At 67.0% G+C, this 115,343-nt stretch carries 99 protein-coding genes, 1 tRNA gene and 1 pseudogene (2 of these 101 only partly in view); 53 read left to right on the top strand and 48 right to left on the bottom strand.

What is annotated here, in order from left to right; translation table 11 throughout:
• The 10 genes from BLTE_RS07285 to BLTE_RS07330 form a co-directional block, all read right to left on the bottom strand.
• Nucleotides 1–230 carry the 5' end (the start) of a 3'-5' exonuclease gene (locus tag BLTE_RS07285; protein ID WP_244600147.1) on the bottom strand. 427 nt of this gene lie to the left of the window's left edge, so 230 of the gene's 657 nt are visible here — the first part of the coding sequence; the start codon lies at nucleotides 228–230; its stop codon lies off the left edge, out of view.
• Nucleotides 231–233: 3 nt separating this feature from the next.
• Complete coding sequence (locus BLTE_RS07290) at nucleotides 234–2,039, bottom strand: DUF294 nucleotidyltransferase-like domain-containing protein (protein WP_126398918.1); 1,806 nt, start codon at nucleotides 2,037–2,039, stop codon at nucleotides 234–236.
• A gap of 65 nt (nucleotides 2,040–2,104) precedes the next feature.
• On the bottom strand, nucleotides 2,105–3,796 hold the full coding sequence (locus tag BLTE_RS07295; RefSeq protein WP_126398920.1) for a cation acetate symporter: 1,692 nt from the start codon (nucleotides 3,794–3,796) through the stop codon (nucleotides 2,105–2,107).
• Entirely contained in the window at nucleotides 3,796–4,101 is a 306-nt protein-coding gene (locus tag BLTE_RS07300) for a DUF485 domain-containing protein (RefSeq protein ID WP_126398922.1), read from the bottom strand. The genes BLTE_RS07295 and BLTE_RS07300 overlap by 1 nt, the downstream gene beginning before the upstream one ends.
• A gap of 194 nt (nucleotides 4,102–4,295) precedes the next feature.
• Nucleotides 4,296–5,426 carry a tricarballylate utilization 4Fe-4S protein TcuB gene (gene tcuB / locus BLTE_RS07305; RefSeq protein ID WP_126398924.1) on the bottom strand — a complete coding sequence of 377 codons (1,131 nt, stop codon included), beginning with the start codon at nucleotides 5,424–5,426 and terminating at the stop codon, nucleotides 4,296–4,298.
• A complete protein-coding gene (tcuA, locus tag BLTE_RS07310; protein ID WP_126398926.1) occupies nucleotides 5,413–6,732 on the bottom strand; it encodes an FAD-dependent tricarballylate dehydrogenase TcuA in 1,320 nt (439 codons plus the stop codon). Before tcuA ends, tcuB begins: the two co-directional genes overlap by 14 nt.
• 203 nt (nucleotides 6,733–6,935) lie before the next feature.
• A complete protein-coding gene (gene cobA / locus BLTE_RS07315) occupies nucleotides 6,936–7,697 on the bottom strand; it encodes a uroporphyrinogen-III C-methyltransferase (RefSeq protein ID WP_126398928.1) in 762 nt (253 codons plus the stop codon).
• A 3-nt stretch (nucleotides 7,698–7,700) separates the two neighbouring features.
• Nucleotides 7,701–9,017, bottom strand: coding sequence for a cobyrinic acid a,c-diamide synthase CobB (locus BLTE_RS07320; protein ID WP_126398930.1), 1,317 nt, complete (start codon nucleotides 9,015–9,017; stop codon nucleotides 7,701–7,703).
• 7 nt (nucleotides 9,018–9,024) lie between these two features.
• Nucleotides 9,025–9,792, bottom strand: a complete 768-nt coding sequence (gene cobM / locus BLTE_RS07325) for a precorrin-4 C(11)-methyltransferase (RefSeq protein ID WP_126398932.1) — start codon at nucleotides 9,790–9,792, stop codon at nucleotides 9,025–9,027.
• 217 nt (nucleotides 9,793–10,009) lie between these two features.
• Nucleotides 10,010–11,323, bottom strand: a complete 1,314-nt coding sequence (locus tag BLTE_RS07330; RefSeq protein WP_126398934.1) for an OmpP1/FadL family transporter — start codon at nucleotides 11,321–11,323, stop codon at nucleotides 10,010–10,012.
• Nucleotides 11,324–11,600: 277 nt separating this feature from the next.
• On the opposite strand from BLTE_RS07330, the gene BLTE_RS07335 reads away from it, so the two are divergent.
• Both BLTE_RS07335 and BLTE_RS07340 read left to right on the top strand, forming a co-directional pair.
• Nucleotides 11,601–13,601: a hypothetical protein gene (locus BLTE_RS07335; RefSeq protein ID WP_126398936.1), complete on the top strand. Its 2,001-nt coding sequence runs from the start codon at nucleotides 11,601–11,603 to the stop codon at nucleotides 13,599–13,601.
• Nucleotides 13,598–14,983, top strand: coding sequence for a hypothetical protein (locus tag BLTE_RS07340; protein WP_126398938.1), 1,386 nt, complete (start codon nucleotides 13,598–13,600; stop codon nucleotides 14,981–14,983). Before BLTE_RS07335 ends, BLTE_RS07340 begins: the two co-directional genes overlap by 4 nt.
• A 42-nt stretch (nucleotides 14,984–15,025) precedes the next feature.
• Here the strand turns inward: BLTE_RS07340 and BLTE_RS18670 are convergent, their stop codons facing one another.
• The 18 genes from BLTE_RS18670 to BLTE_RS07430 all read right to left on the bottom strand — a co-directional run bounded on the left by BLTE_RS18670 (nucleotide 15,026) and on the right by BLTE_RS07430 (nucleotide 37,682).
• Entirely contained in the window at nucleotides 15,026–16,099 is a 1,074-nt protein-coding gene (locus tag BLTE_RS18670; RefSeq protein ID WP_126398940.1) for a methyl-accepting chemotaxis protein, read from the bottom strand.
• A 190-nt stretch (nucleotides 16,100–16,289) separates the two neighbouring features.
• Entirely contained in the window at nucleotides 16,290–16,703 is a 414-nt protein-coding gene (locus tag BLTE_RS07350) for a 4Fe-4S dicluster domain-containing protein (protein WP_126398942.1), read from the bottom strand.
• Nucleotides 16,704–16,722: 19 nt separating this feature from the next.
• Nucleotides 16,723–18,450, bottom strand: a complete 1,728-nt coding sequence (locus BLTE_RS07355) for an FAD-binding protein (protein ID WP_126398944.1) — start codon at nucleotides 18,448–18,450, stop codon at nucleotides 16,723–16,725.
• An 81-nt stretch (nucleotides 18,451–18,531) separates the two neighbouring features.
• Nucleotides 18,532–19,257: a 4Fe-4S dicluster domain-containing protein gene (locus BLTE_RS07360; RefSeq protein ID WP_126398946.1), complete on the bottom strand. Its 726-nt coding sequence runs from the start codon at nucleotides 19,255–19,257 to the stop codon at nucleotides 18,532–18,534.
• Between the two features lie 42 nt (nucleotides 19,258–19,299).
• Nucleotides 19,300–21,894, bottom strand: a complete 2,595-nt coding sequence (gene acnB, locus BLTE_RS07365; protein WP_126398948.1) for a bifunctional aconitate hydratase 2/2-methylisocitrate dehydratase — start codon at nucleotides 21,892–21,894, stop codon at nucleotides 19,300–19,302.
• Between the two features lie 16 nt (nucleotides 21,895–21,910).
• Nucleotides 21,911–24,148 carry an NADP-dependent isocitrate dehydrogenase gene (locus tag BLTE_RS07370; RefSeq protein ID WP_126398950.1) on the bottom strand — a complete coding sequence of 746 codons (2,238 nt, stop codon included), beginning with the start codon at nucleotides 24,146–24,148 and terminating at the stop codon, nucleotides 21,911–21,913.
• A gap of 581 nt (nucleotides 24,149–24,729) precedes the next feature.
• On the bottom strand, nucleotides 24,730–25,554 hold the full coding sequence (locus BLTE_RS07375) for an FAD/NAD(P)-binding protein (protein ID WP_165439195.1): 825 nt from the start codon (nucleotides 25,552–25,554) through the stop codon (nucleotides 24,730–24,732).
• On the bottom strand, nucleotides 25,551–26,597 hold the full coding sequence (locus BLTE_RS07380; RefSeq protein WP_126398954.1) for a 4Fe-4S dicluster domain-containing protein: 1,047 nt from the start codon (nucleotides 26,595–26,597) through the stop codon (nucleotides 25,551–25,553). Before BLTE_RS07380 ends, BLTE_RS07375 begins: the two co-directional genes overlap by 4 nt.
• Nucleotides 26,598–26,601: 4 nt before the next feature.
• A complete protein-coding gene (locus tag BLTE_RS07385; RefSeq protein WP_126398956.1) occupies nucleotides 26,602–27,636 on the bottom strand; it encodes a 4Fe-4S dicluster domain-containing protein in 1,035 nt (344 codons plus the stop codon).
• Complete coding sequence (locus tag BLTE_RS07390) at nucleotides 27,636–28,094, bottom strand: hydrogenase iron-sulfur subunit (RefSeq protein ID WP_197723278.1); 459 nt, start codon at nucleotides 28,092–28,094, stop codon at nucleotides 27,636–27,638. The genes BLTE_RS07385 and BLTE_RS07390 overlap by 1 nt, the downstream gene beginning before the upstream one ends.
• Complete coding sequence (locus BLTE_RS07395; RefSeq protein WP_126398958.1) at nucleotides 28,091–30,040, bottom strand: CoB--CoM heterodisulfide reductase iron-sulfur subunit A family protein; 1,950 nt, start codon at nucleotides 30,038–30,040, stop codon at nucleotides 28,091–28,093. The genes BLTE_RS07390 and BLTE_RS07395 overlap by 4 nt, the downstream gene beginning before the upstream one ends.
• Nucleotides 30,037–30,597, bottom strand: a complete 561-nt coding sequence (locus tag BLTE_RS07400; RefSeq protein ID WP_126398960.1) for a 2-oxoacid:acceptor oxidoreductase family protein — start codon at nucleotides 30,595–30,597, stop codon at nucleotides 30,037–30,039. The genes BLTE_RS07395 and BLTE_RS07400 overlap by 4 nt, the downstream gene beginning before the upstream one ends.
• A 2-nt stretch (nucleotides 30,598–30,599) precedes the next feature.
• Entirely contained in the window at nucleotides 30,600–31,583 is a 984-nt protein-coding gene (locus BLTE_RS07405; RefSeq protein WP_126398962.1) for a 2-oxoacid:ferredoxin oxidoreductase subunit beta, read from the bottom strand.
• A complete protein-coding gene (locus tag BLTE_RS07410) occupies nucleotides 31,580–32,698 on the bottom strand; it encodes a 2-oxoacid:acceptor oxidoreductase subunit alpha (protein WP_197723279.1) in 1,119 nt (372 codons plus the stop codon). Before BLTE_RS07410 ends, BLTE_RS07405 begins: the two co-directional genes overlap by 4 nt.
• A gap of 74 nt (nucleotides 32,699–32,772) precedes the next feature.
• On the bottom strand, nucleotides 32,773–33,012 hold the full coding sequence (locus BLTE_RS07415) for a 4Fe-4S dicluster domain-containing protein (protein WP_126398966.1): 240 nt from the start codon (nucleotides 33,010–33,012) through the stop codon (nucleotides 32,773–32,775).
• A 112-nt stretch (nucleotides 33,013–33,124) separates the two neighbouring features.
• The gene (locus BLTE_RS07420) at nucleotides 33,125–34,006 is read right to left on the bottom strand and encodes a CoB--CoM heterodisulfide reductase iron-sulfur subunit B family protein (protein WP_126398968.1); all 882 of its coding nucleotides are present in this window, start codon (nucleotides 34,004–34,006) and stop codon (nucleotides 33,125–33,127) included.
• Nucleotides 34,007–34,365: 359 nt separating this feature from the next.
• Nucleotides 34,366–35,136: a sulfite exporter TauE/SafE family protein gene (locus BLTE_RS07425; RefSeq protein ID WP_126398969.1), complete on the bottom strand. Its 771-nt coding sequence runs from the start codon at nucleotides 35,134–35,136 to the stop codon at nucleotides 34,366–34,368.
• A 242-nt stretch (nucleotides 35,137–35,378) separates the two neighbouring features.
• Complete coding sequence (locus tag BLTE_RS07430) at nucleotides 35,379–37,682, bottom strand: heavy metal translocating P-type ATPase (RefSeq protein WP_126398971.1); 2,304 nt, start codon at nucleotides 37,680–37,682, stop codon at nucleotides 35,379–35,381.
• 152 nt (nucleotides 37,683–37,834) lie between these two features.
• On the opposite strand from BLTE_RS07430, the gene BLTE_RS07435 reads away from it, so the two are divergent.
• On the top strand, nucleotides 37,835–38,461 hold the full coding sequence (locus BLTE_RS07435; protein ID WP_126398973.1) for a hypothetical protein: 627 nt from the start codon (nucleotides 37,835–37,837) through the stop codon (nucleotides 38,459–38,461).
• Between the two features lie 181 nt (nucleotides 38,462–38,642).
• Here the strand turns inward: BLTE_RS07435 and BLTE_RS07440 are convergent, their stop codons facing one another.
• Nucleotides 38,643–39,971, bottom strand: coding sequence for a ferredoxin reductase family protein (locus BLTE_RS07440; RefSeq protein ID WP_126398975.1), 1,329 nt, complete (start codon nucleotides 39,969–39,971; stop codon nucleotides 38,643–38,645).
• Nucleotides 39,972–40,220: 249 nt separating this feature from the next.
• Nucleotides 40,221–41,078, bottom strand: a complete 858-nt coding sequence (locus BLTE_RS07445; RefSeq protein ID WP_126398977.1) for an IclR family transcriptional regulator — start codon at nucleotides 41,076–41,078, stop codon at nucleotides 40,221–40,223.
• A gap of 17 nt (nucleotides 41,079–41,095) precedes the next feature.
• Between BLTE_RS07445 and BLTE_RS07450 the strand changes: the two genes are divergently transcribed.
• The 19 genes and pseudogenes from BLTE_RS07450 to BLTE_RS07545 all read left to right on the top strand — a co-directional run bounded on the left by BLTE_RS07450 (nucleotide 41,096) and on the right by BLTE_RS07545 (nucleotide 62,592).
• Nucleotides 41,096–41,347 (top strand): hypothetical protein, encoded by a 252-nt coding sequence (locus BLTE_RS07450; RefSeq protein WP_126398979.1) that lies wholly within the window; start codon nucleotides 41,096–41,098, stop codon nucleotides 41,345–41,347.
• A gap of 203 nt (nucleotides 41,348–41,550) precedes the next feature.
• Nucleotides 41,551–41,826 (top strand): hypothetical protein, encoded by a 276-nt coding sequence (locus BLTE_RS07455; protein ID WP_126398981.1) that lies wholly within the window; start codon nucleotides 41,551–41,553, stop codon nucleotides 41,824–41,826.
• Nucleotides 41,827–41,833: 7 nt separating this feature from the next.
• Nucleotides 41,834–41,923: a potassium-transporting ATPase subunit F gene (locus tag BLTE_RS07460; protein ID WP_126398983.1), complete on the top strand. Its 90-nt coding sequence runs from the start codon at nucleotides 41,834–41,836 to the stop codon at nucleotides 41,921–41,923.
• A gap of 8 nt (nucleotides 41,924–41,931) precedes the next feature.
• The gene (kdpA, locus tag BLTE_RS07465) at nucleotides 41,932–43,635 is read left to right on the top strand and encodes a potassium-transporting ATPase subunit KdpA (protein WP_126398985.1); all 1,704 of its coding nucleotides are present in this window, start codon (nucleotides 41,932–41,934) and stop codon (nucleotides 43,633–43,635) included.
• 11 nt (nucleotides 43,636–43,646) lie between these two features.
• Complete coding sequence (gene kdpB, locus BLTE_RS07470) at nucleotides 43,647–45,683, top strand: potassium-transporting ATPase subunit KdpB (protein ID WP_126398987.1); 2,037 nt, start codon at nucleotides 43,647–43,649, stop codon at nucleotides 45,681–45,683.
• 9 nt (nucleotides 45,684–45,692) lie between these two features.
• Nucleotides 45,693–46,280 carry a potassium-transporting ATPase subunit KdpC gene (gene kdpC / locus BLTE_RS07475; RefSeq protein WP_126398988.1) on the top strand — a complete coding sequence of 196 codons (588 nt, stop codon included), beginning with the start codon at nucleotides 45,693–45,695 and terminating at the stop codon, nucleotides 46,278–46,280.
• A gap of 6 nt (nucleotides 46,281–46,286) precedes the next feature.
• Nucleotides 46,287–48,974, top strand: a complete 2,688-nt coding sequence (locus BLTE_RS07480; protein ID WP_126398990.1) for a sensor histidine kinase — start codon at nucleotides 46,287–46,289, stop codon at nucleotides 48,972–48,974.
• 8 nt (nucleotides 48,975–48,982) lie between these two features.
• Nucleotides 48,983–49,663 (top strand): response regulator, encoded by a 681-nt coding sequence (locus tag BLTE_RS07485; protein WP_244600148.1) that lies wholly within the window; start codon nucleotides 48,983–48,985, stop codon nucleotides 49,661–49,663.
• A 375-nt stretch (nucleotides 49,664–50,038) separates the two neighbouring features.
• Entirely contained in the window at nucleotides 50,039–50,185 is a 147-nt protein-coding gene (locus BLTE_RS18035; RefSeq protein WP_160140545.1) for a hypothetical protein, read from the top strand.
• A 96-nt stretch (nucleotides 50,186–50,281) separates the two neighbouring features.
• Nucleotides 50,282–50,917, top strand: a complete 636-nt coding sequence (locus BLTE_RS07490; protein ID WP_126398994.1) for a trimeric intracellular cation channel family protein — start codon at nucleotides 50,282–50,284, stop codon at nucleotides 50,915–50,917.
• Nucleotides 50,918–51,158: 241 nt separating this feature from the next.
• The gene (locus BLTE_RS18740) at nucleotides 51,159–51,533 is read left to right on the top strand and encodes a recombinase family protein (RefSeq protein WP_342211506.1); all 375 of its coding nucleotides are present in this window, start codon (nucleotides 51,159–51,161) and stop codon (nucleotides 51,531–51,533) included.
• Nucleotides 51,534–52,058: 525 nt separating this feature from the next.
• Nucleotides 52,059–53,672: an arylsulfatase gene (locus tag BLTE_RS07505; RefSeq protein WP_126398996.1), complete on the top strand. Its 1,614-nt coding sequence runs from the start codon at nucleotides 52,059–52,061 to the stop codon at nucleotides 53,670–53,672.
• A 194-nt stretch (nucleotides 53,673–53,866) separates the two neighbouring features.
• Nucleotides 53,867–54,880: an HAD family hydrolase gene (locus BLTE_RS07510; protein WP_126398998.1), complete on the top strand. Its 1,014-nt coding sequence runs from the start codon at nucleotides 53,867–53,869 to the stop codon at nucleotides 54,878–54,880.
• A gap of 112 nt (nucleotides 54,881–54,992) precedes the next feature.
• Nucleotides 54,993–55,219: pseudogene (locus BLTE_RS18485) on the top strand (transporter); the annotation flags it as partial.
• 154 nt (nucleotides 55,220–55,373) lie between these two features.
• A complete protein-coding gene (locus BLTE_RS07520) occupies nucleotides 55,374–57,713 on the top strand; it encodes a tetratricopeptide repeat protein (protein ID WP_244600149.1) in 2,340 nt (779 codons plus the stop codon).
• A 451-nt stretch (nucleotides 57,714–58,164) separates the two neighbouring features.
• On the top strand, nucleotides 58,165–59,472 hold the full coding sequence (locus BLTE_RS07525) for a tyrosine-type recombinase/integrase (RefSeq protein WP_126399002.1): 1,308 nt from the start codon (nucleotides 58,165–58,167) through the stop codon (nucleotides 59,470–59,472).
• Nucleotides 59,465–60,004, top strand: a complete 540-nt coding sequence (locus BLTE_RS07530) for a hypothetical protein (RefSeq protein ID WP_126399004.1) — start codon at nucleotides 59,465–59,467, stop codon at nucleotides 60,002–60,004. Before BLTE_RS07525 ends, BLTE_RS07530 begins: the two co-directional genes overlap by 8 nt.
• Before the next feature lie 404 nt (nucleotides 60,005–60,408).
• The gene (locus BLTE_RS07540; RefSeq protein ID WP_126399008.1) at nucleotides 60,409–60,762 is read left to right on the top strand and encodes a hypothetical protein; all 354 of its coding nucleotides are present in this window, start codon (nucleotides 60,409–60,411) and stop codon (nucleotides 60,760–60,762) included.
• A 9-nt stretch (nucleotides 60,763–60,771) separates the two neighbouring features.
• Complete coding sequence (locus BLTE_RS07545) at nucleotides 60,772–62,592, top strand: hypothetical protein (protein WP_126399011.1); 1,821 nt, start codon at nucleotides 60,772–60,774, stop codon at nucleotides 62,590–62,592.
• Nucleotides 62,593–63,159: 567 nt separating this feature from the next.
• On the opposite strand, the gene BLTE_RS07550 is transcribed toward BLTE_RS07545, so the two are convergent.
• The 6 genes from BLTE_RS07550 to BLTE_RS07575 form a co-directional block, all read right to left on the bottom strand.
• Nucleotides 63,160–63,375 (bottom strand): hypothetical protein, encoded by a 216-nt coding sequence (locus BLTE_RS07550; RefSeq protein ID WP_126399013.1) that lies wholly within the window; start codon nucleotides 63,373–63,375, stop codon nucleotides 63,160–63,162.
• Nucleotides 63,376–63,519: 144 nt separating this feature from the next.
• Nucleotides 63,520–63,804 (bottom strand): hypothetical protein, encoded by a 285-nt coding sequence (locus BLTE_RS07555; RefSeq protein ID WP_126399015.1) that lies wholly within the window; start codon nucleotides 63,802–63,804, stop codon nucleotides 63,520–63,522.
• Nucleotides 63,805–63,839: 35 nt separating this feature from the next.
• On the bottom strand, nucleotides 63,840–67,613 hold the full coding sequence (locus BLTE_RS07560; protein WP_145988184.1) for a hypothetical protein: 3,774 nt from the start codon (nucleotides 67,611–67,613) through the stop codon (nucleotides 63,840–63,842).
• Nucleotides 67,614–67,615: 2 nt separating this feature from the next.
• The gene (locus BLTE_RS07565) at nucleotides 67,616–70,717 is read right to left on the bottom strand and encodes a M15 family metallopeptidase (RefSeq protein WP_126399018.1); all 3,102 of its coding nucleotides are present in this window, start codon (nucleotides 70,715–70,717) and stop codon (nucleotides 67,616–67,618) included.
• Between the two features lie 9 nt (nucleotides 70,718–70,726).
• Complete coding sequence (locus BLTE_RS07570) at nucleotides 70,727–71,263, bottom strand: virion core protein, T7 gp14 family (RefSeq protein WP_174769528.1); 537 nt, start codon at nucleotides 71,261–71,263, stop codon at nucleotides 70,727–70,729.
• Between the two features lie 15 nt (nucleotides 71,264–71,278).
• Nucleotides 71,279–71,785 carry a phage protein Gp13 family protein gene (locus tag BLTE_RS07575; protein ID WP_126399020.1) on the bottom strand — a complete coding sequence of 169 codons (507 nt, stop codon included), beginning with the start codon at nucleotides 71,783–71,785 and terminating at the stop codon, nucleotides 71,279–71,281.
• 121 nt (nucleotides 71,786–71,906) lie between these two features.
• Between BLTE_RS07575 and BLTE_RS18325 the strand changes: the two genes are divergently transcribed.
• The 6 genes from BLTE_RS18325 to BLTE_RS07605 are packed head-to-tail and all read left to right on the top strand — an operon-like array spanning nucleotide 71,907 to nucleotide 74,850.
• Entirely contained in the window at nucleotides 71,907–72,707 is an 801-nt protein-coding gene (locus BLTE_RS18325; RefSeq protein WP_126399022.1) for a terminase small subunit, read from the top strand.
• 12 nt (nucleotides 72,708–72,719) lie between these two features.
• On the top strand, nucleotides 72,720–73,028 hold the full coding sequence (locus tag BLTE_RS07585; RefSeq protein ID WP_126399024.1) for a hypothetical protein: 309 nt from the start codon (nucleotides 72,720–72,722) through the stop codon (nucleotides 73,026–73,028).
• Nucleotides 73,029–73,042: 14 nt separating this feature from the next.
• Nucleotides 73,043–73,309: a hypothetical protein gene (locus BLTE_RS07590; RefSeq protein WP_126399026.1), complete on the top strand. Its 267-nt coding sequence runs from the start codon at nucleotides 73,043–73,045 to the stop codon at nucleotides 73,307–73,309.
• 4 nt (nucleotides 73,310–73,313) lie between these two features.
• Nucleotides 73,314–73,883: a hypothetical protein gene (locus BLTE_RS07595; protein WP_126399028.1), complete on the top strand. Its 570-nt coding sequence runs from the start codon at nucleotides 73,314–73,316 to the stop codon at nucleotides 73,881–73,883.
• On the top strand, nucleotides 73,880–74,488 hold the full coding sequence (locus BLTE_RS07600; protein ID WP_126399030.1) for a hypothetical protein: 609 nt from the start codon (nucleotides 73,880–73,882) through the stop codon (nucleotides 74,486–74,488). The genes BLTE_RS07595 and BLTE_RS07600 overlap by 4 nt, the downstream gene beginning before the upstream one ends.
• Nucleotides 74,488–74,850 carry a helix-turn-helix domain-containing protein gene (locus BLTE_RS07605; protein ID WP_126399032.1) on the top strand — a complete coding sequence of 121 codons (363 nt, stop codon included), beginning with the start codon at nucleotides 74,488–74,490 and terminating at the stop codon, nucleotides 74,848–74,850. The genes BLTE_RS07600 and BLTE_RS07605 overlap by 1 nt, the downstream gene beginning before the upstream one ends.
• Nucleotides 74,851–74,984: 134 nt before the next feature.
• Here the strand turns inward: BLTE_RS07605 and BLTE_RS07610 are convergent.
• Nucleotides 74,985–75,074 (bottom strand) — tRNA-Ser (locus BLTE_RS07610).
• Between the two features lie 609 nt (nucleotides 75,075–75,683).
• Between BLTE_RS07610 and BLTE_RS07615 the strand changes: the two genes are divergently transcribed.
• Complete coding sequence (locus BLTE_RS07615) at nucleotides 75,684–76,562, top strand: patatin-like phospholipase family protein (protein WP_126399034.1); 879 nt, start codon at nucleotides 75,684–75,686, stop codon at nucleotides 76,560–76,562.
• Here the strand turns inward: BLTE_RS07615 and BLTE_RS07620 are convergent.
• Nucleotides 76,516–77,130, bottom strand: coding sequence for a hypothetical protein (locus BLTE_RS07620; RefSeq protein ID WP_126399036.1), 615 nt, complete (start codon nucleotides 77,128–77,130; stop codon nucleotides 76,516–76,518). The two genes, BLTE_RS07615 and BLTE_RS07620, sit on opposite strands and share 47 nt — an antisense overlap.
• Nucleotides 77,131–77,227: 97 nt before the next feature.
• Between BLTE_RS07620 and trmFO the strand changes: the two genes are divergently transcribed.
• The 6 genes from trmFO to dprA all read left to right on the top strand — a co-directional run bounded on the left by trmFO (nucleotide 77,228) and on the right by dprA (nucleotide 84,111).
• A complete protein-coding gene (trmFO, locus tag BLTE_RS07625; RefSeq protein ID WP_126399038.1) occupies nucleotides 77,228–78,658 on the top strand; it encodes a methylenetetrahydrofolate--tRNA-(uracil(54)-C(5))-methyltransferase (FADH(2)-oxidizing) TrmFO in 1,431 nt (476 codons plus the stop codon).
• Nucleotides 78,659–78,663: 5 nt separating this feature from the next.
• Nucleotides 78,664–79,734 (top strand): AMP-binding enzyme, encoded by a 1,071-nt coding sequence (locus BLTE_RS07630; protein ID WP_174769530.1) that lies wholly within the window; start codon nucleotides 78,664–78,666, stop codon nucleotides 79,732–79,734.
• A gap of 93 nt (nucleotides 79,735–79,827) precedes the next feature.
• On the top strand, nucleotides 79,828–80,781 hold the full coding sequence (locus tag BLTE_RS07635) for an aspartate carbamoyltransferase catalytic subunit (protein ID WP_126399040.1): 954 nt from the start codon (nucleotides 79,828–79,830) through the stop codon (nucleotides 80,779–80,781).
• Nucleotides 80,782–80,800: 19 nt separating this feature from the next.
• A complete protein-coding gene (locus BLTE_RS07640; protein WP_126399041.1) occupies nucleotides 80,801–82,105 on the top strand; it encodes a dihydroorotase in 1,305 nt (434 codons plus the stop codon).
• 159 nt (nucleotides 82,106–82,264) lie between these two features.
• Nucleotides 82,265–82,927 (top strand): glycerol-3-phosphate 1-O-acyltransferase PlsY, encoded by a 663-nt coding sequence (plsY, locus tag BLTE_RS07645; protein ID WP_126399043.1) that lies wholly within the window; start codon nucleotides 82,265–82,267, stop codon nucleotides 82,925–82,927.
• Nucleotides 82,924–84,111 (top strand): DNA-processing protein DprA, encoded by a 1,188-nt coding sequence (dprA, locus tag BLTE_RS07650; protein ID WP_126399045.1) that lies wholly within the window; start codon nucleotides 82,924–82,926, stop codon nucleotides 84,109–84,111. Before plsY ends, dprA begins: the two co-directional genes overlap by 4 nt.
• Nucleotides 84,112–84,119: 8 nt before the next feature.
• Here dprA and BLTE_RS18040 read toward each other — a convergent pair whose 3' ends face one another.
• Nucleotides 84,120–84,287: a hypothetical protein gene (locus BLTE_RS18040; RefSeq protein WP_160140546.1), complete on the bottom strand. Its 168-nt coding sequence runs from the start codon at nucleotides 84,285–84,287 to the stop codon at nucleotides 84,120–84,122.
• Between the two features lie 248 nt (nucleotides 84,288–84,535).
• On the opposite strand from BLTE_RS18040, the gene topA reads away from it, so the two are divergent.
• The 3 genes from topA to BLTE_RS07665 all read left to right on the top strand — a co-directional run bounded on the left by topA (nucleotide 84,536) and on the right by BLTE_RS07665 (nucleotide 90,427).
• Nucleotides 84,536–87,253: a type I DNA topoisomerase gene (topA, locus tag BLTE_RS07655; RefSeq protein WP_126399047.1), complete on the top strand. Its 2,718-nt coding sequence runs from the start codon at nucleotides 84,536–84,538 to the stop codon at nucleotides 87,251–87,253.
• A 133-nt stretch (nucleotides 87,254–87,386) separates the two neighbouring features.
• The gene (rnr, locus tag BLTE_RS07660) at nucleotides 87,387–89,663 is read left to right on the top strand and encodes a ribonuclease R (protein ID WP_244600150.1); all 2,277 of its coding nucleotides are present in this window, start codon (nucleotides 87,387–87,389) and stop codon (nucleotides 89,661–89,663) included.
• Nucleotides 89,664–89,671: 8 nt separating this feature from the next.
• On the top strand, nucleotides 89,672–90,427 hold the full coding sequence (locus BLTE_RS07665; RefSeq protein WP_244600151.1) for an NUDIX hydrolase: 756 nt from the start codon (nucleotides 89,672–89,674) through the stop codon (nucleotides 90,425–90,427).
• A gap of 156 nt (nucleotides 90,428–90,583) precedes the next feature.
• Here BLTE_RS07665 and BLTE_RS07670 read toward each other — a convergent pair whose 3' ends face one another.
• From BLTE_RS07670 to BLTE_RS07685, 4 genes are all read right to left on the bottom strand, one after another.
• Complete coding sequence (locus tag BLTE_RS07670) at nucleotides 90,584–91,462, bottom strand: hypothetical protein (protein ID WP_126399049.1); 879 nt, start codon at nucleotides 91,460–91,462, stop codon at nucleotides 90,584–90,586.
• Between the two features lie 5 nt (nucleotides 91,463–91,467).
• Nucleotides 91,468–92,253, bottom strand: a complete 786-nt coding sequence (locus BLTE_RS07675; RefSeq protein ID WP_126399051.1) for a polysaccharide deacetylase family protein — start codon at nucleotides 92,251–92,253, stop codon at nucleotides 91,468–91,470.
• Nucleotides 92,254–92,334: 81 nt separating this feature from the next.
• Nucleotides 92,335–93,795 (bottom strand): undecaprenyl-phosphate glucose phosphotransferase, encoded by a 1,461-nt coding sequence (locus tag BLTE_RS07680; RefSeq protein WP_126399053.1) that lies wholly within the window; start codon nucleotides 93,793–93,795, stop codon nucleotides 92,335–92,337.
• A gap of 285 nt (nucleotides 93,796–94,080) precedes the next feature.
• Nucleotides 94,081–94,965, bottom strand: coding sequence for a peptidylprolyl isomerase (locus BLTE_RS07685; RefSeq protein WP_160140547.1), 885 nt, complete (start codon nucleotides 94,963–94,965; stop codon nucleotides 94,081–94,083).
• Nucleotides 94,966–95,541: 576 nt separating this feature from the next.
• Here BLTE_RS07685 and BLTE_RS07690 point away from each other — a divergent pair.
• From BLTE_RS07690 to BLTE_RS07705, 4 genes are all read left to right on the top strand, one after another.
• Nucleotides 95,542–96,252: an NAD-dependent deacylase gene (locus BLTE_RS07690; RefSeq protein ID WP_126399057.1), complete on the top strand. Its 711-nt coding sequence runs from the start codon at nucleotides 95,542–95,544 to the stop codon at nucleotides 96,250–96,252.
• A 245-nt stretch (nucleotides 96,253–96,497) separates the two neighbouring features.
• The gene (locus BLTE_RS07695) at nucleotides 96,498–97,007 is read left to right on the top strand and encodes a hypothetical protein (RefSeq protein ID WP_244600152.1); all 510 of its coding nucleotides are present in this window, start codon (nucleotides 96,498–96,500) and stop codon (nucleotides 97,005–97,007) included.
• A 49-nt stretch (nucleotides 97,008–97,056) separates the two neighbouring features.
• Nucleotides 97,057–97,680: a L,D-transpeptidase gene (locus BLTE_RS07700; protein WP_425290296.1), complete on the top strand. Its 624-nt coding sequence runs from the start codon at nucleotides 97,057–97,059 to the stop codon at nucleotides 97,678–97,680.
• 171 nt (nucleotides 97,681–97,851) lie between these two features.
• Entirely contained in the window at nucleotides 97,852–98,874 is a 1,023-nt protein-coding gene (locus tag BLTE_RS07705) for an amino acid ABC transporter substrate-binding protein (RefSeq protein WP_126399059.1), read from the top strand.
• Nucleotides 98,875–98,929: 55 nt separating this feature from the next.
• On the opposite strand, the gene BLTE_RS07710 is transcribed toward BLTE_RS07705, so the two are convergent.
• On the bottom strand, nucleotides 98,930–100,108 hold the full coding sequence (locus BLTE_RS07710; RefSeq protein ID WP_244600153.1) for an aminotransferase class I/II-fold pyridoxal phosphate-dependent enzyme: 1,179 nt from the start codon (nucleotides 100,106–100,108) through the stop codon (nucleotides 98,930–98,932).
• 176 nt (nucleotides 100,109–100,284) lie between these two features.
• Here BLTE_RS07710 and BLTE_RS07715 point away from each other — a divergent pair, with 176 nt between their 5' ends.
• The 9 genes from BLTE_RS07715 (at nucleotide 100,285) to BLTE_RS07755 (ending at nucleotide 109,616) form a co-directional block, all read left to right on the top strand.
• A complete protein-coding gene (locus BLTE_RS07715) occupies nucleotides 100,285–101,724 on the top strand; it encodes a M48 family metalloprotease (RefSeq protein ID WP_126399061.1) in 1,440 nt (479 codons plus the stop codon).
• Nucleotides 101,725–101,958: 234 nt separating this feature from the next.
• Nucleotides 101,959–102,741 (top strand): DsbA family protein, encoded by a 783-nt coding sequence (locus BLTE_RS07720; protein ID WP_244600154.1) that lies wholly within the window; start codon nucleotides 101,959–101,961, stop codon nucleotides 102,739–102,741.
• Between the two features lie 512 nt (nucleotides 102,742–103,253).
• Nucleotides 103,254–103,736, top strand: coding sequence for an acetyl-CoA carboxylase biotin carboxyl carrier protein (gene accB, locus BLTE_RS07725; RefSeq protein ID WP_126399063.1), 483 nt, complete (start codon nucleotides 103,254–103,256; stop codon nucleotides 103,734–103,736).
• Between the two features lie 43 nt (nucleotides 103,737–103,779).
• The gene (accC, locus tag BLTE_RS07730) at nucleotides 103,780–105,129 is read left to right on the top strand and encodes an acetyl-CoA carboxylase biotin carboxylase subunit (protein ID WP_126399065.1); all 1,350 of its coding nucleotides are present in this window, start codon (nucleotides 103,780–103,782) and stop codon (nucleotides 105,127–105,129) included.
• Nucleotides 105,130–105,232: 103 nt separating this feature from the next.
• Nucleotides 105,233–105,928, top strand: a complete 696-nt coding sequence (gene aat, locus BLTE_RS07735; RefSeq protein WP_126399067.1) for a leucyl/phenylalanyl-tRNA--protein transferase — start codon at nucleotides 105,233–105,235, stop codon at nucleotides 105,926–105,928.
• A 161-nt stretch (nucleotides 105,929–106,089) separates the two neighbouring features.
• The gene (locus BLTE_RS07740) at nucleotides 106,090–106,539 is read left to right on the top strand and encodes a hypothetical protein (protein WP_126399069.1); all 450 of its coding nucleotides are present in this window, start codon (nucleotides 106,090–106,092) and stop codon (nucleotides 106,537–106,539) included.
• A gap of 716 nt (nucleotides 106,540–107,255) precedes the next feature.
• Nucleotides 107,256–108,323, top strand: coding sequence for a tonB-system energizer ExbB (gene exbB / locus BLTE_RS07745; RefSeq protein WP_425290288.1), 1,068 nt, complete (start codon nucleotides 107,256–107,258; stop codon nucleotides 108,321–108,323).
• A gap of 4 nt (nucleotides 108,324–108,327) precedes the next feature.
• Nucleotides 108,328–108,753, top strand: coding sequence for a TonB system transport protein ExbD (gene exbD, locus BLTE_RS07750; protein ID WP_126399071.1), 426 nt, complete (start codon nucleotides 108,328–108,330; stop codon nucleotides 108,751–108,753).
• On the top strand, nucleotides 108,750–109,616 hold the full coding sequence (locus BLTE_RS07755; RefSeq protein WP_126399073.1) for an energy transducer TonB: 867 nt from the start codon (nucleotides 108,750–108,752) through the stop codon (nucleotides 109,614–109,616). Before exbD ends, BLTE_RS07755 begins: the two co-directional genes overlap by 4 nt.
• 478 nt (nucleotides 109,617–110,094) lie before the next feature.
• Here the strand turns inward: BLTE_RS07755 and hutW are convergent, their stop codons facing one another.
• The 4 genes from hutW to BLTE_RS07775 form a co-directional block, all read right to left on the bottom strand.
• The gene (hutW, locus tag BLTE_RS07760) at nucleotides 110,095–111,480 is read right to left on the bottom strand and encodes a heme anaerobic degradation radical SAM methyltransferase ChuW/HutW (RefSeq protein ID WP_126399075.1); all 1,386 of its coding nucleotides are present in this window, start codon (nucleotides 111,478–111,480) and stop codon (nucleotides 110,095–110,097) included.
• On the bottom strand, nucleotides 111,477–111,992 hold the full coding sequence (gene hutX / locus BLTE_RS07765; RefSeq protein WP_126399077.1) for a heme utilization cystosolic carrier protein HutX: 516 nt from the start codon (nucleotides 111,990–111,992) through the stop codon (nucleotides 111,477–111,479). The genes hutW and hutX overlap by 4 nt, the downstream gene beginning before the upstream one ends.
• Before the next feature lie 69 nt (nucleotides 111,993–112,061).
• Nucleotides 112,062–112,391 (bottom strand): heme-degrading protein HmuQ, encoded by a 330-nt coding sequence (hmuQ, locus tag BLTE_RS07770; RefSeq protein ID WP_126399079.1) that lies wholly within the window; start codon nucleotides 112,389–112,391, stop codon nucleotides 112,062–112,064.
• 308 nt (nucleotides 112,392–112,699) lie between these two features.
• A complete protein-coding gene (locus BLTE_RS07775; protein WP_244600155.1) occupies nucleotides 112,700–114,868 on the bottom strand; it encodes a TonB-dependent hemoglobin/transferrin/lactoferrin family receptor in 2,169 nt (722 codons plus the stop codon).
• A 307-nt stretch (nucleotides 114,869–115,175) separates the two neighbouring features.
• On the opposite strand from BLTE_RS07775, the gene hemP reads away from it, so the two are divergent.
• Both hemP and BLTE_RS07785 read left to right on the top strand, forming a co-directional pair.
• A complete protein-coding gene (gene hemP, locus BLTE_RS07780; RefSeq protein WP_126402110.1) occupies nucleotides 115,176–115,325 on the top strand; it encodes a hemin uptake protein HemP in 150 nt (49 codons plus the stop codon).
• 8 nt (nucleotides 115,326–115,333) lie between these two features.
• Nucleotides 115,334–115,343: the beginning of a heme/hemin ABC transporter substrate-binding protein gene (locus BLTE_RS07785; RefSeq protein WP_126399081.1), read on the top strand. It continues 965 nt past the right edge of the window; only the first 10 of its 975 coding nucleotides appear in the window; the start codon lies at nucleotides 115,334–115,336; the stop codon falls past the right edge of the window.

Genomic DNA, 115,343 nt, shown 5'->3' on the forward strand with positions numbered 1-115,343 from the left:
GGACCGGTGGGACGCACCAGCGCCTCGTAGCGCGCGCTGGTGAGGATGCGCCCGTCGCGGATCGGGATCGCCGCCACCGCGATGATCTCGTCCTGCCACGGGTCGAGCCCGGTGGTCTCGCAGTCGATCGCCACCGCCTCGCCGCTGGTGTCCTTGCCGAACAGCACGGCGTAGCGGCGATCGGTCATCGCCAACCGGTCGATCAGGCGCACCAGCGGGCGGAACGGCACGGCTCAGAACACCGAAAGATTGAAATGGCGCCGGACGATCTCGCGGAACTGCTTCACCGCGAAGAGTGCATCGCGCAGCAGATCCCGCTCGATGGCCGACATCTCGTTCGGCCGCACCAGCCCGTCGCCGAGCCCGCTCTGCGCCTTGAGCTGGGCGTCGAGCTTCAGCTCCGACAGGAACAGGAAGGCCTGGTTCAGCTCCTTGGCGAAGTCCGCGTCGAACACCCCCCAGGCCGCGACCAGCTCGATGCGGCGGCTGGTCGAGGTCTCGGTCAGGCCGAGCTCGAGCGCGATCGCCCGGATGCCGTGCAGGATGGGGAAGATGCCGCCCTTCTTGACGTCGAGCGCATCTCCCTTTCTGCCCTCGGCGGTGATGAACGAGCGGAAGAAGCCGACCGGCACGGTGAACTGCTCGATGGCGCGGGCGAAGTGGCCGAGCCACACCTTCTCGCCCTTCAGCGTGTCGATCAGCGTCTGCTTGGCGCGGTCGAGCAGGCGCGCGTTTCCGGCCACCGCCTGCGCATCGTAGAAGATCGCGACATTGAGGAAGGAGCGCTCCTCGGGCACCACGGCCCAGCGCCGGAAATCGGATTCGTACTCCTCGACGGTGCGCGACCATTCCGGGTTGGACACCATCACCCCGCCCGGACACGGCGGGAAGCCGAAGCTCGCCAGCGCCTCCGAGAAGCGGCGGCGGAAGGCCGCGAGGTCGGCGGCGTCCACCGGCTCGGCCAGGATCAGGCCATTGTCCTGGTCGGTCCGCACCGTCTGCTCGCCGCGGCCCTCCGAGCCCATCACGATCAGGCAGCCGTGACGGCGGATCGAGTCGGGCGCGGTCAGCTCGAACAGCCGCCGCATCAGGCGGCGGTTGAGGTCGGAGGTGACCTCGGCGATCGCCTGCACCTTCAGGCCCTGGCGGTGCAGGCGCTCCACCTGCGCGGAAATTTCCCTGGCTGCCGGCGCCAGATCGGCGACGGAAGAGGCCCGCTCGATACGCCCCGTCACCACGGGGCTCGACCCGGCGATGAATCCCAGCAAGTGAAGATCCTCCAGAAAGCCGAGGAACGTTTCGCCTTCGCGCACCACTAGGCGGCGCTTGGCGTGGCGGGTCATGGCGACGAGCGCGGTCGCCACGAAATCCTGCGGACTGACGGTGACGAGGTCGTAGCGGGCGACGTCGCCGATGCGGGTCTCGAGCGGCTTGCGGTCGAGCACCACCGCCTTCGCAAGGCTCATGCCGGTGGCGATGCCGGTCTGGCCGTGATCATGCACGATCACCGCATCGACGTGACGCTCGTTCATCAGCCGTCCGGCGTCGGCCAGCGTGAGATCGCCATCGATCTCGACCGCCGGCGTGAGCGACAGTTCGGAGATGTGGGCGCGCATCAGGGCGCCGACCTCGCGCTTCTCGGAGCGGCTGGCGAATGCCTCCAGCTTGTCCGACGTCTCGCGGTAGAAATGCGCTGCGAAGGCCGGATTGCGACGCATCAGATCGAGCGCCTTGTCGCGCGGCAGGATGTAGGCGAGCGTCTCTTCGGCGGCGACGAAATCATGGGCGCAGGCGCCCTGCACCAGCGCGCGGCTGTCGAACAGGCGCTTGGGGCCGAGCAGGTCGATCACCTCGCTGGCGTCGCGTTCCTCGACCGCGCCCTTGATCACCACGTAGAGCGCTTCGGCCGGGGCGCCGCGATGGAGCAGCACGTCGCCGGCGCGGAAATAGCCGATGTCGAGGGCAGCCCGCACCTCCTCGATTTCCGGCTCGGTCAGCCGGTCGAACGGCGGGGCGTGACGGTCGAAGACCTTGGGCATTCAGGTCATCCAAGGGGCCGGAAAAAGGCCGGGGCGGATGTCCGCCCCGGCCGGTGTTGACGTGATCAGTGCGCCGCGGCCCGCGAGGCGCCGATGCCGGTCTGGCAGCGGACGTACTGGGCGGGGAACGCCGCCCGGTCCTCCGCCGCGCGCTTGGAGCGGTCGATCTTCGACACCAGCCAGATGGTGAAGAAGGCGAGGCTCATCGAGAACAGCGCCGGGTTGTCGTAGGGGAACGGCGCCGAGCCCTTCGGGTTGCCGAGCACGCCCACCCAGACGGTCGGGCCGAGCACCACCAGCGACACCGAGGAGATCAGGCCGACGAAGCCGCCGACCAGCGCCCCCATCGTGGTGAGGTTCTTCCAGAAGATCGACATCACCAGCACAGGGAAGTTGCACGAGCAGGCGATGGCGAAGGCGAGACCCACCATGTAGGCGACGTTCTGCTGTTCGAAGACGATACCGAGCAGCACGGCCAGGATGCCGAGAAAGACAGTCGCGATCTTCGAGACGCGGATCTCGTCCTGCTCGTTGGCGCGGCCCTTCTTGACCACCGAGGCATAGATGTCGTGGGAGATGGCCGAGGCGCCGGCAAGCGCCAGACCCGACACCACCGCCAGGATGGTGGCGAAGGCGACCGCGGCGATGAAGCCGAGGAAGATATTGCCGCCCACCGCGTTGGCCAGATGCACCGCCGCCATGTTCGAGCCGCCGATGATCGCCGCGATCGGACCCTTCTCGGCGAGAATCGTCGGATCGAGGAACTGCGGATTGGTCGAAACCAGCGTGATGGCGCCGAAGCCGATGATGAAGGTGAGGATGTAGAAGTAGCCGATGAAGCCGGTGGCGTAGAACACCGATTTGCGGGCCGCCTTGGCGTCGGCGACGGTGAAGAAGCGCATCAGGATGTGCGGCAGGCCGGCGGTGCCGAACATCAGCGCCACACCGAGCGAGATCGCCGAGATCGGGTCGGAGATCAGCGAGCCCGGGGCCATCACCGCGTCGTGCTTGGGATGCACCTCGACCGCCTTGGCGAACAGCGCCTCGGGGCTGAAGCCGAAGTGGAGCAGCACCATCAGCGCCATGAAGGTGGCGCCGCCGAGCAGCAGGCAGGCCTTGATGATCTGCACCCAGGTGGTGGCAACCATGCCGCCGAAGGTGACGTAGGTGACCATCAGCGCGCCGACCATGAGAACGGCGTAGAGATAGTCCATGCCGAACAGGATCTGGATCAGCTTGCCGGCGCCGACCATCTGGGCGATCAGGTAGAACGCCACGGTGACCAGCGAGCCGCAGGCCGCGAGCACGCGGATCGGCGTCTGGCCGAGACGGAAGGACGCCACGTCGGCGAAGGTGTACTTGCCGAGATTGCGAAGCTGTTCCGCGATCAGGAAGGTGACGATCGGCCAGCCGACCAGCCAGCCCACCGAATAGACCAGCCCGTCATAGCCCGAGGTGTAGACGAGGCCGGAGATCCCGAGGAACGAGGCGGCCGACATGTAGTCGCCGGCGATGGCGAGGCCGTTCTGCCCGGCGGTGATGCCGCCGCCAGCCGAATAGAAGGCGGCGGCCGACTTGGTGCGCTTGGCGGCCCAGTAGGTGATGCCGAGCGTCAGCGTCACGAAGCCGAGGAACATGCCGATGGCCGACCAGTTGGTCGGCTGCTTGGTGACCTCGCCCGACACGCCGGCTGCAAGCGCCAGTTCGGGCAGCGCCACCGCGGCGGAAACGAGGAGAAGCGTTGCGAGGCGGCGCATCACTTGGTCTCCTCGATGATCTTGCGGGTCAGCGCGTCGAACTGGGAATTGGCGCGGCGGACATAAATCCCGGTCAGGATGAACGCCGAGACGATGACGCCGAGACCGATCGGAATGCCGATGGTCGTGACGCCGGTGCCGATGCGCATGGCCAGGAAACCCTTCGCAAATGCCACCAGCAGAATGAAACCGAAATAGATGATCAGCATCAGCGCAGTCATCGTCCAGGCGAAGCTGGTCCTGCGCGACACGAGTTCCTGAAAGGTCGGATTGGATGTTATCCGCCCGACGAGTTGCGTTTCCATAGATAGTTTCCTCTCGTGGTCCCCACGGCCAGTCGCGTCGCTCTTGTCGTCGAGACGTTTCCTGCCGCCGACGGCAGCATTGCCGGAGTCCGCGCTAACTGACGCCGGCACACTGCCGATTGCAAGTGAAACTAATCGGCCGCAATGCGGCCGTCAGTTCGCAATAAGTCTTGCGACTTTGGTCCGGACGCAACTTACCTTTCGTCGGTGCGGTGGAATTCCGCGGCTTCGCGCTGCCGCTCAATGGCATCGCGCAGCAGCGCCGCCGCGCGGAACGGCGCATGGACGATCTTGCTCGCGGGCAGCACCACGAGGAGGCCGACCACCAGCCCGAGATGCAGCGCCAGCGCCACGCCCATGGCCGCGGTGTCGCGAACGGCGAGCACGATGAGGCCGGTGGCACCGACCGCAGCGAGGAGCGCGAGCATCGCCGATTCGCCCCCCAGCGTTTCCGGCGCCAGCGGCTCGGGCGCGGCCCGCCGCTTCAGCCGCAGCAGGCCGATGGCCCCGGCGGTCAGCAGCACGCCGCCAATGAGGCCGGACAGCACCGGCAGGCTGAGCACGGGATAGGGTGCCTGCCAGCCGAGCACGTGGCCATAGAGGCCGGCGGTGACGGTGGCGAGGACGCACAGGCCGAGGCCCCCCACCATGGTCTGGTGCAGCGCGCGCCGGTGCTGGGAGCCCGCGCCCTCGGCCTCGCGGCAGCCGGTGCCGCCGCCCGCCAGATTGCGCAGCGTGAGGATGTCGGCCGCCGCCCGCGGCAGCGCCCGCACGAGGACGCGTTTGGAGACGGTGGCCGGGCAAATCGCCCGCCAGAACGAGACCGTCGCCACGGTGAGCCCGAGGCAGGCCCAGGCGAGCGCCGCCGCCGCGGCACCGGCCATCACCGCCCAGGGAATCACTTGGTAGAACGCCCCCTCCCCGCGGTGCGCGGCGAACAGCGCCTCATGCGGCACCAGCAGCAGGGTCGCCGCCAGCGCCAGCAGCACCGTCACCGCCGTGCCCAGCGCCACCACCCGGCCGTTCGAGCGGAACAGGCCGCCGAGCCGGCGCGGCCACGCGTGCTTGGCGTAGCTTGCCTGCCGGACCCGCGCCAAAGTGCGGGGAACATTGACGTCGAAGACGTGCGGGGCCGCGTACTGGCAGGCGAAATGACAATCGCGGCAGCCGTGGCAGAGGCTGGCGAGGTGGTCGAGATCGCCCTCCGACAGGTCGCGCAGCCGGCCGAGCGCCGGAAACGCCGCGCAGAAGCCCTCGCAATACATGCAGGCCTGGCAGATGCGCAGGATGCGGCGGGCCTCGGCCGCGGTGTCAGGTTCGGGCATCCCGGCTCCGGCTGTGTTGCGCCGCCGCCTCGCCAGCGATCCGTCCCGAGGCGATGGCGATGGTGAGCCCCAGCCCGGCAAGATAGCCGCGCCCGAGCACGGACGCCGCCATGATCGCCCCGGCGGCGAACAGGTTTGCCGCCCCCTCTCCGTCCGGCATCCGCACCCGCATGGTCTCGTCCACCTCGACGCCGAAATGGGTGAAGGTCAGTCCGGGGCACATCGGGATGGCGGCAAAGGGCGGGGTCGCGATGCGCGCCGCGCCGCCCTTGGCATTGAACGCCGCCATGGCTGCCCTCAGTGCCCCGGCATCGAGGCCGAGGCGGGCGGCGAGGTCGTCGAGTGTCGCGGCGCGGATCGGTTCGAGCGCCGGCACCGGCGCCCGCCGTTCACCCTCCGCGTCGAGAATCAGGACGGCGTCGCCGCGCTCGGCGAGCAGCCGGCCCCATTTGGCGAAATGGGTGCGGGCGGGATCGGCCGCTTCGTCGTCGAGCCTATTGCCCGCGCGGTCGATCGCCAGCCCGAACGGGATCGCCTCGACGCGGGTGACGATACCGCCGTCGAACCGGGGGCCGCGCGCATCCACCGCCACGAGATGGCCCCGCCCCGGCGCGCCGGCCGGGCGGGCGCCGGCCGCCAGCAGCAGCCGCAGCGCGCGGCCGGTGTCGAACGGCGTGCCGCGAATCGCGAAACGCGCGGCCGCCGGCCCGAAATCGCGCCTCAGCCAGTCGAGATCGGCCTGATGGCCGCCGGCTGCCGCCACCAGCGCGCCGGGCCGCAGCGTGTACGGCTCGCCGCCATACGCAATCACGATTGCAGGTTCCCTCTCGGCCGTCAGGTCGACCAGCTCGGCCTCGTGCCACACCGTCACGCCGAGCCGCGCGGCCTCCTGATAAAGGGCGTTGACCACCGCCTTGCCGCCGCCGAGGAAGTACGCGGTCTTGCGCGAAGGCGGCAGCGAGCCGCCGGGCCGCTGGAAGGAGACGCCGCAGCCGGCGAGCCAGGCGGGAATATCGGCGCTGGCCCGGATCAGCCGCAGCGCGACCGCCCGGTCGGTCTCGCCTTCGGTGACGCGCTCCAGATCGGCCAGGAACTCGGCCTCGTCATAGGCGCCCGGCATCAGATCGGTCGGGCCATCGTGCATCAGGCGCAGATTACGGGCATGGCGGGCGTTGCCGCCGCGCAGCGCCTGCGGCGCCGCCTCGGCGACCAGCACCGACGCCCCGGCCCGGCGGGCAGCGATGGCGGCCGAAAGCCCGGCAATGCCGCCGCCGGCCACCACCACATCGGGAGCGAGGATTGTCATGGCGCGGCCCTCTTTCTTCCCTCTCCCCTTGCGGGAGAGGGTGCCGAGCGATCCTGAAGATCGCGAGGTGGGTGAGGGGTAAAACTAGGCCGGCTTGAAGAGCCCCCTCACCCGGCTCGGATTTCGCTTCGCTCATCCTCGCCACCCTCTCCCGCAAGGGGAGAGGGTGAAGCGCCCCTCGGCCGATCGCTCGTCCGAGCTGATTAGCCGGAGAGCGAACTGTCATCCGGCTCGGCCATGGCCCGCCCATAGAGAATCATGCACGGCCCCGAGGGTGGCGCCGCCGCGAGCCGCTCGGCAATCTCGACGATCGAGCCGCGCATCACCTCGATGGCGGGGCTTCCCAGGCTTTCCACCACCACGGCCGGCGTATCGGCGGCCATGCCGTGGGCGACGAGCCTCTCGACCAGCTCGGCGAACGTGCCCTTGCCCATGAAGACGCAGGTGGTGGCCTCGGGGTCGGCGAGCGCGGCGATGTCGAGGTCCGGCAGGCGGGCATCGACGTCATGGCCGGTGACCATCTGCACCCGCCGCGCCACGATGCGCTTGGACAGCGACACCCCAACATGGGCCGCCGCCGCGGTGGCGCTGGTGACGCCGGGCACGATCTCCAGCGGAATGCCGGCGTCGCGGGCGGCGGCGATCTCCTCGTCGGCGCGGCCGAACAGCGTCGGGTCGCCCGATTTCAGCCGCACCACCCGCCGGCCCGCCGCGGCGTGGGCGATCATCTGCTTGGTCACGTCGGCCTGCTTGTGCGACGGCCGGCCGGCGCGCTTGCCGACCGGGATCAGCTCGGCGTCCGGCCGCGCCGCCTCCAGCACCGGCCCCGATGCGAGGTCGTCATAGAGGATGACGTCGGCCTCGCGAATACGCGCCAAGGCCCGCAGTGTCAGAAGGTCGGGATCACCCGGCCCGGCGCCGACCAGCGCGATGTGGCCGCGTCCCTGGGAAGAAATCTGGCTCATGCCTTAAACGGCGTCGATCATGTGAAAGAACGTTCCGGTGACGTGCCCGCGCCGCGCGCCGGTCTCGGCGACGGGGCGGCCTGACGCGTCGGTCACCTCGGCCAGCGGCGGATCCGGCTGGGCGAGGATGCTGGCATAATGGAACTCGTGGCCGCGCAACACCCCCACAAGGCCCGGGACGGGGTGGAAAAGACGCGCGACCCGGTAGCCCAGATGCAGCTTGCGGGCGGCGAACGAGGTCTCGAGCCCCAGCAGCCCGGTCATGGCGTGGCGGTATCCCCCGGCATCGACCAGCCCCGCCCCCAGCACCATGTAGCCGCCGCACTCGCCATGGACCGGATTTGAGGCGGCAAAGGCGGCGAGGCCCGCCTTGAAACGCGTCGCCGCAGCCAGCCTGCCGGCGTGAAGCTCGGGATAACCCCCCGGCAGCCAGACGACATCGCAGGTGGGATCGGGAGGCTCGTCGGCGAGCGGCGAGAACGGCACGATCTCGGCGCCGGCCGCCCGCCACCCGGAAACAAGATGCGGATAGACGAAGGAGAAGGCGGCATCCCGCGCCAGGGCGATGCGCTGTCCGGGGGGCGGCAGGCCGTCGCTTCCCTCGATATGGCCGGCGACGGCACAGGGCTGCGCCACCGCCTCGACCGCTGCCACATCCACTTCGCGCTCGACGAGGTCGGCGAGCGCAGCGATCCGGGCGGCAAGCTCGGGATCCTCCTCGGCCTGGACGAGACCGAGATGGCGCTCGGGCAGCGCGATGGCCGGCCGGCTGCGCAGCGCTCCCAGGACCGGAATGCCGGCGCGCACGAATCCGGCTTCGACAAGGGCTTGGTGGCGGTCGCTCGAAATCCGGTTGAGGATCGCCCCGGCCACCCGCACGCCGGCCCGGAAGCGGTCGCAGCCCAGCGCTACGGCGGCGGCGGTGGCGGTCTGGCCCGACACGTCGAGCACCAGCACCACCGGCCAGCCGGTCGCTGCAGCGATATCGGCCGACGATCCGTCGCCGCAGGCCCCCTCGGCCGTGCCGTCGAACAGCCCCATCGCCCCCTCCGCGATGGCGATGTCGGCGCCCTGCCCCGCCTGCAGCAGACGATCAAGCCGGCCGCGCCGCATCGCCCACGAATCGAGGTTGAAGGCCGGCCGGCCGGCGGCAGCAGTGTGGAAGGCCGGATCGATATAGTCCGGCCCGCATTTGTAGGGCTGCACGATGCGGCCGCGCCGGCGCAGCGCCGCGATCAGGCCGAGCGTCAGCGTGGTCTTGCCGGAGCCGGAGCGCGGTGCGGCGATCACCAGTCCGGGCGGGCCCGCGGGCGGCGGCATGGCCCGCTCAGTCCTCTTCGGCCGCGCGGCGGAAGCGGCGGTCATAGCCCGGATCGTAGAGCGCGCTGTCGCGGAAGTCCGAGGCCTGCAGCGCCGGGCCGACCAGGATCAGCGCCGTGCGCTCGATCGGCTTGGCCGCCACCAGCCCGGGCAGCGTCGCCAGCGTGCCGCGGATTACCTGCTCGTCCGGCCAGCTCGCGCGGAAGACCACCGCCGCCGGGCAGTCCGGCCCATAGAACGGGATCAGCCGCGCCGCTACGTCATCCAGCACGTGGATCGACAGGTGCACGGCCAGCGTCGCGCGGGTCGCGGCGAATGTCTCCAGCCGTTCGGAGCCGGGCATCGACGAGGCGCGGCCGGAGGTGCGGGTCAGCACCACGCTCTGCGTCAACTCCGGCAGGGTCAGTTCTCGGCCGAGTGTCGCCGCGGCTGCTGCGAAGGCCGGCACGCCGGGGGTGATCGTGTAAGGGATGCCGCGCGCGTCGAGGCGCCGGATCTGCTCGCCCATCGCGCTCCACACCGAGAGATCCCCGGAGTGCAGCCGGGCGACATCGTGGCCGGCGGCAAAAGCGGCGGCGAACTCGGCCTCGATGGCGTCGAGGTCGAGCGGCGCGGTGTCGACGATGCGCGCGCCGGGGGGGCACAGCGCGATCAGCGCCTTCGGCACCAGCGAGCCGGCATAGAGGCAGACCGGGCAGCGGGCGATGAGGTCGCGCCCGCGCACGGTGATGAGGTCCGGCGCCCCCGGCCCGGCGCCGATGAAGTGGATTGTCATGCGCCGTCCTTAAACCATGTTCGGCACAAGTGGATACCGGTGCGGCGACAGACCTCGCGCCGGCCGGCGCCTGGTGCCCCGTCTGGAAATCCAGAAACTTCTTATCTTGTAGTCTATTGCAGGAAAAGTCTAAGCCGCAGGATCATGAAGCGATCCCGCGGCTTCGATCTCATCTGCACCGCGCTTCGCCGCGATCGGTCCCGTCCCCGGCCTGCGGTCAGAACTTGCTGACGAAGCCGGCGCTGACGATGTCGACGTGCCCGCTGTACTCGCCGGTGAGCAGACCGGCTGCGGAGTTGGCATCGCCTTCATGGATCGCCACGCTGTCGCAGAAGATGTGCGCATAGGCGATGTTGAAGGATGTCTTCGGGTTCATCGTATATGTATAGCCGGTGGAGAGCCAGTAGCGGTTGGCGTCCGGAATGCCGGCGCGACGGGTTTCGATATCGACCGGCGACCCGTCATAGGCGACGCCGAACTGGAAGCGGTTCTTGTCGTCCAGCTTGTAGGTGAGACCGAGCGAATAGAACCAGGTATCCTTCCAGTTTTCCGTCGTCACGAGGTCTTCGTGGTCGATTGCGGTATATTTGATGCGGATCTCGTCGAAGGTCGACCAGTTGGTCCAGGCGATGTCGGCCATCACCGCCCATTGCGGCGAGATCTCGTGGTAGAAGCCGATCGTCACGGTGTCGGGCAGCGTGACATCGGCCTTGACGCTGCCGTTCGGCAGGGCCGCCGCCATCATCGCCGGAATGTTGCCGAACGCGATGTCGCCCTTCAGCGTGTAGGTCATCTGGGAACGCCAGTTGACGCCCAGGCGGGTGGTCGGCGCGAACTCATAGAGCAGGCCGAGGTCGAAGCCCGCGGCAAGCCCGTTGCCGGTCATCGCCGATTGGCCGTCCTCCAAGGGCAGAGCGACGGGAGAGCCGAGCGCCATCCCGAGGATGCCGCCGACATTGATCGCCTTGGTCAGCGTGGACTCGGCGTAGCCGAACTGCACCCCGCCGCCGATCGACAGCCTGTCATTGACGCGGTAGGCGACCGACGGCGTCACATTGATATTGATGATCTCGCTCTTGATCGTCTGATAGCGCCCGACCCAATCGGACTTGTATTCCGTGCTGAGGCCGAACGGCGCGGTCAGCGCGACGCCGAACTTCCAGTCCGGGTTGATCGAGAACATCGCGTAGCCGGCGGCGACCGCTGCGTCATTGATGGCGTCGCCGCCCTGTCCGCCCGAGGTGGCGCCGTAGACTGTGGTGTTCTCGCCCTTGAACTTGGCCACCGGCGCGATCCAGGTGGCCGACATGCTGGCCTGGTTGCCTTCAAGGCGCGTCATGCCCGCCGGATTGTAGAAGATCGTCGAGGGATCGCTGGCCTTGGCCGTCGCGCCGGCATAGGCGTTGCCGAGCCCCTCGGCGCTCTGCTCGCGCAACTGGAATCCCGCGGCCCAAGCGTCCTCTGCGATACCGAGTGCCGCGAGGACGGCGAGCAGCCGCCATTGCGCCCCGTGATGAGCGATCAACCCCATTTATTCCCCCCTCGAACGCCGAGGGATCTCCGTCCTTCGGCGCAGATTTTTTCGTCATAACCGTTGTCATTTTGACGCGCTAACGAAATTCTTTACCAAAGCCGGCAATTCCCACCTTCCGCAGTCCGATTCCCGCCCGTTCATGTGCCGGCCGGTTTGATCGATTGGGATGCGGATGCCACGGGCTCGGGCCGCGCCTTTGCCCCTCCGGAAAATCCGGGGCTGTTCAATGCGGCCGACAGCGCTGAAATTGCTGCGCCGAAGCAAGGGGGCGCCTGTGCGACGTGTCGGTTTCATCGTCGCTGCCATCGTGGCGGCGGTTGTCGCAGCGTCCGGCATCGCACCGGCTCAAGCCGCCGGGCAGGAGACGGCCTTTCCGCCACGCTGGCCGGTGGCGACACGGCTCGACCTCGCGGCCGGTCCTGGCCAGCCATTGGTGTTGCGCATCGCCACCTCGCCGGACAAGGCCGTGGTGCTGTTCGCCTCCGAACCGCTCGATCCGGCGCGGCTCGAAGCCGCGTACCGCGCCATTGCCGCAAGGGTGCTCGGCGGCGCCCGCACCACCCAGGACCTCGGCAGCAGCGCGCGGCCGCGCGGCCTCAGCCGCACCCGGGTGCTGAGCGGCACCTTCAAATGGCCGGACGGCCGGACCAGCAACGTTGTCGGCGAGGTCCGGACCATCACCGGTCCCGAGGACGGACTGATCGCGGGTTTTCTCGTTCGCCAGGGCGGCCCGGAGTCCGATGCACCGATGGCCGGCGCCGACTGGATCGCCGCGTTCGCCGAGTCATCTCAAGACGGGGCGACGTCCCGGCCCGTGGCCTCGCCCCCGGTCACGCCTGCGCCCGTCGAGCCCAAGCCGGTTCGTCCCCAGCTCGCACCATCCTCGACCGCCATTACCAGGGCGCCACCTCCGGCCGGCCTGCCGGCGGTGACGGGCGGGCTGCGCCAGGTGCTGCCGGCGGCGGCGCCTGAGGATTGGCGCAAGGCCGCCTGGGCCGGCGGCGACCCCGCCTATGTGCAGATCGACGGCGGCGGCATCGCCATCACCTACCCTGCCGGGGCACGCCACGGCGCGGCCGGCGCCGTCACCACCACCACGGCCGTCCGCCTCGGCGACCTTGCCGCCGGGGCGCAGACCCGCGTCGTCTTCCAGTTCGACCCGGTGGCGACCACCGGCGCGCTGTTCGGCCTGTGCACGGGACGCCACGACAACTGCCTCACATCGGAAGGCTACGGGCTGCTATGGCAGCCGGCGGCCGATGGCGCCCCGGCTTCGCTGCGGCGCCTCTCCGGCGATGGCCGGCACCGCGACATTCCGATCACCGCGTCATCGCCCGGCCGCGTCGAGATCGCGATTTCGGGCGAGGGCTTCATCGTCTCGGGCGACGGCATCGCGCCGTTCCGCGACACCTGGGAGCTCCTCCAACCGTTCCTGGCGCTGGAGATCGCCGTGCAGGCGCTACCCCACAAGGAGGGCGCGGCGGCCGCGGTGAAGCTCGCCCGCGTCGAGATCGACGACCGGCCTGCACCGCCCAAAGAGGCCGCTCCCGCGCCGGGCGTCGCGCCGCTGCCGGCGCGCACGCTGTTTGCCGGCACGCCGGATCCGGCCTGGGTACCGTTTCCCACCCCCGGCGGCGAGGCCGCGTTCGCCCGGTTCGCCGATGGCCGTTTCATCGCCGATGTGCCGGCCGGTCGCGGCTGGGGCTGGACCGGCCTTGCCTCGGCAACGGCGGTGGCCGACGTGCCTTGGGGCGCCGCCCGCGCGCCGCGGCGTCTGTCCATCAAAGTCGATCCTCAAACGACCACCGGTTTCGGCGTCGGCCTGTCGCTCGATCCGCCCCACGCCGGTCTTCGGCTGCAGGCAAGGCTGCTGGTCTCCTGGCAGGCCAGGGCCGGCGGCGGCTCGCGGCTCACCGTCATGGCCTGCGCCCGCGACCGCGCGCAGTTCGTCATGGACCTGCCGCCGGGCTGGGACGGCACGCTCGATGTGCGGCTGATGCCCAGGGCGTTCGAGGTCGGGGCCGGCGGCGGCTGGCGCATCGCCACCTACGCCACCTGCATCGACACCGGCTGGAAATTCTTCGCGGCGGTGTTCGCGGCGGCTCCGGTCGAGAACCAGCCGGCGCGCCTTGTGCTGGAGCGCATCGCCATCGACCGTGTCTCCCCCGCCGGCATGACCGCCGCCGAGCGCTTCCAGCTGCTCGACGACGACGCGTTCGATGCCAAGGACTTTCTCAAGGTGCTGGGACAGGCGCTCAAGGAGGACAAGCGATGAGCGGCAGAACCGGCCATCCCGGATGGCGGCGAGCACATCTCGTCGCCGCCCTCTCTGCCCTGCTGATCGCGCTCGGCGCGGCTGAGGTGTGCGCCCAGACCTCCCCGGTCAACCCGCCCGCGCCGGCACCGCCGCTGCTGTTCGACGAGAACAGCCGCCGGGTAGCGGAGGAGATGCTGAGCCGCCTCAACGCGCCCAAGCTCGACAAGGTGCTGCGCGAGATTGGCCGCAGCGCGCCGGCCGGGCTCTATGACTGTCTGTGCCGGGCGGTGCCGCACACCACCGGCGTCGGCGTCCGCTACAAGGACGGGATGTGCGAACTGGCGGGCTACGGCGTGTGGCAGGAGCCGCTGCCGGACAATGTCGACGCTTGGCGTGCCTGCCTGGAACAAAGCGTCTATGCCGATGGGCTCGACGTCGTCTCCGTGCTCGCCGCGGTGACGCCGGCGGCGACCGCGCCCAAGCCGCGCACCGCCGCCGAGAGGCTGCGGCAGGCGGTGATGCGGCTGCGCGGCCAATGCCTGCCGACCGCCCACAACGCCGAGGCGATCATCGATCGCTACGAGACCGAAATTGCGGACGCCGCGTCAATGGCGGCGGACGGTCTGCGCGGGCCGATGCCCCGGCCGCGCGATGCGGAGGTGATCCGCGAGGCGGCCGAAGCCCTCGACCGCACGGCCGACTCCCCCTGCGAGCAGGCGATCGAGCTGGCGCTGATCCTGGAGCAGGCCAATGTGCGCACCGTTTCCGAATATGTCGGCGCGCTCGCGGCCGGCTTCGCCCTGCCGGACGACGCTCCCGGCGTGACTTGGGAGGCCGCGACCTGGCTCAATACGGTCAAGACGCTGTCGCTGCCGCTGTTCGTCGCCGGCGTGGCGCTCGATTTCAAGACCGGGGTCGGACAGGAGATCGCCGACCAGCAGATGCACAAGGCGGTGGCCGAGGGCCTTGCCGAGGCTCAGCAATTGCTGCGCGACTCCAGGGGCTGGGACAAGGTCGGCTACGACGCCACCGTCGCCACCTACCGCCGCGATCTCGCGCAGATGAAGGCGGCGTTCGAGGCGGCCGCAGCCGAGCCCAGCCGGCAGCTTCAGGCCGTCGGCGGCGAGCTCAAGGCCCGCTACTTGGACACGCCCGAGGAAAGCGCCCAGAAGGCCAGCCATTACGCCGAGCTGGAGGCATCCCGGGCGGCGCTGACCGAGGAGCTGACGAAACTCGGCAACGCCTATCGGCTGGAGGCGGCCCGCAGCGAGATTGCGCTGGCCTATCTGGAGTCCTTCCGCAAGCCGCTGCTGGAAACGGGGTGCGACGGCTGGCGCAAGGCGCGGCAGGCGGCCGGCTGTCCGGCCCTGGACCCTGCCGCCGCCGGCAGACGGCCGTAATGCGGTTTTCCGGGTTCCCGAAAGGATCAACCGGAAACCGTGTCAGTGCCCGGCCCTGATGATCACGCCGTACCAGCCAAGACCCGGATAGGTTTCGTAGCCGGGCGTGGCGTGGAACGCCACCAGCGCGCCGGAGGGGTCGTGATAATGCCCGGACCGGCGCCCTTCGAGCCGCAGCGGCACGCGCTCGCTGAGAATGCCCACCCCGTCGGACGCGGCGATTACCTGCATGGTCTTGTCGACCAGCAGCACGCGTGTCCGGTCGTCCTCGACCCTCACGCCCTTGACGATGGTGCGCGCCTGCGGCTCCCAGTCGAAATGGATGGCGAGCACGCCCTGCAGCTTGCCGTCAGCGCGCCCACCCTGGCGCACCGTGGCGCAATAGGTCGCGACCTGCGCGCCGCCGAGACGGGACTGCCGTTCGATATTGCCGGCCACGTAGTCGTCGCCGGTTTTGAGGGCGACGGCTTCCCGGAACCAGCGTTCCCCCGCGACAGTCTGACCCTGCACGGCAAACCGGTCCGGCCGGCCATTGGCCAGGATGGTTCCATCGAGGGCGCAGATCCACAGATCGAGATAGACGGTGTAGGCGGCGAGGATGACACCGAGCCGTTCGGAGGCATGGGCGCGCGCGGCCTCGGTCGGATCGGACGCGCAGTCGACCACGGCGGAATCCGTCGCCCACCAGCGGACGTCGCAGGTGCGTTCGTAGAGGTTGCGATCGATCAGCTCGACGGCGTTCAGCGACAGATCGACCATGCGCTCGCCGAGAGCCCGGTCCATCATGCCGTCGATCGACGACATCAGCGTTCCGGTGCGGCCGACGAGCTGGGATTCCAGATCCCGCGCAATCCCTTCGATCTGCTGGCTGACGGTGCGCACCTCCTGCGCCACCACGGCGAAGCCGCGGCCGTGTTCGCCCGCACGGGCGCTCTCGATCAACGCATTGAGCGCGAGGATCTTCATCTGCTGGGTGATCTGCTGGATCGTGCGCGTCTTTTCGCCGGCGATCCGGTTGACCTCGCCAGTCAGCGAAGCAATCAGCGTCGAGATGTCAGAGGTGTCTGCAGTATCGTTATCGGCCGCAAGGGCGCGAGCTTGGCCAGAGGGAATCATTTCTTTCGCCAACCAGACTGAACAAAATGACGCTGGCGACTTGCGGGTGCTTACGTTACGAATCAATTAACCCGGCCGTATCTGCCAATACGTAGCGTCAGCACTTAAATAGTTTTAATCACAACTATTCTGGCGCGCAGACGTTACGACCGCGCGGGCTGGCAATGCGCTTCGGGTTCACCGAACCTGCCTATGAGGTGCCCTTGCGCAGGCTGCCGATGACGGCAATGGGCGGCAGCTTCGCCAGTTCACTCGCCGGCAGCTCGCGCACATGGAGATGGTCATTGCGGTTGTCGCGCAGCCGAAGCTGGCGCAGAGCCTCGATGACCTCCGCAATGCGAACGCCCTTCGGGCAGCGCGTGTTGCAGGTGAGGCAGGACACGCACATCCAGATCGCCTGCGAGCCGAGAAGCTCCTCCTTGAGACCGAGCTGCGCGAAGCGGATCATCTGGTGGGGCAGGATGTCCATGTATTTGGCCATGGGACATCCGGCCGAGCACTTGCCGCATTGATAGCAGGCCAGGAGATCCTGGTTGCTCAGGCTTTCAACCTTGTCGATGAAGGCCCGCGCTTCGGCACCGTCGCCGTCGATCTTCACGCTCATGGCGTGGCTCCCGGCATGATCATGGCCGCGTCCTCCGCTCTTCGGGCGTGAACCTGCTGCGCAGCATGGAGTGCATCGCCGGGATGTTGCCGAGACGCGCGAGCTGCTGGATCTTCACGTCCTCCGGTGTGTAGGACGGCAGGATCAGCGGCGAGATCATATCCGTGTCGATGCCTTCGCGCTTGAGCGCGCGCGCGTGTTCGGCAATGTGTTCCAGGCTGAGCCTGCCGAGCTTCGCCGTCCTCGCATATTCGGTGGCGTAGTGCCCGGCGCGCCGGCCGAAAACATTGTAGTCGAGCACCGAGTTGCCCATCAGCCGGTTGCGGCCATGGACGCCGCCGGATGCCTCGCCCGCCACATAGAGGCCGGGGATGCTGGTCTCGCAACGCTCGTTGATCGCGATGCCGCCGTTCTGATAGTGCAGCGACGGATAGATCAGCATCGGCTCCTTGGTGATGTCGATGCCGAAGCGGCTGAACTGCCGGCACATGCCGGGGAACTGGCGGCGTATGTAGCCTTCGCCATGGATCATGTCGATGATCGGGGAGTCGAGCCAGACGCCCGTGCGGCCGACATAGGTGTCGATGCCGTTATTGCGGTCGTGGCTGCACTCGCGGATGATCGCGGCGCTTTCCACGTCGCGCGGCTCGCGCGGGAACACGAACAGCTCGCCGAACCTGTTGAGGGGCTGACCGCCCGCGCCGCGTATCTTCTCGGTGATGAGGAAGCCGGCGATCTGCTCGGGGAACACCGCGCCGGTCGGATGGTACTGCACCGAGTCCATGAATTTGAGCTTGGCCCCGGCGCGGTAGGCCATCACGAGGCCGTCGCCGGTCGCGCCATAATGGTTGGTCGTGGCGAAACCGCGGATGTGAAGCCGGCCGAAACCGCCTGTCGCGATGATCGTGGCCTTGGCCCGCACGATCAGGAACTGCTCGGTATCGAGACTATAGAGGACGGCGCCTGCGCAATGGCCGTTCTCGTCGAGGATAAGCTCGACGGCAGGCTCGAACTCGCGGATGGAGATCAGGTCCGGGTGGTTGCGCACCTCGTCCATCAGCGTGCGCATGATGACGGCGCCGATATAGTCCCGGCAGGACACCATGCGCTTGCGCGAGGTGCCGCCGCCATGCAGCACCTGCATGCTGCCGTCCGGCTCCTTGTCCCAGATGACGCCGAGGTTTTCGAGCTCGCGCACCACCTCCGGCGCGTCCTCGGTCAACACGCGCACCAGCGCCGGGTCGTTCTCGAAGTGCCCGCCGCCCATGGCGTCGAGATAATGCCGCGTCGGCGAGTCCGTGCGCGAGACGGCGGCCTGCATGCCGCCTTCGGACATCATGGTGTTGGCGTCGCCGATGCGCAGCTTGGTGGCGATGAGCGATTTGACGCCCTGCCGCGCGGCGGTGATGGCCGCCCAGCATCCCGCACCGCCGCCGCCGATGATGAGGAGATCGGTTTCGTAATCGGGCTCCCGCAGGCCAAGCTCCAGGAGCTTCGGGCGGATCATCGAATGCGCTTCCATGAGGACGGCGACCTCCGTCGTCATCTCTTCGCCCTTGTTCGGGCCCACCCGGACCGGTCGCTTGGCGCCCTTCGAATAGTCGGGATGGTATTTCGTCAGAACGTCTTCGCGCTCCGCCGCCGTCATCGGCGGGAAGACCGGCTCGCCCGTCAGCGCCAACTCCAGCCGCTTGGGGCGCGTCCGCTCGACCTGTTTCACATAGCCGGCCAGATAGTCAGGATACATGGCTCCCTCCCAGGAGCGGCCGATGTGCCATCGCCGTTATTGTGATCAGCAAATCCGTGGCGCCGGTCATTGGCGGCGCGCTCAGGGCTCGAGGTCGCGCGCGTAGTAGAGCTTGCTCAAGGCAGCCTTATCCATCGCCATGAGCTTCCTGTATTCGCCGTCGTATTTGTGGGAGCGGACCTCCGCGATCCTGTCGTCGAGCTCCCTGCTCTCCTTGCGCAGATAGCGGCCGGTGAGGCGCTTGGAGAGGATGCCGACCTCGTGCTGGATGATCTCCGCGGGACACCGCAGGGCGCAGAGGCCGCAGGCGACGCAGTCGAACGCCATGTCCGCGACCGCCGCGACATCGCCGCGCATGGCCGCCTGGATGTAGTCCATCACCGGCAGGCCTTGCGGGCAGGCCTTGGTGCAGGTGCCGCAGGCAACGCAGCGGAACGTGACGGGGTAGACCTGGAGGATCGCGGAAACGTCGGGCGTCAGCGTCTCGAGGTCGTAGACCGCCTTCTCCATCGGCACGGAGGGAATCTGCGTGAGCGACATCCCCTCCTTGACGAGCGTGGTGCAGGCAAGGCCGGTGTGGAGCTTGTAGTCGCCCGGCAGGCGATAGATCGTGCCGCACGCGCCGCAGAAGCCTTCGCGGCAGCCGGCACCGCGGATGATCTGGTGGCCGGCATATTCGATGGCGCGCATGATGGTGGCGTGCTCCGGCACGACATGTCGTTTGCCATTGATGAACACACTCACCATATGCGCGCCGACGTGCTCGCGCTTGCCTCCATCCTCGTGTGGTTCGGCGTCCTTGTGCATTCCCCCTCCCCCGCCGGGGCTTCGCGAAGCACCAGCCTTGCGTCAGGCCGCCGTGCTTGAGGCGGCACACCGATATTCGGCGATCTGGTCGAAGTTCATGTAGCGGTAGATGTCGCCGGCGCTCTCGTTGACCGCCGCGATATGCTGCATGTACTCGGCCACGGTCGGGATGCGCCCGAGCAGCGCGCAAACCGCGGCAAGCTCCGCCGAGCCGAGATAGACGCGCGTATCGATGCCGAGCCGGTTCGGGAAATTGCGCGTCGAGGTCGACATCGCGGTCGTGCCCTTCTTGATCTGCGCCTGATTTCCCATGCACAGCGAGCAGCCCGGCATCTCGATGCGGGCGCCCGAAGTGCCGAAGGTGCTGTAGAAGCCCTCCTGCATCAGCAGGGCCGCGTCCATTTTCGTCGGCGGGGTGAGCCACAGCCGGGTTGCGATGTCGGTCTTTCCGGCCAGCACTTTGCCTGCCGCGCGGAAGTGGCCGATGTTGGTCATGCAGCTGCCGATGAACACCTCGTCGATCCTGTCGCCGGCGACTTGGGAGAGCAGCTTCACATCGTCGGGGTCGTTGGGACAGGCGACGATCGGCTCCTTGATCGCGTCGAGGTCGATCTCGATCACCGCGGCATACTCGGCGTCGGCGTCGGGCTCGAGCAGCTTCGGATCGGCGAGCCAAGCCTCCATCTCGCCGATGCGGCGTTCGAGCGTGGCGCGGTCCTGGTAGCCGTTGGCGATCATCCAATTCAGCAGCGCCACGTTGGAGCGGACATATTCGACGACGGGCTCGGTGTTCAAGCGAACCGTGGCGGCCGCAGCCGAGCGCTCGGCCGATGCGTTGGCAAGCTCGAACGCCTGCTCCACCTTCAGGCTTTCCAGGCCCTCGATTTCGAGGATGGCGCCGGAGAAGATGTTCTTCTTGCCCTTCTTCTCGACGGTCAGCAGCCCCTGCTGGATCGCGACAAGGGGAATCGCGTTCACGAGGTCGCGAAGCGTGATCCCGGGCTGCAGGGTGCCCTTGAAGCGCACCAGCACGGATTCCGGCATGTCGAGCGGCATCATGCCCGTTGCCGCCGCGAACGCGACGAGCCCGGAGCCGGCCGGGAAGGAGATGCCGAGCGGGAAGCGCGTGTGGGAGTCGCCGCCGGTGCCGACCGTGTCGGGCAGCAGCATGCGGTTCAGCCAAGTGTGGATCACACCATCGCCAGGACGCAGCGCCACGCCCGCACGGCCGGAAATGAACGCCGGTAGCGTCGCGTGCGTCTTCACGTCCACGGGCTTCGGATAGGCGGCGGTGTGGCAGAAGGACTGCATCACCAGCCCGGCCGAGAAGCCCATGCAGGCGAGATCCTTCATCTCGTCCCGCGTCATCGGGCCGGTGGTGTCCTGCGAGCCGACCGTGGTCATCCGCGGCTCGCAATAGGTGCCGGGACGCACGCCCTTGCCCTCGGGCAGGCCGCAGGCGCGGCCGACGATCTTCTGCGCGAGCGTATAGCCCTTGCCGGTGTCGGCCGGCTGCGCCGGCAGGCGGAACAGCGTCGAAGACGGCAGGCCGAGCGCCGCGCGCGCCTTCGCCGTCAGGTCGCGGCCGACGATCAGCGGAATGCGGCCGCCGGCCTGGACTTCATCGAGGATCACGTCCGACTTGATCCGGAACTCGGCGATCACCTCGCCGTTTTTCAGCGCCCTGCCCTCGTGGGGACGCAGCTCGATCACATCGCCCGTTTCCATCCTTGAGACATCGAGCTCGATCGGCAGCGCGCCGGCATCCTCCATGGTGTTGAAGAAGATCGGCGCGATCTTGCCGCCGAGGCAGACGCCGCCGAAGCGCTTGTTCGGCACATGGGAGATGTCCTCGCCGGTCCACCACAGAACGGAATTGGTGGCGGACTTGCGCGAGGAGCCGGTGCCGACCACATCGCCGGCATAGGCGACAGGATGGCCCTTCGCCTTCAGCGCCTGCAGGAGCCGGATGGGGCCGACCTTGCCCGGCTGGTCCGGCTCGATGCCGGGACGCGGATTCTTCAGCATGGCAAGCGCATGCAGCGGAATGTCCGGGCGGCTCCAGGCATCGGGCGCAGGCGACAGGTCGTCGGTGTTGGTCTCTCCCGGCACCTTGAAGATGGTCACCGTGAGACTCTCCGGCACGCCGGGCCGCGAGGTGAACCACTCCGCATCCGCCCAGGATTGCATCACGGCCTTCGCATTGCCGCTGCCCGGCCCGTCGGAGGCGGCGAGCGCCTTCACCTCGTTGAAGTAGTCGAACATCAGCAGCGTGGTCTTCAACGCGGCCGCCGCCGCAGTGCCACACTCCGGACAGGCGAGGAGATCGATCAGCGGCTTGATGTTGAAGCCGCCCAGCATGGTGCCGAGAAGCTCCGTTGCCCGCACCTTCGAGATGAGGGGACACGCCACCTCGCCCTTCGCGACCTTCGCCAGGAAGTCCGCCTTCACCATCGCCGCATCGTCGACGCCGGCCGGCACGCGGTTGGTGATGAGGTCGAGAAGGAAGGCCTCCTCTCCCTTCGGCGGATTCGTCAGCAGGCCGACGATGTCGGCCGTCTGCTGCTTCGACAACGGCAGAGGCGGGATCCCCAGCGCGGCGCGTTCGGCGACATGGGCGCGATAGGCTTCGAGCATGGCGTGTCCCAACCTCTTACGCTTGTTCCAGCGACGCGAGCGCGGCGTTCAGTGTCGCGCTGGGTCGCATGGCCTTCGATGTCTTCTCGAAATCCGGGTGATAATAACCACCGGTGTCCTGCGGCCTGCCCTGTGCGGCCGCCAGCTCGCTCAGGATTTTCGCCTCATTGTCCGCAAGGAGCCGGGCAAGCGGCTTGAAACGCGCCTGCAGATCCGCGTCCTTGGTCTGCTCGGCGAGCGCCTGCGCCCAATAGAGCGCGAGGTAGAAGTGCGAGCCGCGGTTGTCGAGTTCGCCGACCTTTCGGGCAGGCGAGCGGTTGTTTTCAAGAATTCTGGCGTTGGCCTGATCGAGCGTCTCCGCCAGCACCTCGGCCTTCCTGTTCTTGAAGACCTGGCTCAGGTGTTCGAGCGACACGCCGAGCGCGAGGAACTCGCCCAGCGAATCCCAGCGCAGATAGCCCTCCTCCTGGAACTGCTGCACGTGCTTGGGCGCGGAACCGCCGGCACCGGTCTCGAACAGCCCGCCGCCATCCATCAGGGGCACGATGGACAGCATCTTGGCGCTCGTTCCGAGTTCGAGGATGGGGAACAGATCGGTCAGGTAATCGCGGAGCACGTTGCCGGTGGCGGAAATCGTGTCCTTGCCGGCCCGGATGCGTTCGATCGAGAACTTGACCGCCTCTTCCGGCGCCATGATGCGGATGTCGAGGCCGCTCGTATCGTGGTCCTGAAGGTAGCGCTCCACTTTCTTGATGATCTCGGCGTCGTGGGCGCGGTTCTTGTCCAGCCAGAACACGACGGGCGTGGCGGAGAGCCGCGCGCGCTTGACGGCGAGCTTGACCCAATCCTGGATCGGTGCATCCCGCACCTGACACATGCGGAAGATGTCGCCCGGCTCGACATCCTGTTCGAGCAGAATCCGTCCTGCCTGATCGACAGCGCGGACCTTGCCCTTGCCGGCGATCTCGAACGTCTTGTCGTGCGAGCCGTACTCCTCGGCCTTCTGCGCCATCAGGCCGACGTTCGGCACGCTGCCCATGGTCTTCGGGTCGAAGGCGCCATGCTTCCGGCAGTCCTCGATCACCGCCTGATAGACCGTGGCATAACAGCGGTCGGGGATCATCGCCTTGGTGTCGTGAAGCTTGCCGTCCTTGCCCCACATCTTGCCGGAATCCCGGATCATGGCGGGCATGGAGGCATCAACGATCACATCGCTCGGCACATGCAGATTGGTGATGCCCTTGTCCGAGTTCACCATCGCGAGGTCGGGCCGCGCCGCATAGACGGCCGCGATATCAGCCTCGATGGCGGCGCGCTCCGCATCGGGAAGCTTCGACAGCTTCGCGTAAAGGTCGCCGAGGCCGTTATTGGGGTTGAAGCCGATCGTCTCCAGCGCGGCGGCGTGCTTCGCGAAGACATCCTTGAAATAGACCGACACCGCATGGCCGAACATGATGGGGTCGGAGACCTTCATCATGGTCGCCTTGAGGTGCAGCGACAGCAGCACGCCCTTGGCCTTGGCGTCCTCGATCTCCGCCTCATAGAACGCCCGCAGGGCGCGCCTGCTCATGACGGCGGCATCGATCACCTCGCCGGCCAGATAGGCGGTCTTATCCTTGAGCACGGTTGTCGTGCCGTCGTCGCCGACGAACTCGATGCGGAAGCTTCCGGGCTCGGAAACGGTGACGGACTTCTCGCTGCCATAGAAATCGCCGCCGCTCATGTGAGCGACGTGCGTCTTCGACTCGGGCGTCCACGCGCCCATCTTGTGCGGATGCTGGCGCGCATACTGCTTGACGGAGGGCGCGGCGCGCCGGTCCGAGTTGCCTTCGCGCAGGACCGGGTTGACGGCGCTGCCGAGCACCTTGGCATAGCGCGCCTTGATCTCCTTCTCGGCGTCGGTCTTCGCGTCCTCGGGATAGTCCGGAATGTCGTAGCCCTTGGCCTGCAGTTCCTTGATGGCCGCCTTCAACTGCGGAATCGAGGCGCTGATGTTCGGCAGCTTGATGATGTTGGCCTCGGGCGTCTTCGCGAGATCGCCCAGGTAGGTGAGATCATCCGATTGCCGCTGCGCCGCGTTCAGCTTCTCCGGGAAGTTCGCAAGGATTCGCCCCGCAAGCGAGATGTCCCGCGTTTCGACATCGATTCCGGCGACACGCGTAAAGGCCTGGACGATGGGCAGGAGCGAATAGGTCGCGAGCGCCGGGGCCTCGTCGACCTTGGTCCAGACGATCTTCGGTTTGTGGCTGGTCATCCGTTTACCTCAAAAAATCCGTCAGCGCGCATGCAGGATTCATGCCTGCCGTGGAGCATTCCCCGCCCGAGTACATACTCGTTTTGCGAAGGCGAATGCGATAACTCAAGAGCCTGGGGCTTCCGATCCGATGTCGTCAGATCGTATAATACGAACGGCCGCGAACGCGGACCGTTGGTTCCGGTCGTGGATTTTCGCGAAATCTCTGATTTCCCAAAAGAAAATCCGCGCGAGTCAACGGCCCCACGCGTCAGCGTCCGGGGCCGTTGGTATAATGCTCTGCAGGACATGGCGGCCGTGCGATGTGGCGGCGCACCTGCTCGTTGCACCCGCAATTGATGGCGTCGCCAATCTCGTCCGCGCGGCCAAGGATGGCCCGAAGAAAAAGTCGCGAGCGCCGCGCTCTCAAAGTCTTCGTGGGAAAATGCCGTGAACGGCAACCGGCCGGAAAAGTCTCCAAAAGTGGGGTTACGCTGAGTGCGCCGCCGTGCAGGCAGAAGACACTCGCTGCTGCGCCGCATAACATAATAAGGCAAGCCGGCGAGGTTCATGGGTACGCTTCTCCAGAGCATACGCAACCGTCAATACTCCTGCGGCAGGCTCTTGAGTTGCGCCCAGGAGTAGACCGGCCCCTTCACGCAGACGTAATCCTTCCCGACATTGCAGCGCCCGCATTTGCCGATGCCGCACTTCATCTTGTTTTCGATGGTCGTGTAAATCTGTTCGTCGGCGAAACCCATCTCGCGCAGATTGTTGATCACGAATTTGATCATGATCGGCGGGCCGCAGGTAATGGCGATGGCGTTGTGCGGATTCTGCGGCTTGTCCATCACATTGGCGGGAACAAAACCGCAATAGCCGTCCCAGCCGTCCTCCGGCGAGTCGATGGACAGGTACACATCGGCCTCGCCGCGCAGCTTCTCGAGCTCGGCGGCATACATGATGTCGCGCGAGGTGCGTCCGCCATAGAAGACGGTGATCCGGCCGAAATCGCTGCGGTTGGCCACCGCGGTCTGGATCACCGGCCAGATCGGCGCCAGGCCGCAGCCGCCGCCGATGAAGACGAGATTGCGCCCCTTCCAGTCGCCGACCGGGAACCGGTTGCCGTAGGGTCCACGCACGCCGATCACGTCGCCGACCTTCATGTCGTGAATGGCCGTGGTGACGCGGCCCGAGCGCATGATCGAGAACTGCTTGTAGTCCGTGATCGTCGGCGCCGAGGCGATCGAGATCATCGACTCGCCCTTGCCGAACACGGAAATCATGGCGCACTGGCCCGGCTCGTGATCGAAGCCGCCGCCATTCATGAACTCGACACGGAACGTCTTGATCGCGCGCGCACCGGGCACCTCCTCCTTGATGTGGATGATGCGCGCAAGTTGCGGCAGGTAGGCGTTGCCGTTCATTGCCAGACGCCCTCTTCCATCACATTGGCGATCCGGACGATGTCGATCCCCACCGGACAATGCGTGATGCAGCGGCCGCAGCCGGTGCATTGCTGCATGTTGTGGGTCTCGACGAAATAGAGGAGCTTGTGGCAGATGCGCTGCCTCAGCCGCGCGCCGGTGTCCTCACGCGGATTGTGGCCCGACGAGTGCATGGTGAAGTCCGGAAACTGACAATTGTCCCACGTCCTGACGCGCGCGCCGGTCAGCGGCGATTTGCTCGTTACCTCGTCATTGATATCGAAGCAGTGGCAGGTCGGGCAGAGATAGGTGCATGCCCCGCAGCCAATGCAGGTCCTGGCAAGCTGATCCCACAGCGGGGACTCGAAATTGCGCTTCAGCGCCGCAACCACCAAATCCATCGCCGATATCGACCGCTGCGGGTACTCAAGCGCAGCAACCTGAGCGTTGCTCACCTCGTTGCGGTCGGCTGCAGTCGCAGCCTGGAACAGGTCGCTGGCGGCGTTGACAACATCCCTGCCCTTATCGGTCAGCGCCTTGACGTGGTACCGGCCGTCGAGATCGGTCATCAGAACATCGAGGCCATCCTCGGAACAGGGAGAGCCGCCGACGGCGACGCAGAAGCAGTTTGGCGAGGGCGGCGCGTTGCACGCAAGGCCAATGAAGACGACGCTGTCGCGCCTTGCCTGATAGTAGGGGTCGGAGACGCCGCAGGTGAAGACGCGATCGTTACGCACTGTCGCCCGGCCATCGCAGGGCCGCACCCCGAACACGACCATGGGCTTCACGCTAAGCTCGGTGTCGGTGAGTTCCGGTGTCTTGCCGTTCTCGATCCGGAACCGGTAGAGCACCTCGCGCTGCGGGAACACGAACCCCTTCGCCGGCAGCACGGTGTTCGTGTGGTCCAGCTCCACGCTCGCGCCGCGTTCGACCTTCGTGAACTCCCAGGCATCCTCGACGAACTCAGGGGCGTAGACTTCCCCGCGCTCCTGAAGTTTCGCGATCCATCGGCCGAGACTTTCCTTCTGCAGTATCGCGTCCATCGGCCTATCTCACGAAATCGTTGGGATCGCCGTCGCGGAAGGACGAGATGAGCGAAGGCTGCTCGGCATCGAGACCCGGCGTGTATTGGAACATCTCGAGCGCCTCGCGCTCCAGCATGGTGTTGAGCAGGCGAAGCGGAATGTTCACCGGACAGACGCGCTCGCATTCGCCGCAATCGGTGCAGCGGCCGGCGAGATGCATGGCGCGCACCATGTGGTACATCGCGTTCTCCGATCGGGTCGCGGACCGGTTGATCCAGCGGACGCGATCGGCCTTCTCGTCGGCGGTGGTCGTCGGACCGACGATGAAGCTCGTCGAGTCGACCACGCACTCGTCGCAGTAGCACATGGGGCAGACGGCGCGGCAGGCGTAGCAGCGGATGCAGCGCTCGAAATGCGCGTCCCAGAACGCCGAGCGCTCCTCCCTGCTCGTCTCGGCGAAGGCCGCGACCGCCGTGAAGCGTGGACCGTAGGGCCGCTCCTCGACCTTCTCGCCGAAGAGGAAATCGGCATCCAGCGGATAGGCCCTCGCGCATTCCAGGCAGCGGTTGGCGAGCACATCCCGCGCCGGCAAGGTCGTGCTCCCGCCGAGGTGGGAGACGTTTATGTCGCCTTCGCTGTCAAAGCGGACCTGCGTCGCCACCTTGCCGCGCAACGCCTTGTTGAGCTTGCGCGTATCGACCATGCCGCCGGCTTCGCAGGACACGCCGAGCACGACCACCTCGTCGCGCCGGATGTGGTTCTCCTGAAGCAGCACGGTGATGGCGCGGCTGTCGCAGCCCTTGGCGACGATGCCGAGCGGCCGCCGGTCGGATTGGCGGGCGTGCTTCATCCGCTTCTTCTCGTTCACGAGATAAAGCGCGAGGTTCTCGACGCAGGTGGGATCAAGCACGAGCGCCGCGGTCTCCTCCGCCGTGGTCATGAAAGCGGGTTCGGCCAGAAGCCCGGCCGTGCCGCGGCGATAGCCCAGCACGGCGCGCACCTTTCCGCTTTGCAGGAGATCCCTGGCGCGCGCCCTGATGTCGTCGACCGGGACCATCAGCGGTTTGCCTTCAGCTTGGTCTGAGGCCCGAGCGCCTTCAGGTCGTTCACGAAGTCCGTGATGACCTCGGCGAATTTCGCGCCCTCCGCCGCGGAAACCCACGACATGCGGAACCGGTCGGCTTCGACGCCGACAAACTGCAGCAGCTTCTGGACCAGGAAGAGACGGCGCCGTGCGTAATAATTGCCCTTGAGATAATGGCAGTCACCGGGATGGCAGCCGGAGACGAGCACGCCGTCCGCCCCCTTGTTGAAGGCGGAGAGGATGTAGATCGGCGACACCGAGCCCGAGCACATCACCTGGATCGGAACCGCGTTCGCGGGATACTTCAGGCGCGACACGCCCGCGAGATCGCTGCCCGCCGACGAGCACCACTTGCACAGGAAGGCGACGACCTTCGGCTCGAACTCTTGAGCGTCGTGTCTTGCAGCAGCCGCGTTCTGCACCTTGCTCACCCTTCCATGCAGGCTTCGAGCATCTCGAACACCTGCAACTGAGTCACGTTCTTCACGTCGATCGCCGCACGCACGCACGTTCCCACGCAGGTGCCGCAGCCTTCGCACAGCACCTCGTTCACGCGCGCTTTGCCTTCCACCAGGGCGATGGCCTCGAACGGGCAGACGTCGACGCACATCTCGCAGCCGGTGCAATGTGTTTCGCGCACCTTCGCCACGACCGGGCTGTGCTCCAATTCGGGCTTCGACAGGAGCGCGATGACCTTGGATGCCGCCGCGCTCGCCTGACAGACGGTTTCGGGGATGTCCTTCGGCGATTGCGCCGCGCCGGTGAGGAAGATGCCGCCGGTCACGCTCTCGACGGGGCGAAGCTTCGGATGCGCCTCGGCGAGGAAGCCATCCTTGTCGCGGCCGATCTTCAGCGTCTTGGCAACCTCGGCCGTGCCCTTGGAGGGCACCATCGCCTGAGCGAGCACCACCATGTCGGCGTCGATCTCGACGGTCTTTCCGGCAAGCGTATCGACGCCGAGAACCTTGAGCTTGCCCTTCGACTGGTACACTTTCGAGACGCGACCGCGCAGGTAGATCACGCCGTTGCGCTCCATCGCGCGCTGCACGAACTCCTCATAGCCTTTTCCGCCGGAGCGGATATCGATGTAGAAGACGTAGGCCCTGCCGTCCGGCACATGATGCTTGTACAGCGTGGCATGCTTGGCCGTGTACATGCAGCAGATCTTGGAGCAATAGACGCAGTGCTGTGCCGGATCGCGCGAGCCGGAGCATTGGACGAAGACGACGGTCTTGGGCTCCGCGTGGTCGGAGGGCCGGAGCACCTGCCCGCCGGTCGGGCCGGATGCCGAGCACATGCGCTCGAACTGGATGCCGTCCAGCACATCCGGATAGGTCCCGCGGCCGTATTCGGCCATGTGGTCCTTGCCGTAGAGATCGAAACCCGTCGCCACCACGATGGCACCGACATCGATCTCGGTGTCCTTCGGTTTGGCGTCGTAGTCGATGGCCTCGGCCTCGCACACGTTGGCGCACTTGCCGCAAACGACGGGATTGAGGCCCAGGCAGCTCTCCGGGTCGAGGGTGTAGCTGGCGGGAATGGCCTGCGCGAACGGAATGAAGATGGCGCGGCGGTCGTTCAGGCCGACATCGTACTCGTTCGGAACGACGACGGGGCAGACCGCCGTGCAGTCGTCGCAGAGCTTGCACTTGTCGGGGTCGACATATTGCGCCTTGGTGTGCACCCTGACCTTGAAATTGCCAACGAAGCCCGACACCGCAGTGACCTCGCTCGAGGTCATCAGCGTGATTTTCGGGTGCTTCGAGACCTCGACCATCTTCGGCGACAGGATGCACTGCGAGCAGTCGAGCGTCGGGAAGGTCTCCGACAGTTGGATCATGTGGCCGCCGATGGTCGGCAGCTTCTCGACCAGCACGACGTCGAGCCCGGCATTGGCGAGATCGAGCGCGCACTGGATGCCGGCGATGCCGCCGCCGATGACCATGACCTTGCGCGTGACCGGCAGGCCGATCGGCGTCAGCGGCTCGTTGCGGCGCGCGCGCTCGACCGCCGAGCGGGTGATCTTGACCGCCTTGGCGGTGGCCTCGTCCCGGTCCCTGTGCACCCAGGCGCATTGCTCGCGGATGTTGGCGATTTCGCATTGGAATGGGTTGAGACCGCCCTGAGACGACGCCTCGCGGAAGGTCTTCTCGTGCAGATTCGGCGAGCAGCATGATATGACGACACTGTCGAGATTGTGCTCCCGGATGGCATTGATGACGGACTGTTGCCCCGGGTCGGAGCACATGTAGACGTAGTCCTTCGAGAAGACCACGCCCGGATCGTGCGAGAGTTCGGCCGCCACGCGCTTGACATCGACGGTCGCCGCGATGTTGGTCCCGCAATGGCAGACGAAAACGCCGGCACGCCGTGTCACTGGACCGCCCCCGCTCTGCTGGAGACGGCTTCGAGGCCATGCCGGTAGCCCTTGTCGAGCGCCTTGATATTGGCGGACAGGAAACGGTCGGGCACGAGGCCCGGCAGCGCCTTCTTCATGGCCTCCGGCGACACCGCCTTGGTGATGGCGGTGAAGAAGCCGAGCACGACGAGGTTGGCGAACAGCCGGTTGCCAAGCTCCTCGGCGAAACGGGTGGCCGGGACGCTGTAGAGCGCCACGCGGTCCGGATCGCCTTTCGGCGTCACCAGATCCTCTTCGATGATCAGGATGCCGCCATCGGCGAGGCCCGGCTCATAGGTGTCGTAGGCTTCCTGGGACAGCGCAACCAGCACGCCGGGCGTCGTGCAATATGGGTAGAGAACCCGGTTGTCGGAAATGATGAGCTGCGACTGGCAGGCGCCGCCGCGCGCCTCCGGTCCGAAGCTCTGGGTCATGGTTGCGAACCTGTCGTCATGGAGCGCGACCGCCGCCCCCGTGATCAAGGCGCAGCGAACGATGCCCTGGCCGCCGAAGCCGGAAAACTTGATCTCCCACATGGCTAGTCGTCCGCCCCGCAGTCGAGAATCTCGGCCTCCTCGCTCGCCGACAATCGCGCACGTTCCTCCGCCTCCTTCCGGAGTTCAGCCGTGTTCTTGCCGTAGAGCTGATAGCTGTCGCCGAGGACCTTCATGTAATGGTCGTTGACCGCGTCGAGGAAGGTGGGCTTCTGCCGCTCGACGAACTTGCCGAGGGCGATCTCGCCCTGGAAGCTGATGCCGACCGAGCGCGTATCCGCGCCGTGCTGGATGTCGGCATTCTCCTTGTAATAGTCCATCGCATCCAGCCCATCGCCAAGCTTGTTGCGGCGCTGATAGAGCGTGGTGCAGGGCGCGATGACCTCGATGAAGGAGAAGCCGCGATGCTTCAGCGCCTTGCCGAAGGTCTGCGTCATGTTGTGGGCGTGAAGCGCCGTCCAGCGGGCGACGAACGTCGCGCCCGAGGCATCGGCCAGGAACGGCAGGCTGAAGGGTGTTTCGTAATTGCCGTGCGGCGTCGTCGAGGCGTTCGCCAGGGTCGGCGTGGTCGGCGTCACCTGTCCGCCGGTCATGCCGTAGGTGAAATTGTTGATGCAGATGACCATGAGGTCCATGTTGCGGCGGGCGGCGTGAATGAGGTGATTGCCGCCGATGCTCGCGAGGTCGCCGTCGCCGCTGATGACCACCACCTTCAGCTCCGGGTTTGCGAGCTTCAGGCCGGTGGCAAAGGGAATGGCGCGACCATGCGTGGTGTGGAAGGAATCGAACTTCACATAGCCGGCGACGCGGCCCGAGCAGCCGATGCCGGAGACCACCGCAATCTTGTCGCGGTCAAGACCGCTTGCCTTGATCGCCTCGACAAAACAGGTGACGACCGTGCCGATGCCGCAGCCGGGGCACCAGATATGCGGCATCCGCTCCATGCGGAGGAACTCCGCCATGGGGTTCTGTTCGCGGAACGACTTGTCGTCGGTGGAATATTCAGGGGCGTGGTCTGCACCGCTCATGGGTTCGCCCCCTCCTTGATGGCGGCGAGGATCTCTTCGGGGTCATGGACGGCGCCGCCGCAGGAATTGACGCTGATCACGCGGCACCGGCCCGCGGCGCAGCGTTCGACCTCGAGCACGATTTGCCCGTAATTGAGCTCCGGAACCACGATGGCCTTCACGTTGCGGGCGATATCGCGAATCTTCGTCTCGCAGAACGGCCACACCGTGATGAGACGCAGCATGCCGACCTTGATGCCGGCGTTGCGTGCCTGCTGAATGGCGCGGATGGCGATGCGCGATGAGATGCCGTAGGACACCACCACGACATCCGCACCCTCGATGCCATCCTCCTCGGTGCGGATGATGCTGTCCGCGTTGGACTCGATCTTCTCGATCAGGTGCTTGACCACCTTCCGGTTCATGGCCGGCGTCAGCGCCGGATAGCCGCGCTCGTCATGCGTGAGGCCGGTGGTGTGGATGCGGTAGCCATCGCCCGCCTTCACCATCGGCGCGGCGGTCCTGCCATTGAAGTCGTAGGGCCGGTAATCTTCCTTTGGCCCGGCGTACCAGTTGCGCTCGACGATGCGGATCTGGTCGGCCGGCGGGATGACCACTTTTTCATGCATGTGGCCGACCGTCTCGTCGGTCATGATGAAGACGGGGACGCGATAGATCTCGGCGAGGTTGAAGGCCTCGATGGCGAGATCGAAGCATTCCTGCGGCGAGTCCGGCACCAGCGCGATGATGCGATAGTCGCCATGCGAGCCCCAGCGCACCTGCATCATGTCCTGCTGGGCGGTGAGCGTCGGCAGTCCGGTGGAGGGGCCGGTGCGCTGCACATCGGCGACGACCATCGGCGTCTCCATCATGCAGGCAAGGCCGAAGGTTTCCATCATCAGCGAGAAGCCGGGACCGGAGGTGACCGTCATCACCTTCTGGCCGCCCCACACCGCGCCGACATTTGCGGTGATCGAGGCGATCTCGTCCTCCATCTGGATGAAGAGGCCGCCAACCTCCGGGCAACGCTCGGCGAAGCGCTCGGCGGTTTCGGTCGAAGGCGTGATCGGGTAGCCGGCGAAGAAGCGGCAGCCGGCAGCGAGCGCACCTTCGGCCAGCGCATGGTCGCCGTCCATAAAGTGGCGGCCGGTCAGAACGCCCCTTGGATCTGCAGGAACCGTTTTGGGAGATTCGGCCACGCGCCTGTCCTTCATCTTTGATCGGTCGTCACGAAAATCGCGAACTCAGGGCAAACCTTTTCGCAGAACTTGCAGTCCCGGCACTCATCGGCATTCTTCACCCGGGGCGGATGATAGCCCTTGGCGTTATAGGCCGTAGACATCTCCAAGGCGTCGGTCGGACAGTATTCGACGCAGAAACCGCAGCCCTTGCACCAGTTCGGGTTGATGGTCACTTTGCCATAGGCCTTCTTGAGCTTGCCGAACGACATTGCGATCCCCTAGAGCGCGATGCGATCTGATTGCATCAGATCGGGCGCTCCAACCCTTCCAATTTTCGCATTCTCTTTCGCAAAACCGGTATCCACTTTTGCGGAGAATGCTCTAGAGAAGCCCCCTCTCCGCCAGAACGGACCGGGGAGAGTGATCGTGCAGATCGAGCTTCAGGACGCGCTCGTCACAGCCGAAGGCGATCGCCATGAGCTGGGTGAAATAGACGACGGGGATTCCCTCGAAATCGGGATACATGCGGCGGGTGATGTCCTGGCGGTGGTCCAGGTTGAAGGCGCAGAGCGGGCAGCTCACGGCGACCACGTCCGCCCCCTGCTCTCTCGCATCGGACAGGATCTCGTAGGTGCGGTCGGCGACAACTTTCGGCTTGTCGACGGTCTGATAGGCTCCGCAGCATTCCGCCTTGTGCGACCAGTCGACCGGTCGGCCGCCGAGCGTGCGCACCAGCTCGTCGAGTAGAACCGGATTCTCGACATCGTCGAACGCGACCGAGCGCGGCCGGACCAGCAGGCAGCCATAGTAGGACGCCACCCGCAGGCCGCTCAGCGGCCGGACGACCTTTGCCGAGATGGCGGTCGCGTCGGCCTTGAATTCGCGCAGAATTTCGAGCGTGTGAACGACCTCGACATCGCCGTCGTAATCGGTCGCCTCGTCGGTCATGAAGGCGTTCATGCGCTTCAGGAGCGCCGGATCGGCCTTCACCCGGTCATTGGCGCGTTTCAGTGTATTGAAGCACATCGAGCACGCCGTCATGACGCGCGAAGCATCGGCCTCCTTGACGCGAAGCATGTTTCGCACCGGCGCCAGTTGGCGCATCGCATCGTCTTCCGACAGCGACAGGACGGTGCCGCAGCAGTTCCAGCGAGCGAGCTCCCGGATTTCAACGCCGAGCCGCTCCATCGAAAACAGGAGCGATTCCTCGAAATTGGCAGCACGGTTCTTCATCGTGCAGCCGGGATAGTAGCTCAGCTTCATGTCTGCGCTCACGAGCCTGCCAGCAGACGCGGCGAAGCGTATGGAGATATACGCATTCTCGAAGGGACTCCTTTACTTGCAACTCAATTGCAGTTGCATCGACATCTGCTGAGGAAATTTAAGATACGGCTCAAGACGCAGCGACTGTATTTGTACCATTCACCTGTTCCCGACCTGCCAGCAGGCTGGCCGATTGCCTTGTTTTGAAGCAGACGGCATGAAAATAGGTCAGCGAATGCGTTGGAGATTTTGCGGCAGCGCACACATTCAATAATATTTATATCTTCGGACCGGTTCTGTTCGCGTTCCTCGCAGGTACCCTGGCGTACCGGCCTCGCGAATGGCGCGGCCTGTCGCGATCAAATGAGGTGGAGCGCGCGGATCATCACATAGACCGCGACCGCGAACACCACCGCCGCGAACACGACGTTGAGCGCGCCGCGCTGCTTCGAGAGCCGATGCGCCGCCGCCGTTCCCAGCGCGCCGCCGACGAGCCCGCCGGCCACGAACACCGCCGACAGTGTCCAATCGACCAGGCCCGAGACGGCGTAGTTGCCGGCGGTCGTCAGCCCGAACAGCGTGACCGCGACGAGAGACGAGCCGACCGCATTGATGATCGGCATGCCGGTCGCCATCATCAGGCCGGGCACGACCAGGAAGCCGCCGCCGATGCCGAAGAAGCCGGCGAGAAAGCCGGTTCCGGCACCGATGCCCAGCAGGTGGGGCAGGTTCTGGCGGCTGAGCCGGACGCCCGGATCGCCGGCATTCTTCCGGCGCCGCAGCATGATCACGCTGATCGCCATCATCGCCAGCGCGAACAGCACCAGGAGCTGCTGCCCGTCAGTGATCTTGCCCAGCGTCGAGCCGCCGAACGCGCCGATCACCCCGGCGATCGCGAACACGCTGGCGCAGCGCCACTTCACATTGCCGGTGCGCGCATGGCTCGCCAGACTGATCGCCGCGTTGACAGCGACCGAGACCGCGCTGGTGCCGATGGCGAGGTGCGTGCTGCCGATGCCGACGAAATAGAGCAGCAGCGGCACGGCAAGCACCGAGCCGCCACCGCCGACAATGCCGAGCGAAAAACCGACGAAGACGCCCGAGAGCAGCCCGAGGCCGATCTGCACCATCGCTCCACTCCCCCGTTGCGTCTGGTCCAGGCCTTCGATTTCACGGCCGTTTCCCCGCGGACCGAAACGCCTCCGGTTGCAGGCGATGCCGCCGCGGGCGAAGCGGGGGGGGCGACGCAATTATTTTCATATATACAGATGCGACAATATTAATCTGTCAAGGGCGCGAAAGATCGTCGATGGGTTTTGCGGTGCAACAGGCGCGCAGGACATGACCTTGCGGCGGTCGCGGCCGGACGCGGTCACGCGGAGCCTGAGACCGCCTGCTCGTAGATGTCCTCCTCCTGGGCATTGTGGATGCGCACCAGGGATTCCACGGACTCGATGACACGCTGGGCGTCACGGATGAGGTATCGATCCGCATCCACCGCGTCGAGACTGCCGGCGAGCCGCGCAAGAAGACGCGCGAGATGGAGGATTTCCCGGTGGGCGCGGCCCATGGCGCCGAGCCCCGGCCCGGAGGCGAGGTATTTCGCGAGATCGGGATAGACCCGCGCTTCATCGTCATGCTCATGCTGGGCGATCCGGCGGCTGACGATGTCGTTCGCCTCCGAAATCAGCGCGACCGCGGCAGCGCCCCGGGCGTCGTCGAGCGCATCGGCGATCTCGCGCAGCCGATCGAGGTCGACCTCCATTCGCTCGTGATCCTGGCGAAGCGCCATCGCGGTCGCCGCAGGCATCGGCCGGCGTCCAAACCGGTGCCCGGGGGCCAAGGCCCGCAGGGCGTTCAGGATCACCGCGACATCGATCGCCTCCTGCGTCAGCGCGCCGGCGACCGGCGGCAGCCAGCCGATGGCGGCAAAAGCCATCGCTACCCCGGACATCGCCATTCCGGCGACGATGCTCTGGAGTGCGATGGTGCGCGTCCGCCCGGCGATTGCAACGGCATCGGACACCCGGTCGAGCCGATCGACGAGAATGACCACGTCGGCCGCCTCCGACGAGACGCTGGCGCCGCGTGCGCCCATGGCGATGCCGACGCCCGCGGCCGCCAATGCCGGCGCGTCATTGATGCCGTCGCCGACCATGACGGTCGGCTTCAGGCGCTGCTCGGTCACGACGGCTTCGACCTTGTCGGAGGGACTGCGGTCCGCCAGCACGGCGTCGATGTCCAGGGCCGCGCCGATGATGTCGGCGGCATCGGCGCGGTCGCCGGTCACCATGACGATCCGCGACACCCCCGCCGCCCGCAGCGCCTGCACGGCGCGCGGCGTCTCGCGCCTCAGTTCGTCGCCGAGCAGAAGGGCGCCGATCGTGCGGCCGTCCACGGCGACGAACACGCACAGGGCCGACCGCCACGCCGCGCGCCTCAGCGCGCGCTCGGCCCATTCCGCGGGTTTGCGCGGGCCGCAAACCAGTTGCTGCGAGCCGACCCGGACGACATGGCCGTCGATCTCGCCTTCGAGACCTGATCCCAACGTCTCGCGCACCAGGGTCGGAATCGAAAGCTGCAGCCGCTTGCGCCGGGCCTCCTCGACGATGGCGGCGGCAACGACGTGATGGGACGCCTGCTCCAAGGAGGCGGCCGTTCGCAGGACCTCCTCCGGGCTCTCGCCCGGCGCGGCTTCAATGGCCGCGAGACGGGCCCCGCCGACCGTCAAGGTTCCGGTCTTGTCGAACATCACCGTGTGGGTTCGCGCGAGCGTCTCGAATGGCGCGCTCCCCTTGACGAGGATGCCGAGACGCGCGGCCTGGGCGATGCCGGCGATGAAGGCGACCGGCGCGGCGAGAATCAGCGGGCACGGCGTCGCCGCGACCAGCACGGCCAATCCCCGCACCGGATCGCCCGACGCCACCCAGGCGCCGCCGGCCACGGCAAGGCTGAGCGGGAACAGCAGCAGCGCGAACCGGTCGGCAAGGCGGATGAACGGCGCCTTCGCGGTTTGCGCCGCCGTGACGAGGCGGACGATGCCGGCGTAGGTGCTCTCGCCGGCCGTCGCCGCGGCCCGGATCTCGAAGGTCTCGCCGGCATTGACGGTGCCGCTCCGGGCCGTTTCACCCTCGCGCCGCGTGACGGGAATCGGCTCGCCGGTCAGCGCGGATTCATCGATCAGGGCGCCCTGGCCGAGGATGAGCCCATCCACCGGAACCACTTCGCCGGCCCGGACGACGATGGTGTCGCCAACGGCCACATGCTCCACTGCGATGTCGTCGACAGACGATCCCCGGCGGCGATGGGCCATTCGGGGGGCGCGATCGATCAGCGATCTCAGGTCCCGTTCGGCGCGGGCGACGGCGACATCCTCCAGCACGTTGCCGCCGGCATACATCACGGCGACCACCACTCCGGCCAGAGTCTCGCCGAGCGCAATGGCCGCCGACATCGAGACCAGGGCGATGGCATCGACGCCGAGCCGGCCCGCCCGAATGTCGCGGATCATGGATACGACCAGACCGGCGACGACCGGGGCGGTGCCGGCCGCCCAGATCGCATCGGCCCACGCGACCCGTCCCATAGCCCAGGCGAGAAGCCCCGCGGCGAGGCTGACGAGGGCTGAGGCGATCAACGCCCGGCGAAGAACCGGCGCCGTGAGAAATGTCCGCATTCGGCTGTTCCCGGCAGAGGGCTCCATGGAACCATTCTCATCGAACCCGAGAGCAAATTGGCAGGAATTTGGAACCCGAAGAGAAGACCGACGCTTGCCCTCGTGCCGCAGACGGCTCCGGCCTTCCCCTGGGTCCGACGCGGCGACGGCGGGTGACCGGTGAACGCGCGAGATGGCGGCGCAGGGCTTATGACAAGCAGGCGGACCATGAAAAGCTCCGGGGCGCGTGCAGCTCCAGGGCGCGTGCGGCCCGCGCCGTCAGGACATTGGCGCTGCCGACCGCTGACAACATGCTGACGCCGCCAGTCACCCGACCGTCAGGAGCAACACTCTACCGTGACGCCGACACGAAATGTGCAAGGAGTGGCACCGCAATGACGATGGCAAGAATCCTCATTGGTCTATTGATGCTGTCTGCTCCGGCAGAAGCATCCACCATCAGAAAGCTGGAGTGCCAGGAATGGGTCGAGGGCAAATATCAAGGGGTTTATGTCCTCAATTTCAATGAGGATACGAATAGGCTGACCGTCAAGACGGTTCCAGACAGCAAGAATGAAAAAGGCATGCCGTTTGCCAGGATCTGGCGGGTGCTGTGGAGCAATGAGGATCGGGTTATTGCATCGAGCGTTGATGATAAGGATTGGGGCGGCCCGGTGCATGTGATGTTCTTGAATTTTCCGAAGACTTCGATGTCCCTGCATATTCCGAAGCAGACGGAGGGCGTTTACCAGGTGAATACACGCGCTCCCGGCGAGCGCAAATGCCGGCGGCTGGACTGACCTCAACCCGGAAAAGAGACGGGCGACGGACGCCAGCGAAGGACCCCTCCCCTCCTTCGTGTCCAGTTCCGGTCGCGGATTTTCACCAAATCTCTGATTTCCCATAAAAAAATCCGCGAGAGTCAACGGCCCCGCGCGTCAGCGTTTGGGGCCGTTGGTATCACGTCCTCCGCCCGGAAACTCATCGCATGGCGAACAACTCCTGGTGGAAGTCGTCTGCCGACAGGCCTTTGGCCACGAAGTCCTTGCGCAGGGCTTGGCCGAAACCGGCGGGCCCGCAGAACCAGATGTCCGCCTCGGCCCACGCCGGCACCGCATTGCAGATGCGCTCGACGTCCAGCCGGCTCCCCTGGGCCGTGACCAGCACATGCAGGTTCACGTTTGCAGCCTGCGCGTCACGCCGCAGGCGTTCGATGAACTCCTCATCGGGTTCGGCCGTGGAATAGAAAAGATCGATCTTGCGCCCATCGGATTCCACCGCCAGCGCCTTCATGCGCGCGATGAACGGGGTGATGCCGATGCCGCCGCCGACCCAGATCTGCCGGGATTTGCCGGTGCCGAAGTTGAAGCGGCCATACGGTCCTTCGACCGTGACGAGGTCGCCGACATGCAGCAATTCGGGGAGGCGAGCGGTGTAATCACCGATACCCTTGATCAGGAAGAACAGCCGGCCGTCACCGGTCCAGCCCGATGAGATCGTGAAGGGATGCGCGCCTTCGTCCGCAGAGAAACTGACGAAGGCGAACTGTCCCGCCTCATGGCCAGGCCAGCGATCCTTGAAGCGGATCGCCACCTTGAGCACCCGGTTGTCCTGGAAGGCGACGAGTTCCTCGATCTCGCCGACCGCCTTGCGGTGATAGCCGACGCGGCCTGCCAGGGACACTACGGCACCGATGCTGCCGCCAGTCATCAGCAGGGCCAGAAGGATCCCGATCGGCTGCGACCAGTAGCCGAAGGGCGTCAGCAGCACCGAGTGGAAGACGAGGGCCAGGTAGGCGAGAGCCAGCAGGCGGTGGGTCTTGAAGAAAAGCCGGTAAGGGAAACGCTTCATGAGCGCGAGCACGATCAGGACGGCCACCGCATAGAAGGCCCACTCCCCGACCGTTTCCGCCAGCCCGCGCTGCTGACGGAACAGGATTTCGACCGGATCGGTCAGGGGCGGCCCGGGAACCCGCGCCGGCTTGACCAGCCAACCCCAGCCCACGGCCCACTTCGTGCCTTGGGCCCACAGCCAGTGGATGACGGACATGACCAGACCCGTGATCCCCAGCCACTTGTGCAGCCGATAGGTCTTGTCCAGCCCATGGAGCAGAGGTTCGATCCGGACCGGTCGGAGCGCCAGGATCATGCCCACGCTCATCACCCCGATTGCGACAACGCCGGTGTAGTTGATCGCCACCGTACGCAGGGCGAAGTACTCGTATCCGTTCGGCAGCAGGGGATCGGCCATCCACCACAGCAGGCTGAACAGAGCAATTAATCCAGCATACGCGAATTTGATGTTCTTCATCGCCTGCACCGTTCGGTTGAGGTTAGGGTCACTGCTTGTATGGGGCGTTTTCCGCATCGAGCAACTCGGAGTGGCCGTGGCACCGCTTTGTTGGAACCGAGTGCCGGTGCAGCCCCGAAATCATGATCGATGAACGTCTCCTGGACGCTTCCGGCCATCGCGAGGCCGTTGAAATCATGGCCGCGACGGACTCAAATCCAGCCGTCCTGGATTGGCAGGTGCGGACTTCGCGGCTCGGCGGGCAGCGGATCATGGTTTCGCCCGCCAAGCCTTGCCGGCGCCTTGGAACGGAAACGCCGGTCCAAGCTCGCCAAGCTGCCGTGACAGGCGGGTCGCGGCGTCCCTGACCAGCCCGCACATCCGGACGATCCTGTCTTCGCCTGCGCGCGAGATCGGAAGCAGACAGCCGAGCGCGCCGATGACGGCGCCGGTTCGATCGCGTAGCGACGAGCCGACGCTCACGACGCCGGGCTGAAACTCCTCGCGATCGATTGCGAAGCCATCGCATTGGACAGTGAAGAGATTCTCCATCAGATCCTCCCGCGAGCGGGCCGTGCCTTGGGTGAAACGTTTGAGCCGTCCCGAAAGGATGCGTGTCAGTTCCGCCTCGGGCAGCCAGGCCAGGATCGCCTTGCCGCTGCCCGTTGCGTGAACCGCCTCGGCCTTGGCAGCCTCATCGACGACGACATGGACGGCATGACGCGATTCGACCATGACGAGCGTGGCGAGGTCGCGGCCGCGCAGCACGTCGAAACTGACGGTCTCGCCCGTGGCCTCGTTGAGTCCATGCAGCGTAGCCATCGCGGTCTGGACCACGTCGACCGTCGCCGCGCGTGAGCGCGATAATTCCAGAATCCGGGCGCCGAGAACATAGGTCCGGTCGCGCGGGTTCCGGCCAACGTACCCACGGTCAACCAGGGTGGCGATGAGGTGGTGGCAGGTCGAGACGTTGAGACCGACCCGCCCGGCGACGTCGTTCAGCCGCAGTCCATCGGCGGCGGCGGCCAGCACATCCAGGATATCGAGCGCGCGTTCGACCGACCGCACCGTGGCCGCCGGTCGCTGTCGGGGGGTGTCCTCGCGATCGTCCTGGCGGGCGTCAATCACCGGCGGCGAGCCCCCGCATGTGCGAGACGAGCGTGCGGCTCGATCGGGACGTCGCCGAAACGGGCGTGAATCGGGCGGAGGAAGTCCCGCACCACCCGCGCTGCAACGAAGGCGGGCGACGACTGGTGGAAGAGACCGACGGAGCGGGCCCGGACGCGCAAGCGGCCGGATGCATCCGGGGGACGGCCTGCGGCGGCATCGAAGACGGCGAAATCGGGCTTCCACATCATGGCCATGACCATGATGCGGCGGCACTGATCGCCGCCTGACGCCGTCCGTCAGCGCCGTGTCAGATCGCACTCCCCGACCTTGAACCGCATCGCGCGGAAAGGAGCCTCGCCATCGCGTGCCAGGGGCGACCGCTTGAGGGTGACGCGGTCCCTCACCGGGAGTTCGCCCGGGTCAACTCCGGGCTCTTCCTCCCGCGCTTAAGCGATCATGCCCAAGCAACCGTGCCCAGCCTCCCGAACCCATGTCATCGTTCGGTGGCGGCGGATCGACGGATGCACGCAAGCTGCCTCATGTGGCGACTGACGTTTCTTCCTTGCGCTTCTGCTGTGAGATTTTACGCAGACTTTATGCTGGCGCCGCGAAATCGATATGGCGGCTTTACGGCCAAACGAACGAGAATTTCCCGGTCCCCCGGTCCTGGAGGTTTCTCGTGCCGCTCGATCTCTCATTTCTTGCGCTGGGTCTCATTTTCTTCGGTTTGACTGCGCTCGCGGTCGCCGCTGCCGAACGTCTGTGAGGCCGTCATGTCGCTTGACCTTGCTCTTGGTCTCGCCACGGCGGGCGTGATCCTCGTCTATCTCTTGGCAGCGCTGCTGCGTCCCGAGCGGTTCTGAGGCGCGTCATGATCAATGACCTCGTTCAATTCACGGTCTTTCTGCTGGTTCTGACCGCGCTTGCGGTTCCGCTCGGGCTCTATATGGCGCGGGTGTTCTCCGGCAAATGGACGATCCTGACCCCGGTGGTGGCGCCGATCGAGCGTGCCTTCTATCGGGCCGCCGGCGTCCGCCCCGATCAGGACCAACACTGGTCACGTTATGCGCTGTCGCTGATCGCATTCAACGCCGCGGGTTTCCTGCTGCTCTACGCCATCCTGCGGCTTCAGCACCTCTTGCCGCTCAATCCGCAGGACTTCGGTCCGATGGCGCCGGATCTGGCGTTCAACACCGCGGTGTCGTTCGTCACCAACACCAACTGGCAGGCTTATGGCGGCGAGACCACGCTGTCGCACCTCTCGCAGATGCTGGGCTTGACGACGCAGAATTTCGTGTCGGCCGCCACCGGCATTGCGGTGGCGGTGGCGGTAACGCGGGCGTTGGCGACGCGGTCTGGGCGGACCATCGGCAATTTCTGGGTCGATCTCACCCGCGCCAATCTCTACGTCCTGCTGCCGGTCTGTCTCATCTACGCGCTGTTCCTGGTGAGCCAGGGCATGCCGCAGACGCTCGATGCGGCGGTGACGGCAGCGACGCTCGATGGCGACAACCAGACCATCGCGCTGGGGCCGGTGGCCTCTCAGGTGGCGATCAAGATGCTCGGCACCAATGGCGGCGGTTTCTTCAACGCCAATGCCGCGCACCCGTTCGAAAATCCGACCATCCTGTCGAACTTCGTGCAGATTCTCTCGATCCTCGCCATTCCCGCCGCCTTTCCGTTCTTCTTCGGCCGCATGGTCGGTGACATGCGCCAGGGCGTTGCGATCTGGGCGGCGATGACTGTGCTGTTCGTCGTCGTGTTGCTGGCGGCGTGGGGTGCCGAGCGGTTCGGCAACCCGCTCCTCGCTGGAATCGTCGACCCCGCTCAGCTGAGCATGGAGGGCAAGGAGGTCCGCTTCGGGCTCGTGCAATCGGTACTGTTCGCGGTGGCCACCACAGTGGCCTCGTGCGGCGCGGTCAACACCATGCACGACTCGCTGACCCCGCTCGGCGGCCTGGTGCCGCTGTTCAACATGCTGGTCGGCGAGGTGATCTATGGCGGCGTCGGCGCCGGCTTCTACGGCGTGGTGCTGATGGTGGTGCTCACCGTGTTCCTTGCCGGGCTGATGGTCGGCCGCACGCCAGAATGGCTCGGCAAGAAGATCGAGGCCCGCGAGGTCAAGCTCGCCGCGCTGACTCTCTTGGTGATGCCGATCGGCGTGCTGACGATGGTCGCGCTCGCGATTGTCACTGGCAATGCAGCAGTCTCGGCGCAGGATGCCGGTCCACACGGCCTATCGGAGGTGATCTACGCCTACACCTCCGGCACCGCCAACAACGGCTCGGCCTTCGCCGGCTTCTCGGCCAACACGCTGTGGCACAACACCATGATCGGCCTTGCCATGCTGATCGGCCGGTTCGGCTACATCGTTCCGGTCTTGGCGATCGCCGGCTTCCTCGCCGCTAAGAAGACCGTGCCCGCGTCCGCCGGCACGTTTCCGACCCACGGCCCGGTGTTCGTTGTGCTGCTGATCTCGGTGATCATCGTGGTCGGCGCGCTCACCTTCCTGCCGGCGCTGGCGCTGGCGCCGATCGCCGAGCACGTCTCGATGATCGCCGGCATCATGTTCTGAAGGTTGCCATCATGTCCAAGCATCCTCCCAAGGAAATCGCGTTGTTCGCGCCGGCGATCGTCTGGCCCGCACTCGGGCATTCGTTCGCCAAGCTCGATCCGCGCCGGCTCGCCCGCAACCCGGTGATCTTCGTCACCGCGCTTGTGGCGCTGCTCACCACCGTGCTGGCGATCCGCGACGGCTTGACCGGCGCGCCCAACTTCGCCATCGGCGCACAGGTGGCGATCTGGCTGTGGATCACCGTGCTGTTCGCCAATTTCGCTGAAGCCGTGGCAGAGGGCCGCGGCAAGGCCCGCGCCGACGCCTTCCGCGCCACTCGATCTTCGGTGCGTGCCAAGGTGCTGCTCGGCGTCGGCGACCTCTTCGAGTTCAAGGACGCAGAATTGCTCGAACAGGGCGACATCGTCATCGTGGAGGCCGGCGAGACCATCCCGACCGACGGTGAGGTGATCGAGGGCATCGCCTCGGTCGACGAGAGCGCGATTACCGGCGAGTCCGCACCGGTGATCCGCGAGTCGGGTGGCGACCGCTCGGCGGTCACCGGCGGCACCCGCGTGGTGTCGGACTGGATCAAGGTCAAGGTCACCGCCAAACCCGGCGAGACCTTCCTCGACCGCATGATCGCATTGGTGGAGGGCGCCAAGCGCCAGAAGACGCCGAACGAGATCGCGCTCGATATCCTGCTGGCCGGGTTGACGCTGGTGTTCCTGTTCGTCGTCGTCACGCTGCCGGCGTTCGCATCCTGGTCGGACACGGAGGTGCCGGTGGTCTATCTCGCCGCGCTGTTCGTGACGCTGATTCCTACCACCATTGGCGGGCTGTTGTCCGCCATCGGCATCGCCGGCATGGACCGGCTGGTGAAAGCCAACGTCATCGCCAAGTCCGGCCGCGCGGTGGAGGCGGCCGGCGACGTTGACGTGCTCTTGCTCGACAAGACCGGCACCATCACCTTCGGCAATCGCATGGCCGATGCTTTCGAGCCCCTGGCCGGTGTGGCCGAGCGCGAACTGGCGGAGGCCGCCTTCCTCGCCTCGCTCTCCGACGAGACGCCGGAGGGCAAGTCGATTGTCGAACTGGCGCAGCGGCGGTTCGGCTTCGACACGGAAAACGCGGAAGCGCTGACCTTCGTCCCGTTCTCGGCGCACACTCGGATGTCGGGCGTTGATCTGCCCGACGGCGGCGTGGTCCGCAAGGGTGCGTCAGATGCCATGCTTCGCTTGGCAGGCGGTTCGGCGCCGGTGGAGCTCGACGCCATTATCCGGCGCATCGCAGCAACGGGCGGCACGCCCCTGGTGGTGGTGAGGGACAAGCGGCTGCTCGGCGTCGTTCACCTGAAGGACATCGTCAAGCACGGCATCCGCGAGCGTTTCGCCGAGCTGCGCCGCATGGGCATCCGGACTGTGATGATCACTGGCGACAACCCGCTCACGGCGGCGGCAATCGCCGCGGAGGCCGGTGTCGACGACTTCCTGGCCGAGGCGACGCCCGAGAAGAAGCTCGATCTGATCCGCCGCGAGCAGGCCGAGGGCAAGCTGGTGGCGATGTGTGGCGATGGCTCCAACGACGCACCGGCGCTGGCCCAGGCCGACATCGGCGTGGCGATGAACTCGGGCACCCCGGCCGCCAAGGAGGCCGGCAATCTGATCGACCTCGATTCCGACCCCACCAAGCTGATCGAGGTGGTGCTGGTCGGCAAGCAGCTCCTGATCTCGCGCGGCGCACTCACCACCTTCTCCATCGCCAACGATGTCGCCAAATACTTCGCCATCCTGCCGGCACTGTTCGTCACCGCCTACCCCGGTCTTGCCGCGCTCGATGTGATGGGGCTCGGTACGCCGCAGTCGGCCATTCTGTCGGCGATCATCTTCAACGCGCTGATCATCGTTGCTCTGATCCCGCTGGCGCTGAAGGGGGTGCGCTACGCTCCGGCCTCGGCTGCTCAGCTGCTCCAGCGCAACCTTCTGGTCTATGGGCTTGGCGGCCTCATCGCTCCGTTTGTCGGCATCAAGCTGGTCGACATTATCGTCGACCTCCTGCACCTCGCCTGAGGATTATCCATGTTTGCCATTCTTCGCCCGGCTGTTGTCCTCACCCTGCTGTTGAGCGCACTTCTCGGCCTCGTCTATCCGCTGGCGGTCACGGGTCTTGCCCAGACGGTGTTTCCCACCGCAGCCAACGGCTCGCTGGTGACCAAGCGCGACACGGTGGTGGGCTCCAGCCTGATCGGCCAGGAGTTCACCGCCGCTCGCTATTTCCATTCGCGGCCCTCAGCGACATCTGCGCCGGATCCGGACGATGCCACCAAAACGGTGGATGCGCCCTACAATGCCGCGAATTCGTCGGGCTCCAATCTCGGTCCGACCTCCGAAAAGCTGATCGCGGCCATCAAGGAGCGTGCGAGCGGCTTTGAGACCCGGCCGGTGCCGGCCGACCTCGTCACCGCCTCGGCCAGCGGCCTCGATCCCCACATATCGCCGGCGGCTGCGCTGATCCAGGTGCCGCGTGTCGCCAGCGCCCGCGGCATCCCGGAGGCGGAGATCGCGGCGCTGGTCACCCGCTCGATCGAGGGCCGGACCTTCGGTATCCTGGGAGAGCCTCGGGTCAACGTGCTTGAGCTGAATCTTGCCCTCGACGCGAACTACTAATTTGCGATGGCGCCTCACGAGAACCGTCCCGAACCTGAAGCTCTGCTGGCGGAGGCCAACCGGGGCCGCCGCGGCGAGCTGAAGATCTATCTCGGTGCGGCGCCCGGCGTCGGCAAGACCTACGCCATGCTGGAGGAGGCGCGGGCTCGTCAACGCGACGGTATCGACGTCGTCGTCGCCATCGTCGAGACCCACGGCCGCGCCGAGACAGCAGCACTGCTCTCGACCCTGGAGCAGCTGCCGCGCAAGGTGATGGACTACCGCGGCCGCAGCCTGGCCGAGATGGACATCGACGCGCTCCTGGAGCGCCGGCCGCAGCTTGTTCTTATCGACGAGCTGGCCCACACCAACGTGCCGGGCAGCCGCCATCCCAAACGCTGGCAGGACGTCGAGGAGGTGCTGGACGCCGGTATCGACGTTATCACCACGCTCAACATCCAGCACATCGAGAGCCTCAATGACATCGTCGCCCGCATCACCGGCGTGCGGGTGCAGGAGACGGTGCCCGACGAGATCCTTCAGACCGCCGACGAGATCGAGCTGATCGACCTTCCCCCCGAGGAGCTGATCGACCGCCTGCGCCAGGGCAAGGTCTATGTATCGCAACAGATCGGCCGGGCGCTGGATCATTTCTTCTCAAAGGGCAACCTCACCGCGTTGCGCGAGCTGGCGATGCGCACCGCCGCCCAGCGCGTCGACGCCGAGATGGTCGCCTATATGCGCGCCCACGCGGTGGTCGGCCCGTGGCCGACCCAGGAGCGCCTTCTCGTCTGCATCAACGAATCGGAAGTGGCCAAGGAACTGGTGCGCTCGGGCAAGCGCAAGGCGGACCGCATCAAGATCCCGTGGATCGTCGCAACCGTGATGACGCCGTCGCACGAGGCCATGGGCACCGGCGCGCGCGCGGTGGTCGGCGAGGCGCTGAGGCTCGCCGAGAGCCTCGGCGCCGAGATCGCCACCCTGCGCACCGACCGCGACGTTGCCGGCGAGATCCTGCGCTTCGCCCGCGCGAGGAACTGCAGCCGCATCCTGATCGGGCGGGCGCGGCGCCGCTGGCCCTACGGTCTCATCCGAGAGCCGGTTGCCGAGCGCCTGATCAAGCTCGGCACCGATTTCGAGGTCACAGTGGTGCCAAGCGGCCGGCCGGTTGGCCGCATCACCCTCTTGCTTCCGTGGCGCAAGGCGCCAAACCTTGCGGGCATTGTGGAGGCCCTGGTCGGGGTTGGGGTGGCGACGGCGGTGGCGTGGCCATTGTGGCGCTATATGCCGGTAGCTTCGCTGGCCCTGGTCTATCTCGTCGCCGTGCTGGTTGCCGGCGTGCGCCACGGCCTGTTCGTGGCACTGTTCGCCAGTGTCGTCGGGTTCCTCGCCTACAATTTCTTTTTCACAATACCTTACTACTCGTTCGAGGTGGCGCAGCACGAGTCGGTCGTCGCATTGCTGGTGTTCTTCATCAGCGCGCTGTTCACCGGCACGCTGGCGAGCCGGCTGCGCATGCAGGTCGAGAACATGCGCGCCACCCAGAAGCGCACCGAAACGCTGTATGACTTCTCGCGTAAGATTGCCTCGGTGTCCAAGCTCGACGACGTGCTGTGGGCGGCGGTGCACCATCTGGCGGCGACGCTGGATGCCCAGTCGCTGGTGCTGATGCCTGGCGAGCACGGCGAGCTTGAGATGGTGCAGGGCTATCCCGCCATCGACGATCTCAATCCCAAGGACTGGGGCGCAGCGCAGTGGGCATGGGAGAAGGCCGAGCCCGCTGGGCGGGGCACCGCGACGCTGCCCACCGCCGACTGGCTGTTCCTGCCGATATCGACCGCGAGCGCGATGCACGGCGCCATCGGCGTGCGCTTCGCGGATCCGGCGCGGGCGGACGACCCGGATACCCGCCGCCTGCTGCTCGCGGTCGAGGATCAGATCGCGGTGGCGATCGAGCGCACCCGGCTTGCCGCCGACCTTGAAAATTCGCGGGTCACCGCCGAAAGCGAGAAGCTTCGGACGGCGCTGTTGAATTCAGTATCGCATGACCTGCGCACGCCGCTGGTGTCGATTATCGGCGCCGCCACCGAGCTGTCGTCGGCGCGCGAACTGTCGTCACCCGATCGCGAGGCATTGACGTCCACGGTGCTGGAGGAGGCGCAGCGCCTCGACCGCTACGTGCAGAATCTGCTCGACATGACCCGCCTCGGCTATGGCGCACTGAATCTGCGGCGCGCCGCCGTCGATCTGCGCGAGATCGTGGGCCGCGCCTGCCGCGATCTCGGCCGCGTGCTCGGCGTTCGCAGGGTCGTTCTCGACATTCCACGCGATTTGCCGCCGGTTGATGTCGATCCGGTGCTGATCGGGCAGGTGTTCGTCAACGTGATCGAGAACGCGGCGCGGCACGCGCCCGGCAACACGCCGATTACGGTTCCTGCGCGCCTGGAGGGCGAGTTCGTGCATATCGGCATCATTGACGAGGGGCCGGGTATTCCGCCCCAGGACCGCGAGAAGGTGTTCGACTTATTCTACCGCGTGCGCGCCGGAGACAGCCAGGCGGCTGGAACAGGTCTCGGTCTTGCGATTGCCCGCGGGCTAGTTGCGGCGCATGGCGGCACCATCCGGGCTGAGGCGGGTCCCGGCGGCGCCGGCACGGCGATCGACATCATGCTGCCGGTGGCGAAGGTTCAGCCCCTTGGGGAGGACGCGGAGTGACACGGATTTTGCTGATCGAGGACGAGGTGCCGATCCGTCGCTTTTTGCGCATCGCCCTGCACAACGAAGGCTACGAGGTGATCGAGGTCGACCGTGGCCGGGCCGGCATCGAGGCCGCGATCAACGGCGCCCCGGACGTGGTCATCCTCGATCTCGGCCTGCCGGACATCGACGGCATGGAGGTCATCCGGTCCTTGCGCGAGTGGTCGAAGGTGCCGATCCTGGTGCTGACGGTTCGTGACGCCGAAGCGGAGAAGATCCGCGCGCTCGACATGGGCGCGGAAGATTACGTCACCAAGCCGTTCGCCACCGGCGAACTTCTGGCGCGCCTGCGCGTGCTGCTGCGCGGCCTGGAGGAGCGTGAGCCAGGGATCCTCGACCTTGGACCGCTGCGCATCGACTTCAACCGGCGGAGCGTCATGATCGACGGCGAGGATGCCAAGCTCACGCGCAAGGAGTTCGACGTGCTGGCGCTGCTGGCGCATCAGGCTGGGCGGCTGGTTACTCACCGCCAGATCCTGCGCGCGGTATGGGGCCCTCATCACGAGGCGGACACCCATTATCTGCGCATTGTTGTTGGCCATCTGCGCGACAAGCTGGGCGATGACGCGGCAAACCCGCGCGTCATCCTGACCGACCCGGGCGTTGGCTATCGCTTGGCGGACTCGTTAGGGCGCCACGGTTCGTGACGCGTAATGTGTCGCTTCGTTTGCGGAGAAGGACCGATCGGCAGGGATCGTCGCACTCACTGCAACGTGGCCAGCAACGACGCCAAGCGGACGTGCCGGGAGGCGTACGACCTCGAGGGCAACGCGGGCCTGGAAATCACGGCTATAGGCTGTGACCGGCGGGTAGATCGACGGCCGGTCCAGAGGGTCCAGGGCGCCGAACTCGGGTTAGAGCGCAATCCGATCTGACTGCATCAGATCGGGCGCTCTAAGATCTTGAGTTGTCGCATTCTCTTTCGCAAAACCGGTGTCCACTCTTGCGGAGAATGCCCTAATGGCGGCTTCGGGGTTGCGGAAGGTCTGATTCGATGAGGGGCCTCGATGCGGCGCCCCGCCATGAGCCTTGATTCCCTGCTCGTCCCCGAGAAGTCGCCCCTGAAGGCGCTGCCGATGCCGGGCAGCAGCATGTTGCCGAGCGCCATGCCGCCGACGGAGAGAGCGAGACGGGCCATGTGCAAGGTCTACTCGGCGGGCGGCATCTGAGGCGAATTCCTGGAAACCAGTGAAGACCTGAAGGTGCTTTCGAAGGCTCGTTGATGTAAAACCATCCAACGCAACTGTTCCTGCCGGAGAAAACTCATGTTCGAGACTGTCACGACGGCGCTCGACTGGCTTGGCATTGTTGCCTTCGTCATTACGGGCGCCCTCGTGGCATCGCGAAAGGAGATGGACATCGTCGGCTTCGCCCTGCTTGGGACGGCCACCGGCATCGGCGGAGGCACGATTCGGGACGTGCTCTTGGGACTGCCAGTGTTCTGGGTGCACCAGCCGGCTTACTTGGTCACCTGTGTTCTCGTATCTGCTATAGTATTCTTTACCGCTCATGTGCCGCAATCCAGGTACAGAATGGTGCTTTGGCTCGATGCGATCGGATTGGCCTTGTTCGCCGTTTCAGGCGCAGAGAAAGCAAGTCTTGCAGGCGCAACCGGCATTGTGGCCGTCGCCATGGGCGTGATCACCGCGACCTTCGGCGGGATCATCCGCGACTTGCTCGGGGGCGAGATTCCGGTCATCCTCAGCCGCGAGATCTATGTGTCGGCTGCATTGGCAGGAGCTGCAGCCTTCGTTGTTCTTACAATGCTGGGCGTTCCGCGCGATCTGGGCATTGGTGCAGGGTTTGCGATTGCTTTGGTCATTCGAGCCGCAGCGCTCCAGCGTGGCTGGTCGCTACCCCGTTATCGCCCCCGCCCCGGTCTCCCTCACGATCGCCGATGACCAGGCCTTTGAGGGCCAGAGAACATGCCGTCCGGCGAAAACCGAAGAAACCTTCGCAATTCGGTTTTGGATCATAAGGGGCCCCTTACGATTCCTGGCAGCCTGAATGCATGCCGGAGCTTCGACCGCGAAAAATCGGAAAGCCCCTGTTCGACCACGCGACCGGCCTCCTGGTAGAAGTGGATCAGCCCGCCGTGCGGCGACACGAACGCGCAATGGTGCGTCGACACCGTGCTGCACGATGCCCGACCATTACGACGACGGCGGCATCTCGGGCGGCACGTGGGAGCGTTCGGCGTTGCAGCGGCTGCTGACCAATATCGAACTTGGCAAGTTCGACGTGGTGGTGGTCGACAAGATCGACAGACTGTCGCGCTGCGTCGGCGTTCGATCGAGCCGCGTGCTGGAGTTCAACGTATCGACGAGGACTTCTTTGTCGAGGAATGACCGGCATCGTCCATTTGAACGCGCGCGACTCCGCGTCCACCGCCGCCACGACGGTCATCGGTGCCAGCGCAAATGGACGAATCTTGTGGAAGATGCCCGATGGTCGAACCTATGCCGACTGGGAGGGAAACCAGGACAACGCATCGGTTGTCGCAGGCGAGACTGGTGAAGTGGGCGAACCGCAATGAACTCAACAACCACCGGCTTTAGCCGGTGGTTGTTGAGTTTGATGCTTCCATAATGCATGCTCAACAATTTTATATCGATACAGAACGTACAGTCATCTTTTTTGATAACGACCAAACTTTGACATCCGCGTGGCCCACTTCTGTTTTCGTAACACTTTGTCTTACCGCAGCGATAGGCGCCAGATACGCCGTCCTGTGCAATGCACTTGCGGCGCGAAGATGATTGCGGACAAAAATGACGGGGCAGGTCGACAGCTTGACGTGCGTCACTTGCAGAATGACCGGCTCAGCATACACGTGCCAAGCTCAAGTCGTTTGCCGCTTCACGCGGGTGTAGAAATCTCTTGCATCGGCTCGTGAAAAAGGCGTGAATTTAATTGGCTCACCACGCTGTCCAAAGAGCCAGAACTTAGTGGCATCGAATCTCCTTCATCACAGACGCGTGAAGTGTTGACCGAGCGCGATCAGCATAACCATTCAGGACAGCAGGGAGGAATGTAAAGCACATGAGAGCTAATGTCCGCCTCAGTCTGCCGAGCCTGCTGGTGCCGTTGATCGCCTGCATGGCGGTCAGCATGCCGGCCGCCGCGCAGCAAACTCCGAAAAAGCCCAACATCGTCATCATCTGGGGTGATGACATCGGCCAGTCCAATGTCAGCGTCTACTCGCACGGCCTGATGGGCTACAGAACGCCCAACATCGATCGCATCGCCAGCGAAGGCGTGATGTTCACGGACTATTACGCCGAGCAAAGCTGCACCGCCGGCCGGTCTTCGTTCATCACCGGCCAGTCTGGTCTGCGAACCGGCCTGACCAAGGTCGGCTTGCCGGGCGCTACGCTCGGCCTGCAGAAGGAAGACCCGACAATTGCTGAACTGCTCAAGCCGCTCGGTTACGCGACCGGCCAGTTTGGCAAGAACCATCTCGGCGACCGCAACGAATTTCTGCCGACCGTCCACGGCTTCGACGAGTTCTACGGCAATCTCTACCATCTGAACGCGGAGGAAGAGCCTGAACTGCCGGACTACCCGAAAGACCCTGCGTTTCGTGCGAAGTTCGGACCGCGCGGCGTGATGGACTGCAAGGCCTCCGACAAGGACGACACGACAGTCGATCCGCGTTTCGGCAAGGTCGGCAAACAGGTCTGCGTGGACACCGGTCCGCTGACCCGAGCGCGAATGGTGACCATCGATGATGACATCACCAATCGAGCCGTGGATTTCATGCAGCGGCAAAGCAAGGCTGGCAGGCCATTCTTCGTGTGGGTGAACACAACCCACATGCATTTCCGCACCCACACCAAGCCGGAGAGCATTGGCCAGTCGGGGCGGTGGCAGAGCCCCTATCACGACACCATGATCGATCACGACAGGAATGTCGGCACCATCCTCAAGGCGTTGGATGACCTCGGAATCGCGGACAATACCTTTGTCATGTACTCGACCGACAATGGTCCGCACATGAATTCGTGGCCGGATGGTGCGATGACGCCGTTCCGCAACGAGAAGAACTCGAACTGGGAGGGCGCCTACAGGGTGCCGGCCATGTTCCGCTGGCCAGGCAAGATCAAGCCAGGCCAGACGTCAAACGAAATGGTTGCCCACCACGACTTGCTGCCCACGCTTCTGGCCATGGCCGGCGACACCCAGGTGAAGGACAAGTTGCTCAAGGGCTACAAGGTCGGCGACATGACCTACAAGGTTCATCTCGACGGCGACAATCTCGTGCCGCACCTCACCGGGCAAGAGCAGAAGAGCCCGCGGGAATCCTTCCTGTATGTCAATGACGACCAGCAATTGGTGGGTTTGCGTTACGATAATTGGAAGCTCGTGTTCATGGAGCAGCGCGCCCCGGGAACCCTGCGCGTCTGGTCGGAGCCCTTCATCACGTTGCGGGTCCCGAAGATATTCAACCTGCGCACGGATCCGTACGAGCGGGCGGATATTACCTCGAACACCTACTATGACTGGCTTCTCGATCACGCCTTCCTACTCGTTCCGGCGCAAGACTATGTTTCCAAGTTCCTCTTGACGTTGAGGGATTATCCGCAGCGGCAGAAGGCGGCCAGTTTCAACATGGATGAAGTCCTGACGAAGATGAAGGAAAGCTCGTCGAAGTAAGGCAGCTCGCTCCAATGCTGGCTCGTCACGCCCGCCTCGCAGGGCTGCGGGTGTGGCGGCCAAGCAGCTTGAGAAGCAAGGCTTCTCCGTGGGCATGCCGACCGGCAACTGACACGGCACTGCCCACCGCGACAACCGGCTGCGGAGCACGCTCCGGAGCCGCCTTGCCAACAGCCCGACACTACGAGGTGCCGATGCCCCGTTTCCTCATCGACAGGCGCGCGACCCTGGGCGCGCTGCTGGCCTCGGCCGCTGCCGCGGCGCCGTTTTCCATGCCTGCAATTGCGCAGGACGACCCGCTACCTTCATGGAACGACGGTCGCAGCAAGCAATCCATTTTGAGCTTCGTTGCCGCCGTCACCCGCGAAGGCTCGCCCGATTTCGTCCCGGCGCCGCAACGCATCGCGACCTTCGACAATGACGGTACGCTGTGGTGCGAGCAGCCGATGTATGTGCAGCTTGCCTTCGCGCTCGATCGCGTCAAGGCGCTGTCCAACGCGCATCCCGAATGGAAGACACAGCAGCCCTTCAAGGCGGTGCTCGACGGCGACCTGGAGACCCTCGCCAAATCCGGCACCAAGGGCCTGGTCGAACTGGTGATGGCGACGCACGCCGGCATGAGCACGGCGTACTTCGAGGAGATCGCCAGCGACTGGCTCAAGACCGCGCGCCACCCGAAATTCAAGCGGCCCTACACCGATCTCGTCTACCAGCCGATGCTGGAGCTTCTGGCCTATCTGCGCGCCAACGGCTTCAAGACCTTCATCGTGTCGGGCGGCGGCATCGAATTCATGCGGCCGTGGACCGAGGAAGTCTATGGCGTGCCGCCCGAGCAGGTGGTCGGGTCGAGCATCAAGACCGAATTCAAGATCGTCGATGGCAGCCCGGCACTGTTCCGCCTGCCGCAGGTCGATTTCATCGATGATGGCCCCGGCAAGCCGGTCGGCATCAATTCGCACATCGGCCGGCGGCCGATCGCCGCCTTCGGCAATTCGGACGGCGATCTGCAGATGCTGCAATGGACGACCCTGGCGGGCAGCCGCCGCCTCGGCCTGATCGTCCATCACACCGACGCCGAGCGCGAGTACGCCTATGACCGGACGTCCCATTTCGGCCGGCTCGACAAGGCGCTCGACGCCGCCAAAGCGAACAGCTGGACGGTCGCCGACATGAAGCGGGATTGGAAACGGGTGTTCAGCTTCGAGTAGCCGCGCCGGCAACATTGGAACGCCTGCGCCGAGCCGGGTTCATGTGGCCGGCGCCCCGAAGGACTATCGTGATGTTGGATTATGTTGCGCTCGCGATCCTGATCCTCATCGTGGCGCCGGCGATCGGGTTGGCGGTTTCAGGTCGCGGGTGTTCGGCGTTGGCCCGCAGATCGGCTATATCTTTCCGGTAGCGAGGCGCAGGGTTATCTCAATCTCAAGGGCTACAAGGAATTCGGCGCGGAGCATCGCCCGGAGGGCTGGAACCTCTGGCTCACCTTTGTCGTGTCGCCTGCTCCTCCAGCGCCGACCTCGCCGATGAAGTCGATGGTGACGAAGTAGCATGCCACAGGTGCCGCGTCCGATCAGATCAGGAGCGCGTTCCGCCGGCGGTCTTATGCCGGGTCTGCGATCGGAGGCGCCCGACTCAAAATTTTTCCGTCGGTATCCGGCACTGTTGTGGACTGCAGGGGGTGCCATCTCGATTGCCCTGTTGATGCTGGTGGCGCTCGGTGCGGTGGCTCGATCATCGGGCGATGACACCGCTGAGCGGCGCTCACCGGACGGCACGGTCGCGACGTTCGTCGGCAGCGAAACGTGCGCCGGGTGCCACACGTCCGAGGCGGAGCTGTGGCGCGCATCCCAGCACAAGCATGCCATGGATCATGCGACCGAGAAGACGGTGCTCGGCGACTTCGGGGATGCGACCTTTGATTACGATGGCGTGCGCTCGCGCTTCTTCCGCAAGGACGGAAAGTTCCAGGTCGAGACCGACGGGCCGGACGGCAAGCCCACCGTCTTCGACATCGAATACACGTTCGGCGTCGATCCGCTCCAGCAGTACCTGGTCGCGTTTCCGGACGGCCGGCTGCAGGCGCTCTCGATCGCCTGGGACAGCCGCCCGAAGGAGAAAGGTGGCCAGCGCTGGTTCCATCTCTATCCGGACGAGCACATCCGGCACGACGATGTCCTCCACTGGACCCGGCTGAGCCAGAACTGGAACTTCATGTGCGCCGAGTGCCATTCGACGGGCGTGCGGAAGAACTACGACGCCGCGAACGACCGCTTCGCCACGACCTGGGCGGAGATCAGCGTCGGCTGCGAGGCCTGCCACGGCCGGGGCTCGCGTCACGTGGCCTGGGCGCGCGACCGCCAACGCTGGTGGCCGTTCGGAAAGGCCCAAGATCCAGCCAAAGACCCGGCCAAAGATCCCGCCAAGGGTCTGGTGGTGCGGTTCGACGAACGACGCGGCGTGACATGGCCGATCAACGAGCGGACCGGCAATGCCCAGCGCAGCGTGCCACCGGCGCTGCTGCGCAAGGAGGTCGAGACCTGCGGGCTCTGCCATGCCCGCCGCGGCGCGCTCTCCGAAGACTGGATCCCCGGCCGGTGGCTGTCCGACACGCATGCGGTTTCGCCGATCGCGCGCGGCCTCTACCACGCCGACGGGCAGATGCTCGACGAGGTCTACAACTACGGCTCGTTCAAGCAGAGCAGGATGTTCGCCGCCGGCGTGACCTGCAGCGATTGCCATGATCCGCACAGCGCCAAGCTGCGGTTCCCCGGCGACAACACCTGCCTGCAGTGCCATTCGGCCGACAAATATGCCAATGCCGGCCACAGCGGTCACACGCAGACGAGCCCGCCTCTCGCCTGCGCATCGTGCCACATGCCGGCGCGCACCTACATGGTGGTCGACCCGCGGCATGATCACGGATTCCGCGTTCCGCGGCCGGACCTGTCGGTGACGCTCGGCACGCCCAATGCCTGCAACGACTGCCATGCCGACAAGCCCGCCGCATGGGCCGCCGCCGCGGTCGAGCGCTGGCATGGGCCGGACCGGAAGGGCTTCCAGAGCTTCGGCGAAGCGCTGGACGCGGCCTGGACCGGCAAGGCCAACGCCGCGGCACTCCTCGCGGCCCAAGCCAGGACGAGCGACACCCCCGCAATTGCCCGCGCCAGCCTGCTCGCCGCGCTGGCCTCGCATGTGTCACCGTCAACCATCGATCTGGCGCGAGCCGGGCTCAAGGATGCCGATCCGATGGTGCGGATCGGAGCCATCGACATGCTGGAGAGCGTGCCGGCCGAGCAGGCATGGCCCCTGGTCTCGCCGCTTCTGTCCGATCCGGTCCGCGGCGTTCGCATCAGCGCCGCCGCGCTGCTGGCGGCGGTGCCGAGCACCAGACAGCCGCCGGCCGACCGCGAGCGTTTCGAGCGGGCAGCCGCCGAATTCGTCGCGGCTCAAGCGCTCAATGCCGATCGGCCGGAAGCGCGGACCACCCTCGGCAATTTCCACGCTCGGCAAGGTCGGCTGGCGGACGCGGAAGCGGACTACAAGGCGGCGCTGCGCCTCAGTCCGCACTACGGTCCCGCCGCCGCCAACCTCGCCGATCTCTACCGCGAGCTCAAACGGAACGACGACAGCGAAACGGTGTTGCGGACCGCCCTCGCATCGTCTCCAAGTGACGCGGGCCTGCATCACGCGCTCGGGCTGGCATTGGTCCGTCAGGGCCGACGGGACGAAGCCCTTCCGGAATTGCGCAAGGCTGCCGAACTCGCGCCGGATCAGCAGAGGTACGCGTACGTGTATGCCGTCGGGCTGCATTCCGCCGGTCGTGCCGCCGACGCGATCGTGATCCTCAAGGAGAGCCTCGCGCGGCGTCCGGAGGATCGCGAGACGTTGCAGGCCCTCATCAGCTTCAGCAGCAAGGCGGGCGACGCCGCCGCCGCCCTGGAATATGCCGAGCGGCTGGCCCGGATCACGCCGAACGACCGCGACCTCGCAAGGCTGATCGAGAACCTTCGCCGCGCCACGTCTTCAACCGGCTCCGAGTAGATGCGTCCGATCGCACTGTTGGCTCGGCCGGGATGCGGATCTGGAAGAAATAGGTGGACAACCGCCGCACCAGATAGGTGGGTGCGCGTGCCCGCCCGGCGCGGTGGCGGGGCGGCCGGCGTGGGGGTGGCCTGGGCTTGGGGGGCTGCCGGGCGGGCGCCGCCGCGGGCTACGGTTTGGGATACATTGGAGGATACACGCTTCGACACGGGCCTGCTCGTTGCGGCTTGAAGCGTTGAATCTCAAGGAGAATTTTTTGGGGGGGGGGGACTGGCGGATAGGAAATAAAACTGGCGGAGAGGGAGGCCGCCATGCTCCAGGCTCGGACCGTCGCATCCCGTCTCAGAATAGGTGTCTTCTCAGAGTAGGTTAGCTCTCGCCACGTATTAGCCTGTTGCAACCCGTCGCGGTCTGGCGCATCCTTTTTGGCGGGTAGGAATGGGGGTGCCAGATGCCGCGCGTTGCCAAGGAGCTGTCAGCGCTCGACGTGAAGCGGCTGAGCCACCCCGGCGGTACCGGAAACGTGACCTTCGCGGTTGGGGGCGTGGCCGGGCTCCTCTTGCAGATCACCCCTGCCGGTGGCCGGACCTGGCTCCTCCGCGTCCAGGTCGGCGCGCGGCGGCGCGAAATCGGCCTCGGCGGGTTCCCGGACGTACCGCTCGCCATGGCCCGCGACCGCGCCCGCGAGGCGAAGGAGCTGATCCGCCGCGGGGTCGATCCGGTCGAGCAACGAAAGGCCGCACGCGCCGCGCTCGCCGCGGTCCAGCGGCGAGGACTGACCTTCTCCGATGCGGTCGAGCGCTGTCTCGCTGCCAAGCTCGACGCCTTCCGGAACGAGAAGCACCGGGCGCAATGGCGCTCGACACTCGACACCTACGCCGCGCCGGCCCTCGGCCCCATGCTGGTGAGCGAGATCGGCGTGCATGACGTGCTGCGCGTTCTCGAACCTATCTGGCAGACCAAGACCGAAACGGCTGCGCGGCTGCGCGGTCGTATCGAGGCGGTGTTGGCGTGGGCCACGGTCGCGGGCCATCGCTCGGGCGACAATCCGGCTCGCTGGCGAGGCAACCTTAGGGAGTTGCTTCCCGCGCCGTCGAAGGTCGCCAAGGCGGACAATCACCCAGCCCTTCAGATCGACGACGCGCCGCGATGGTTCGCCGCCCTGCGTCAGCGCGAGGGCGTGGGCAGCCGTGCGCTTGAGTTCGCCGCGCTGACCGCCGCGCGGTCGCAGGAGGTCAGGGGCGCACGCTGGGACGAGATCGACCTTTCTGCCGGCATCTGGACGGTTCCGGCCGCCAGGATGAAGGCCGGCAAGGAGCATCGCGTGCCGCTCTCGCCCGACGCCGTGACGCTTCTGAAGGCGCTGCCGCGGCATGAGGGGTGTGACCTCGTGTTCCCGGCGGCGCGCGGCGGCGAACTGTCCGATATGACGTTGAGCGCGACCATGCGGCGTCTGCACGAGGCCGACCTCGCGGCGGGCGGCCCGGGCTTCGTGGATCGGGCAAGCAAGCGCCCGGCCGTCCCGCACGGGGCGTGCCGCAGCACCTTCCGTGATTGGGTGGCTGAGCGGACGCACTTCCCTGGTGACATGGCCGAGATCGCTCTTGCCCACAAGGTGGCGAACGCGGTCGAAGCCGCCTACCGCCGCGGCGACCAGATCGAGAAGCGGCGGGCCATGATGGCGGCGTGGGCGGACTTCCTCGCCGGCCGGGAGGCCGCGGTCGCGAACGTGGTTCGACTGGAGCGCGGCGTTGCGTAAAACTGGGGAGGTTCAAATTCAGATCACTGCGCGGGAGGCCGACGCTGCCGCCCGGTGGCTCGAAACCGTCGCCATCCCGCACTACGCGGAACAGGGCGGAACTGTCCTGACGGGGCCGCCTGATGATTTGTTGCGCCGCCTGCAACTCATTGCCGATGTGCTCCGCACGAAGGCCGCGCGGAGGCGACGGGCGATCGTGTTCGCCGCGAACGTTCCGCGCGATGGTGCGGTCGCTTTCGTCACCGTCGTCGAGGCGCGGGCTTGGATCGCGCTCGCCCCGCGCCTCGTTCATCGGCTCGCCGGCAAGCTGCGCGCTGCCACCCGCGCGCGGCGGGGCAGGCCCTCGCTGACGCGCGCCGAACGTCTTGACCGGACAGACCGGCGGCACCTCGGCGTCCATGTGGTCGAGCGCCACCGCAAGCGTGTGGTCGCCGACGAGCGGCGCGCCGCCCATCACGAGGCGTGGCGGCGCGGTGTCGTCGAGCGCGGAGAGAGCGTCTTGACCACATCGCTACCGCTTCCCGGAAAATGACCTGAATTAAAGTCACTCCCAGCGTGACTCCGTTTGATCCACCTTCGCCCTCGAAGCAACTGACTTCAACGAGGTGGAGCATGAACAACGGTGAGCGATACCTGTCCGTCAAGCAGCTCGCGGAGCGCCACAGCACTTCCATTGCGACCGTGTGGCGTCGGGCCAGGACTGACGCATCATTCCCCAAGCCCGTTCGGATGTCGCCCGGCTGCACGCGCTGGCGGCTGTCCGATATTGAGCGGTGGGAAGCCGCGCGCGCCGCGTCTGCGGCCTGACGCACACCATGCCGGGGAAAGGAAAACCCCGGCTCGTTTCCAAGCCGGGGCGGGTCATGGTGATCGCGATTGGACGTTGCGACTTTTACACCACGACGCCGCCCGCCGCAACACTGTGAGGGCGACATCATGAAATCCAAAACCATCGGACGCTCTATCCGCATTCCGCTCGACCATCCTGAGATCGACGCGATCGACCTGCGCATGCATGTCTTGGCAGCGACGGGTGAATTGAACGACGCCGAGTTGGGGATGCTCATCAAGCTGTGGCGGAATGCGCGACGGGCGGACAAGTTTCTCGGCCGCGCGCTCCTCGGTGGAGCGCTTCCGGAAACCTCGGTGCGCCCCATGTTCTGGGATGCGGCTGCGCAGTACGAATGCAGCCAGATCGAATGCGCGGCCGGCTTCGTCCTCCGGGTCCGCGAGTGGGTCGAAAAGCTCGAACGGAAATATGGGCTCCCGGCTGACGTCGATCAGATTTAAGGCGCTCCGATGCTCTACAGCTTCGAGGACTACCGGTCGGGCGCGCGCCCGCCGAAGGGGTGGGACTGTGCCGATGCCTGCGATGACGGGTGGACGAAGGATGAGCTTGATACGCTCGTGCGCGAGAACCTGAGGGAGTGGACACCGCCGGGCGCTGGCGGGGATGACACTCCGGCCACGCCACCTGTGGTGCCGGAGCCGGAACCGCCGCCAGTGGCGGAACCGGAGCCGGCTGCGGCCATCCCTGCCGGCAAGAAGAAGCGCAAGGCGGAAGGGGTGAGGCATGAAACATACGTGCCGCCCGGAACGTCGCCCATCTACGTTGTGAAGGGCGAAATTCACCGCGCGGTTGATCGTGCGATGGAGGTTCTTTCAAGCCCGACGCTCGGCATCTACGCGCGTGGCGACGATCTGGTTCGGGCCGTCACCTATGCCACGCCGACCGGCACGTTGACGGTTTCGAAGCAGGGCGAGAACGTGCAGCGGCCGAACGGTTCGGTTGTCATCACGCCGCTTTCCGATGCGGCCCTCGTTGAGGCGCTGACGCGCAACGCGCGCTTTTTTAAATTCGACGGGCGCGCCGACAAGTTCGTTCCATGTGATGCCCCGGCAGAGGTGGCGCGGATGATCCTGGCCGCGAAAGGCCATGGCTGGACCGTGCCGCGCCTCCGGGCGGTGATCAGCGCGCCCACGCTGCGGCACGACGGCACCGTCATCACTGAGCCCGGATATGACGCCGCGACCGGCCTGCTGCTTGTCGGTGATAGCCTGTGGCGGCAAATCCCCGAGAAGCCGTCTAAACGTGACGCAGCCCGGGCGCTTGACGTCCTGGTCGAGCCGATCGACGCCATGCCCTTCGTCGACAACACGGACCGCGCCGCAGCGCTCGCCCTGCTCATCACAGCGGTGATGCGGCCATGCCTCCGGACGGTGCCGATGTTCGCGATCACCGCTCCGACTGCGGGCACAGGAAAAAGCCTCCTGGTAGACGTGGCGGCGATCCTCGCGACTGGCCGCAAGGCAGCGGTGGTCACGCCGACGCCGGACGAAGCGGAGCTTGAAAAGCGCATCGGTGCGGCAGCACTGGCCGGCGATCAGGTGATCAGCATCGACAACGTCACCCACATCCTGCGGAGCGATCAGCTCTGCCAGCTCCTCACACAGGAGGAAGTTCTTGTCCGGGTGCTCGGATCGTCGAAGAACGTCCGCATCCCATCGACGACACTCATTTGCGCAACGGGGAACAACCTTTCTGTTTACGGCGACCTGAACCGGCGAACTGTCCGCATCCGCCTTGACGCCAGAAGTGAGCGCCCGGACGAACGGCGGTTCGATTTCGACGCGACCGCGGTCGCGTTGCGCAAGCGGGCCGATCTGGTCGCCGCCGCCCTGACGGTCGTCCGTGCCTACCTCGTGGCGGGCACGCCGAACCGCGCGACGCCGATGGGTTCATTCGAGGACTGGAGCGACACGGTGCGGTCGGCGCTGTTGTGGCTCGGTGCTGGCGATTGTCGTGGTGACGTCGGTGCGCAGCGCGCCGAAGACCCAGAGAAGGCCGAGTTGGCCGAGATCATCGCCGCCCTGCCGGCCGGCCGGTTCCAGGTCCGCGACGTTGCGCGGCTGGTCGCCGGCAACGAGGAGGCTCGCGAGGTGTTCGAGAGCTTCATCGGGCGCGGCGGCACCTTCGCGTCGAAACGATTCGGTCGGTACTTGGCGCGCTATGCCAAGACGATGATCGGCGGTCGCTGGATTGAGCAGGTGTCGAATGACGGCGCTTTCGGGGCGGTGTGGCAGGTCTGCCGAGAGGCGAGCAGCGACCGCGATTGGTGAGGGTTTCGAGGGTTTCGAGGGTTTCTCCCAACCCCAACGCGGAAAATGTCAGACAGGTATAAACATGCACATGACATTTTACGGGGATGGGCTGCACGAAACCCTAAAAACCCTCGAAACCCTCATTGAAGCACCGATGTTGAGCCCGTCCTTCCCTGCCGGCCTGCTACGGTCGAGCGCCTGGACGTCGGGGATTGGGAGGAAGCGGCCGTCACGGGGCCGGGCCGGCGCGGCCGGGAGACGGTACTATTTCAACCGATCCTGCCGACAGGGCCAAGGCCGTGTCCGCGCAGCTTGCCCCCGACCGCGCCCTGACTATAGGCGAAATCGTCGGCAGGTTACAGGCTGCTTCGCCTCTCAGGATGTAAGGGCTGGCGCGGGCAGATCGCGTTCGGGCCGGGCGGTAGCATTCCTGCCGACGCCGACGCGGCGGGTCCGTCTGCGCAGGCTTCACCCGGCCCTAGGGCCGCCGTCACCGCATGCAATTTAGCTGATGCGGCAAGCGCCATCAATGACGCGCCACCGGCCGGCTGCACATGGCATCGCCGGCCGGGTCGTGTGCTGCCATCACGCGGCGCGCGCCTGCGGTATCTCCGCCTCGATCGCATCGGCGATGGCATCGGCCAGCGCGCGGGCCGCAGCCAGGGCCTTGCCGAGCGCGGAGCTCGGCGCGCCCGCGCCGATCTGGTCTTCAAGGGCGGCGATGATTTCGAGCGCCTGGAATTCGAGGGCGATCGGGTTGATGTCGTCCGGCCGCGCCGTTTTACGATTGCTTTTGGCCATGTCCGTCGTCCTTTTTCGCTGTGCCCGCAGGGCATCAATCGGTGACAGACGGATTATGCACGCGCGCGGCATTGCGCACAAGCCATTGAAAACGCAACATGTTTTGCGATTATCCCAACATGTTGCGCTATTCGCAACACCTCCTCAGTTCACCGGGCCGGGCGGCCGATCTTCCATCGCTCCGGCGATGCGCATCGCGGGGATGAGAAGGCGCATCGCCATGTCCTGGAGCCAAGGCGCGAGCGGAACACCAGTGCCGTGGTCGGCGGGGTTCGTCGCGGCGACCTGCAATGCGCTGTAGGTCAGAGAAATGAGGTCGGTCAGCTTTTCCTTGCCGAGCGCCGCGCCTTCCACCGCGGACATCAGCCGGCGCGTGAACGCCGCTTCACCCTCCGGCCCGGACTTCACGAGCGTGATGGCCTGGAGCATGTCGTTTCTCATGGCCTCAACGTGCCGATCGTCAATCATTTCGCCACCCCCTGCTTGATCTCGGGCACGATCATGCCATCGATCAGCCATCGCCAGTAGGGCAAACTGGCATAGGGCACGAGGCGGCGGGCCGACGAAATATCGCTTTCGCTGATCGCGCCTTCCTTGCCCTCGGCGCGACGCGTCAAATTCTCGAAGCCCAACGACATCAGCCCGACGACGTCGGTCGCGGTGCCGAACGACGGCCCGAGGAACGTTCCGACCTTCGATCTCACCGAAAATCGGCTGGCCGGCTGGCGCTGGCTGGCATTGGGGAACAGCTTCGCCGCGCCCGTGTAGAGGCCGGGAGCGCCGATCTTCTCCAGGGCATTGTTGATCTCAAAGGCGACGGAGAAGATGCCGGAGCGGTCCAGGCCTTCAGCGACCCACGTTCCGGGGTTGTTGGAAATCTCGCGCCCGCTTTCGATCTGCTTGAGCGCGTAGATGAACGCGCCGATCGCCGTCATGCCGACCACGCCGCCGACGAATCGCGTCGTGTCCTCCTGAAGGCCACGGATCAAGACGCGCTGGTTTGACGCGATGGCGAACGACTTGAATTGCATGATAGTGCGGCCGACCGGCGTGGACATGAACAGCGGCACGTCGCCCGCGCCCTTGGTGACGATAATCGAATCCACGTCCTTGTTTATCGCCGCGCGGTAGGCGCGCCGCACCACGGCCGCCGCAGGATCGTCGCCCCACGCCTCGCTGTTCGCGACGCGCACGCCGTCCAGGGTCTCGCCGTGCTGCTGGAACAGCCGGCCCAGCGCCTCGGCGCGCTCCTGGCCGATGCCGAGGAAGCCCATATAGGCCCGCTCCTTGGCCGGAAGCGCACCGAACCCCTTTGCCGCTGCGACCTCGGCGTTCTTCAGGATGCGGTTCTGCACCATGGTCGCGGCAATGCCCTTCTGGAAATCGTTCCAGTGCAGCAACCCGGTCAACTTGGTGAAGCCCGACGCGGCGTTGGTGAGAAACCGTTCGAACGGCGAGTTCATCGCGTACGGGTCGGTGATCTCGGCGAGCGTCGCGAGGCGCGAGGCCAGCCACCGCTCGCTGATCGCGCCGGCAAGCTTCGCTTCCTGCCGGCTCATCTTCACCGCCTTCACGTTGCGGATCAGCGGGCCAAGACCGTCCTGCATGTAGGAGGTCAGGCCATGCACCATGGCCGGACGAACAGCGTCGGTGAGCGACGACATGAGGACGCCGCCAAGTGCGGTCATGTAGTTGAGCGTTCCGGCCGCGCTCAGCGTCCGCGCCCATCCGGTGTGCTGAATTTCCGGCCGATAGTTGCCGCGCAGCATGTCGCGCACGGCTTCAATGTCACGGATGTCGGCGCGCTCGCGGGCGTTGATGGCCTTGAGCTGCTTGGCGCGCTCGGCCGGCAGCAGGTCCGGGTTGGCCTCGATCGCTTGCCGCAGCTCGCCGTACTCGGCCCGGATGCTCTCGATTGGGCCCTTCAGGTCGGGGGAGCCGAACCGCTCGGCAAGCTCGATGTCCGCGGCCATGATGCGCGCGTAGCGCCGGCCGACGAACTCGGCGTCGCTGTCCAGGAACTTTTCAACCAGACGGTCAGGAATGTTGAACGTGCGCTCCTTGAGCGGCCCGCGGCTCGTGACCACAAGGCCGGCGGGAACGTCGCCGTCGATCGCGCGGCCCGTCACCTTGGCGAAGATGTCGTCGACGATCTCATCAAGGTACGCCTCGCGGTCGGCGTCGCTGACGAAGTCGAACCGGCCGCGCTGCTGGGCCTCGCCGATCCTGCCCTCAAGCTGGGCGATGCGGCCCCGGTCCATGTCGGACAGCACGGCGTTGACGGTGTGGGCCACGTTCTTCAGCGCCTCGGACGTGCCGAACAGCGGTCGCGAGAAATCGACGCCGATGCGGTCGAGCGCGGCAAGCACCTGATCGAACTGGTCGGCGGCGTGAGCCGCCTCCTGGTCGGCGAGGCGCACCACCCGGTTGCCCCTCAGGTCGGCGTCGAGCGCGTCCAGGAAGTCGCGGATCGACGGCCGCTCGCCCACGGCCTCGGCCGTGCTGCCGGCGCGGACCCGGCCGCCGCCATTGAAAAAACCCTCTTGCCACGCCCGCGTCACGAGGTCGTCGAGCGTGTCGCCGCCAGCCGGGTTGGCGGTGCCCCGGCGTGACTTGCGCACGAAGCCCGGAATGCGCCGCGCCTCGGGCCAGATCGCCGCGATCTCGCCGCCGGGATCGTAGATGCCGCCGCGCTGGCGCTTCATCCAGCCCGACAGGCTCTCCGGCGGCCTCGGCCGCTCGCCGGAGGTGAAGCGGCGCACGAGGTTGACGATCGCGGCTTCGTCGAAATCATCCGCCCCGATCTCGCCGGTTTCGATGCGACGCCGGGTGTTCTCCTCGCGCCGCAAAATACCGATCTCGATGTCGGTCTTCTCGCGGCTGAGGTTCATAACGCGGCGGTCAAGCCGCGCGGTCTCGGCCGCCGTCGCCTTGTCGAGTTCGCCGGTCAGCCATGTGCGCACGATCTGGCGGAATTCGCCTTCGTTGGCCTCGATCGCGTGACGGTTCCAGAACCTCGTGAAGTAGCTCTCGGCCGTTGAAACGTTGACGTCTTCGGGGAGGAGGCCGGCAGTGATGGCGCGCTGTTTCAGCGGCTCGATGACGTTCGACCGCCACGCCTGCGCCGCTTCGGACGCGCCGGGCACGTCACTCTGGTCGCCGCGCCGCATCGCCGCGCCGATCGCCTTGCGGAACTCGTCGCGCGTCATCACCAGCCCGCCCTTGCGCGCCGTGAGGTAGGCCGCCTCCTGCGCCTCAAGCGCCTGGACCGCGGCCCCGCGGGTCCACTCGTGCATCGCGGTCTCGGCAGCGGTGTCGCCCGCGCCCGCGAGGTTTTTTCGGAGGTAGACGGGGTTCTCCATCAGCTGCGACGCGATGCTGCGTACCGTCGCGGACGGGCTTTGCAGCGTGCGCAAGACCGGGTTGAGCTGGGCCGTTGCGGCGGCGACCTTGGAGGCGGCGCGGCCCGCGATGCTGAGGTCGTCGAGTGTGTCGGCCGGGGCCGCCGCGGCACCTGCGCTCTGCGGCGAGGCTGTCATTCCAGCCAGCTCCTTGTGCAGCTCGTCAGTCGCAGCGTCGAAGTCCGGCCGCATCGCGTTGTTCATGACGTCGGTGGCGCGCCGGGCCTCGACGTGGCTCATGACGCCGCCGACGCCGGCCCCGAGCAAGCCGCCGAGGATCGCCGAGCCGCCGATGTTGATTGCGGTTTCGCCCGCGGTGCGCAGCTCCTGGGTGGCTTGGAGGCCGGCTTCTTGAACTGCCGTCGCTGCCGCTGCGGCCGTGCCGACGCTCGCCGCGCTCTTGCCAAGCGCATAGCCGGCGCGCCCGCCCTTCACCAGCGCGCCGCCCGGCAGCAGGAACGTCGGGTCGAGCACGGATGCCGCCGCGGTCAGGCCGAACCCGGTCCAGCCCGACGCCGCGAGAACCTTCCGGTCGCGCGTTTCGCGGTCGATGTCGGCCTTGAGCGCCTTCGCGGCGTCAGCGTTGAACACATGCTCGAAGCGGTCGGCGTGGTCCTCGTAGCCGGCGAGGTCGTTGAACACATTGTAGCCGCGATCGATGCGGTTGAAGCTGCCGTTCAGCGTGGCGCGCAGCCGCTCCGACGACACGATGGAGCCGATCAGGTTCTCTTGACGGAAGGCTGCGCCGGCCGTTTGGAGGGTGCCGGGCTCGGGCGTCGGCAGTCCGTTTAAACGGTCGGGCGTCTGGTCGAGCGGGCTGCTTTCGTCGAACGGCATTATCAGTTCCCCCGCGGCTCGGGCGTGGTTGTCAGGAACGGCACCTTCGCGGCGTCAATGTCACGGTCGCTTGCCGCTTCGGCCCAGCGCATGTTGCGGTCGCGCCGCTGTTCGTGCTCGGCCCGGCGTGCCGCGGCGATCTCGTCTTTCTTCGGCGCGACCGCGAAGAACGGCAGGTGATATTGCTCGAACATTCCGTCGAACTGGCGGTAGAAAACCCGGTATCGCGCCGGCCGGCCAGCGGCGACGTCCTGGTCGGTCATGGTGTCGGACTGAAGGAAAGCTTCATCCGCCGACACGCCGGCCGCCTTGAGCGCGTCCATGAGCTGCTGCCGCACATAGCCGTGTGTGCCGTCGAGGCCGGCAGGGTATGTGACCTCGGGCGGCAGGCGCGTTATGGTGCCGGGGCCGGTCAGCGTGAATTCCGAAACGCCATAGCGCCGTTTGAACCGATCGGCGGCCAGCGCCTTGGCGGTGTCCATGTTTCCGGCCGCGTCGAACACGCTGTGCTCCAGCATGTCGCGATATTCGGCGACCATCGCCGCGGTCTGGGCGGGCGTCTCGCCGAGCTTGGGATCGAACCGGAACAGCCCGCGGTCGAAGATGTCGCGCACCTGGTCCTCTGTGGCCTGATCGTCGATCGCCTTCTTGACGGCGTCGCTCTTCATCAGTGCGTCGCGCTCGCGCCTCTTCTCCGGGTCGCGTGCGTCGATGATCTGTTGAGCCGCGGCCTCGCGCGACAGCCCGACCTTGGTGGTGAGATGGGCGAACGTCACCGCGGCGTCGCGGACCTCGTGCCCGCCCTCCCTGCGGCCAAGCGCGGCCGGATCGATCAGCATCAGCCTGCCGGCCATCTCGGCGGCGTTGGCGACCGCGGCAATCGACTTGCCCGCCAGATCGCCGCGGATCGCGTTCACGACGGGCTGCGGCACGACGCCGCTCTGCCGCACCAGCTCGCCGAGCACCGCGGGAACCTGTTCCTTGTCGACCGCGGCCGACAGGGTTTGCCAAACACTGTCGGCCAGCTGCTTGCCGTTGGTGTCGTACGGGTCGATGACGAGCTGCCCGGCCTGAAACGCCGCGATGGCCTGCCGCGTCTCCTGCCCCTCGCCGAATTTGCGGGCGTGCTCGTTCAGCAGCGCCGCCTTGTCGCCGTTGTCGATCATCGGATCGGCCAGGATTTCGTCACGGGTCAGCGCCGCGTCCTCTGAGGCGATCCGCAGCTTGTAGTCATCGACTGCCGCGAGGCGTTGGGCCTTGAGTTGCGCGGCCTCCCTGGCCTCAGCCTGCGCGACGCCGGTAGTTGCGGCATCGAACAGCCGCGCGCCGTAGTTCTCTGGCAGCTCGGCCAGCACCTTCGCGATGCGCGGCGATACCGCGACCCGCGGCGACAGGGCCGGGCCAGACGCACCGTCTCCGGTCGGGATGAATTGCAGCTGCGTGTTGGAGAAGGGCTGCTTGGCGAGGGCGTCCGGCGTCATGCCGTGAGCCACCGCGATGTCGAACCGCCCTTCGGGTGCATCGGTGAACGCGCTGCCGGTGTCGCGCACCACGGCCGGCACGTCGCGCAGCGTGCGGCGCTGGCCGTCCGACCCGACGAACGTGATTTCGGGGATGACGTAGCGCCGGCCCTCGAATTTCGGATTTCCGGCAATGGTGATGTCCGGCACCAGCCCGGCCGCGTAGTCCTCAAGGGTCGAGACGCGCCGTTCGCGCATGTCGACAGAGCCGCCTTCCTGCCCGCCGCCGCCCGGTCCATACGCCGTCGCGGTGCCGCTGACGCTCGTGCCGCCGCGCGCGCCCTTCGGCTCGATGTGCCACGGCTCGCCGGCAACGGGGAGTGCCAGGCCAAAGCGGTCGGCATTGTCGCGCACCCAATCCCGCACCTGTTGAGGCGCGGCGTCGAGGCGCTGGCCGTTCCATGTCAGGTCGACGGCCTGCCCGGACTGGTGATGCGAGCGGCCGGGCAGCGCCACCATCTTGGTCAGGCCGGCAGAGCGCAGACGGTCGCCCCACTTCGCGCCGGCCGCCTCCGGGCCGAGCGCCGCAACGTCGGCGCGCCACGCCGCCCGGTCGACCTCACCGAACCCGTACCGCCCCATGTTCTCGCCGACGATGCCGGCCTGCCGCGCGGCATCGCGGAACCCAGAGGAGATGCGCAGGCCGTCGCGGATGTCGGGCGGTGCGTCCTGGATCATGGAGGAGAGGCTTGCCGCGAAGGCACCGTCGAGGCCCGCAACGTGGGAAGCGTCCTTGCCACCGGTGAGGCGGCTGGTCAGGAAGTCGCGCGCGCTCTTGTGCGTGGCGACGGCGTCGCTGGTCACGGCGTGGCTGGCGATCGGAAGGACGGTCTTCAGCGCTTCGGCGTGGTCGGTCGGGATCATCGCCGTGCGGTTCTTGGTCAGGTACTCAAGCGCCGCAACGGGGTCGTCGTTCGCGATCTGCGCCGCGGTCTGCTTGTGGGTGTCGGAGATGAAGGTCTGCTGCTCGGCCCGCAGCCGCTCTGCCGGCCAGCCGAGCTTCGCGCCAAGACCATCAATTTCGGAGAGACCAGCGGCCAACATCGTCTGCGCCTTCACCGGGTCGCCGTAGTTCTTGATGGCCTCAAGCTTGAAATTCTCCGCGCCGCTCTGTGCTTCTTGAATGACGAAGGTCTTCAGCGCTTTCCCGCGGTGCTGCATTGCGGAGCGAAGAGCTTCCGTCTCCATGGGTTGGACGGACTTTACGAACAGCTCCGACTGTGATGGCGTCAGACCTTCGGCATGCTGCCGCTTGAGTTGTTCAAGCCCGCTCTGGTAGTCGCGAAAGCCATCGATCGCGGCCTGACCGTCCTTGGTGAGATAGCCGTTTTCGCCGTAGTCGAGGGCATCCCTGGCTTGCATGTACGCGTTGCGGCGGGAGCGAGCGACCGTCTCGTCTTCGAGGTGCTGGACGCGCGCCATCGCCTCGGCGGCATCCATCATGCCTTTGCCAAGGGTCTGCATTCCCTTTCCGAGGCCAGCACCGAAAGCGTCCGGAGACGCCGTGGTGTTGTCGCGGAACGTGCCGCCCGGCTCAAGCGCGGGGCTCCTGATCGTGTCCTGGTATTCCGGAACTTGCGGCATGATTTGACCTCAGTAGAGCGTTCCGATCTTCGTCGGATTGCGAAGACCCGTGTAGCTGTCGCCGTACTTGGAGAGGCCGTACGCCTGACCCGCCCCGGTCAGGACCGTTCCGGCCGCGCTCAACATGCCCGACGTGCGGCTGTTGTCGGCCTCCATGTCGTACAGCGCCGCCTTGTTGCGGTAGGAGGCCGCCTGATTTCGAACGTCATCGGAATTGCGATAGGCGTTGGTGCGGATCGTCATCGCATCGATCTCGCCTTGCGTGGCCGTGTCGACGATCAGGTCGAGCGGCGACCCAAACGTGATGTCGAGGCCGTTTGCCGCCATCCCGGCGGTCTGCTTGCCGATCAGGCGCTGCGTCGCGGCCCGCTGCTTTCGCTCTTCATCCGCGCCGGCTTCGAGCACGCGACGGGCATGCATATCGGCGAGGCGCGCGTTCTCGCGCTGGACTGAGGCATTGTAGCTCGACGCCGCGGCCGAGGCGTTGGCCGACTGCATCTGGCCCGCCACTCCGGCGACGGTCGATCCGACCGCAAGTGCTGCCATGACCGTACACATTGTTCAGCTCATTAGTTCAAACGGAAGGAAGCGCGTCCCGCGGTGCTCGATCGGAGCGCCGAATTCGGCCCCGAGCCAGCGCAGCCACCGCTTGGAAACGGCGTTGTCGTCGGAGACGAAGTTGCGCAGCACGGAATAGCGGGACAGCAGCTTGCGCAGCCACTCGACGGACTGACGAAGGAAGAGGCGGAAATGCCGGTCCACCGCGTCGGTGCCGAGCAGCCAGACGCAACCGATGCCGGAGGCGGCGTCCATGTCGCCGACGCCGAACATGATCTCCGGTCGACCGTCGACCAACGCCGTGAAACACGCCGACGACTTGGACAGCCCGAAGCGCAGCGCATCTGCCGGCGACAGGCCGGACGCGGCGCGAACCTCGGCAACGTCGGCGCTCCGCATGCGTTGCGCGATGGCGGGGATGTGCGCCGGCTCGGCCGGGACGATTTCGAGACGAACGCCGCTCCCTGGTCGGCCGGCGGCGTGCGTTCTCCGGGTCGTGTCCACCGGCATTTTCCCACCTCCGCGAACTGCCATCGTTGCGGCAGACGATGGCACGGGCATGGTTTGCGGCGGTGTTAGCTTTTGTTAGCTCCGGTTTTGGTCGGAAACCTACCCCGCGCTAACACGGGGCATGCTGACCTCTAAGCAACAGCGCTTCTGCGCAGAGTATTTGATCGACTTGAACGCGACAAAGGCCGCGATCCGCGCCGGCTACTCCGCACGCACGGCGAATCCCCAAGGCCCCCGTCTCCTCGGAAACCCTGAAATCCAGGCGGCAATTGTTGCGGCGATGGCGGAGCGCTGCGAACAGACAAAGATCGACGCGAGTTGGCTGCTCAAGCGGCTTGTCGCTGAGGCCGAAGCCGACCTTGCTGACCTCTATGATGAGAACAACAGGCTGCGCCCCATTGAGGAATGGCCGCCGATCTGGCGTCAGGGCCTCGTTGCCGGCGTCGAGGTCGAGGAACTGTTCGAGGGCCGCGGCGAGGATCGCAGGCAGGTCGGAGTGGTCCGCAAGGTCAGGCTCTCCGATCGCGTGAAGCGGATCGAGCTGATCGGCAAGCACATCGACGTGTCGGCGTTCCAGGAGAACGTGAACCTGACGGGCGTGGATGACCTCGCCGGCCGGCTGTCCAGGGCGTCGCAGCGGCTCGCCGAACTCGACACGCCCGACGTGCTGGACCTCGACGCCGACGAGGTCGACGACGCCGAGGAACCCGCAACGCCGACGCCCAGGCCTCCGGCCTCTGCCGGCCGTGCTGCGCCCGTCGCCGCCGCGCCTGCCGTCCAGCCTCCGCCAGCGCCGCCGCCATCGCCGCCGCCGTATCGGCCCATGCTGCCAGCGTCGGGACCGGCCGACTGGCGGCCGTCGTGGGGTGACGCGCCCGGCGTCGTCACTCAAGCCGACTTTGATCCAACCGACGATCTGTGAGGGCCAGCGCCTATGAACGATTTCCTGCACCACATTTCTCTGCTCTCGGCCGCCTCTGCCACCAGCTCAGGCGTCCCGTGTCAGCGCTCCGGCCGGTACTGCTTCAGCGTCGCCGGCACGTTCGGTGGCGCGACGGTCGGCCTCCAGATGCTCGGTCCGGACGGCGCGACGTGGATCAGCGTCGAGGACGACAGCGGGGCCATCGCGATCACGAGCGCAAGGGCGCGGCTGGTCTACCTGCCGGCTGGGACGTTCCGGGCCACCATCACGGGCGGCGACGGCGTGTCGCTGCACGCGCGTCTTGATCGGGTGATCGACTGAAGAAAGGGAAGACCATGACGTTGAAAGAACAGGCCGAAGCGCTGGTCGCGCTGTGCGGCCAGCTCGACGCCAAGCGGGCGCAAGCACTCGACTTGGTCGAGCAAATTCGCGCGGCCGACGCCGAACTCTGGAAGGCCACTGGTTCGCCCGGCCGCGTGCCGGTCGGGCTCCAGAACGCCATCGCCAGGACCGCGACCGAATACATCGCCGACCCGTCGCACCGGGTGGTGCGCCTCGCCGACGCGGCCCGCACCGCCTATGCCGAAGTGCTGAGAGGGTGACGCGATGAACGCCAATATCCCCACCTCCGGCGAGGTTCGTGCCAAGCTGGGCGCGCTCAATGATCTGAAAAATAGGCTGGACAAGGAGGCGTTCGACCTCGCGCTCTCGGCCGTATCCGGCGAGGCCGCCGCGGTGTCGAGGATCGCGGAAATTCGTGCGCAGATTGCCGGCCTGGATCAGGATCACGCAGTGCTGCGGCAGGCGGCTATCGCGGCCGAACGACACGAGGCGGCACAGCGCGAGCAGACCGACGAGGCCAAGCGGAAGGCCGCCCTGCGTCGCGCCGAGGCCGCGGCGAAGGCGCTGATCGGCGAGTGCGCTCGGGTCGATGCGGCGATTGCCACAGTCGTTTCGAGCATCGGCGCGATTGGCCACCTGCAACTTGATCTGCGGTCGACGCTTAGGGCGGCCGGGATCGATGATGCCGCTGGGCCGTCGATGTTAGATGTCGCGAGCAATCTGCTGCACGCGAAACTCAAGGGCGTGTTCGTGTCTGACGATCGCCCGGTCGGCGAACGCGCCGCGCTGATCTTCGAGAAGTTCACGAGGCTGCTGCCGGAGGATGGCGAATGACCGACGCCGCTCACGTGTTGTTCCCGAACGACGCGCCGGCCGCCAAGGCTGCGACAGGGCCGGCAGGGAAGGACGGGCCGGGCCAGGGCGACGCCAAGCCGCCTGCGCCTGCTGCCGGCGATCCTGAGCCCGATGCCGCGCGGTCGATCTTCAGGGACGAGCCCGATGCCGACGATGCCGCTGCGCGCGACGTAACGGACACGTTCGGCAGCTTTGCCATCTCGGCTGCGAACGATGGCGACATGGAGCGTTGCCACGCGCTCCAGGCCGCGGGCGAAACGCTGCTCGCTGACGTGCGCGAGGCCGGCGGGCTGGCCTCCGATCTCGCCGAGGCTCTGGGCTACGTGAAGGCTGCGGCCGACCGCTTCGCGCCCGCGACCGAGGAGGAGAACCAGGCCGGCATGGCGAAGGCCCTTGCCACCCTCCAGGCCGAGCGGACCGACCACGCCGCGCTCGAAGGCGATCTCGCCGCGGCGCGCCGGCTGATTGTCGAGATGGACCGGCGAACTCCGGGGCTGATCGAACAGCTTGAACTCACCGGGGCCGGGAACGATCCTCGGTTGATCAAGGCCGCCATCAAGGAGGCGCGCCGCCGGGGGCTCTGATGCCGCGCCGACCGCCTCTGACCGAATGCCCGTGCTGCAAAACAAAACTCGACGAACCGATAGATGTCGAGGTGCTTGCTCTGCACGCCGGCCTTACCGAAGATGAAGAAGCCGTGCTGTTCGCGCTGATCGAAGAGCGCGGACGTTGGCTCAATGGGGAGAAGATCGCGGATGTAATCTACGCCGATGATCCGAACGGCGGGCCAGACCAATGGGCAAAACAGCAAGCCGCGGTGAGGAATGTTATGTCGGGCCTGAGGCAGAAACTTCCCGGCACCCGGCTTTACGTCGAACACCTCAACCAACGGGGCTGGGTCGTCCGCCTCGCGCCCACCGGCTTCTCAGGATGGCGCGGGGCTTGAGGCCGGCGGCGGGTCGGGCCGGCGAATGGTGCGAATCGTCGCATCCAGTAGCGCCCAAGCGCAAATGGCATGGCGGGCTGGTTGGCGGGTAGGCTCAGAGAATTTTGAAATTCGCCAGTAATTTCAAGGGCGTCTGGCGGAGAGGGGGGGATTCGAACCCCCGATACGGTTACCCGTATGCCGCATTTCGAGTGCGGTGCTTTCAACCGCTCAGCCACCTCTCCGCGAGCCGAGCCAAATCGGGGTGGAGCCCCTCTCGAGCGGTGGCGGACCATACCCAAGCCGTTTGCGCGGGGCAAGCGGGCTGTCGATGAGAAACCTCCAGAAAAAGAGCGTGTTGCGGAATCAAAGGAAACGCCGCAAAAAACAATATATAGTACATCAATGTCATAATTATCCACTATATATTGATTTTTCGGAGTGGAGGCCTCAATTCTGCAACAGCCTCCAAAGGCGGCGGATATTGTTTCATGCCCATTCCCGTCTGTCCGGCGGCGCGTCCAGCCCGGCCCCGTCCGCCCCGGCGGCACCAATACCAACGGCCGCGACAGCGGACCGTTGGTCCCGATCGCGGGTTTTCGCGAAATCTTTGATTTTCCAAAATAAAATCCGCGAGGGCCAACGACCCAACGCGTCAGCGTCCGGGGCCGTTGGTCCAAGGCGCAATCCGGCCCGAACGCATCGGATCGGGTGCTCCAAGCCATTTAGCTGTCGCATTTTTTCTCGCAGATCCGCTATCCACCCCTGCGGAACATGCCCAAGATGCGTGACCGGCCGCGGCCGCTCTGGCAAGTTGGCGCGAGCTTGAGCGGCGGGATTCGGGAGACTCGGAGATGTTCGACGCCATCGCCTTCGCCGGCGGCGGCAATCGCTGCTACTGGCAGGGTGGATTCTGGGACGCCGCGCGCGAGGACCTCGGCCTTGCGCCGCGGCTGGTGGTCGGCGCCAGTGCCGGCGCCTGGCAGGCGGCCTATTCCCTTCTCGGCCTGATCGGCGAGGTGCGGCCGACGGTGATCTCGGCCTGCGGCCCGCACCTTGCCAATTTCGACTGGCGCCGCCGCTCCGGCTCGCCGACCTGGTTTCCGGTCGCCGGGCTCTATCGCGAGCTGGTGACGCGCACGCTCAGGGGCGACGCGCTCGCCCGCATCAATGCGCTCACCGACTTCCGAATCGCCCTCGCCCGCCCGCCCCGCTGGCTGCCGGCGCAGGCCGCGCCCTGGCTGGGGCTCGCCGCCTACCAGATCGAGAAGCGGCTGTTCGCGCCCGTGCATCCGCGCTTCGGCCGCGCCCTCGGCTTCGAGCCGGAATTCGTGCCGGCGCGGACGATGCGCACCACGGCCGAGCTGATCGACGCGCTGATGGCCACCGCCACCGTGCCGCCGATCATGCCGATCCTGCGCATCGGCGGCCGAATCGCGCTCGATGGCGGCCTCGTCGACAATGTGCCGGTCGAGCCCCTGGCAGAGATCGAGCGGGCCGGCGGCCGCACGCTGGTGCTGCTGACCCGCCGCTATGACGCGCTTCCCGAGGTGCCCGGCCGCCTTTATGTCGAGCCGTCCGAGCCGATCCCGGTGCATCAGTTCGATATCACCGACCCCGAGGGCATCCGGGCCGCGTTCGCGCTCGGCCAGCGCGATGGCGCCGCCTTCGCCAAGGCGCAGCGGGTCAGTGCCAGCGGCGCTCGGCGTTCCGCCACTGATCCAGGGGCATGACGTCCGGCGGCTGGCCGTTGGGGTGCGGCCAGGAATCGACCACCCAGGGCCGGCCGCTCGCGCGCTCCACCATCACCGCGGTCTGGTGCGGGTAGCGCAGGTCGAACAGGAAGCCGCGCGAGGCCGGACCATCCGGCACGTGGAACTTCAGCAGGCCGAGATCGGCGAGCAGGACCAGATAGCTCGTGGTGTTGGTCGACTCGTCGATACAGTCGAGTTGGCCCTTCTCCGGCGTCATCGGGTCGAGGCCGCCGCGGTCGCGCCCGGTGCCGGCGGCCGGCGCCACCTTGCGTTCGAGCAGAGCGATCGCCCGGGCAACCGCTGCGCGCTCGGCCGGCGCACTGCCGGCGCCGGCGAACAGCCGCCTCAGATCGGCGATATCTCCCGCGCCCAGCCGCACCACCGTCCGCTCGGCGCAGCCGAAATCGTGGCACACCACCACCCGCCCCGCCTGGGGCTCGGCCACGGACTTGGTCGCCAGATAGCTCACCGCCTCGTCACGGCCGGCCAATGCCGGCCCGGCCAGCCACAGGCTCGCGCCCGCAAGGAACACTCCGATCCACCGCATATGATATCCTAGCGTGCATTCCGCGTCCGGCTGAAGGCCCTTCGCGGGTTTGTCCCCCGACATTGACCGGCGCGGCCCACGCACCCATAAGACCGAAATGACGGCCAACACCCCACGCGCTACGGCACCGGTTCACATCGTCGGCGGCGGCCTTGCCGGTTCGGAAGCCGCCTGGCAGGCGGCGCAGGCCGGCGTGCCGGTGGTGCTGCACGAGATGCGCCCCCACCGCGCCACCGAGGCCCACCGCACGGACGGCCTGGCCGAGCTCGTATGCTCGAACTCGTTCCGCTCGGACGATGCCGAGACCAGCGCCATCGGCCTGCTGCACGCCGAGATGCGCCGCCTCGGCTCGCTGATCATGGCGTGCGCCGACGCCCATCAGGTGCCGGCGGGCGGCGCGCTGGCGGTGGACCGGGAGGGATTTTCCGCCGCCGTCACCGCGGCGCTCGCGGCGCATCCGCTGATCGAGATTCGCCGCGAGGAGATCACCGGCCTGCCGCCCGCGGATTGGGAGAGCGTCATCCTCGCCACCGGCCCCCTCACCTCCCCGCCGCTGGCCGAGGCCATCAAGGCGCTGACCGGCGAAGCGGATCTCGCCTTCTTCGACGCCATCGCCCCGATCGTCCACCGCGACTCGATCGACATGGACGTCGCCTGGTTCCAGTCGCGCTACGACAAGGCCGGGCCCGGCGGCTCGGGTGCTGACTACATCAACTGCCCGCTCGACCGCGACCAGTACGAGGCGTTCATCGACGGCCTGCTGGCCGGCGACAAGACGCCGTTCAAGGAGTGGGAGGCGGCGACACCCTATTTCGACGGCTGCCTGCCGATCGAGGTGATGGCCGAGCGCGGCCGCCAGACGCTGCGCCACGGGCCGATGAAGCCGTTCGGCCTCACCAATCCGCACAACCCCACCGTCAAGGCCTATGCCATCGTCCAGCTGCGCCAGGACAACAGGCTCGGCACGCTGTTCAACATGGTCGGCTTCCAGACCAAGCTGAAGCATGCCGAGCAGATTCGGCTGTTCCGCACCATTCCCGGGCTGGAGAAGGCCGAGTTCGCGCGGCTGGGCGGGCTGCACCGCAACACCTTCCTCAACTCGCCGAAGCTGCTCGATTCCGCGTTGCGCCTGAAGGCTGCGCCGCACCTGCGCTTTGCTGGCCAGATCACCGGCTGCGAGGGCTATGTCGAGAGCGCCGCCATCGGCGGGCTGGCCGGGCGCTTCGCCGCCGCCGAGCGGCGGGGCGACGCCGCCGTGCCGCCGCCGCCGACCACGGCGCATGGCGCGCTGCTCAACCACATCACCGGCGGCCATATCGAGACCATCGATGCCGGGCCGCGCTCGTTCCAGCCGATGAACGTCAATTTCGGCCTGTTCCCGCCGCTGGCGGCCCCCACCCGTAACGAACATGGCGAGCGCCTGCGCGGGCCGGCGAAGTCGATCGCCAAGAAGCGCGCGCTGTGCGCCCGGGCGCTGTCGGACTTCGACGGCTGGCGGGCCGGCGCCTTCAAGGCTGCGGCGGAGTGACGATCGTGGCGGACAGGACCCTCGGACAGTCATCCACCCCTCGCGGCCGCTTCGAGCCGGAGCTGGTGCTGAAGTCGGACACCTTCTCCACCATCGAGCGCGGCACCTATGTCGGCGCCGACGGCACGCGCCTGCCGGCGGTGCGCCGCCTGTTCGGCGAGGTGGCATGGTGGGTGAAGCCGATCGCCAACCATTTCGCGTGGCGCGAGGCGACGGCGCTCAAGGCCGCCAAGGGCCTCAATGCCGGGCCGGAGCTGATCGATTCGGGCGACGGCTTCCTGGTGCGCTCGTTCATCGAGGGGCTGCCGCTGCATCTGGCCCGGCCCACCGACCCCGCCTGGTTCCGCAACGCCAAGCGCATGCTGCACGCCCTGCACCGGGCGGGCGTGGTCCACAACGACCTCGCCAAGGAGCAGAACTGGCTGGTCGGCCCCGAGGGCGAGGCGGTCCTCACCGATTTCCAGCTCGCAATGGTGTTTCCGCGCCGCTCCAAGCTGTTCCGGGTGCTGGCGCACGAGGATCTGCGCCACCTGCTCAAGCACAAGCGCCGCTATTGCCCGCAGGCGCTCACCGCCAGCGAGCGGCGCATGCTCGGCCGCAAGTCGCTGCCGGCCCGGCTGTGGCTGATGACCGGCAAGAAGGTCTACAACGCCATCACCCGCGGCCTGCTGCGCTACGAGGACCGCGAGGGCGGCGGCAAGCGCCTCGCCAATGACGGGCCGCTGATCCTGGCATGGCTGAAGCGCCATCCGCAGGTGCGCGATGCCTTCGTCGCCGCCTATCCGTTCCCGCGCCGCGGCTGCGGCCTCTATGCGTTCGTCGAGGCGCCCGGCCTCGACGCCGAGACGATTCGCGGCTTCATCGTCCAGGAGATGGGGTGCGATCAGGCGCCGGAACTGCTGCAGGTGGTGGAGCGCCTGCCCCGCCACCCGGACGGCAGCGTGCACGAGGAGGTGCTGCGGCTCGTGGCGCTGAACCAGATCGATCTGGTCGCCACGCTGCCCGAGACCGAGGAAGCACGCGCCGCCACGCGCCGGATCGTCGCCGGCCGGCTGAACCTCGCCGACCGCACCTGAGGCGGGCTGCTCATCGGGCTGGGGACGGCGGACCCGGCCGGCCGCGTCCGGCTTGTCGATCGGGGGCAAGACCGGCTAAGGACAGCCCTTGGCATGACCCTCGAGCCCAAATCCTCCTTCGTCCTGAACCGCCGGCACCTTCTCGGTATCGAAGGGCTGTCCTATCCCGAGATCACCGGGCTTCTCGACCTCGCCGACGAGTACGTCGCGCTGAACCGTCAGGTCGAGAAGAAGCGCACGGTCCTGCGCGGGCGTACCCAGGTCAATCTGTTCTTCGAAGCTTCGACGCGCACCCAATCCTCGTTCGAGATCGCCGGCAAACGGCTCGGCGCCGACGTCATGAACATGTCGGTCGGCTCCTCCTCGATCAAGAAGGGCGAGACGCTGATCGACACCGCGGTGACGCTGAACGCCATGCATCCGGACATCCTGGTGGTCCGGCACGGCGATTCCGGCGCGGTGGCGCTGCTCGCCCGCAAGGTCGACTGCTCGGTGATCAATGCCGGCGACGGCGCCCACGAGCACCCGACCCAGGCGCTGCTCGACGCCCTCACCATCCGCCGCAACAAGGGGGCGATCGACGGGCTCACCGTGGCGATCTGCGGCGACATCCTGCATTCGCGGGTGGCGCGTTCGAACATCATCCTGCTCAACACGCTGGGCGCGCGGGTGCGGGTGGTGGCGCCCTCGACGCTGCTGCCCGCCGGCATCGACCGCTTCGGCGTCGAGGTCTATCGCGACATGCGCGAGGGCCTGCGCGACGCCGACATCGTGATGATGCTGCGCCTGCAGCGCGAGCGCATGCACGGCTCGTTCGTGCCCTCGGTGCGCGAGTATTTCCACTATTACGGCCTCGATCAGGCCAAGCTGCGCTTCGCCAAGCGCGACGCGCTGGTGATGCATCCGGGGCCGATGAACCGCGGCGTCGAGATCGATTCCAGCGTCGCCGACGGCGCCCAGTCCCTCATCAATGAGCAGGTGGAGATGGGGGTGGCCGTGCGCATGGCAGCGCTCGAAGCGCTCGCCCGCCACCTGCCGAACGCATGAGCACCATCGGGGGCCGGTCATGCCGTTGAGCGAGGTTCGCCCGCTGCTGTTCGCCAATGCGCGGCTCGTCGATCCGTCGCGCGATCTCGATTTCGTCGGCGATCTCCTGATCGCCGACGGGGTGATTCGCGAGGCGGCGCGCGGCATCGCGTCGTCCGGCGTGCCGGAGGGCACCCAGGTGGTCGATTGCCGCGGCCACGTGCTGGCGCCGGGACTGGTCGACATGCGCGCCTTCGTCGGCGAGCCGGGCGCCGAGCACCGCGAGACGCTGGCCTCGGCCAGCCAGGCGGCGGCGGCCGGCGGCGTCACCACCGTGGTCTGCCAGCCGGAGACCGACCCGCCGATCGACGATCCGGCGGTGGTCGATTTCGTGCTGCGGCGCGCCCGCGACACCGCGATCGTGCGCATCCAGCCGATGGCGGCCCTGACCAAGGGCCTCGCCGGCCAGGAGATGACCGAGATCGGCCTGCTGCGGGCCGCGGGCGCGGTGGCGTTCACCAACGGCGCCAAGAGCATCACCAATGCCCGGGTGTTCCGCCGGGCGCTGACCTACGCCCGCGATTTCGACGCGCTGATCGTCCACCACACCGAGGATCCGGCGCTGGTCGGCGAAGGGGCGATGAACGAGGGCGAGCTGGCGAGCCGCCTCGGGCTTCCCGGCGTGCCGCGCGTCGCCGAGACCATCATGGTCGAGCGCGACATGCGGCTGGTCGCGCTGACCAAGGGCCGCTACCACGCCGCCTCGCTGACCTGCGCCGACTCGCTGGAGGTGCTGGCCCGCGCCAAGGAGGCGGGCCTCGCGGTCACCGCCTCGGTCTCGATCAACCATCTGAGCTTCAACGAGTTCGACATCGGCGCCTTCCGCACCTTCTTCAAGATCTCGCCGCCGCTGCGCGGCGAGGAGGACCGGCTGGCGCTGATTGAGGCGGTGGCGTCCGGGCTGGTCGACGTGGTGATGAGCGACCACAATCCGCAGGACGTCGAGACCAAGCGGCTGACCTTCGCCGAGGCGTCCGCCGGCGCCATCGGGCTGGAGACCATGCTGTCGGCCGGGTTGCGTCTGGTGCATGCCGGCAAGCTGACCCTGCCGAAGCTGCTGCGCGCGATGTCCAGCCGGCCGGCGGAAATCCTCGGCCTGCCCGCTGGCACGCTCAAGCCCGGCGCGCCGGCCGACATCATCGTATTCGACCCCGCCGAGGCGTGGCGGCTCGATCCGGCCGACCTCAAGTCGCGCTGCAAGAACACGCCGTTCGACGAGGCGAAGATGGAAGGCCGGGTGCTGCGGACTCTTGTTGCCGGCCGCACCGTCTATGAATATGTCTGAGCCGCCTGCGCGGGGTCCCACCGGGAGCCCGCTGCCGGAACGCCGATAACTCCTTCTCTTCAATGGTTTCCCGGCGAGGATCGATCAGCGGCCGAGAGCGGCCGGCAGGTCGCCCGCCCGTGGATCGCTTCGTCTGGAATTCACCGTCACGAGGGCATCATGCCGGAGATCGACTGGACATCTGGATGGCCGTCTTTCGCAGCCGCACTGGCGCTCGGCTATCTTCTGGGGACGATCCCGTTCGGGGTCATCTTCACCCGCCTCGCCGGCGCCGGCGACCTGCGCGCCATCGGCTCGGGCAATATCGGCGCCACCAATGTGTTGCGCACCGGCCGCAAGGGACTGGCGGCGGCCACGCTGATCGGCGACGCGCTGAAGGGCGCGGCGGCGGTGCTGATCGCCCATTATCTCTGGAAGGACGTGCAGCAGCCGCTGATCGCTCCGCTTTTCGCCGGTCTCGGCGCCTTCCTCGGCCATCTGTGGCCGGTCTGGCTCAAGTTCAAGGGCGGCAAGGGTGTCGCCACCTATATCGGCGTGCTGGCCGGTCTGGCGTGGCCGGTGGCGCTGATGTTCTGCCTGATCTGGCTGGCGGTCGCTGCGCTGAGCAAATATTCCTCGCTGGCGGCGCTGGTGGCCAGCATCGCCACGCCGTCGCTCCTCATCTTCTTCGGTTATGAGGACGAGGTGCATCTGTTCGTCGGCATGACGGCGCTGCTGTGGTGGATGCACCGCGCCAATATCAGCCGGCTGCGGGCGGGCAAGGAAAGCAAGATCGGCGCCCCGACCGCCGCTCCGTCGCCGGGTTCGGACAGCGCTCCGTGACCGGCACGGCGGGCCGCTGCCTCGACGAGGCGACCCGCCTGGACTGGCTGCGGCTGTGGCGCTGCCAGAATGTCGGCCCGCGCACCTTCCGGGCGCTGGTCAATCATTTCGGCAGCGCGCGCGCCGCGATCGAGGCCTTGCCCACCCTCGCCAAGCGCGGCGGCAGCCGCAGCATCAAGGTGGCGACCCGCGACGAGGTCGAGCGCGAACTGGCCGCCGCCCGCCGCCTCGGTGTCGTGTTCGTGGCGCTCGGCGAGCCGGACTATCCGCCGCGTCTGCGCGAGGAGGACGACGCCCCGCCCCTCCTGGCGGTCCGCGGCCGGACCGAGGTGCTGACCCAGCCGATGGTGGCGATCGTCGGCGCCCGCAATGCCTCCGCCGCCGGGCAGAAGATGGCGGCCCTGCTGGCGCGCGACCTCGGCGCCGCCGGGTTCGTGATCTCCTCGGGGCTGGCGCGCGGCATCGACGCCGCGGCCCACGGCGCCTCGCTCCCCACCGGCACGGTGGCGGTGCTGGCCGGCGGCCACGACCGCCCCTACCCGCCCGAGAATGTTCCCCTGCTCGACCGGCTGACCGGCACGGGGGCGGCGGTGTCGGAAATGCCGATGGGCTGGGAGCCACGCGGGCGCGACTTTCCCCGCCGCAACCGGCTGATCTCGGGCATGGCGCTGGGCGTGGTGGTGGTGGAGGCGGCGGAGCGGTCCGGTTCGCTGATCACCGCCCGGCTGGCGGGCGAGCAGGGACGAGAAGTGTTCGCGGTGCCGGGTTCGCCGATCGATCCGCGGGCCGGCGGCAGCAACCGGCTGCTGAAACAGGGCGCGACGCTCGTCACCGAGGCCGCCGACGTGATCGACGCGCTGCGGCCGATCCTGGAGCAGCCAAGGGTGGGATTGTCACACACACCCTCCCAACTGCCGTTGTCGTTGGCGCCTTCGGCCTCGTCCCCAGGATTTTCCCCCGGATCATCTCCCCGGTCGCTGCGCGAACCCGACCCGGTGCCGGTCACACCGGACGACAGCCTGCGCGACCGCATTTCTGCGTTGCTCGGCCCGGCGCCGGTGTCGATCGACGAGCTGATCCGGCTCAGCGCCGCGCCGGCCGCCGCCGTGCAGGTCGTGCTGCTGGAACTCGACCTTGCCGGACGATTGACAAGGCTGGGCAACGGCTTGGTTGCCGCGGCGTGATTCCACGCTCAGGATTTCTTCTTGTCGGTGTGGGACTCCGCCTCCAGGCGCGCCATGTCCAGGACATAGGCGAGCATCGGCAGGCCGTTCCGATATGCCAGGATCGACAACTCGGCCGACACCTCGGCGATGTAGTCCGCCACCGCGGTCTCCGCCTCGTAGCGCGGGTTCAGCAAGGCTCGTTTCGGCGCATGCGCTTCCATTTCCGGTTTCCGCTGTTCCAAAATGAGTGTCATAATTGTGAACCCTCGATTTTTATCACTTTAGCGACAAATGTTCCCCAGCGCAACCCACGCGGTTAGCAATAATTTGTTGCACCCTGGGATTGCGTCGGTTGACTCGCGGGGTTTGACAGGCAGGCTTCCGCCGATCATGTTCCGCGCGCTGAAATTCCGGCGTGACCCACCGTCCTTTTGAGCCTGAGATGCGCGTCGTCGTTGTCGAGTCGCCCGCCAAGGCGAAGACGATCAATAAATATCTCGGCCCCGGCTATGAGGTCGTCGCCTCCTTCGGGCACATCCGCGACCTGCCCGCCAAGGATGGGTCGGTCGACCCCGAAGCCGATTTCCGCATGCTGTGGGACATCGAGGGCAAGGCGGCCAAGCGGCTCGCCGACATCGCCCGTGCGGTCAAGGGCGCCGAGAAGCTCATTCTCGCCACCGACCCGGACCGCGAGGGCGAGGCGATCTCCTGGCACGTGCTGGAAGTGCTGAAGGAGAAGCGCGCGCTCAAGGACGTGGCGGTCGAGCGGGTGACGTTCAACGCCATCACCAAGCAGGCGGTGCAGGATGCGATGACGCATCCGCGCGACATCGACCAGGCGCTGGTGGACGCCTATCTCGCCCGCCGCGCGCTCGACTATCTCGTCGGCTTCACGCTGTCGCCGGTGCTGTGGCGCAAGCTGCCGGGCGCCCGCTCGGCCGGCCGCGTGCAGTCGGTGGCGCTGCGCCTCGTCTGCGACCGCGAGCTGGAGATCGAGCGGTTCCGTACCCAGGAATACTGGACCATCATCGTCCGGCTTCAGACGCCGCGCGGCGACGTGTTCGAGGCGCGCCTCGTCGGTGCCGACGGCAAGAAGCTCGGCCGGCTCGACGTCGGCGATGCCGCCAGCGCCGAGGCGTTGACCCGGGCGCTCGACGCCGGCCGCTACCGCGTCGCCTCCGTCGAGGCCAAGCCGGTCAAGCGCCACCCCTGGCCGCCGTTCACCACCTCGACCCTGCAGCAGGAGGCCAGCCGCAAGCTCGGCTTCGCCCCGGCGCGCACCATGCAGATCGCCCAGCGGCTCTATGAAGGCGTCGATATCGACGGCGAGACGGTCGGCCTCATCACCTATATGCGTACCGACGGCGTGCAGATCGCCGACGAGGCGATCGCCGCGGCGCGCCGGGTGATCGGCACCGAGTTCGGCGACCGCTACGTGCCGCGCGCGCCGCGCCAGTACCGCACCAAGGCCAAGAACGCCCAGGAGGCGCACGAGGCGATCCGGCCGACCGACATGGCCCGGCACCCCGACCGCGTCGCCCGCCTCCTCGAACCGGATCAGGCCAAGCTCTACGAGCTGGTGTGGAAGCGGACCATCGCCAGCCAGATGGAATCGGCCGAGATCGAGCGCACCACCGCCGACATCGTCGCCGCGGTCGATGGCCGCAAGCTCGATCTCCGGGCGGTGGGCTCGGTGGTCAAGTTCGACGGCTTCCTCAAGCTCTACCAGGAGGACCGCGACGACGACGGCGAGGACGAGGAGAGCCGCCGCCTGCCCTTGATCAATACCGGCGAGGCGCTGGACTGCCGCGGCGTCGAATCGACCCAGCACTTCACCGAGCCGCCGCCGCGCTATTCCGAGGCGAGCCTGGTCAAGCGGATGGAGGAGCTCGGCATCGGCCGCCCCTCGACCTATGCCGCTGTTCTCGCCGTGCTGCGCGAGCGCGGCTATGTCCGGCTCGACAAGAAGCGCCTGCACCCGGAAGACAAGGGCCGGCTGGTCACCGCATTCCTGGAGAGCTTCTTCTCGCGCTACATCGAATACGACTTCACCGCCTCGCTGGAGGAACAGCTCGACCGCATCTCCAACGCCGAGCTCGACTGGCGCGAGGTGCTGCGGCAGTTCTGGCAGGACTTCTCCGCCGCGGTGGGCGAGACCAAGGACCTGCGCGTGTCCGAGGTGATCGACGCGCTCGACGAGATGCTGGGGCCGCATTTCTTCCCCGACCTCGGCGACGGGATCGACCGCCGGCGCTGCCCGAATTGCGGCGAGGGCCGGCTGTCGCTGAAGCTCGGCAAGTACGGCTCGTTCATCGGCTGCTCGAACTATCCGGAGTGCAAGTACACCCGCCCGCTGGCGGTGCCCGGCAATGGCGAGAACGGCGCCGAGGGCGACGGCACCCGCACCCTGGGCGAGGATCCCGACAGCGGACTCGAAGTCACGGTGCGCAACGGCCGGTTCGGCCCCTACGTTCAGCTCGGCGAGGGCGAGAAGCCCAAGCGCTCCAGCTTTCCGCGCGGCATGGACCCCGCGTCCGTCGACCTCGACACCGCGCTGGCGCTTCTGTCGCTGCCGCGCGAGGTGGCGACGCACCCGGAAACCGGCAAGCCGATCCTGGCCGGCATCGGCCGGTTCGGGCCCTACGTCCAGCACGACAAGACCTACGCCAATCTCGGCGCCGACGATGACGTGCTGGCGATCGGCGCCAACCGCGCCATCGACCTGATCGTGACCAAGGAGACGCGCGGCCCCCGCGGGCGCGGCGGTGCCGCCGACAGCGGCCGGGTGCTGGGCGAGCATCCCGCGCTCGGCGGGCCGATCAGCGTGCGCGCCGGCCGCTACGGCCCCTATGTCAATCACGGCAAGGTCAATGCCACCCTGCCGAAGGACGTCGCTCCCGACAGCGTGACGCTCGATCAGGCCGTCAGCCTGCTGAAGGCGCGGGCCGAGAAGCTGGAGGCCGAGGGGCCGAAGCGCGGGCGCGCCACCAAGCCCAAGACGACCAAGACGAAGGCCGCCAAGTCGGACGCGGACGAGACCGCGCCGAAAAAGGCGAAAACGACAAAGACCGCGACAAAGGCCGCGAAAACCAACGCAAAGCCGAAAACCGCCAACGCAAAGCCGAAAAGCGCCAAGGCAAAGCCGGCGGAGCCGGCTTGATCTTCGGCCTGAGGCAGTCCTTGCCGCCGGTGCGGTGACGTTTCCGCCGACACGTCCTATTGTGAAGCGGTTCGCCGTTTCGCCATCGTCGTGGCGTAACCTCGCCCCGTTCACGCCGCCCCGCGAGTCGCATTTGCCCAAGCGTTCCAAAACCCTGCCGGCGCTGCCCTCCAGGCAGGACGTGCTGGCGTTCCTGCGCACCCATCCGGGTGCCGGCAAGCGCGAGATCGTGCGCGCCTTCGGTCTCGGCAGCGGCGAACGGGCCGCGCTGAAGGATCTGCTGCGCGATCTCGCCGACGAGGGTCTGGTCGACCGTCGCAAGAAGCGCCTGCACGTGCCCGGCGCCCTGCCGTCGGTGGTGGTGGCGGACATCACCGGCCGCGACGGCGAGGGCGAGCTTCTTGCCGAGCCTGTCGAGTGGGACGAGGCCGAGCACGGCCCGCCGCCGAAGATCCGCGTCCACATTCCTCGCCACAGACGCGCCGCCTTGCCGCCGCCCGGCGTCGGCGACCGGGTGCTGCTGAAGACCGAGGAGAGCGCCGACGAGGCCGGGCACGTCCGCCACGCCGGCCGAGTGCTCAAGGTTCTCGACAAGTCCAAGGCCCGGATTCTCGGCCTCTACCGGCGTCTGCCCGGCGGCGGCGGGCGGCTGGTGCCGATCGACAAGAAGAACATCGGTCGCGAGCTCAGCATCCCGGCCGGCGCCGAGGGCGAGGCCGAGGATGGCGACCTGGTGTCCGCCGATCTCGTGCGCCAGGGCCGGTTCGGCCTGAACACCGCGCGGGTGCGGGAAAAGCTGGGCTCGATCGCCTCCGAGCGCGCCATCTCGCTGATCGCGCTCACTGCCCACGGCATTCCGCACACCTTCCCGCCGCCGGTGCTGGCGGAAGCCGAGGCCGCGCGCCCGGCGCCGCTGGAGCGCTACGAGGACTGGCGGGCGCTGCCGCTGGTTACCATCGACCCGGCCGACGCCAAGGACCACGACGACGCCGTTCACGCCGCGCCCGACCCGGACCCCGGCAATCCCGGCGGCTTCATTCTCACCGTCGCCATTGCCGATGTCGCCCGCTATGTGCGGCCCGGCTCGGCGCTCGACCGCGAGGCCAAGCTGCGCGGCAACTCGGTCTATTTTCCAGACCGTGTGGTGCCGATGCTGCCCGAGCGCATCTCCAACAATCTGTGCTCGCTCCGGCCGGACGAGGAGCGGCCGGCGCTGGCGGCGCGCATGGTGATCTCGGCCGAAGGCAAGAAGCTGCGCCACACCTTCCACCGGGTGATGATGCGTTCGTCCGCCAAGCTCGCCTATCCGCAGGCGCAGGCAGCCATCGACGGACGGCCGGACGAGGTGACCGCGCCGCTGCTCGCCGACGTGCTGCGGCCGCTGTGGGCGGCCTATGCCGCGCTGAAGCGGGCGCGCGCGGTGCGCGGCCCGCTCGACCTCGATCTTCCCGAGCGCAAAGTGATGCTGAAGCCGGACGGCTCGGTCGATCGCGTCATCGTGCCGGAGCGGCTCGATGCCCACCGGCTGATCGAGGAGTTCATGATCCTCGCCAATGTGGCCGCCGCCGAGACGCTGGAGCGCCACAGGACGCCGCTGATCTACCGTGTCCACGACCAGCCCTCGCTGGAGAAGCTGGAATCCTTGCGCACCTTCCTGGCGACGCTCGACATTTCGTTGCCCAAGGCGCCGGTGCAGCGGCCGTCGCACTTCAATTCCATCCTCGCCAAGGTGGCGGGCAGCGACACCGCCCAGCTCGTCAATGAGGTGATCCTGCGCAGCCAGGCCCAGGCCGAATACGCCGCCGAGAACTACGGCCATTTCGGCCTGAATCTGCGCCGCTACGCCCATTTCACCTCGCCGATCCGCCGCTATGCCGATCTCGTCGTCCACCGCGCGCTGATCCGCGCGCTCGACCTCGGCGACGGCGCCCTGCCCGAAAGCGCCACCGGCGAAGAGCTGGCCGAGATCGCGGCCGAGATTTCCGCCGCCGAGCGGCGGGCGATGGCGGCCGAGCGCGACACCGTCGACCGGCTGATCGCCCACCACCTTGCCGACCGCATCGGCGCCAGCTTCGAGGGCCGGATCGCCGGCATGACCCGCGCCGGCCTGTTCGTGAAGCTGGCCGAGACCGGCGCCGACGGCTTCGTGCCGGCGGCGACGATCGGCGCCGACTTCTACCGTTTCGAGGAGAACCGCATGGCGCTGGTCGGCGAGCGCGGCGGCGAGACGTTCCGGCTCGGCGATACGGTAACCGTTAAGCTGGTGGAAGCGGCGCCGGTGGCCGGCGCATTGCGCTTCGAGCTTCTCTCTGAGGGCCGCCTCGAAGCCCCCTCTCCCCGCCGCGGCAAGCGCGCGGTGCGGCGGCTGCCCGGCAAGGTCGCCCGCCGTTCCGGGCGAACCCGAACATAAGCGACACCATGACCGACTCTATCCTGTCCGACCGCAGCGCCCGGCTGACCGAGGAAGCCCTGCGCTTCATGAAGCCCGTGCCCCCTCGCCGCCCGCGCGACGCGGCGACGCTGATCCTGCTCGACCGCTCAGGCACAACCGCCAAGGTGCTGCTCGGCCGCCGCCATGCCGGCCACAGCTTCATGCCCGGCGTGTTCGTGTTTCCCGGCGGATCGGTCGATGCCGGCGACCGGCGGATGGCGGTGCACGGCACGCTCGATCCCGATTGCATCCGGCGGCTGGCGGAACAGGTGGTGCGGCCGAGCGCTGCCCGCACCAGGGCGCTGGCGCTTGCCGCCATTCGCGAGACCTTCGAGGAAACCGGGCTGTTCATCGCCGCCCCGGCCGATGGCCCGGTGCGGGCACCGACGCCGGCCTGGGCCGCCTTCGCCGAGCGCGCGCTGGTGCCGACACTGGCGCCGCTGCGCTTCGTGGCACGGGCCATCACGCCGCCCGGCCGCAGCAAGCGGTTCGATACCCGTTTCTTCGTCGCCGAGGCGTCGGCGGTGGTGGACCGGATCGACGGCGTGATCGGCCCGGATGCCGAGCTGGTGGAACTGGCCTGGGTGCCGCTCGACCAGACCGCCGACCTCGCCATGGCGGCGATCACCCGGATCGTGCTCGAAGAGATCGCCGATCAGGCCGCGGCCGGCTTCTCCGCCGCGACGCCGGTGCCGCTCTACCGGTTCCGCAACAAGGTTTTCACGCGCACGACGCTGGTTTGATACGGTTTCCGGTTGATCCCTTCAGGATACCGGAAACGACCTCGCCGAAACCCCTTGTTCGATAACGGGGTTTTCGGCGATCGGAATACGGCCCGAAGGCTTGGTCAGCCGGAAACCGTATGATCCGCCGGCCGGCCCAGCCGGCCGGTTCGCGGCTCACCGCACCAGCTCCGAATAAAGGCCGGTGATCTCGGCCGGATCGACCGGGGCATCGCCGCGCTCGGGATCGATCCGCTTGGGCCGGCAGATGTGCGGCCGCGGCTCGGCAACCGGGATCGCCAGAAACGGACGCGTCGGCAGAAAGCGCGGCTGGCACAGGGTCAGCCATGTGCCGTCCGTCGCCCGATAGGCCGCCAGGAACGCGCCGAGCCACTGCCGGAAAAGGGTCCGGTCGCTTGGATAGAGCACCACTGAGAACCGCACCCCCTTGCGGGCCTCGACCTTGTGCACCGACAGACACCAGTCGGATCCGTCGGTGATCAACGTATATTTCAGGATCGGCGACGGCCCATGGTCGCGGATGATCTGGCGGTTGCGATCGTCGACGCGGGCCGCGATCTCGTCCCTGTCGGTGATGACCTGAAGACGTTTCCGGGCCGGATTGAGATCGACGTTCGGAATGATGTAGACGCGGTCGTCCAGCGTCCGAAAGCCGGTGGCCTTGCCGATGGCGACCGACCGCCGGGTGGAGCTGAACGCGGTGAGCGTCATGTCCTTGCGCGCCAGCAGCGCGCGCAACATACGGATGCTCTCGGGCCGGTATTTCGGTGTGGCGCAGTAGTGGGCGAGGTTGCAGAACCGCTCGGTCACGCCATTGATGGTCTGCTCGGAATAGAAGGCGACCATGACGCCGACGACCCCCTCATCCGGCTGGATCAAGGCGAACCCATAATCGGGAGGGTTTTCCAGCCACGGGTAGCGCAGCCAGTCCAGCCATTGCTCCGGCGGAATCTCGCTGTTCATCTCGGCGTGCAGGAACCGGCAGACATCCGGAAGGAGATCCTCGGTAATCGGTACGAGCTGGGATCGCGCCATGTCGGTCAGTATCCACCTACTGTGGGATTGTAGCCGGTGAGGCGCTCGAACAGGCGGCCATCGATCCCGATGGTCTCGATATTGTGCTCGAACGGCGCGTCCAGATCCCAGCAGGTGCGGTGAATGAGTCCCGGCTGGAGTGGGCCGAAATGCTGGCAGGGAATGCCGGTGGCGACAGTCCTGAAGCCGAGCTCGAAGCAATCGTCCTGCAGCGCCTTGGTGAAATGCCGCCGCATGCCGAACGGATAGGCGAAATGGGCGATCTCCGTGCCCAGGACGTCTTCGAGAATTTCCTTGCTCTGCGCGATCTCGCGTTTCGCCTCCGCATGGGGGACAGCAGACAGCAGCGGATGGGTGTGGGTGTGAGCGCCGATCACCTGCCCGCTGGCGGCCATGGTCCGCAACTCATCGGTGGAGAGCGTCGGCTCCGGCTCGGCCGAGATCCGCGCAAAAAACCATTTGAGTTCATCGGCCGAGGCGGTATCGCGAAACGGCAGCGTGTTGACGTAGAAGGTCGCAACGGCTCCCCGCCTCTCGAATACCGGCAGAGCATCGAACCAGGACTGGTAGTTGTCGTCGAAGCTGAGCAGGACCATGCGCCCCGGCTGCTCGAAGAACGGATCGGGACCGACGAACCTGTAGCCCATATCGATAAAGCGCGACAGGAACTCGTCGAGCGCGGCCTGCCGGCCGGCCAGGGAATGACCGTAGAGGCAGATCTTGTCCGGCAGCGGCTTGCGCAGAAAGGTCACATGCGCCCGACGAACGATGGTCTGGACGGCTCTCTTCATGGGCGCATCTCTTGCTGGGCATCGCGGCGAAATGGCGACCCACTTGATAGCGGCCCACTTGGCCGCATTTCCTGTCGCGCCTCAATAGGCATTGTGGCTGCGGAACAGCTCGAAGGCCGTCCGGGCCAGGATCTGCAGGTCGAGCGCGAGGCTCCAATTGTTGATGTACCAGAGATCGAGCTCGATACGCTTCGCCATCTGTTCGAGGCGCGGCGTGCCGCCGCGATGGCCATGCACCTGCGCCCAGCCGGTGATGCCGGGCTTCACGTGGTGGCGGAAGGCGTAATTGGCGATCAGGCGGCTGTATTCGTCGTCATGGGCGAGCGCGTGCGGCCGCGGGCCGACGATCGACATGTCGCCGCGCAGCACGTTGAAGAGCTGCGGCAGCTCATCGATGCTGGTCTGGCGCAGGATGCGCCCGATGCGGGTGACCCGATTGTCGGAGCGGCGCGCCTGGACGAGCGTGGGCCCATCCTCCATCACCGTCATGGTACGGAACTTGTAAATGACGAATTCCTTGCCGTTGAAGCCATTGCGGCGCTGCCGGAAGATCGCCGGCCCGCGCGACTGCAGCCGGATCAGCGCCGCGACCGCCAGCATCAACGGCATGAGTGCGGCAAGTGCCGACACGGCGACGGCGATGTCGAGGATTCGCTTGGCGGCCTGCTCCGAGGTGCTGAGCGGCGCGCGCTGAATCTCCACCAGCAGCGATTGGTGGGTGCCCCAGTTGCGGTGCCTTAGGATCGACTGCATCGAGCTGTCGGGCAGAAGGCGCACCGGCAACGGGCTCGCGCGAAGCCGCTCGCGCACAAATTCGAGCTGCGCGGCATCGCCCCAGGGCAGGGCCAGGACGATCGCCTCGGCGCGCGCCTTGCGGGCGTGGCGGATCGCCTGTTTCACCGCCGCCGCCTGCCGCTGGCGTCCGGCCGCGTCGCCGACCCGCGGCAGCACCACCCGCCCCACCACGTCGAGGCCGCCGAGGATCATCAGATTGCGGCTGCCGCCCGCGGCAAACTCGTCGTCGGTGCCGAGAACCACCACCCGCTGGCCGTGGATGGCGCCGCGGGCCACCGCGCGCAGCAGCCACTGCCTCACCACCGCACGCCACGTCAGCAGCACCAGGACGCCGATGCCCGCGAAGCACAGAACCGAGCCGCGCGAGACATCATCGCCACGTTTGAGGAGAAACAGCGTGATGCTGATGACCAGCATCGACCACAGCCAGCAGACCGCAATCTGCGAATAGTCACGGTCGCGCTGCACCAGCCTCTGCAGCCGGTAGAGCTCGAAGCGGTTTGCCGCCAGTCCGTAGGCAAGGCTTCCGATCAGGCCCAGCCCGGCATAGGGCAGCAGCTCGCCGGCGTTGCCAGTGGTGGCGAGGTGATAGAGCGCACCGCCGAGCACGCCCGCAACGACGATGATGAGGGCATCGACCGTGGCGACGACGGGCTCGACCGCGCTGAAGGCGATGCCCAGCCGCTGGCGCTGGGCAGGGGGCGCCGATGCCGTGCTGCGCAATGTGTCCGATACGGCAACCATCATTCCGTCTCGCGCATGATACGGTTTCCGGTTGATCCCTTCGGGATACCGGAAACGTCCTCGCCGAAAAGTCCTTGATCGGAACCAGTATTTTCGGCGATCGGAATACGGTTGGCGGGCCTGTCAGGCCAGCAACCGTATGACATCCCGGTGAGCGACGATGCTGCAGTCGGTGATGGTCTTGGGGGCTGGAAACGGCTCGGACGCAGGAAACAACTCAGGGGCGGAAGGCGGTTTCGAAACCGGGCCCGACCCGGCGGCGGCAAGCCTTGGCGGCCGGCCGCACGCTCAGGGCTTGGTGGACGGTTTGGCGGGTTGCGACGCTTGCACCGGCTTCTCTGCCTGTTCGGCCGGCTCGATGCGTTCGACCTTGGCTTCGGCGCGCAGCCTGTTGATGAGTTCGATCTGCGCCTTGCGGGCGACGACCACCTCAAGCCGGTCGCGCACCGTCTCGAATGCGACCGGCTCGCGGTTGCGCTGATCCTCGACCTTGATGACATGCCAGCCGAACTGCGTCTTGATCGGCGCCGACACGGCTCCCTTCTCCAGCTTGAGGGCGACGTCGGCGTATTCCTGGCCCATCTGGCTGCGGGTCATGTAGCCCATGTCGCCGCCGGTTGTCTTGCCGGAGGGGTTTTCGGTGACCTCCCTGGCGACGGCAGCAAAGTCCTCGCCGCCGGCAATCCGCTTGATGGCCGCCTTGGCCTTGTCCTCGGCCGCCTTCACCTCGTCGGCGTTGTTCGGGTCGGGGAAGCGAAACAGGATGCTGCGCAGGTGAAGCTCAGGCTCGGCCGGCGCAGAGAGAACCACATCCTCATAGGCCTTGCGCACCGTGTCGTCGGTGACGGCCTCGTCGCCGGTCACTTCGAGAATCCGGTCCATCAGCGCCTTGTTGCGCACGAAGGTCATGCGCCGCTGCAGATCGGCCTCGTCGGCGACCTGCCGGCTCTGGGCGGCCTTGGCCAGCATGATCATGTCAGACAGGAAGGAGATGAGATATTCGCGCTTCGCATCCTCCTGCGCGGGCACCGTTCTGCCGAGTGTCTCCTCCGCCAGCGCCAGGTCGCTCTGCCGGATTTCCACGCCTTCGACGCGGGCGACCAGCGGATCGGTCGCCGGCGTCTCGGCGGCGCACGGACCCGTCACGGCCAGGAATGCTGCGGCGTAGCACATCACAAGGCTCCGGCGGTGACGGCCGGCCGTGGCAGGCGATGCGGATGTCTGGAAAGCTGAAGGGAAGTTCATCCTGAATTCCTCGACGAGCGCAGAATGGTCAAGAGCATCAGGCAGCCGCTTCACGCCCGATCGCGGTGCAGACAATGACTGGTATGACGTGACGCAGACACTCGGCCCAGGGATCCTCGCCGGTCACCACTCGCACTGCTTGTCTCTCGATCCGCATCCTCCTTAGCGGACCCACCGTAACGCACGTGTGATGGGTGAAAGACATATCGGTGACAGTGCGACCCGGTTGCACCGGCCGATCTTCGCGGTCGTCTCGACCACAGAATCCGGTCAGGCTGGATCGTCTCCGGCCGCGTGGAGCCGCTGCGGTATGCGATTGGCGCGCCGGTCTTGACGGGCGGCTACAAGAGCATTCTCCGCAAAGGTGGGAACCCATTTTTGCGAGAGAGAATGCGACAAATCAACAACTTGGAGCGTCCGCCCAGTTCAGCCGGATCGGCGGATGCTCCAGCGTTCCATGGGGCCGGCAACGGGGCACTGGAACGCGTTCGACAGGAGCAGGCGATGCGCATCGTTGTCCTCACCGGAGCCGGGGTCTCAGCGGAGAGCGGACTCGGCACCTTCCGCGACAAGGCCGGGACGGGCATCTGGGCCAAGTTCGACCCCATGCGGCTGGCGACGCCGGAGGGCTTCGCCGCCGATCCCGAGACTGTGCACGCCTTCTACAATGCCCGCCGCCGCAACCTGATCGAGGCCAAGCCCAATGCCGCACACGCTGCGTTGGCACGCCTCGAAACAGGACTGTCCGTGCGCGGGGGCGGGCTGTTCCTGGTGACCCAGAACATCGACGACCTGCACGAGCGCGCCGGATCGCGACACGTCCTCCACATGCATGGCGAATTGCTCAAGGCGCGCTGCTCGGATTGCGGGGCGGTGGCGGACTGGCGCGACGATCTCGGCCTGGAGAGCGCCTGCCCCGGCTGCGGCAACGGGGGCGAGATGCGCCCACACGTGGTCTGGTTCGGCGAGGTGCCGCTCGGCCTGGACCTGATCGAGACCGCGCTGATGTCGGCCGATCTGTTCGTCGCCATCGGCACCTCGGGCTCGGTCTATCCGGCGGCGGGGTTCGTGGCCGAGGCCCGGGCGGCGGGCATCCGCACGTGCGAGATCAACCTGGAGCCCTCCGACAATGCCGGCATGTTCGACGAGCGGCGCTATGGCCCGGCGAGCGAAGCGGTGCCGGCCTGGGTCGCCGAGGTGCTCGGCGAGGCTTGAGGCGTGCTCTGTCGGAGAAACCGTGTCGGAGGCTCTCCCGGCGGATGGCGGCGGCTTTGCGTATCGGAAAGGCGATGCCGGCGGGACAACCTCCGCCAGAAGTCGTGTTTCACCTCGCCGATTTTTGCACAACCTCCCCTTCCCGCGGCTCCTGGGCTGGCGTAGCGTGTTTGAAAAGAATGGTGAACTTGACGTTGGGACCGGGATCAACCGTCCGGATCCGGGCGTCGCGAAGTCGAAGGGCATTGGGGGCGTCGGACATGACCACACGCAGCGGGATCGTGCGGCCGGGGGCGGCTGCGGTGTTGATGCTTGCCGCTGGCTTCGCCGGCTGCGCCGATACGCGCCAGGAGGGCGGCACGCTGACGCCGGGCGCGGGCACCATGGCATCCGCGCCGCCGCCCTTCCCGCAGGACAAGCTGCTCGGCAACTGGGGCATCGCCTCCTTTCGCGACGAGAAGGACCGCAAGCGCACCGAGGCGCAGGCGCGCAGCCAGTGCAAGCTGCCCTACACGATCACCCGCGGACCGACCGACGGGATCATGATGCACGTCGCCGATGATCCGCAGCTCCATGAGCTGAAGCTGAAAGGCGCGCCGGGCGGCAAGGCCTATATCGGCTTCGAGGGTCCGCCCGGCGATCCGCAGGATCGTGAAGTCATTTCGTTCACCGACAATCTTATTGTCATGCGTTTCGTCGATCCCGACGCCAATTCCCGCTACGGAACCTTTGTCTATGTGCGCTGCCCGACCTGATGCGGGCCGACCACCCCTCGACAGCGCCAGAAAGGAGCACCCCATGTCCATGGTTCGCAATTCCAGTCTCTGCGCGATCGGCGCGGCGGTGCTGGCCTGCTTGTTCCTCGCCTTGCCGGCACGCGCCCAGCCGATGCCGATCGGCGGCATGGGCTCGGTGCTCGACGTCGGCGACGAGCCGGGACGCATCTCGACCGAGGAGACGGTGATCAGCGACGGGCCGTTCGCGCGCCAAATGGTGTTCTTCCGCACCACCGAGGCCCCGGGCACCGTCATCATCCACACGTCGGAGCGCTTCCTCTACATCGTGCAGCCCAACAATCGCGCCTTGCGCTACGGCATCGGCGTCGGCCGCGACGGTTTCCAGTGGTCGGGCCTCGTGCGCATCTCGCGCAAGGCAGAGTGGCCGGACTGGACGCCGCCGGCCGAGATGATCCAGCGCCAGCCCTATCTGCCGCGTTTCATGGCCGGCGGGCCGGGAAATCCGATGGGCGCGCGCGCTCTCTATCTCGGCGAGACGGTCTACCGGATCCACGGCACCAACCAGCCGGAGACCATCGGCAGCGCCGTGTCCTCGGGCTGCTTCCGCCTCGCCAATGGCGACATCATCGACCTTTATGCCCGCATCCCGCTGGGCACCAAGGTGGTGGTGCGCCACGGCGCCAGCATCTGATGCGCAACGCCGGCCGCCCAGGCCGGCGTGTGCCGTTGCGTTCGCCGGAAATTCCGCCCGGACGGGATTCCCGGCGAGGACCGCCGCGTGGCGCACGCCGCGCGCGGTCCGACTGCGAACGTCCGGACAGCGAATTGACCGCACCAAATCCATCGCCACGGAGCTGATACGATGTCGACCGAAGCCCGCGCATTTGCCGGCGTCCTGCTTGCGCTGACGATCTCCTTCGCGCCAGCCGCATCGGCCGGAACGCTCGATGCCGTGCGCCAGCGCGGTACCCTGGTCTGCGGCGTCAATCAGGGGCTCTTCGGTTTCGCCGAGCGCAACGACAAGGGCGTCTGGTCGGGCTTCGATGTCGATTTCTGCCGCGCAGTCGCCGCCGCCTCGCTCGGCGATCCCGACAAGGTGAGCTTCGTGCCGCTGTCGGCGGGCGAGCGCTTCGACGCGCTGCGCGAGGGCAAGATCGACCTGCTGTCGCGCAACTCGACCTGGACGCTGGAGCGCGAAGCCGATCTCAAAGTGCTGTTCGCCGGCATCACGTTCCATGACGGCCAGGGCTTCATGGTGATGCGCAAGCCGGACGTGACCTCGGCGCTCGAACTGGACGGCAGCAAGGTCTGTGTTCAGACCGGCACCACCAGCCAGGCCAATCTGGCCGACTTCTTCCGCGCCAATTCGATGAAGTATGAGGAGCACGCCTTCCCCACCCCGGCCGATGCGCTGAAGGGCCTCGCCGACGGGCAATGCGACGTGCTCACCGCCGACCAGTCGGCGCTCTACGCCATGCGGCTCGAGCTGAAGAAGCCGTCCGAGGCGGTGATCCTGCCCGACGTGATCTCCAAGGAGCCGCTCGGCCCGGCGACGCGGGCGGACGATCCGACGTGGTTCAATGTGGTGAAGTGGGTCAATTTCGCCCTGGTCAATGCCGAGGAGGTCGGCGTGACCTCGCAGAACGCCACTGAGGCGCTCGGCTCCGCCAAGCCGGACGTGCGCCGGCTGGTCGGCGTCGAGGGCGACCTCGGCAAGAAGCTCGGCCTCGACGATGCGTGGGCGCTGCGCGCGGTGAAGGCGGTCGGCAATTATGCCGAGGTCTATGAGCGCAATGTCGGCACCAAGTCGCGCCTCGGTATTCCGCGCGGGCTGAACCAGCTCTGGTCGATGGGCGGCATCCTCTACGCCCCGCCGCTGCGCTGAACGCGCCCGGTCACCCGGCTTAGCCGACTGCGGGAGCCTGAACCCGCGGCCAAGATCAGCCCGTCTTCAGCCAGGAGCCGATGCGCTCCACCGCCTCGGCCATGTCGGCGGCCGAGCCGGCATAGGAGAAGCGGATGAAGTGGCGGCCGTCGTGGGGGTCGAAATCGACCCCCGGCGTTGCCGCCACCCCGGCCTCGGCCAGCATGCGGCGGGCAAAGGCGAGGCTGTCATTGGTGAAGCGGGACACGTCGGCATAGAGGTAGAAGGCGCCGTCGACCGGCAGGATGCGGTCGAAGCCGATCTTCGGCAGGCTGCTGGTGAGAATGCGGCGGTTCTCGATATAGCCGCGCTTCACCGCCTCCATCTCCTCGCGGCCATCGAACGCGGCCTCGGCGGCGACTTGACTCAAGGTCGGCACCGAGATGGCGAGGTTCTGCTGCAGACGCTCGACCGGGCGCACCAGCGGCTCCGGCACGACCATCCAGCCGACCCGCCAGCCGGTCATGCAGAAATATTTCGAGAACGAGTTGATCACGGTGGCGCGCTCCGACACCGCGACCGCGGTCGCCGCCGGGAAAGCGTAGTCGAGGCCGTGATAGATCTCGTCGGAGACGAAGCGTATGCCGGCATCCTCGGCCGCCGCGATCAGCGCGGCTAGCGCCTCGCCGGTCATCATGGTGCCGGTGGGGTTGGCGGGGCTCGCCACCAGGACGCCCGCAAGCGGGCTTCTGGCGTGCTCGGCCAGAAGCGTCTCGGGAGTGATCGCCCAGCGCGTCTCCGGCCCGGTCTCGATCAGCACCGGCTCGCAGCCCAGCGCCTTGAGGATCTGGCGGTAGGGCGGATAGCCGGGATTGGCGATGGCGACGCGGTCGCCCGGCTGGAACAGCGCCAGGAACGCCAGCACGAACGCCCCGGACGAGCCGGTGGTGACCACGATGCGCTCCGGCGACAGGTCGAACCCGAAAGTCTCGGCGTAGTAGCGGGCAATCCGGCCCCTGAGCGACGGAATGCCGAGCGCCGTGGTGTAGCCGATGCGGCCCTCCTCCAGGCAGCGCGCCGCCGCGGCCCGCGCGGTGGCCGGCGCCGGGGCGGCCGGCTGGCCGACCTCCAGATGCACCACACGGCCGCCGGCCGCCTCGATGCGGGCGGCTTCGGCCATGATGTCCATGACGATGAAGGGGGCGATGTCGGCGCGGGGCGCGGGGCGTAGAAGCGGATCGAGCGGGCTCAGCATGCCTTCGCATAGCGCACAGGTAGCCGACGGGAAACAGGTTCGGGGTGACAAGCGGAGCCAATCGCCTCAACAATTCCGCGACGCCTCATTGTTGCCGCCTCGCAGGTCGATTTGATGCGATCGGCCTTGCCCCCTATGGTCGCGTATTCGAGGCCGGACAGGAGACGCCGCCCGCAATGCCCGACCGTCAGCCCGCCCAACCGCGCACCGCTCCCCGGACCGGCCTGCCGCGACGGATCGCCGCCGCAGCCCTGGCGCTCGTGCTCGCCGTCACCACCGGCAGTCCCCAGCCGGCGGCCGCGCAGGGACAGCCGAAGCTGCCGATCGTCCGCGACGCCGAAACCGAGGCGCTGCTCAAGGACTACATGACGCCGGTTCTCAAGGCGGCGGGCCTCGCGAAGCAGAATGTCGAGGTGACGCTGATCAACGACCGGAATTTCAACGCCTTCGTTGCCGACGGGCGCCGCATTTTCGTCTTCCTCGGCACGCTGGTCGAGGCCAAGAACCCGAACGAGGTCATCGGCGTGCTGGCGCACGAGACCGGCCACATCGCCGGCGGCCATCTCGCCCGCATGCGCCAGCAGCTTGCCGCAGCGCAGACGGTGTCGATCGTCGCCTTCCTGCTGTCGCTCGGCGCCGTCGCCGCAGGCGCGGCGAGCGGCTCGGCGCGCGACACGAACCTCGGCGGCGCGCTGGGCGGCATCATGACCGGCCCGCAGGAGATGATCCGCCGGTCGCTCCTGTCCTATCAGCGCGGCGAGGAACAGGCGGCCGACCGGGCGGCCATCACCTATCTGCACGCCACCCACCAGTCGCCGAAGGGCATGCTGGACACGTTCCGCCGCCTGAGCGACCAGAGCCTGTTCATCTCGCGCGGCGTCGATCCCTACACGCTGTCGCATCCGCTCCCCCGGGAGCGCATCTCGCAGCTCGAGGAACTGGTCGCGAAAAGCCCCTACAAGGATGCGCGCGACCCGGCCGAGCTGCAGCTTCGCCACGATCTGATGCGGGCCAAGATCATCGGCTATTTCGATCGCGCCGACACGGTGGCCCGCCGCTATCCGCTAAGCGACACCAGCCTGCCGGCGCGCTACGCCCGCGCCATATCTGCCTACCGCTTCAAGCAGGTCCGCGAGGCGATCGCCCAGATCGACGGGCTCATCGCCACCCAGCCCAACAACCCCTATTTCCACGAGCTGAAGGGGCAGGCGCTGCTGGAGAGCGCGCGGCCGGCCGAAGCCATCGCGCCGCTGCGGCGGGCGGTGGCGCTGGCGCCGAACGCCAATCTGATCCGCATCATGCTGGGGCAGGCGCTGGTGGCGACCGGCGACAAGGCGCATGCCGAGGAAGCGATCCGCGAGCTGTCGCGGGCGCTGACCCGCGAGACCCTGGCCGCCGACGGCTACCGGCAGCTTGCCATCGCCTATGGCCGCAAGGGCGACATCGCCAATGCCGACCTCGCCTCCGCCCAGGCGGCGTTCGCCGGCGGCGAGTTCCAGACCGCGCGCCACCTCGCGGCCCGCGCCAAGACCCGCTTTGCCAATGGTTCGCCCGGCTGGCTCAAGGCCGACGACATCGAGAACTACAAGCCGCCCAAGCTCGACGGCAGAAGCTGAGCCGGGCACCGAGGCAACCTGCCCGCAAGGCCGGTGCGCGCTTTTGCGAGGAATGCTCTGAGTTGCCGAGTTGTCGCATTCCCTTCCGCGAAACCGGTTCCCACTTTTGCGCAGAATGCTCTAAGCCTGTCGGCAAAGGCCCCTCCGGTCCGGGTTCGAGACGAACGCCCGGCGGGGCCTCTGCCAAGCGATCCCCCGGTCCGTGTCGACCGGCCATCAAGGAGCCCCCGACCAATGACGCTCTTTTCCCTCACGGCGCGGACGGCCATGGCCGGCTTGGCGCTGCTCGCTGCCGCCGCTGTCGCCGCGCCGGCCTGGGCACAAACGGCCGCGCCGCTGACGCGCGAGGATGTCGAGAAGATCGTCCGCGAGACGATCGTGAAGAACCCGGAAATCCTCCAGGAGGCGCTGCAGGAGCTCGAGAAGCGCGCCAATGCCGACGAGGAGAAGCGCCGCAAGCAGGCGCTGTCCGCCAATCGCGATCAGCTGCTCAACTCGCCGAAGAGCGTCGTTATCGGCAACCCCAAGGGCGATGTCACGATTGTAGAGTTCTTCGACTACAATTGTGGGTTCTGCAAGCGCGCGCTCTCCGACCTCGTCGAACTGGTCAAGAGCGACGCCAATCTCAAGGTGGTGCTGAAGGACTTCCCGGTGCTCGGCGAGTCCTCGGTGCAGGCCGCCACGGTGGCGCTCGCCGCCAAGCTGCAGGCGACCCCGGCCAAGTATTTCGAGTTCCACCAGAAGCTGATGGGCGGCCGCGGCGAGGCGACGCGCGAGCGCGCGATGGCGGTGGCCAAGGAGGTCGGCTTCGACATGGCCCGCCTGACCAAGGACATGGAGTCGCCCGAGGTGATGGCGACGCTGCAGGAGAATTTCCGGCTGGCCCAGGATCTCGGCCTCACTGGAACGCCGAGCTATGTGGTCGGCGGCGAGGTGGTGGTCGGCGCCGTCGGGCTGGAGAAGCTGCGCGAGCAGCTGCGGGCGGCGCGCGCGGCCTGCCCGGAAAAGGACTGCTGAACGGAGACGCACTGATTCGAGCATGTCCGGGCGCCAGAAGCGGGGCCGCCGCATCGTCGCGGCCCCGTTCAGGCCAGCCGGACGCGCCCCCGCCCGCATCGGCGCAAAGCCTGTCAATGCCAAAAAAGTCTGAAAGTGCATGCCTGTCGGCCGGACATCCCGGCCCGACGCCGGGCGCCCGGAAATCCACGGGGCGGGCGGGTCGATACAGGCCGCTTTTCACCGGACACATCCATGCCTATAAGAGCGCCGGCGGGCGAACCGGTCGGCCGCGCCAGATGGGTCCGATGGTTGCAGTCTGCAATGGGTGCGATCATCGTCTTCTCGGAATCGGCTGTGGGCCGGATGGAAGCGCGCTCGCCGCGGCGCATCGGCATGACGGCGAGATCGGTCCGGCCGAGACGTATCCTGCGCGAAATCCCCCCGCGCATACGTGTTCAGTGCTCATTCGCGGCGAGCCGACCGCTCCGCCAAGCTGAAGGCGACGGTCTGAACCGGCGCCGGGAGATAGAATGTTGAAGCCCAAACCCGCCATCGATCCTGCCTTGATCCGCGAACTCGCGGAGCTGCTCAACGACACCGACCTCACCGAGGTCGAAGTGCAGCAAGGCGAACTGCGTATCCGCGTTGCCCGCAACATCCAGCTCGCGCCGTTCCCGGCGGCGATGTCGACCAATGCCGTCACCGTCGCGGCGCCGGCGCCGATTCCAGCCGTCGCAGCGGCGGCGGCCGTCGAGGCCGTCGCCGATCTGACCGCCCACCCGGGCTTGGTGAAGTCGCCGATGGTTGGCACCGCCTATCGCGCGCCGGAGCCGGGCTCCAAGGCGTTCGTCGACATCGGCACGCAGGTGAAGGAAGGTCAGACCCTCCTGATCATCGAAGCAATGAAGACGATGAACGCGATTCCCGCGCCGCGCGCCGGCACGGTGACGCAGATCCTTGTCGGCGACGCCCAGCCGGTCGAATACGGCGAGCCGTTGATGATCATCGAGTGACGATCGCGCCCCCCGGGCATCGCCCGGAGGAAATGAGGCTCGCATGTTCACGAAAATCCTGATCGCCAATCGCGGCGAGATCGCGCTCCGCATTCTGCGCGCCTGCAAGGAGCTCGGCATCTCCACCGTCGCCGTCCATTCGACGGCCGATGCCGACGCCATGCACGTCAAGCTCGCCGATGAGAGCGTGTGCATCGGCCCGCCGCCGGCCAAGGACAGCTATCTCAACGTGCCCCAACTGCTGGCGGCGTGCGAGATCACCGGCGCCGAGGCGGTGCATCCGGGCTACGGCTTCCTGTCGGAGAATGCGCGCTTCGCCGAGATCCTCGCCGACCATCACATCGGCTTCATCGGCCCCAAGCCCGAGCACATCCGGCTGATGGGCGACAAGATCGAGGCCAAGCGCACCGCCAAGCGGCTCGGCATCCCGTGCGTGCCGGGCTCGGAGGGCGGCATCACCGACGATGTCGATGCCCGCCGGATCGCCGCCGACATCGGCTATCCGGTGCTGATCAAGGCGGCGGCCGGCGGCGGCGGCCGCGGCATGAAGGTGGCGCGCACCGAGGCCGATCTCGACGTCGCGCTGGCCACCGCCCGCTCCGAGGCCAAGGCGGCCTTCGGTGACTCGACGGTCTATATCGAGAAGTATCTGGAGAAGCCGCGCCACATCGAGATCCAGGTGCTGGGCGACGGCCGCGGCAACGCCGTCCATATCGGCGAGCGCGACTGCTCGCTGCAGCGCCGCCACCAGAAAGTATGGGAGGAAAGCCCCTCCCCGGCCCTCAATGTCGACGCCCGCAACCGCATCGGCGAGGTCGTCGCCGACGCCATGCGCAAGCTGAAATACCTGTCGGCCGGGACGGTGGAATTCCTGTACGAGAACGGCGAATTCTACTTCATCGAGATGAACACCCGTATCCAGGTCGAGCATCCGGTGACCGAGATGGTCACCGGCATCGATCTGCTCAACGAGCAGATCCGGCTCGCCGCCGGCCTGCCGCTGTCGATCACCCAGGACGACATCGTGATCAACGGCCACGCCATCGAGTGCCGGCTCAATGCCGAGAACCCGACCACCTTCCGCCCTTCTCCTGGCAAGATCACCTATTTCCACCCGCCGGGGGGCCTGGGCGTGCGCGTCGATTCGGCGGTCTATCAGGGCTACACCATCCCGCCCTATTACGACTCGCTGGTCGGCAAGCTGATCGTCCACGGCAAGACCCGCAACGAGTGCCTGATGCGGCTGCGCCGCGCCTTGGACGAGATCGTGGTCGACGGCGTGGAGACCACCGCGCCGCTGTTCCGCACGCTGGTGCGCCACCCCGACATCGCCAACGGCCAATACGACATCCATTGGCTGGAGCATTTCCTGGCCGGCTCGCCCGACATCTGAGCGTTTCGGCCGGCGGCGAACGCTTCGCCGTACCCTGCTGCGATGCTGCCGCGATGTGCTATGGTCGTCGCGGCTCTTCGCTGGGGGGCGGAGATATCTGGCCATGACGCGCGGCTTCACCGGACAGGTGGACATCACGCCCGAAGTTCTGCTGAAGGCCTATGCCTGCGGCATCTTTCCGATGGCCGAGAGTGCCGAGGATCCGGGCCTGTACTGGATCGAGCCGGAACGGCGCGGCATTATTCCGCTGGACGGCCTGCATGTGAGCCGGCGCCTCGCCCGCACCATCCGCTCCGACCGGTTCGAGGTGCGGGTCGACCACGATTTCGAGGGCGTGCTCGACGGTTGCTCGGAACCGGCGCCGGGGCGCATGCGCACCTGGATCAATGCGCGCATCCGCCGGCTCTATCGCGATCTGTTCGATCTCGGGCACTGCCACTCGGTCGAAGCCTACCGCGACGGGCTGCTGGTCGGCGGGCTCTATGGGGTTGCGATCGGCCGCGCCTTCTTCGGCGAGAGCATGTTCCACGTCGAGACCGACGCCTCCAAGGTGGCGCTGGTGCACCTCGTGGCGCTGCTCCTTGTCGGCGGCTTCACCCTGCTCGACACCCAGTTCTCCACCCGCCATCTGGAGAGCTTCGGCTGCATCGAGGTGTCACGGCACCAGTACCATCGGCTGCTCGAACAGGCGCTCGCCGGACGCGCCGATTTCCGTTCCGCCGCGCGCCGGCCGATGCCGGGTGCCGCCGCGCTCGCCATCGTGCAATCGGCCAATGAGCGCCGCTCCGATCCGGGCTGAGGCTGCCTGCCGGAGCCGCCGATTCTGCTGCCACTTCAAGCCATGACCGAACGGAAGACCAACTTTTTTCCGTTCTGAGCATATTTTGCGTATGCTCGCTATCGACGAGATGACTTCGCCGCCCAATTACTGTGGTTGCCAAAAATCCTGAGGAGGCAGCAATGCAGCGTCTGAACAAGGCCGTTCACGTCATCTTCCGCGTGGCCCTGCTGGCCCTGGTCGCAATGGTCAGCGTGCCGACCCCGTCGGAAGCGGCGACGGGCACGGTACGGGCGGTCATCACCCGCGGCGGCTTCATCATCGGCGTCGGCGGCGGCGAAGGCACGCTCACCTTCAAGGGGCGCCTCTATCCGCTGCGTTTCGGCGGCATCAGCGCGGGTGCCATCATCGGTGCGTCGCAGTCGGAACTGGTCGGCCGAGCCTTCAATCTGCGCCGGGCGTCCGACATCGCCGGCACCTACACCGCCATCGGCGCAGGTGCGTCTTTTGCCGGTGGTGCCGGTGCGGTCCGTCTGCAGAATTCGAACGGCGTGATCCTCGAACTGTCCGGTCAGCGGGTGGGCTTCGACATTTCCGCCGGCCTCAGCGGCATGTCGGTGAGCCTGCGTTAGAGCATTCTCCGGTCGCGTCGCGACCGACCGAGTCGGTGAGAATCCGAGTTGGATTTCGGGGCGCAGCCGGTGGGCTGCGCCCTTTTTCCATTTGGCGGGCGCGCCGCACGCTCGATCGCGCGCATCTGGACGGCCGCGTGCAAACAGCCGCGGGAGCGCGCCGGTCCCTGCCCGGTTCGCACCGATCCGTGCAAACGCCCGCGGACGAGGCCAGAGTTCCCGACCGCGTCCGGACGGGCCGACGGCACGTCCCCTGCCCGTCGCCGATGTATTGCCCGACGGTGCGGTGGCGCCGGCAAAGGCGCTCCAGGTTGCACTGCAAGACCGCCATGTGCATTGCAGAGCGGCGGTGTCCAATTACGCCATGAGGGGCCGTTTTGACCGGCTTCAACTGGCCTGCTGCCGCCGGTTTCGGTGGAAAGCTCGACGGCAGCAGCGCTCCCCTGCCAATTCCGTTGCGGACGGACAATCAACGACAAGTCCTCTGCTTTATTGTTACGTCGATGTGCGGAATTTTGACTTCACATTGGAAATGTACCATTTCGAATATGGACTTGCGCTGTTGACCTCGGCGCGCGGTTGACTATGAATCGTGGCTGCGGATGCGGCATACTTCAGGTGTGCCGTGTGGGCTGGCATTCTGCTTCCGGCAGCGGGAGTTCCGGCAATCGGAGTCCGGGGCTCCGGCATGGTCGGCCCGGATTTCGTATGAGGGGATGACGATTGTGACTGTGGCGGGCCAGCGGAGATTGGACGTTTCCCATGGCGGCAGCGCGCGGATGGCGCGCGGCACGCAGGCCGAACGGATGTCCGGGGTGAGGCGGGCGCTGCTGTCGATCCTCCTTCCAGCCCTGCTGTGGTCGCCGAACGTGGCGGCCGCTCAAGTGCAGCCGGAGCCGCCGCAGGTCCATCAAACGCACGCCCCCGCCATCGCTGCGCCACCCGCGCCGGCAGTAGCGGAACCTACGTCCCCGCCCGCTCCCTCCCCGGCGACAGAGGCTCCCTCGGCGACAGCACCAACGGCGGCGCCTCTCCCCACTGCTGCAGCCCCCGCTGCCGCGCCGTCGATCGACAGGCCCGCCGACCTGCCGCGCGATCTGTCGCCGCTCGGCATGTTCCTGGCGGCCGACATCGTAGTGCAGGTGGTGATGGTCGGCCTGTTGCTGGCCTCGGTGCTGACCTGGACGGTGTGGCTCGCCAAGACGGTCGAACTCACCGCCGCGCGCCGGCGCGTCCGTGCCGATCTGGAGGTGCTGGAAGACTCGGCCACGCTTGATGCCGCGCTGGCGCGACTCGTGCCGCAGGACGGCGCGGTGACGGCGCTGGCCCGCGCCGCAGCCGTCGAGATCGACGCATCGGGCGAGCTTGCGGCGGCCGGCATCAAGGAGCGCATCCTCTCCCGCCTTGAGCGCATCGAGGCCGCAGCCAGCCGCCGGATCGCGCGCGGCACCGGAATCCTGGCCACCATCGGCTCGACCGCGCCGTTCGTCGGCCTGTTCGGCACGGTGTGGGGCATCATGAACAGCTTCATCGGCATCTCGAAGGCGCAGACCACCAATCTGGCGGTGGTGGCGCCCGGCATCGCCGAGGCGCTGCTCGCAACGGCGCTCGGTCTGGTCGCCGCCATCCCGGCGGTGATGATCTACAATGCCTTCGCGCGCCAGATCACCGGCTATCGCGGGCTGGTCGGCGATGCGGCGGCGGCGGTGCTGCGCCTCGCCGGCCGCGACCTGGACCGCCACGCCGCCGGCCGGCCGCGCGTGGCGCGGACCGCTGCGGAGTAATGCCATGGCAATGCACTTCGGCCGCGGCGACGGCGACATCGACGAGGTGCACGAGATCAATGTCACGCCGTTCATCGACGTGATGCTGGTGCTGCTCATCATCTTCATGATCGCGGCGCCGCTCGCCACCGTCGATGTGGCGGTCAACCTGCCCTCCTCCACCGCCGAACGGCAGCCGCGGCCCGACCGTCCGCTGTTCCTGACCGTGAAGTCCGACCTGTCGCTGACGGTCGGCGAGGATTCGGTGAGCCGCGAGGGGCTTGCCGCCGCGCTCGACCGCGCCGCCGGCGGCGACCGCGAGCAGCGGGTGTTCCTGCGCGCCGACAAGGCGGTGGCCTATGGCGATCTGATGTCGGTGATGAACGTGCTGCGCTCGACCGGCTATCTCAAGGTCGCGCTGGTCGGGCTCGATGCCGGAGGGCAGCGATGACTTCGCCCACGTTCCCCCGTCAGGATTCGCTGCGCTGGGGCCTCGCATTCGCGTTTGCCGCGGCGGCGCACGGCGCGGTCGCATTGGCGGTGCTGACCAATTGGCAGTCCGAGGAGGTGACGGCCGGCATGCCGGTGGTGATCGAGCTCGAACTGATGTCAGCCTCGCCGGACTCGGCCAGCAGCGAGAGCGTTCCGGGGCCCGAGCAGACCCAGGCCGATCTCACCCCTGAGCCGAAGACGACCGAGGAAACCGAGCCCGAAAAGACCGAGTCGCCCCCCGAGCCTGAGACGGCCGAGACGCCACTCGAGACCGAGCAGGCGGCGGTGGAGCCGCCGACGCCCGATCCGATCGAGGTGCCGGAGACGGTGCCGGCAGTACCGGCCCCGAAGCCGGTGCCGCGGCCCGACATCAAGACCTCCGAAGTCAAGAAGCCCGATCCGAAGCGCGAGGCGAAGAAGCCCGAGCGCAAGCCGAAGCGGCCGCAGACGGCCGCGGCCACCACCGCGCCGAGTTCCGCCGAAGCCGTGGCGTCCGTCCCGGCATCGCAGACGTTCGGCCACGGCGCGAGCAACGCGCTGCCGAACTGGAATAGCCGGATCGTCGCCCATCTGCAGCGCCATAAGCGCTACCCGGCCGAAGCGCAGGCGCGCGGCGAGACCGGCGTCGCCCGGCTCAGTTTTACCGTCGATCGCGCCGGCCACGTCATTGCCAGCCGCCTCACCGCCAGCTCCGGCCACTCGTCGCTCGACCGCGAGACGGCCGAGCTGATCCTGCGGGCGCAGCCGCTACCGCCGCCGCCGCCCGAGCTTGCGGGCGCGCGCTTCAGCTTCTCGGTGCCGATCCGCTACAGCCTGCGGTGAGGCAGCCGCGTCTCCTCGGGCGAGGTGAAGGTGCGCGACCTGGGACCGCCGGCAGGAAAGCCACTCATTGCGCAGACGATCCTGGCTCACGCGCCCGAGGGCGCTTGGCCGGGATGACGAAGCCCAGGTCGTCGTCCCGGGCAAGCAGCGAAGCTGCGCGACCCGGGACCGTTTCAGGAAAGAGACTCGCTCTACAGTGGGCGCAATTGCGCAGCGTAGTCCGCCATTTCCGCCGCCTGTATCTGCCGTCAGCTTCGGCGCAATACGCTTTGCTATTGCGCCCTCGGAGCCTGCTCTGCGCACGATCCCGGCTCGGCGCTTCGCGCCGTCCGGGATGACACGGGAGAGAGCATCATACCAACGGCTGCGAAAGCGGACCGTTGGCTCCGGTTGCGGATTTTCGAGAAATCTTTGATTTCCCACAAGAAAATCCGTGAGAGTCAACGGCCCCACGCGTCAGTGTCTGGGGCCGTTGGTATCACGCCGCGCGGGTGGCGGTGCCCTGGGCGGCCATGTCGAGGGCGGCGTGCAGGCCGGAGGTGAGGTTCACCGACCAGAACGCACCGGCGCGGGTGGTGGTCATCACCTCATCGACGATGTTGATCAGCCCGGCGGCGCGCCAATTGGCGAGCAGGCGTTCGGCCGCTGCCAGCACGCCGGGCGCCTCGCGTTCCAGAGCTGCGAGGTCGAGCCGCCCGAGATCGAGCGAGGTGATGACGCGGGTACGGGCGGCGTGGTCGGCCGGAAGCCGGGCGATGCCCTCGATCGGCCAGCGGCCGGCGGCGATCGCCTCGGCGCGGCGGTCGAGCGCGGGAATGGTGCGCCAGGACAGGCCGTGGGCCGAGCCGCCGGCCCCGGCGCCGAAGGCGAGGCACACCGCACCGTCCTTGACCAGCCGGTTGTAGCGGTTGCGCTCGACCGTGGTGCGGCCGAAATGCGCCTGCGAAAGCTGGCGCCAGCCGGCATCGACAAGGCGGCTCACCGCCTCGTCATAGAAGCGGGCCTGATCGCCGAGAACCGCCGCCTGCGGCAGCTTGCCCCGCACGATCGCCTTGGCCAGCGGGCCGTGCTGCCAGACGTTCAGGGCATAGACGTCGACGCCGTCGAGGCCGAGTGCCATCGCGGTCGAAACATCGACCTGCCAAGTGCGGCTGTCCTGTCCCGGCAGGCCATAGATCAGGTCGGCGATCACCGCCGGGCCGTTGAGCGCCAATAGGTCGCCCAGCGCCCGCTCGATCTGGGCGCGGCTGGCCTTGCGGCCAAGGCGGCGGCGAATCGTCGTGTCGAACGATTGCACGCCGATCGAGAAACGGTTGGCGCCGGCATCGCGGGCGGCCTTCGCCTTGTCGATCGGGAAATCGTGGATGCGGCCCTCCACCGTGATCTCGCAATCGGCGGCCAGCGGCAGATGCCGGCGCAGACCCTCGATCAGGCGGCCGAGATCGGCGGCGGCCAACGCGGTCGGCGTGCCGCCGCCGAGATAGACCGCGGCGATCGGCGGTCCCTCGGCGACCAGCGGCGCGTCAGCGGCGCGCGCCAGCTCGGCCAGCACGTCGTCGACGAACGGCGCCGACAGATCCGGGTGCCACACCGTCTGGAAGAAGCCGCAGAACAGGCAATGATTGTGGCAGAACGGAATGTGCAGATAGGCGACGGTGGTATCCTCGCGCCGGCGGGCGAGCGCGTCCGCGTAAACCGCCGCGGTCTCCTCCGGCGGCACCGGCGTGGCGTTGCGCCAGGGCATGACCGGCACGCGCGCCGTGAAGGCGCCCGTCAGCGGGTCGCCCTCGCCTGCCGCGAAGAAGCGGGCGATCGGATCGGCTGCCGGCGCCTTGTGGCCGGACATGGACGGCTGGCCGTTCACGCCGCGGCCTCCACCGCACCGGCCAGCCGGTCGGCCAGCGCGCGGAAGGCTTCGAGCTGGTCGACGCGCAGCGCGCGGCTCTCGTCGCGGCCGACGAACACCTTGAACATGATGCCGCCGTCGATGTTGAAGAACAGCACCGCCGCCGACGGCTTGCCCATGAACGGGCGCTCGACGAAGCCCAGCCCGCCGCAGCGGTCGTGGCGCAGATGGCCGTGCAGGCCGCTCGACGACATCAGATTGAAATAGCCATGGCCGATCTCGCCGCGCGGCACGGCGGTGGTCATCTCGAAGATGCCGTCTACGGTGTGGACGATGACCGTGACCTCGCCCCAGCCGGCGATGTCGGCCATCACTTCCTCGAAAGCGGACGCCGGCGCGAAGCGGCGCATCGCTGCGGGCAGCGCCTCGACCACGGTGCGGGCGCTGACGCCGTATTCATGGGCGGCCTGCTCGATCACCAGGCCCGGATTGGCGGCAATTCGGCGGACGAGTTCGGCGGGTACGGTCATGTCTCTCACTCCACGGCCCGCGGCTCCTGCCGCGGGCGCTGCCTGGGGATGGGAATTGGGCCGGCCGGCTCAGCCGGTCTTGGCCTCGATGGTCTGGCGCACCTCGAAGCCTTCGAATGTCGGGTGTTCGAGATAGATGCCGGAGGCCGAGCCGCCGCCGGCGCCGGAATGGGCGCTGCGGAACTGCTCGGAGGTGGTCCAGTGCTCGAAGTCAGCCTTCGTCGCCCACACCGTGTGCGAGGCGTAGAGCGTGTGGTCCGCCGCTTCCGGCCCCTTGAGCAGATGGAAGGCGACGAAGCCCGGCAGTTCGGGCAGGCGCGAGTCGCGGCCGAGCCAGATGCGCTCGAACGCGTCCTCCTGGCCCTTGGCGATGCGAAAGCGATTCATGGCGATGAACACGGTTCTTCTCCTGGTGCTGGCGTCGGCTGGCGAACGAACGCTGGGAAAACGACAAGTCCTGCCGGCGGCACCGGGGGGCGGGCCGCCGGCAGGTCCGCGCAGGCCGCGCGGAGAACGGGTGCGTGGAGTTCGGGTGCCGGAGAGAGGCCGGCGCGGCGTAACGGAGGTGAAACGCCGGCCGGCCTCCTGCGCGTTCCGGGCGATCGCACAGCGATCCCGGAGCGGCCGCGCGTGGGGGCCTCGCGCGGACGTTCAAGTGCCGTGTCCGCACGAACCGGTCTGGGCGCGGTCGCCGGCAGGCGCATCGTTCAGCCCCCGAACCGGATCTTGAGCCCGCCCTTGAAGGCGAGGCCGGGGGCGGCGGTGGCCAGGATCATGTCGGGCTGCGCGACAGGGATCGGCAGATAGTATTCGTCGAGCAGGTTGGTCACCGCGGCGTGCAGCAGCACGTCCGGGGTCGGCTGGTAGCCGACATAGATGTCCACCAGATTGTAGGCGGCGGTGTAGGTGTAGCCGTCGGGAACGTGGTCGTAGCGCGCCGCCGTCCAGCTTGCCTCCACCGTCAGCTTGCGGTCGAGCAGGCGGATGCCGGCGGCGGTGACGATCCGGTCGGACGGGATCGACAGCAGCGCAAGATCGTCGATGACGTTGCGCCCCTCCATCCACTGGGCGGTGAGGCGGAGATACCAGCCGCCGGCATCGTAGCGGCCTTCGAACTCGAAGCCCTCGATCACCGCCTCGGGAATGTTGCGGTATTGCGCCAGCGAATAGTCGTTGATGGTCACCACCGGAACCGGCGGACAGCCGGGAAACGTCACCGGACACCAAGTGACCGGATCGCCATAGGTGAAGATTTCAATGTAGTTCTCGACGTCGTTGCGGAACACATTGATCTTGGCGCGCAGCGCATCGCCCTTCTTGAACAAGTCGTCCTTGCGGATGTTGAAGCCGATCTCCTTGGTCTTGCCGACTTCCGGCTGCAGCGCCGGATTGGGCACGAAGGTGAACAGGCTCGGAATGCCGGGCGCGTAGCCGGGGTGGGCGCCGGCCACCAGCGTCTCGGTCACGGCGGGAGCGCGATAGCCCTCGGCATAGGTGCCGTAGACGGTGAGCCACGGCAGCGGCGTGATGCCGAGCGTGACCTTGGGCGAGATGCGGTCGCCTTCCGAGGAATTGCCGCCGCCGGACAGCTCGTAGCCGTCATAGCGGGCGGCGGTGATCAACTCGAACCAATCGGCATGATTGAGCTTCCACTGCAGGAAGCCGCCATAGACGGAGCGCTCGCCGGACGGGGTCGAGAGATCCGAGGCGCCGGTGGGGTCGTTGGTCGAGACCTGATCGTTGAAGAAGTCGGCGCCATAGGTGAAGGCGTGGCGAAACGAGCCGGTGTCGAAGCGCGTGGTGTTGTGGAGGTCGAAGCCGGCGGTGTCGATGCTGAAGTTGCGCGCCGCGCCAAGTATACCGCTGATCTGGCCCGAGGTGCCGCCGACCTTTGTCTGGTCCATGTCGGTGCGGTTCCAGTAGACCGAACCCTCGAAATCGAACAGCCGGTCCTCGGGCTTGGAATAGCGCCAGCGCAGCGAGGCGGTGTCGTTCTGCAGCTTGGTGTCGTAGGCCGAGGCCGAAGCCGTGGTCTGGCCGACCACGTAATCGGAGCGGTTGGTGAGGCCGGCGAGCTTGATCTCGTGGCCGTCGGCGGGACGGAACGTGGCCTTGGCGAGGCCGGATGAGATGTCGTTGCCCGAATTGTCCACCCGCTCGCCATTGCCGTTGTCGTAGTCGGACTCCGTCCGGTAGGAGGCGCCGAACGCGACGTCGTAGCTGTCGGCCGGCCGCACGGCGCCGAACAGCGAGCCCATCGCTTGGCCGCGATTGGTGCCGAACAGGGTGTTGGCCAGCGCGCCCCAGCGCTCGCCCGGCCGCAGGATGTCGTCGGTGTCCTTGGTGGTGAACGACACCACGCCGCCGATGGCGCCGGAGCCGTAGATGTTGGCCACCGGGCCGCGCACCACCTCGGCCCCGGAGAGCATCTCCGGATCGAGATAGAACTGGCCGTCGGAGCCGTGCCCCGAGCGCTGGAAGTTCTGACGGGCGCCGTCGACGATCACCGCGACGCGGCCGAAATCCTGCAGGCCGCGAATATTGATGGACGAGCCGGGGTCGTCGCCGCGATCGGAGAACGAAACGCCGGGCACGTACTTGAACACCTCGGCCGGCCGGGTCGGCATGATGGTGTCGAGGTCGCCCTCGGTCACGACGCTGACCGCGGCCAGCGCGTCGATCGCCAATTCCTCGGTCCGCGTCGCCAGCACCGTCACCGGATCGAGCATCAGCACCTCGTCGGCGCTCATCTCCTGTTGCGCCGTCGCCTGCTGCGCGCTTGCCGCCTGCGGCACCGCGGCGGCAAGGGCACCGGCCGCCGCCATCGACACCCCTGCCAGCCGCGCCGCCGCGCCTCCTGTCCGATTCGTCTTCACTCGCCTGCTCCTGCGCCTGCCTTGATCGACTCGCTGCTGGCGGGCGCGCCGGATGGCGGCTGGCTGGCAGGGCCGCCCGGCGATGCGGGCGGCACTCAGCTATTGCATTTAGTAGTCATTTGCATTAGGTCGAGTCAACAAATATAAATGAAGTTTAGATTGTTTCAAAAAAGCGGTCTTCGTTTCTGGAATCGTTCGAAACGAAGCAACTGCATCATGCCGATCGAATAAAAGGGGCAGGTCTGACGTGCTGAATGATCGTCTCAAGGTCGATATTACTGCGAATTCCAGGCAGAATTCCGCGGAAATGCCGGCAAAACGTGCCATCCCCATCGAGCGGAACCGGATCGAAAGCTGCGACCTGTTCGTCGCCACCCGCGAGATCACCATCGGGCACGGAACCGAGACCTATCGGCTGCGCCTCACGGCCCAGAACAAGCTGATCCTGACCAAATGAGGGGTGCGATGCGAACCA

The sequence above is a fragment of the Blastochloris tepida genome (assembly GCF_003966715.1).
Taxonomy (GTDB): domain Bacteria; phylum Pseudomonadota; class Alphaproteobacteria; order Rhizobiales; family Xanthobacteraceae; genus Blastochloris; species Blastochloris tepida.

Coding starts and splice junctions, on each gene's coding strand:
- BLTE_RS07290 (WP_126398918.1), bottom strand. CDS start 2,039: ATGCCCAAGGTCTTCGACCGTCACGCCCCGCCGTTCGACCGGCTGACC.
- BLTE_RS07295 (WP_126398920.1), bottom strand. CDS start 3,796: ATGCGCCGCCTCGCAACGCTTCTCCTCGTTTCCGCCGCGGTGGCGCTG.
- BLTE_RS07300 (WP_126398922.1), bottom strand. CDS start 4,101: ATGGAAACGCAACTCGTCGGGCGGATAACATCCAATCCGACCTTTCAG.
- tcuB (WP_126398924.1), bottom strand. CDS start 5,426: ATGCCCGAACCTGACACCGCGGCCGAGGCCCGCCGCATCCTGCGCATC.
- tcuA (WP_126398926.1), bottom strand. CDS start 6,732: ATGACAATCCTCGCTCCCGATGTGGTGGTGGCCGGCGGCGGCATTGCC.
- cobA (WP_126398928.1), bottom strand. CDS start 7,697: ATGAGCCAGATTTCTTCCCAGGGACGCGGCCACATCGCGCTGGTCGGC.
- BLTE_RS07320 (WP_126398930.1), bottom strand. CDS start 9,017: ATGCCGCCGCCCGCGGGCCCGCCCGGACTGGTGATCGCCGCACCGCGC.
- cobM (WP_126398932.1), bottom strand. CDS start 9,792: ATGACAATCCACTTCATCGGCGCCGGGCCGGGGGCGCCGGACCTCATC.
- BLTE_RS07330 (WP_126398934.1), bottom strand. CDS start 11,323: ATGGGGTTGATCGCTCATCACGGGGCGCAATGGCGGCTGCTCGCCGTC.
- BLTE_RS07340 (WP_126398938.1), top strand. CDS start 13,598: ATGAGCGGCAGAACCGGCCATCCCGGATGGCGGCGAGCACATCTCGTC.
- BLTE_RS18670 (WP_126398940.1), bottom strand. CDS start 16,099: ATGATTCCCTCTGGCCAAGCTCGCGCCCTTGCGGCCGATAACGATACT.
- BLTE_RS07350 (WP_126398942.1), bottom strand. CDS start 16,703: ATGAGCGTGAAGATCGACGGCGACGGTGCCGAAGCGCGGGCCTTCATC.
- BLTE_RS07355 (WP_126398944.1), bottom strand. CDS start 18,450: ATGTATCCTGACTATCTGGCCGGCTATGTGAAACAGGTCGAGCGGACG.
- BLTE_RS07360 (WP_126398946.1), bottom strand. CDS start 19,257: ATGCACAAGGACGCCGAACCACACGAGGATGGAGGCAAGCGCGAGCAC.
- acnB (WP_126398948.1), bottom strand. CDS start 21,894: ATGCTCGAAGCCTATCGCGCCCATGTCGCCGAACGCGCCGCGCTGGGG.
- BLTE_RS07370 (WP_126398950.1), bottom strand. CDS start 24,148: ATGACCAGCCACAAACCGAAGATCGTCTGGACCAAGGTCGACGAGGCC.
- BLTE_RS07375 (WP_165439195.1), bottom strand. CDS start 25,554: ATGAACGGCAACGCCTACCTGCCGCAACTTGCGCGCATCATCCACATC.
- BLTE_RS07380 (WP_126398954.1), bottom strand. CDS start 26,597: ATGGACGCGATACTGCAGAAGGAAAGTCTCGGCCGATGGATCGCGAAA.
- BLTE_RS07385 (WP_126398956.1), bottom strand. CDS start 27,636: ATGGTCCCGGTCGACGACATCAGGGCGCGCGCCAGGGATCTCCTGCAA.
- BLTE_RS07400 (WP_126398960.1), bottom strand. CDS start 30,597: ATGTGGGAGATCAAGTTTTCCGGCTTCGGCGGCCAGGGCATCGTTCGC.
- BLTE_RS07405 (WP_126398962.1), bottom strand. CDS start 31,583: ATGAGCGGTGCAGACCACGCCCCTGAATATTCCACCGACGACAAGTCG.
- BLTE_RS07410 (WP_197723279.1), bottom strand. CDS start 32,698: ATGGACGGCGACCATGCGCTGGCCGAAGGTGCGCTCGCTGCCGGCTGC.
- BLTE_RS07415 (WP_126398966.1), bottom strand. CDS start 33,012: ATGTCGTTCGGCAAGCTCAAGAAGGCCTATGGCAAAGTGACCATCAAC.
- BLTE_RS07420 (WP_126398968.1), bottom strand. CDS start 34,006: ATGAAGCTGAGCTACTATCCCGGCTGCACGATGAAGAACCGTGCTGCC.
- BLTE_RS07425 (WP_126398969.1), bottom strand. CDS start 35,136: ATGGTGCAGATCGGCCTCGGGCTGCTCTCGGGCGTCTTCGTCGGTTTT.
- BLTE_RS07430 (WP_126398971.1), bottom strand. CDS start 37,682: ATGCGGACATTTCTCACGGCGCCGGTTCTTCGCCGGGCGTTGATCGCC.
- BLTE_RS07440 (WP_126398975.1), bottom strand. CDS start 39,971: ATGAAGAACATCAAATTCGCGTATGCTGGATTAATTGCTCTGTTCAGC.
- BLTE_RS07450 (WP_126398979.1), top strand. CDS start 41,096: ATGTGCGAGACGAGCGTGCGGCTCGATCGGGACGTCGCCGAAACGGGC.
- BLTE_RS07455 (WP_126398981.1), top strand. CDS start 41,551: ATGTCATCGTTCGGTGGCGGCGGATCGACGGATGCACGCAAGCTGCCT.
- BLTE_RS07460 (WP_126398983.1), top strand. CDS start 41,834: ATGTCGCTTGACCTTGCTCTTGGTCTCGCCACGGCGGGCGTGATCCTC.
- kdpA (WP_126398985.1), top strand. CDS start 41,932: ATGATCAATGACCTCGTTCAATTCACGGTCTTTCTGCTGGTTCTGACC.
- kdpB (WP_126398987.1), top strand. CDS start 43,647: ATGTCCAAGCATCCTCCCAAGGAAATCGCGTTGTTCGCGCCGGCGATC.
- kdpC (WP_126398988.1), top strand. CDS start 45,693: ATGTTTGCCATTCTTCGCCCGGCTGTTGTCCTCACCCTGCTGTTGAGC.
- BLTE_RS07480 (WP_126398990.1), top strand. CDS start 46,287: ATGGCGCCTCACGAGAACCGTCCCGAACCTGAAGCTCTGCTGGCGGAG.
- BLTE_RS18035 (WP_160140545.1), top strand. CDS start 50,039: ATGAGCCTTGATTCCCTGCTCGTCCCCGAGAAGTCGCCCCTGAAGGCG.
- BLTE_RS07490 (WP_126398994.1), top strand. CDS start 50,282: ATGTTCGAGACTGTCACGACGGCGCTCGACTGGCTTGGCATTGTTGCC.
- BLTE_RS18740 (WP_342211506.1), top strand. CDS start 51,159: ATGCCCGACCATTACGACGACGGCGGCATCTCGGGCGGCACGTGGGAG.
- BLTE_RS07505 (WP_126398996.1), top strand. CDS start 52,059: ATGAGAGCTAATGTCCGCCTCAGTCTGCCGAGCCTGCTGGTGCCGTTG.
- BLTE_RS07510 (WP_126398998.1), top strand. CDS start 53,867: ATGCCCCGTTTCCTCATCGACAGGCGCGCGACCCTGGGCGCGCTGCTG.
- BLTE_RS07520 (WP_244600149.1), top strand. CDS start 55,374: ATGCTGGTGGCGCTCGGTGCGGTGGCTCGATCATCGGGCGATGACACC.
- BLTE_RS07525 (WP_126399002.1), top strand. CDS start 58,165: ATGCCGCGCGTTGCCAAGGAGCTGTCAGCGCTCGACGTGAAGCGGCTG.
- BLTE_RS07540 (WP_126399008.1), top strand. CDS start 60,409: ATGAAATCCAAAACCATCGGACGCTCTATCCGCATTCCGCTCGACCAT.
- BLTE_RS07545 (WP_126399011.1), top strand. CDS start 60,772: ATGCTCTACAGCTTCGAGGACTACCGGTCGGGCGCGCGCCCGCCGAAG.
- BLTE_RS07550 (WP_126399013.1), bottom strand. CDS start 63,375: ATGGCCAAAAGCAATCGTAAAACGGCGCGGCCGGACGACATCAACCCG.
- BLTE_RS07555 (WP_126399015.1), bottom strand. CDS start 63,804: ATGCTCCAGGCCATCACGCTCGTGAAGTCCGGGCCGGAGGGTGAAGCG.
- BLTE_RS07560 (WP_145988184.1), bottom strand. CDS start 67,613: ATGCCGTTCGACGAAAGCAGCCCGCTCGACCAGACGCCCGACCGTTTA.
- BLTE_RS07565 (WP_126399018.1), bottom strand. CDS start 70,717: ATGCCGCAAGTTCCGGAATACCAGGACACGATCAGGAGCCCCGCGCTT.
- BLTE_RS07570 (WP_174769528.1), bottom strand. CDS start 71,263: ATGGCAGCACTTGCGGTCGGATCGACCGTCGCCGGAGTGGCGGGCCAG.
- BLTE_RS07575 (WP_126399020.1), bottom strand. CDS start 71,785: ATGCCGGTGGACACGACCCGGAGAACGCACGCCGCCGGCCGACCAGGG.
- BLTE_RS18325 (WP_126399022.1), top strand. CDS start 71,907: ATGCTGACCTCTAAGCAACAGCGCTTCTGCGCAGAGTATTTGATCGAC.
- BLTE_RS07585 (WP_126399024.1), top strand. CDS start 72,720: ATGAACGATTTCCTGCACCACATTTCTCTGCTCTCGGCCGCCTCTGCC.
- BLTE_RS07590 (WP_126399026.1), top strand. CDS start 73,043: ATGACGTTGAAAGAACAGGCCGAAGCGCTGGTCGCGCTGTGCGGCCAG.
- BLTE_RS07595 (WP_126399028.1), top strand. CDS start 73,314: ATGAACGCCAATATCCCCACCTCCGGCGAGGTTCGTGCCAAGCTGGGC.
- BLTE_RS07600 (WP_126399030.1), top strand. CDS start 73,880: ATGACCGACGCCGCTCACGTGTTGTTCCCGAACGACGCGCCGGCCGCC.
- BLTE_RS07605 (WP_126399032.1), top strand. CDS start 74,488: ATGCCGCGCCGACCGCCTCTGACCGAATGCCCGTGCTGCAAAACAAAA.
- BLTE_RS07615 (WP_126399034.1), top strand. CDS start 75,684: ATGTTCGACGCCATCGCCTTCGCCGGCGGCGGCAATCGCTGCTACTGG.
- BLTE_RS07620 (WP_126399036.1), bottom strand. CDS start 77,130: ATGCGGTGGATCGGAGTGTTCCTTGCGGGCGCGAGCCTGTGGCTGGCC.
- trmFO (WP_126399038.1), top strand. CDS start 77,228: ATGACGGCCAACACCCCACGCGCTACGGCACCGGTTCACATCGTCGGC.
- BLTE_RS07635 (WP_126399040.1), top strand. CDS start 79,828: ATGACCCTCGAGCCCAAATCCTCCTTCGTCCTGAACCGCCGGCACCTT.
- BLTE_RS07640 (WP_126399041.1), top strand. CDS start 80,801: ATGCCGTTGAGCGAGGTTCGCCCGCTGCTGTTCGCCAATGCGCGGCTC.
- plsY (WP_126399043.1), top strand. CDS start 82,265: ATGCCGGAGATCGACTGGACATCTGGATGGCCGTCTTTCGCAGCCGCA.
- topA (WP_126399047.1), top strand. CDS start 84,536: ATGCGCGTCGTCGTTGTCGAGTCGCCCGCCAAGGCGAAGACGATCAAT.
- BLTE_RS07665 (WP_244600151.1), top strand. CDS start 89,672: ATGACCGACTCTATCCTGTCCGACCGCAGCGCCCGGCTGACCGAGGAA.
- BLTE_RS07670 (WP_126399049.1), bottom strand. CDS start 91,462: ATGGCGCGATCCCAGCTCGTACCGATTACCGAGGATCTCCTTCCGGAT.
- BLTE_RS07675 (WP_126399051.1), bottom strand. CDS start 92,253: ATGAAGAGAGCCGTCCAGACCATCGTTCGTCGGGCGCATGTGACCTTT.
- BLTE_RS07680 (WP_126399053.1), bottom strand. CDS start 93,795: ATGATGGTTGCCGTATCGGACACATTGCGCAGCACGGCATCGGCGCCC.
- BLTE_RS07685 (WP_160140547.1), bottom strand. CDS start 94,965: ATGTGCTACGCCGCAGCATTCCTGGCCGTGACGGGTCCGTGCGCCGCC.
- BLTE_RS07690 (WP_126399057.1), top strand. CDS start 95,542: ATGCGCATCGTTGTCCTCACCGGAGCCGGGGTCTCAGCGGAGAGCGGA.
- BLTE_RS07700 (WP_425290296.1), top strand. CDS start 97,057: ATGGTTCGCAATTCCAGTCTCTGCGCGATCGGCGCGGCGGTGCTGGCC.
- BLTE_RS07705 (WP_126399059.1), top strand. CDS start 97,852: ATGTCGACCGAAGCCCGCGCATTTGCCGGCGTCCTGCTTGCGCTGACG.
- BLTE_RS07710 (WP_244600153.1), bottom strand. CDS start 100,108: ATGCTGAGCCCGCTCGATCCGCTTCTACGCCCCGCGCCCCGCGCCGAC.
- BLTE_RS07715 (WP_126399061.1), top strand. CDS start 100,285: ATGCCCGACCGTCAGCCCGCCCAACCGCGCACCGCTCCCCGGACCGGC.
- BLTE_RS07720 (WP_244600154.1), top strand. CDS start 101,959: ATGACGCTCTTTTCCCTCACGGCGCGGACGGCCATGGCCGGCTTGGCG.
- accB (WP_126399063.1), top strand. CDS start 103,254: ATGTTGAAGCCCAAACCCGCCATCGATCCTGCCTTGATCCGCGAACTC.
- accC (WP_126399065.1), top strand. CDS start 103,780: ATGTTCACGAAAATCCTGATCGCCAATCGCGGCGAGATCGCGCTCCGC.
- aat (WP_126399067.1), top strand. CDS start 105,233: ATGACGCGCGGCTTCACCGGACAGGTGGACATCACGCCCGAAGTTCTG.
- BLTE_RS07740 (WP_126399069.1), top strand. CDS start 106,090: ATGCAGCGTCTGAACAAGGCCGTTCACGTCATCTTCCGCGTGGCCCTG.
- exbB (WP_425290288.1), top strand. CDS start 107,256: ATGACGATTGTGACTGTGGCGGGCCAGCGGAGATTGGACGTTTCCCAT.
- exbD (WP_126399071.1), top strand. CDS start 108,328: ATGGCAATGCACTTCGGCCGCGGCGACGGCGACATCGACGAGGTGCAC.
- BLTE_RS07755 (WP_126399073.1), top strand. CDS start 108,750: ATGACTTCGCCCACGTTCCCCCGTCAGGATTCGCTGCGCTGGGGCCTC.
- hutX (WP_126399077.1), bottom strand. CDS start 111,992: ATGACCGTACCCGCCGAACTCGTCCGCCGAATTGCCGCCAATCCGGGC.
- hemP (WP_126402110.1), top strand. CDS start 115,176: ATGCCGGCAAAACGTGCCATCCCCATCGAGCGGAACCGGATCGAAAGC.